The following is a 115,343-nucleotide window of genomic DNA, read 5'->3' as shown; positions in this document are numbered from 1 at the left end:
TCAGCTCAGTGAGAGAGAGTTTGGCGTAGCGCTTTTTCTCATTCTCAAGGGTCTTACGAAGAAAATGCTTGTGAGCGACTTTATCTCAGTCAACTTCATTGACCGCGTCTTTGCGCACCCCAGCGCCTACACAGGCTTTGAGGCTTTGATGGCGTGCTACGGCTACTCGCTGCAGGTCTACTGCGATTTTTCAGGCTACACCGATATTGCCATCGGTCTTTCACAAGTAATGGGATTCAGACTCCCTGCAAACTTCAATGAACCGCATAAAGCAGAGAACGTCGCTGACTTCTGGCGGCGCTGGCATATTTCCCTCTCTACTTGGCTGCGGGACTACCTCTACATTCCTTTAGGCGGCAATCGTTACGGTGAATGGCGCACAAACTTGAATATTATGCTGACGATGCTCTTGGGTGGCTTATGGCACGGCGCAAGCTGGAACTTTGTGATTTGGGGCGGCTTGAACGGCTTAGCACTGCTTTTTTACCGCTACTGGCGGCGCATTAGTCCTATTAAAGACAGCACCAGCCCATTTATCACTGTCGTCTCTGTGCTGCTTACTTTTTCGTTCATCACTTTTACACGCATTTTCTTTCGGGCGGAGTCGCTTGAACTCGCCTTCGAAATGCTGCAAAAGCTTGCAGGCGGCATTGAGTTTGCCTTGATTCCCAGCGTGGTGTCGGGCTATGCAGCAGTCTTTAGCGTGATGGCATTAGGCTTTTTCTGGCAGTGGATGCCATTGGCTTGGAAGGAAAGCGGAAAAGATTTCTTCGTGCGCACACCTGTGTATGCAAAGGCTGCAATCGCTGCCCTAACCATCTTTGCACTCTATCAAGCCATTTCGGCTGATATGCAGCCATTCATCTACTTTCAGTTCTGAGCCGCACCGTTGCGCTTTGCTTCTTGAGCTTCTTGTGCGTCACGCGCTTCCCGCAGGCGCGCATTTGTTTCGTTGATAGTCTTCATCGTATCCGAAATCTGAGAACTCATTTCCTTGATGCGCAGGATTTTGCTCTGAATTTCTTGCAGCGTTTCTGAGACTCGCTTGAGGTTAGCAGATTTTTCATAGACCAGAAAGTAGTCAATCGCTCGTCGCAAGGCTGCATACAAATCACCGTTGTATTTCTCTTGCACCAGCTTGAAGAATTCTTTCTGCTTGTTCGGGTCTAACCGCAGGTGTCCATTGCGGAACGGGTCAGCTTGAGCGAAATCATCTGATGAAGCCATTCGTGATGTGCATAAAATTGACAAGACGGCTTCAAGATACGGCGTTTGGGCTACTTCTCAAACTTCGCCTTGCCGTAGAGAGCATGCCACTACATCCTCAAAGCCAAGCGCCCCTTGCGGCTTCGCACTTGCTTCTCTTGTCTTGGCTGCCTCAAAGCGACTGCAGTAGCAAGCCGGCGTAATGCATCACGCTGCGATGTGCTCCACACTATCCAACATTTGCTTGTTGCAAAACGGCACAATTGTGCAAAATCGCTATCTTCGCACACCGTCATGAAGCGCCGTGCTTCAGATGGTCAGAATGTCAACAAGGCAACAAAAACACTTGCAGTATGGAACTTTCCTTTGTTTTCTCTGCTGCCGGTATCGGCTTACTTTTTGCGCTATTTCTGACGCGTCAAGTGCTCTCGAGCGATATGGGCAGTGATGCGATGCGCCGCATTTCTGATGCGATTAAAGAAGGCGCTGAAGCCTTTTTGTCGCGGCAAAATCGCACAATTTTTCTGCTTGCTATTCTGACAGCGCTTTTGCTCTTCATTCTCTACGCATTCTTACGCGCCACCACGGAGCATGACCCCGTGCAAAATCCCGTTGCTCTTGCCCTTTGGACCATGCTGGCATTTGTCGTAGGGGCACTTTGCTCAGTGGTCTCAGGCTATATTGGAATGTGGGTGTCAATTCGCGCTAACATTCGTACTGCAGCTGCTGCAACCCGCTCGCTTAACGAAGCCTTACGCATTGCTCTGCGTGGTGGTGCTGTCTCGGGCTTTTTGGTCGTAACGCTTAGTCTCTTAGGCATCACTACGCTTTTTTCCATCATCAATGCACTGAATATTACCTCACCTGCAAAGATTCCACTGTTGATTGCGGGGTTTGGCTTTGGGGCATCGTTTGTGGCACTTTTTGCTCAGCTTGGGGGCGGTATCTACACCAAAGCCGCTGATGTGGGGGCTGACCTTGTGGGCAAAGTCGAAGCCGGCATTCCCGAAGACGACCCTCGCAATCCAGCTGTCATTGCCGACCTTGTTGGCGATAACGTTGGCGACTGCGCCGGTCGTGGTGCTGATCTTTTTGAATCTATCTCTGCTGAAAATATCGGCGCAATGATTATTGCCGCTGGACTTTATCTCTCCAACCAAGCACAATTTGAGCAGGAGAGTCTTCCCATCTTAGGCGTTCTGCTTTTTCCGCTGATTGCAAATGGGTTTGGCCTGATTGCCTCTCTTATCGGGGTGCTCGTTGTGAAAACCGATGGCAATGAAAACCCAATGAATGCGCTGAACCGTGGCTACTATGTGGCCACCGCCCTTTCCGCAGTTGGCTTCTTTGTTGCAACCAAGTGGCTCTTGGGGGCTTATTGGCTTAATTTCTTCCTCTGCGGATTGGTTGGTTTGGCGACAGCTCTAATGTTTGTCTACCTCACGCAGTATTACACGGAGTATCGATATCGCCCTGTGCTCTCTATTGCAGAATCGTCTAAGACAGGGCCTGCTACCAATGTGATTGGCGGCATCGCAGTAGGGCTGGAAAGCACTGCCTTTCCGATTCTTACTATCTCCGCTGCGATTATCGTCGCTTACTACTTAGGCAGCTCTTCTGGCTTGAAAGATGCAGGACTATTTGGCACTGCTGTGGCTACATTAGGCATGCTTGGCACAGCGGCTTACATTTTGGCAATGGATACCTTTGGCCCGATTACCGATAATGCTGGTGGCATTGTGGAAATGTCGGAGCAACCTGAGTCAGTGCGTGAAAAGACCGACAAGCTCGATGCAGTTGGCAATACGACAAAAGCCCTGACCAAGGGCTACGCAGTTGGGTCAGCAGGACTGGCTGCGTTTTTGCTTTTCAGTGCCTACCTTGATGAACTGCGCAACTACGGAGCGCCGCTCGAGGCTGTCAATCTTTCCAAGCCTGAGGTGTTTATTGGTGGCATGATTGGGGCAATGCTTGTCTTTGTGTTCAGTTCCTTTGCGATTCGTGCCGTAGGCAAGGCTGCACAAGCGGTGATTGTTGAAGTGCGTCGGCAATTTTCTGCGCTCAGACGCAACGCCAGCGGTGAAATTGAATTTACCGCTGATTTCAAGCCTGACTACCGCACCTGTGTGGATATCGTTACAGCCTCTGCCCTTAGGCAGATGGTTACGCCGGGTGCGCTGGTGGTGCTAACACCAATTGCGGTCGGTGTGCTTTTCAAGGCGATTTATACCCTCAATGGCAAAACGGGCGCAACGGGCGCAGAAGTCGTGGCAGGGCTACTAATGATTGGCACGATTGCTGGTATTCTGATGGCGCTCTTTCTCAACAATGCAGGGGGTGCTTGGGACAATGCCAAAAAGTTTATTGAAACCGAAAAGCGTGATAAAGCTGCCAACACAGGCAAGGGCTCTGACAAGCACAAGGCTGCCGTCGTTGGTGATACGGTGGGCGACCCATTTAAGGATACGGCCGGCCCGTCGCTCCATGTGCTCATTAAGCTACTTTCTACGATTACGCTCGTGCTTGCGCCGTTTTTCATATAGCTTTCCCTCGCATGGTCTAACCTAAGAAGATGACTCGAGCCATGAAGATACGTTGGACAGTTGACACTGCTACCACGAAGCTCACATCGCCTAACTTTTTGACGCTCAAATGACCAAGCGTATTTTAAGTGGTATGCGTCCCACTGGCAAGCTGCACTTAGGGCATTTTGTCGGCGCACTGGAAAATTGGGTAGCTCTGCAAAATGAACGCTTGCCAAACGGTGAGCCTGCATACCAGAACTTTCACCTTATCGCAGATTACCACTCACTCACCACCAACCTTGACACCTCGCATCTTTACGAGTATGCGATTGAGATGGTCATTGACTGGCTGGCGTGCGGCATTGACCCCGAGCGCAGCCCTGTATTTCGCCAGTCGCAGGTAAAGGAGCACACTGAGTTATTTCTCATTTTTTCAATGCTTATCACGACTTCTCGCTTGGAACGAAACCCTTCACTTAAAGAGCAAGTGCGAGATTTGGCACTGGAAACGGTGGTCTATGGGCATTTGGGCTATCCAGTTTTGCAAGCTGCTGATATTCTGCTCTACAAGGGTGAAGTTGTGCCTGTCGGTGAAGACCAACTGCCGCACATTGAAATCACTCGTGAAATTGCACGTCGGTTCAATCAGCAGTATCCCAAGCCAGATGGCAGCGCTGTTTTTCCTGAACCAGAAGGGAAACTGACCCGCTTTTCTCGCCTTGTTGGCTTAGACGGCAAAGCCAAAATGTCAAAATCGCTCGGTAACACGATTTTACTTTCTGACCCACCCGACGAAGTGATGAAAAAGATGCGCACCGCCGTTACCGACCCGCAAAAAGTGCGCAAAGGTGACCCGGGCAACCCTGACATCTGCACGGTGTTCGCTTATCACAAGAAATTTACAGACGCCGCTCAGACGGCAGAAATTGATAGGGATTGTCGTAGCGGCACGCTGGGCTGCGTAGAGTGCAAAAAACGCTGTGCGGACAGCATTTCCCGTTTCCTCGAGCCAATCTTGGAGCGGCGTGCATCGCTGGCGGCTCAGCCTGAACGCGTGCGCGACATTTTGCACGACGGTGAAGCCAGAGCACGCAAGGTGGCCCAAGCCACCATGCAAGAAGTGCGCGAGACGATGAAATTAGGGTAGTAAAAAATAAGGCCGCCGATTTTGGGGTCGACGGCCTTTAAGGAGGTGCTCTATGAAAAAGCCTTGCAGAAACCATAAACTGCAGGGCAACCTAATAAACGAAAATGGTTGCAAAAAAGTTTTGAGGTTTTCACAATTTTTTGTAAAGGCATTGCTCAGCTGTGCGGTGCATCACAACCGCGCCAATGTAATGAGAGCAATTTCAGGCTGCACAGTGCGAATTGGCGTTGCTGAAAAGCCTACCCCTAAATTCACATACAGCTTTTGCTTGCCTTCCTCGTAAAGCCCACGCGGGTACTTGTAGAAAAGGTCAATCGGATAGAGTGAAATGCCGCCCAAGTCCAGCGCGATTTGTCCGCCGTGCGTATGTCCAGCGAGCATCAAATCCACGCCAGCTTGCTTTGCCGTAGTGAAGTAGTCGGGGTAGTGGCAAAGCAGCAATTTGAAGCCCTCAGGGTGTGCGGTCTTTAGAGCCTCTTTCAAGAGATGCGGGTTTGAGCGGGCAAAATCCACGCCTATCACATTCAGTTGCACTCCATCAATACACAACACGGCGGTCTCGTTGCGCAGCAACCGCTGCCGATGCTGACGCATCGCCTCCTCGAAGTGCTCCAGTCCTACCCACTCATCATGGTTTCCTGCACAGGCGAATGTGCCAAACGTTGAGCGCAAGCGTACAAAAGCTCTTACAAACGGCTCAATTTCATCTCTGTGGCTCATTATGAAGTCGCCGGTCATTGCCACAAGGTCAGGCTGCAAAGCATTAACCGCTTCGGCAATTTCCTCCATTTTGCGCTCGGGCATATAGATGCCGGAGTGAATGTCGCTTAGGTGTGCAATTTTGAGTCCTTGCAATTCCAGCGGCAAATCTGGAAAGCGCAAGGTCATTCGGTTGATGATAAACTCTGTGCGATTGTTCAGCAGGCTGTAACCCGTAATGACGCTGGGGGCGGCAAACCCTAAAGCTAACGGCGCAACCTGCCTCAGAAATGCACGGCGTGAGAGCTGGGGCATGACTACCGTCACCACATCATCTTCTGCGGGCAACGTCGCTAGTGGAGCATCTTCCACTCTGAGCAACGCTGGCGCTGTGCTTTCAGCTGGACGGCGCAAGCGAGCGTAACTTAGAATGTACTGCCAGACTGCATAAAGACGCCGCAACAGCCACATTAGCACATCGGCTGGCACCAGCAGCACCAGCGCAATCATTACCCAAAGAATCCACGCGCTACCGATAAGGAAAATCGTATTATTCAGCAGTGAGCCACGCAGTTCTTCAATACGGTTCAGTGCAAAGCCAAGCGTTGGTAAGCTCATCAAACTTGCCACCGTCCAGCCTGCCCACTTCCGCACACGCTGCCTATCCTTGATGTCAAAGCCGCTAAGCAACTGGCTGACTTTGCGAAAAAGGTAAAAGCCAACGGTAAGATGCAACCCAATGTAGAGAAGAAGATTTAGAATCGTTAGTTTTGGCATAGCGTGTCTCAGTTCAAGTGAGGCAATTATTAGGCTGCGTTGTGTCTGGATTTTTAGCTAACTCCAAGCCACTTCCCAGAGGAAATCGTACTTGCGAATGCAATAGTGCCCATACATGGCTTGCACGGTTTTCGTAATTCCAAACTGCAAGGTTGCATGGCTGCCCACCTCGTTCCGGCATAAGGTTTGAGCGCGTTTGTGCTCCGATTGTTCAGTTTTATTTACTTAACCAGCTTTACTTAAGCAGCAACATTTTCTTTGTGTCTTTGAATGTTCCAGCGCGAAGCTGGTAGAAATAGACACCGCTGGAGAGTGCTGCAGCGTTGAACGGCACAGTGTAAATGCCTGCAGGGAGCCGTTCATTTTGCAATAGGGTTGCAACCTTACGCCCCAAAATGTCATAGATGTCTAACTGCACGCTTTCGCTTCGTGGAATGGTGAAGCGAATGGTTGTGCTGGGGTTAAACGGATTGGGATAGTTTTGCGCCAACTCAAATCGCAGCGGCTGCAAAGTGCGTTCTTCAGCTACTGAAGAGATGCCCGTCACGGTTGTGATGATAGGCCGAATCATCAAGTTAGAGCTTCGTGCGGTGCCTGTAAGAGGTGAGTTTGGTCCATCAAAATTTGCCCACTGTCCATTCTGGAAGACCGATGAGCGGTTAGTAGGTGCGGATCCATTATCGCCTCCTAGCAGCAGCGTGTCGCCAGAAGCGGGGTTCGCCAGTGAGAGCACGAGGTGATAGTTTATGCCTGACACGACATCTACGCGCGCACCGAGCAAATCCAGATATGCATTACCACCGCTCAGTTGCAAGAAACTTTGCGTAACCAGATTGCCGATGCGCGTGCCCGGCACACCTTGATTGTCGCTAAAAATCTCGAGGTTTAGTGGTCCAGTGCCTGTTACGGGTAAAGTCCCTGTTGCAGGCACTAAGCGGATAAATGCACCAGTTATGCGGCCTGACACTGTTGGCGTAAAACGCACGGCAAAGCGGCGGGTGTCGCGCAAACCAAATGCAAAGCCTGCTATGTTCTGGTCATAGACCAGTACGGTTTGACGCACGGTTGATGCGCTCTGAACGGTGCGTGCTACAGCCTCCAGCGCATCCAGCTTGCCGGCTCCCCATGTGTTGTTGGGCACGCTGCCTGTGAAGGCATCCACATTCGCCGTCTGTTGCAGCACTGTCCGTACTTGCTCCCAAGTGAGCGTAGGATTTACGGCCAGCATTAATGCTACTGCGCCTGTTACATGTGGGGCTGCCATACTTGTGCCATTTAGAACCTGATGCCGTCCGCCTACAGCAATACTTGAAGCAGCTGGTGGACTGGGATTGGTGGCAGTCGCAGAGAGTGCTGCAATAATCATTTGTCCCGGCGCCGCAATGTCTGGCTTTATGCGTCCATCACGTGTCGGCCCCAAGCTACTGAATGTGGAAATGTTACCTGTGCGGTCTGTTGCCGTTAGGCCGAATGTTGAGCCATTAGCTGCTTGCCAGAACCAGCGTGTTGCATAGCTGCCCACAGTAATCGCCCGTCGTGCGCTGTTTAAGCCACCTCCAATAGTCTGGCGAGTGTCGCCTCCGACAAGACGCACAGTATAGGCCGCACTTAGTGTATTGCGATACCCATCAAACGATACTGGCGCACTAGGGTTAGAAAGCGTCAGTAGCCAAGTGCCCGAAGCAGGAGGACGCGTGGTATCCACATCACGGACGCTGAAACTGATGCGGCGGTGACCATTGCCTGCCGAAACGCTATTTGAGAACGCCACTGTGCCCTGCGTGTTGTCAGAGGCTGTGCCGCTCTGTCCATCTGCAGCTGTGAAGAGCGTGCCACCGTTTGGCGCCGTCAGCGTAGCCGTTACGGCTGCGTTGTTATTTAGCCACACTTCAAACTCGAATCCATCGTTAGATGCACCAGGTGTCAGTGCGGCTGTGGTGCGTTGAACTTGAAATTCAATTGTAGCAGAGCCACCTGCTGCGATGCTACCTGCAATGTGCAAAGAATCCGCACCGCTATTGCCTGCTGCAGCGACACAGATGCGTCCGGGTGTATTGCTCAGGGCATCAATCGCTACAGAGCCCGCATCGGTGCCATCGCGCGGTCCTAAGTTTGAGCCAAAGCTCATGTTAATCACGACAGGTCTGCCCAATGCGCTGGCACGATTTTGCGCATACTGCAGACCATCAATCCACGTGCCACGAATTTCTCTGCCTACTCCTGCGCGCACGACGATAATATCTGCTTCGGGGGCGACGCCTATGAAGCGACGATTGGCAAGGTTACCTGTGCTAGCAGCAAAAGCCAGACCGTTGCCAACTGCAATGCCTGCTACATGGGTGCCATGTCCATTCTCGTCTCTCGTGCGGAGCGGCGTGCCACCTGCCAGTGCCGCATTAATCTGTGCTTGCGTGTATTCGACGCCGTAGTTAAACCCAGCGGGTGGTGATTCGCCTGACTGTGCTGACAGCGTTTGGTCCCAGATGGAAAGAATGCGCGTGCGGGTCGTATCGGTTGGGTCGCGAAAATCCAAGTGCCGCCAGTCAATTCCTGAATCAATAATCACCACGATAGCTCCTCGTCCTGTATAACGCTGTCCCCCCAAAAATCCTGCGTGTAACAGATTTGCTCCAGTTTCAGGCACGCTCACATCATCGGTGACTTCGCTGGTCGGAATCATATCCACATATTGCACCTCAGGCATGCGTACCAGCATTTCTAATTCCTCTGGCGTCGCCATCACAGTTACAAACTTGCCAAAATCCGAGTTGATGTGCAGTCCTTTTGCACGCAGCAGAGCCGCATTTTCTGTCCAAACTACGGCATGCACACGCCCTGTGTGGATAGTCGCTTCACGCCAAAGCAAATTGAACGCTTCTGGAAATTTATTGCTTGAACTGGTTGCATTGCGCACTGCGCGTAGCATTTCTTGAAAGGTCGGATGCAGTTTTGCCCGCTCCAGCTCTGAGAGCGCTATGGGTCGCTTTTGAGCCACCAACGGCCAAGCAGTAGAGAGCAGCAAAAGCAGCGACAGAACAACACGCTGGCGATTCATTTGATGCTTGATTTTAAGGTTGCAAATTTATTGGTTTTGGTAAAGCTCTGCTTTTGGTGGTGCTTCTATGGCTTTCACGGAGGGAAGCTTGGCAATTTTCTTCATCTCTTCGACCGTGCAGCGCACTGTCATAATCTCACCTAACGCACTATTTACTGCAATCCCCAGCTTGCGAATCTCATCGGCTGAGCTACCACGCACCACAATCCCGTATAGCTTTTTGCCGTCTTTGGCAACTGTTACATCGTAATCCGACTCTACAATATCCGTCCTGCCTGAAATGAGTGCTTGAAGACGTGCATCAAATTTTGCCCTTTCAGCATCCGTCAGTTCGTGTGAACTCTGGCAAGCCGCCAGCACGAATAGTAGCAGGCAGCTGGTCTGCGCAAGGTATGTTTTCATTGGTAGAATGCGTTTTTTTGATTGATGGCATTTTCGGGCATGCTACTCTGCGTCAGTTTCTCCTTCTGCTTTGCAGTGTTCCAGAATTCATCAAGTTCTGCCAGTGTAAATTCACTCCACGCTTTGCCACTTTTTAGGACTTGCTCCTCAACGAAGCGAAAACGCCGAATGAACTTTTCTGTTGTTTTGCGCAGCGCATCTTCAGGATTTACTTTGATAAAGCGGCAGTAGTTGACCAGAGAAAAAAGAATATCACCGAGTTCTGCCTCTTGCTCTTCGGCACTGGTTGCCGCTTTTAGCTCTCCAATTTCTTCTTGAATTTTCTTCAGGACATCGTCAGCGTGCGTCCAGTCGAAGCCTACGCCTGCCGCCTTTTCCTGCACGCGGTAGGCCCGCAAAAGCTCTGGCATTGCTTTCGGAACACCTTCCAATGCAGATTTCCGTCCTTCTTTCATTTTCAGCTTTTCCCAATTCTGCATTACTTCACTGGCTGTTTTGGCACTCTCAGAGCCAAAAACATGTGGGTGACGGAAAATGAGCTTTTCTGCAATTGCATCTAAGACATCGGGCATTGAAAAGGCTTCTCGCTCTTTTGCTAACACGGCTTGGAAGCAAATGTGTAGCAGCAGGTCGCCTAGCTCTTTTTTCAGCTCTTTTTCATCTTTGGTATCAACGGCGTGAATCATCTCGTAGACTTCTTCCAGCGTTAAATGCACCAGCGAGTCAGGCGTTTGTGCTCTGTCCCAAGGGCATTCCGCTCGGAGTAATTCCACGATGTCGTAAAGTCGTTCAAACTTCGCTCCAAGCGTCTCTGGCTTCGCAGTTTGAAGATGTTTCTTGTGCTCATCGCGCCTGCTGTCACAAGTTGAGCTTGTTTGTTTGGCAGCGTGCGCCCTGCGATGCTTTGCTTGCACTTTTTTGCTTGATGCAGCGACGGGCGTGTTTACGGAGCGTTTGGTTGGCATATCGCTTTGCGCTGATGATTTGCAGTCTCGGTTTAAGTCATGCTACACAGAGCGGCTGTGCAATCCGACCTTTTTGAAGCAGTGTGTTCTGCAGCGACCATTCAGTTGGTTCTTGGTGCAATTTTTCCAGCGCAATTTAGAGCGCACGTAAGACATCCGTTGCAGACACCATTCCGACCGCCTCTTCGGCAGTTTTGCCTGCCTCACCGTGTAGGTAGGCTGCACATGCTGCAGCAACATCTATTGATAGACCTTGCGCTGCCAGCGAGACAATCATTCCTGCCAGCACATCTCCTGTGCCTGCTGTGGCAAGGGCTGCGGTGCCGCTATTGCTCAGGTAACAGTGCCCCTGCGCCACGATGAGGGTTGGCGCCCCCTTGAGCAGTAGCCCAAGTGAGTATTGCTTTGCAAACTCGCGCGCGTAGTAGAGCTTGTCAGTACTCACTTCTTCGGCTGCCACACCGGTCAGGCGTTCAAACTCACCCAGATGTGGTGTCAGAATGGCATTGCTCAGTCGAAGTTGCCCAAGCAACCCCAGCTCGGCTATTGCGTAGAGCGCATCGGCATCAATGACCAGTTTTTTGTCCTGAAAGTCGGGCGATGTGAGCAATCGCGCTATTAAGGCTTGTCGTTCTGGCGTTCTACCTAAGCCACAACCAATTAAAATCGCATCTGCCCAGCGTGCGCGCTCACAAATCTGCTCTTCACTTTGACTAATTAGCACAGCTTCAGGAATGGCAAGGTGCACGGTATTAAAGGCGGACGGTGGCACTGCAGCACACACATACCCTGCTCCCATTTTGACGGCTGCTCGAATTGACATTAGTGCAGCGCCCATCATTGAATGCTCTTCTGACTGCGACCCTACCACAGCCAATACTTTCCCATTTTCGTGCTTAGCGCTTTGCGGCAAACGCACAGGTAAGTGCGACGCCACAAAGGCTTCATCGACCAGATTACAATGCTCAGGCTTAGTTAAAAATTTCGGAATGGAAATATCTGCTACCACTACTTCACCTGCACACTGACGCCCCTTGCCGAAGAAAAAGCCTGTCTTCAAGAACCCCAATGCAATGGTTAAATCAGCCTCGACGGCTACTTCATCTGCTTCGCCTGTTGTGCCGTCAATTCCTGTTGGAATGTCGAGCGCAATAACTGTTGCTCCTTCGGTGGCACGCTTTTCATTGATGAGCAAAATTGCCTCTTTGATGAGCGGCGAGAGCGATGGACGCAGTTCTTGTTGCAATTCAACGGGCTGCGGCGCAGGTTCAGCTAATGCTTCTTCAGAAATTTTGGGCAGAAATGGATTATTTGCTTCACGGCGTCGAATGCCTTTGGGGTGACTGCTGCGTCTGTAGCCTGTGCCCAAAATTGCATCGACTACAAAATCATACTTTGTCTCAATCACGAATGCTGGAATCATTTCATCGGCTTCAATAGCACGCAGTTGGTCGGTGTAGCTCACATATTGCGATAGAATCCTGAGCGTTGCGGCGCCGTCCTGCTTGAGGAGTGCAGTTTGGCAGAGATACACCAAATCCACCTTTGCGCCCGCATTGACCAGGTGGCGCGCTAGCACAATGCCATCGCCACCGTTGTTGCCTTTACCAGCTAAAATGAGAAACGACTTGCCTGCTAGATTACCATACTTCTGCAAGAGAATGTTGCACGACTCTTTGCCCGCTAACTCCATTAGCTGCTTTTCCGTGATGCGGAGCTTGACCACTGCATCGTAGTCCACTTCTCGCATCTCTTGCGCCGTTAGCACCTTTTGCATCGCTTAACTTGCTTAGGATGAAGGTATCTTTTTGTGAAGATAGCGCATCGCTGAGAATTCTCACTGAATGCACCATACTTCCTGCGCATCTATCGCTGGCAAAAACTTAATAGCATTCTGCAACGTTGCATAACAGTTCCACAAGGATTCGTAAATTCAAGGTTTCAGAACAGAGAAAGTATGACGACACACGAAACCACGATTCAGCTCAGTGAGCCGCTCTTTCGCCACCTTGGGGCTATCGCCGATGAGATGGGTTTGCCTTGTTATGCCGTTGGCGGCTATGTGCGCGACCGATTGTTGGGGCGCGCTTGCAAGGACATTGACATTATGGTGGTCGGTGAGCCAATTTCGTTTGCCAAGACTGTCAAGCAGAAGCTAAACGGGTGGGCGATGGCTGTCTTTGAGCGGTTCCGCACGGCGCAACTGACGCTCAATGACAGCGTGTTGGGTGAAGTTCGGCTTGAGTTTGTTGGGGCGCGCAAAGAAAGCTACAACCCCGATTCCCGCAAGCCCATCACGGCAATCGGCACGCTGGAAGATGACCTTATGCGGCGTGATTTTACGGTGAATGCACTGGCTGTGTCGCTCAATGCCCAGAGCTACGGTGAGCTGGTTGATCTTTTCGGTGGTCTGCAAGACTTGGAGCGGAAGACACTCCGCACGCCCTTAGACCCTGAAGCGACCTTTTCAGATGACCCTTTGCGAATGATGCGAGCCGCTCGTTTTGCTGCCCAGTTGGGGTTTCAAGTCGACTCTGCTGCACTGGCGGCAATGGAGAAAATGCGCACGCGTATCAAAATTGTCTCGCAGGAGCGCATTACCGACGAGCTGCTTAAAATTATGAAAACCCCCGTGCCATCAATTGGCTTAGAGATTCTCTTTCGCACCAAATTGCTGGAAGAGATTTTCCCAGAGCTTACCTTGATGGCTGGAGTTGAACAAGTCGATGGCTTAGGGCACAAGGACACATTTTACCATACGCTGAAAGTGGTCGACAACTGTGCTGCAATGACGGATAAGCTCTGGCTGCGTATGGCAGCACTGTTGCATGACATCGGCAAACCTCGCACCAAGCGCTTTATCAAGGGGCATGGCTGGTCATTTCACGGCCATGATGCGCTGGGCGCTGCCATGCTGCCTAAAATCTTCAAGCGAATGAAGTTTCCGATGGAGCCTTTGCCATATGTGCAAAAACTGGTGCGTATGCACCTGCGCCCGATTCCGCTACACCGAGATGAAATCACAGACTCTGCCATCCGCCGCTTGATGGTAGAGGCCGGAGAGGACTTAGATGACCTTATGCTGCTTTGCCGCGCCGATGTAACCAGCAAGAACCCGAAGAAGGTGCAGCGAATTCTAGCAAACTTTGCGAAGGTAGAAGAAAAAGTGGCAGATGTGGCAGAAAAGGACAAGTGGGCAAAGTGGCGACCGCCTATTAACGGCCATGAGATTATGGAAATGTTCCAAATCCCAGAGGGCAAGCTGGTCGGTATTTTGAAGAAAGCCATGGAGAATGCGATTCTGGATGGTCAAATTCCACACGAGCGTGAGGCTGCGATTGCATTTCTTCGGCAAAAGTTTGAAGAGCTGAAGGCTCAGTCTTCGCCTACTTCTCCAGTATCGCCAGAGCTGCAAGCACCTGCACAGCCTGAACCTGTTCCATCAGAGTCGCCATCGTGCTAAGGGCGCCTCTTGCTGCACCAGCGTCTTTGCCAGTGCAGCAAGAAAAGTGCTTTTTCCTGCCCGCAAGAACAACTTGGAAACGTGTAAATTTGCGCTTGCATCAAATTCCGCGTTGAATGAGCTACACCGTCATTGCACGAAAGTATCGCCCGCAGCGATTTGCAGACATTACAGCACAGGAGCATGTTACGCGCACCCTTCAGAATGCGATTCGTTCAGGGCGCATCGCGCACGGATACATTTTCTCAGGCTCTCGCGGCGTTGGGAAGACTACCTCTGCACGCATTTTAGCCAAAGCACTTAACTGCGAGAGAATTTTGAATGATGAAGCCTACCGCCAAGAAGTAGCCGAACCATGTGGAGTTTGTGAAAGCTGCCGTGATTTTGATGCAGGTGCCAGTCTCAATATTGCTGAATTTGACGCCGCTTCCAACAATAGCGTGGAGGATATTCGCATTCTGCGCGAAAATGTACGCTACGGTCCGCAGAAAGGCAAATACAAGGTCTACATCATTGATGAGTTCCACATGCTTTCCAACGCTGCGTTCAATGCGTTTCTCAAAACGTTGGAAGAGCCACCCCCGCATGCGGTTTTCATTTTTGCAACAACAGAACTGCATAAAGTTCCAGCTACTATTTCCTCGCGCTGCCAAAAGTTCATCTTTAAGCGAATTGCGTCGGAAGATATTGCAGCGCGCCTTGCCGACATCTGCCGTGCTGAACACATCGAAATTGATGCAGAGGCGCTTGCGCTCATTGCCAGAAAAGCAGATGGGGCGATGCGTGATGCACAGAGCCTCTTAGACCAAGTTATCGCTTTCTGCACCGAGAATGGAAAGGGCAAAATTGAGTATGCGGCGGTCTCCAAACTCCTCAACGTGATTGACGATGAGCGCTTCTTCGAAGTGAGCGACGCGATTCGAAATAAAGACAGCTGCAAGATGCTCGAGGTCTCGGAGTTCATCTACCGCAACGGCTTCGATGTCAGCGATTTTCTGCAGCGACTTGTCGCACACTTTCGCAATTTTCTCATTATCAAAAATGTGCGCTCAAGTAAGCTAATTGAAACTACCACTGAGCTGAAAAGGCGCTACGAGAAAGACGCAGAGCACTTTACACGCGAAGCCTTAATGCGCTTCATTGACGCCACTATTCAAGCTGAGCAAGGCATCAAGTTTTTGCGAGAGCCACAACTTCGCTTGGAAATTTTGCTCTTCAAGCTCATTGACCTAAATGAACAGAGCGAATTAGAGGCGCGTCTTACGAGAATTGAAAAAACGCTTGCCGCCCTACAAGAAGAAATAAAAAAAAAGAGTCTCGCCCAAGTATAGCTATGCCCTCTGAGGCACTTAGCGTCTCCAGCGTCGCTGCCATTCAGCCTGCCAAAGCTGCTTCCCCTACGCTGGACACTTTACCGAAGCTTGACCTTTCTCCCTGGAAAGAGCGGTTCTCTAAGTTAGTTGAAGAGACACCTTACCGTCCGAAATCATCTACTGCTCGCCCTGTCTCCTCTGTGTCGCCAGCGCAGCACTCTGCGCCCGCTGCAGTTCGTTCTAACGCAACCAGCAGCATAGCGCTAGATAAAGTGCTCGAGCAATGGCAGAGTTTTATCGAGACGCTAGAACGGTCTGGCAAGTCGCGACTTGCTTCACATTTGCGAATCTGCCAAGTTGAGCCAGCGGGCGGTGTCGTGCTGAACCTTAGATGTCCCAGCCGTATCGTCTTTGAGACTTTGCTCGATGAACTGCCGCAGCTATGCGACGCTGCAAGTTCATTCTACGGCGCCTATATTGCCTTTGAAGTTACTTTGGACAAGGCCGCTCTTACTCTTCACAAAGAGGCGCGCACCCTTGAAGAGCGCTTTCAAGAGTTAGCTGGGAAAAACGCACTGGTGCGCTACCTGATTGAGCAGTTTGGTGCGGAGCTCTCTTACTGAGGCACGCCTACGGTTTTGCAATTGCTGGAATCAAGAAGATATCCAGCGTCATTGAAATCATTGTCAGGAAGTGCAGCCACACACCTGCCCAGACATTGCGCGTCTTCAAGACTAAATAACCGCCAGCAATGCCAATCGGCAGCGCCATCATTGCCATTAGCGAGCGCTCATAGAACCCTACTGGCGCAACAGCATAGTGATTCAGCATATAGAGCAGCGTTGTGAGCGCCACAACCAGATGACGATTCATACCACGGCGCAATAGCGCTGAGAAGAATAGCCCTCGCCAGAGAAATTCTTCTGCCAAAATCAGCACAGGAAATAGATAGAGAAAGCCCATATCGACCAGAATGGTTTGCATTTCTTTCATCGGCTCGCCACCTTTTTTGTAGTAGAAGTAGGTATTTCCCACATCCATCAAAAAGAGCACGCTCCCAATGAGGCTCGACCAAAGCAAGGCTTTGCTTAGATTTTGACGCGTGAGAAAAATTTGCTCAAAGGCTTGGAAACGCTTGCCATACCACAGCACCAATGCTAGCGAACCAATTACATACAAGAACAGCGCTCCCCATTCTTTGAGAGGCGTAAAGTGTCCAGCAAACCCCAGTAACCAGATTGCACAAATGAGTGCAACACAGAGCTGTAAATCTTTTTCGCGCAAACCCAGCTCTGATGAAGAGGGCGTCGCAGAGGGTGAAGATGAAATCGCCATAGTTTAGTTCTCCCAAATGTTTTTGATATCAAACAAACCGCAGCAAACCGCACTGACGCAAAGTTAGCAACATCTCTGCAGCTTTGGAACATGCAGTTGCTGCTTGGTCTAGGCTGCTCTGCTTTGCAGCGACTGGCAGTGAAGCGAAGAACGACATCTCACGAATTGCTTTCAACCCACCTCAAAGGTTACTACACGAAAAAAATTGAAAGTCAAGTTTTTTCTTCGATAAAGATTGCGTAACATCAAGTAGTCTTGCGTTGTGCCCAAAGTCTCATAATCTCGTAACACAGCGCATCGCCCGCAGTTTGACTCAACATTTGCAATTGAAAAAGGAGGTTCGGTCGTCTATTTGTGATAGCCAACAGCACGAGAAGCTAAAAGCAGTTTATGACACAAGAGGATTTGTTTGGTAACCTTATCACTCAAAGTGCAGCGCAATCCGCTGACGAGCTGCAACGCTTCCAGACGCTTTCGGAGCTGTATGCAGCCACCAAGAATTGCCAGAAGTGTCGACTGGGCGCTACGCGCAAAAATTATGTGTTTGGCGAGGGCAATGAGCGCGCCAAACTGATGCTCATTGGTGAAGCGCCCGGCGCTGATGAAGATGAAACTGGTCGCCCTTTTGTGGGGCGTTCTGGCGAACTGCTCAATAAAATCCTTTCCGCCATTAAATTCACGCGTGAGGAAGTCTATATCGCCAACATTCTTAAATCCCGGCCGCCCAACAACCGCAATCCTGAGCCAGATGAAATCGAGGCATGTCTGCCTTATTTGATTCGGCAGATTGAGATTATTCGCCCCAAAATGATTTTAGCACTTGGCAAAGTTGCAGCAAATGCACTCTTAGGCAATTCATTAGCGATGAATGCGTTGCGCGGCAAGGTGCATCGCTGGCGCAACATTGATGTGATTGTAACCTATCATCCTGCTGCGCTCTTGCGCAATCCAAATTGGAAAAAGCTATGCTGGGAAGATGTGCAGATGCTTCGGCGCATCTATGATGAAAAATACGCCCGTGCAGCGCAGTAAAAAACCCTAACGCAGTTTTCTGCAAAACCTTAAATCAGCGAACCATGGCAGGAGGATTTCTTGATCGCAGCCAAGAAACCAGTGTCTCATACCCATTGGAAAAGTTACTCAAGTCCCGTCGAGCGTTTCGAGAAGATATTGACTTCTCCAAAGAAGGTAGAGTGCCACCGCAAGCGATTGAGGTTGAGCAGGAAGTTTTAGGCTGCATTCTCTTAGATGGAAACGCTATTGAGGAAGTGATAAAAATTTTTGGCATTGATGCCGAAAAAGTGTTTTACGAGCCTAAGCATCGCACCATTTTTCGTGCAATGCTGCGACTCTATAACCGCCGTGACCCGATTGACCTCGTCTCCGTCTCCGATGAGCTGAAACGCCACGAGGAACTTGACAAAGTGGGCGGATACTATGCCATCGCAGAGCTTTCTAATAAAGTCGCCACAGCCGCCAATGTCAGCTACTATGCCAAGCTCGTCAAAGAAAAATACCTCTACCGCCGACTCATAGCGCTAGCCACTCAGGTAACCGCTGCCGCATATGAGCAATCCATAGAAGTGTTTGACCTCATTGAGCAAGCGGCGCAGGAGATTTTCAAGATTTCGCAGACCGGTATCAAGAAAGATGCATCGCCAATTAAAGACCTTCTAAAGCACGCTACCAAAGTCATTGAGGAATTGCAAGCGCGCAAAAGCGCTGTCACAGGCGTGCCTTCTGGCTTTGCTGACTTAGACAGGCTTACAGCAGGCTTTCAAAAGTCCGATATGATTGTGGTTGCTGCGCGCCCTTCAACAGGTAAGACAGCTCTCGCACTTTCCTTTGCTCGGAACGCTGCAGTGGAAACCCGCACGCCCGTGCTTTTTTTCAGTCTGGAAATGTCTGAGCTGCAAATTGCGCAGCGATTGCTCTGCGCTGAAGCAATGGTTGACTCCAATCTCGTGCGAACGGGACGCATCACATCGCAAGAGATGGTCAGCATCATGGCACGGATGGATAAACTGGCGCAAGCCCCTATTTTCATTGACGACACGCCTGGCATTTCCATCATTGAACTTAGCGCTAAAGCTCGGCGAATGAAGCAAGAGCAAAACATCGGAATGGTCGTGATTGACTACTTGCAGCTTATCACTCCTGTCAAAGATGGCAAGGCAAATCGTGAGCAAGAGATTGCACAAATTTCACGTGCTTTGAAAAGCTTAGCCAAAGAGCTGAACATTCCTGTTGTGGCGCTCTCTCAGCTCAATCGCTCTATTGAACAGCGTGGAGCAGACCGCAAACCGCAACTCTCTGACCTACGTGAATCTGGCTCTATTGAACAAGATGCCGATGTGGTCATGTTTCTCTCTCGCCCAGAGCTTTATGGCGTGCAGAACTTCCCTGATGGTCTTTCCACGAAGGATATTATTGTTGTGGATATCGGTAAGCAGCGCAACGGTCCGATTGGTGAGGTGCGGCTGAAGTTTCTTAAGCAGTTTGGTAAGTTTGAGTCACTCTCGAGCGTCTATACCGCGTCGGATTTTTCATTGCAAGATGAGGTGCAGTCTGCTCAAGCCGCTGAGCGCTTAGAGCGCGATGTGTTGCCGCCGAAACCGCCAGAGACGCTTAACCCCGATGACGCTCCCTTCTAAGTCAGCCCCGTGCTCAGGGCAGCGACAAACTTTCTTTGGCGAACCTAAGACGCTGTTGCTTGTTCCGCAGTTGGCTCTTTGGGTGAAGAGATGCGTCGCAGGTAGTCGAATGTGTAAAGCCCAGTTTGATGTCCATCGCCCCAGTGCGGCTGAATGGAGTAATTGCCCACGACCTCCACTTTTTTCAGCTCATACATTCCAGGCACATGCACAGAGAGCTTGGGCGGCTGGTAGCTCTCGAAGAGCACTGTCTCGCCTTTACAGTTGGCACAAGGGCACTCATTGCGCAGTTTTTCCAGCGTAATGTAAGTGGTGCTGCCATCGCTCCATGTAAGCATCAGCGCATTGTCTTTGTATCGCTTCAGTTTAGTGAGTTGCATAATCCTCAAAATCGTTTACGTTTTCCTCTTTGTGGAAGAAAACACCAAAATCTTGGCTGGCGTTGCAGGGTATAGCTCCGCTTCAGCACCTTTGCATACTGCTGCTTTTTTAGTCGGCCTTTGAGGGATTGCAGCGCAGCGCTGGAGTGGAGCAGCGTTAAGCGACGCTTTCGGCTAAGGCAACGCATCACTCTGGGCTTAATTGTAGTCTGCTTGCTATGCAACTTGTGCTGAAAGCGAAGCGTTAGAACGAGAGCCTTCTACATCATCATGGCGATATGCAAACATCATCGCGGCTCACATACATTTTCCTTGCACTTGTCATAGTCTGTGAAGCATCGCTCTTGCTGATTGATATCGGTCTTTTTTATGCTCATCGTGCTCGGGTGCTTTCTGGCGGACTGTATGTGCTGAAAGACCTTATTGCTATCGTGATGTATGCGGTGCTTTACTACCTGATTCGTATGCAGCTAAAACGCTATGCTTTACCGGACTCACCCCTTTGGCTTGAGCCTGCTGAATCGTTCTGGAAAGGATTTACCTCATTTGGATTACTCCTTTCTGCCACCGTCGTCTTAGGGTGGCTTTTGCCTCGTTCAGGATACGACACACAGAGTCCAGATGGATTTTGGCGTGCGATGTCGTTGCAAACTGTCTTTAAAACTCACCTTATCACGCTTGGCTTTGGTTCTCTGCTACTGGCTTCGCTGGTGGTGTTAGAGCGGCTCATTTTCTTTCGGCGTGCCAAGAATACGCAATCAAATTTCCTTGCGATGGTGGTGCTGATGCTGGTTGCCAGTCTCTCAGAAATTGGGTCTCTACCACAAGAGATTGGCAATCCTGTAAGCATCGCCTTTGCGGCACTGGCGATTGTGATGATGCTGGTCAATGCGTTTCGCCTTTCGTGGGTGTTGCCGCTAAGCCGCAGCGATAAGATTCGCACGCTCTTTCTCGTCATCGGAATTTTGGCAGAACTGGTGCCGTTCTATGCGATGGATTGCCCAGATTATTTTTTGGCTTACAGCGGCACTGTTGGGTTCTTTCTCTCAAGCATAACGACCTTCGTTGCAATTTACCTTGCTACCACGCTCTTTAGCCTACTTTCTTACTTGCCTACGTCCGAAGCGCTGGAACGAAAAAATTCAGAGGTGCGCAACCTCTACGCAATGAGCCGCTTTGCATCGGAGGTTTTTGATGAAGAAAAAATCTACTCATCGCTGGTCTCATATGCGTGCAGTGCGGCAGGCGCTTCATCATGCGGATGGCTTGACCTCTACCAGCCCTTTGATGAAAAAAGCCTAAATGCAGAGCAAGCTCCACATTTGCCTAATTTGCAGTGGAAAACCAGCAAAGGTTATTTCAAGACAGTGGTGCGCCAGAATGTATCAACGGAGCACTTGCACGAATTTGCAGCAAAGGCTCACTTTCTCTGGGAGGAAATGTGTCATAATCCACGTCAGATTCGCGTCGATGACATTGAAACCGATAGCCGCATTGTGAAAGACGCAACGCCTCTGACTAATTTCCTTCGGCGACTTGGTCGCAAGCGCCGCAAAGAGCCAGCCAAAATTGTCTCCACGCTCTCTGTGCCGCTTATTTCACGTGCCAATTTAATTGGCGTCCTAACCGTAGCCAAAGATGTTGAGTATGGATTTGTCAAAGATGATGTGGAGCTGATTAGCACTTTTGCTGACCAAGCTGCCATTGCGATTCAAAACTCACGGTTGGTGCGTGAGGTTATTGATAAGGAGCGAATGCAGCAGGAACTTGCGGTTGCGCAGAAAATTCAGCTGCGTCTTTTGCCCCATACCCCCTTAGCCGTGCCTAACTATGAAATGGATAGTCTCTCTTACCCTGCTTTCGAAGTAGGCGGCGACTTTTACGACTACCTTGCTTTGAGCAGCAGCAATAGCTCTATCTGCAAATTCGGCGTGATGATTGCTGATGTCTCTGGCAAAGGCGCTTCTGCAGCCTTCTACACGGCTGAACTTAAAGGTATCTTTCAATCACTCTGCACACTGTATCCCGATACGCCATCTGACCTTTTAATTCGTGCTAATGAAACGCTTTCACGCAGTCTGGATAGAAAGTCCTTCGTCAGTGCCCTTTACGCCATTTTTGATGTCCATAGCCACACGGTTCGTTTTTCCAATGCGGGGCATTGTCCCATGGTTCTACTTACTGCAGAAGGGGCACAACTGGTCAAAGTGCCCGGATTGGCGCTTGGGCTGAATGCAGGCGATTTGTTTCAGCGTGCCATACGCACCGAGACACTTTTCCTTAAACCCGGCGATGCGGTTGTGTTTTATACTGATGGTCTAATTGATGCGGTGAATTCAGCAGGTGAACCATTTGGTTTCGAACGCTTGCTTACGCTTCTTAGCGCGCACAAGCACCGCTCAGCAAGTGAGATTAAGCAAGCGCTGTTTGAGGCAGTTAATACTTTTGCAGGAGCAGGTGGGAGCGTCAAAGATGACCTGACTATTTTGGTTATTAAGCGTTGTGACACCCCTGCTTCACACTAACACGCAACCTTTTACAAGTCTATGATGTAAAAAAGTTGCTCGAGCACACTTATCTTTGCGTGGCATTTCCAAACAGCCTTTCACAGCAATCTATGCAATGAACTTTCTACCATAGTTATGGCTACATTCACAAGCACCGTGCGAACAGTTGGGGCAGTTACGGTCATTGACCTTTCTGGCGACTTAGATGCCCACACTTCGGTTCAGCTTGAGCGCACCATTCAAGACCTCATCCAGAAAAAGCATTTCAACCTCATCATCAACTTCTCTAACCTGAACTATATCTCCAGCGCGGGGCTTGGCGTGTTTATGGCGTTCATTGATGATGTCCGCGCCAACGGCGGCGACATAAAGTTCTCCAATATGCCCGAGAAAATTTACCAGATTTTTGACCTGCTGGGCTTTCCGATGCTTTATGAAATCTATAAAGACGAGAGAGAGGCTATTGAGAAATTCAAAACATCGGCGACGACCTAATTCGGAGCAGTTGCAACGATGGCCAACACTTATGGTTACAATCCTTACTACGCGCTAACCATATTGAGCCGAACAGATGAACTTGGGCGCGTCCGAGCCTTTGTGCGAGAGGCTGCTCTACAGTTTGGGTTTTCTGCCGCCGACGCAGAGAAAATCGTGCTTGCCACTGATGAAGCCTGTGCTAATGTGATTCGCCATGGCTATAATGGTGAGCCGTTTCACTTTATCAATATCTCAATCGAAACGAATGGTAGAGCTTTCGCTGTTGTCATTGATGATGATGGCAAAAGCTATGACCTACGCACACACATTATTCCAGACACACAGCAATACTTCAAAGAACGCCAGCGCGGTGGATTAGGCATTAAACTTATCCGCCTACTGGTTGATGAAATTGATTACATTGCCGACGGCTCTCACAACCGCCTACGCCTGACCAAACGCTTGCCCAATTCCTCAGAGTAGCTGCTCTGTGCGTTTAGCGACTTCAGCGTATCTTCCTGCCAACCAAATTTTTCTCACGATGCCTGAAGCCCATTCATTATCATCTGCGGAGACTTTGCCGACAAGCAGCACAACAGTTTCGCAACTTGATTTGAATTCATTGCTCGAGACCAGCAAAATCCTGAACGCGTCCGATGAATTGGAGTTTATCCTCTCGCACATTATCCGCACGGTGATGGGAAAGTTCCTGCTCACACGCGCATGCGTGATTACAGAATCGTATCAAGACAATTTGGAGAAAGTCTATCGTGTAGCGCTTGCACGGGGACTTAGAGACCTGCCCAAAGATTTTTTTGACTTAGATGAATTTGCTAAGCAGTTTCACCTTACACTTTTCCCTATCATCTCGCCGAAGCGAGAAATTGGCTACTTGGGACTTGGTGAAAAGCCCAGCAAAGCCCCCTTTTCTGATGCAGAGCACAAGTTTATTGAATCGCTTGCATCGCTTGCTGCCACCGCAATAGAGAATGCATACACATTTGCAGAGCTGCGCCAACAAAGCCGTATGCTCGATCAATCGGTGCAAAAGCTGCGCACGCTCTTGGAACTTGCCAAAGAATACAATGTGGCCATGAGTCGCACTGAGATTCTGCGCCTGATGCTGCGTTCCATTTCAGGGCAGATGTTCATTAAAAGCTGCGCCGCTTATCTTTGGCAAGGTGAGTCGCTCGTCGCCGAAGCCTGTCAAGGCTTTGAGACGGCTCCAGCCTCACCACAAGAGCTGCAACAGCTCTTTGCCTCCCTACAACCTGTTAAGCTCACTGCGCAAACCTATCCAGAGCTTTATGCAGCCGACGTGCGGCTTGCAATTCCGATGCGTGTTAACGAACAGCCGATTGGGCTTTTGCTGACTAGCGCCCGATATAGTGAAACCCCCTTCTCTGAATCGGATATTGATTTTATGGCGCTGGCGGCTGCCCAAGCCGCAAATGCCCTCGAGCAGCGTCGCCTATTTGAAGAGACGCTCAAGAAGCAAGCTATCGAAAAAGAGCTTCAAGTTGCACGTGAAATTCAGTCCGCACTTTTGCCACGATACCTCCCCGTTATCGGTGGCTACGACATTGCAGCCATCAACTTGCCCACTTTTCAAGTCGGTGGCGACTACTACGATGCCATGATGCTGGACGATGAGCATTTGTTCATTGCTATCGCTGATGTAACGGGCAAAGGCATGCCGGCAGCTTTGCTTATGGCTAATCTTCAAGCGTCTATCAAAGCTTATCTTCTCTCATATCAGCCCGCTACCTTTGACCTCTCGAGGTTTGTAGGCAAAATCAACACGATTATGTATGAGAATACGCCAGAGGATAAGTTCGTTACATTTTTCTGCGGCATTTTGAACTGCCGCACGGGTGTGCTCGAGTCGGTGAATGCTGGACACAATCCGCCCTATCTGGTGCGCGCTGATGGCAGTCTTATTGCACTTAGAAAAGGTGGGGTCATTTTAGGTGTGATTCCTACGCTGTCCCCCTACCAGATAGAGCGAGTGATTTTGCAATCGGGCGATACACTTTTCCTTTACACCGATGGCATCACGGAAGCAATGAATGCGCAGCGTGAACCTTTCGAAGAGACACGGTTGGAAGCCTTGCTTATTGCACATCGCTCCGACAGTGCTCAAGAGACGCTCCATGCAGTTGTCGAGGCGGTTCAGCATTTTCAACCCGAAGGGGAGCAATACGATGACATCACAGCAGTTTGTCTGAAAGCCAAATAACCACTCTACATTCAACGCTATGCACCTTGCTACCTTCTCTTTGCTTCTGCTTGGTTACGCTACGCTTTTCTTTGCAACAGAGCGAGGCGTAGCGCAGTCTGCTGAGCTCAGCGCCAGCCGCTTGCGGAGCGCACCCACTTCTATCAAACTTTCGAAGCACTCGCTAACCCTGACAGCTGACCTTTGGTATGACAACATGCCAAGCGTCGGCAACACCTACCGCAAGTCCTTGCTCGGACAGATTACGCTTTCTAGCTCACAATCACGCTTTCCACGTCTTAGTGTAAAGCGAGTCTGGGTTGTGCACGGAGAAAAAGTCTGGTCGTGCCGCACCGAACCACAAGCGGTTCGCCCTTCTCCCTCCGTGCTGCAACTTCGCTTGACACACACGCCTTCTATTGACGAGCTACCATCTGACGCAGTGGTATTTGTTGCAGCACGTCTTTTTTACCGCAACCGCACTTACCTTATCAGAACGCCTGAACAAACTGTGCAAACGGTATACTGATGCGCATAGAGATACGCCACCGTCCCTTACTAAGCCGTTCGCAGAGCCATCGTGGGGGAGACTGACCGCAACTTAGATATTGCGTGCAGTGTTAATCACATTGACGTTCTTAAAGAGTGCTGTAGCACTGCCATGCGAGACTGCATTGCTTTGTGGCGGCTGACCCTTACCATCGTTGAATGCCCCTCCTAAGCGAAAATCTCGCTCATCGCAAATCGCAACGCAAGAATTCCAAAACTCTTGCGTGTTTGCTTGATAAGCCACATCACGCAACATTCCTACAATTTTGCCATTTCGAATTTCATAGAAAAGCTGACCGCCAAACTGGAAGTTGTATCGCTGCTGGTCGATTGAGAAAGAGCCATCGCCAATGATATAGATACCTTTTTCTACATCCTTGATAATCTCTTCGGGCGTTAGGGGCGTTTTGCCGGGTGCTAGCGACACATTTGGCATACGCTGGAACTGCACATCTGCCCAGCTTTGGGCATAGCAGCAGCCATGCGATTCTTGCTGGTCAATGATATGCACTTGGTCGCGAATGGCTTGATAGTTGACCAGAATACCATCTTTGACCAAATCCCAGCGCTTGGTTGGCACACCTTCATCGTCCCAGCCCACATAGCCCAGTGAGCCTTCTTGCGTTTTATCTGCAAAGAAATTGACAATTGGCGAACCGTATTTGAACGATTTGGAACGCCACTTATCGAGCGTAGCAAAGCTGGTGCCTGCATAGTTAGCTTCATAGCCGAGCACGCGGTCCAGCTCCAGTGGATGCCCTACAGACTCGTGAATCGTGAGCCAAAGATGCGAGGGGTCTAAGACCAAGTCATATTTGCCTGCCTCGACGGACTTGGCGGAGAGCTTTTCTTGCACTTGCTTAGCCGCTTGACGAATGTCCTCAATCATATCGTATCGCTTCTTGTAGAGCGTTGTTACACCGCCTGCCGCCGTTTGTTTTTCTGATGCATCTCCCTCGAGGTACTCATACCCCATTCCGCATGGCATTGACAGCGCATTTCTTGTCTGAAACTTTCGATTGATGATGTCAACTGCCGTCACGGTAAAGGTTGGATAGATGCGATGCACATCTTGGTCAATGTATGAGCCATCGGTGGAGGCAAAGAATTTTTGCTCATTTACCATAAAGAGCTGCGAGTTTACAAAGCGAATGCCGAGATTCATTGCTTCGGCATTGACTGCTAAGAGGAAATTCACCTTGTCGGCAATTGGCACTTCGAAGGCATTTTTCTTGATAGGCGTCCTCCAAGTTCGCTCTCCCTGCCCAGCTTGTGGCGCTAGTTTGACGGGTTCTTTTTGCAAGCGCGAATTAGCTTTGGCGATAGCCGCTGCTTGCTGCGTTACGCGCCGAATGCCGTCGGGCGTTACATTATTCGTAGAAGCAAACCCCCACGTGCCATTGAGTATCAGCCGCACGCCAACGCCAAAAGACTGTGTATTGACAATACCCTGCACGCGGTTCTCACGCGTCAAAATGGCTTGATTGAGATAGCGACCAATCCGCACATCGCAATAAGTTGCTCCCAGTGACTTTGCCGTGTTTAGAGCCACATCAGCTAAGGCCTTTTTATCTGCAAAGTCCAAGAGTGGTGTGCGGGCTTGACTTTCGCTAATTGGCACCGAGAAAGCTGGCAAAGGCATTAGCGCTGCACCCAGACCTAAGCCAGCCAGTTTTAGAAAATCGCGTCGCTGCATTGCTTTGTTTGGTTCAATTGTTACAGTTTTTGTTCCCTAACGCAAGGTGCGAGGCGCTTGCGTGGCGCAGAATTTAGGCATACTTTTTCCTTAAATGCAAAAAAAGAGACTGAGCCAATGCCACCCTGCTTAGTTTGGGAAAATCGGTTTTCCTTTTGAATTTTGAGCCAAGCATTTTGAATTGAACGCATTTGTGTCAATGGAAGCACCACCGCCATCAGAGTCAAAAGAGTCAGAAAAGCCACCATCTTCACCTGTCTTTCTGCCCTACGCTGGATATTTTGAGCGTGAGCAATTCTCGCCTGTGCTAGTATCCCTTGCAGCGCTGTTTGTCTTGCTTTTTCTCTACCAGATAGGCGGCGCTATTTTCACGATTGCCTTAGCAGGTGTGGAATCACTCACTGCCCCCACAGGTCATGAAGGCGCCATGCGTGCCGCACAAGTCTTATCGCAGATTGTCTTTCTTGCCATTCCCACCTTGATACTGGTTTCACTGCACACTGGTCGCAAGCCCTTCTCAGCTATTAGTATGGAGTTTCTGGCATGGCGCGCCACACCATCTATCCACACTCTGCTTTATAGCTCACTAGCAATTATGGCAATGTCGCCGTTTCTAAGCTATGTTGGTGACTTGCAGCTGGTGATTATGAATGATGTTTTGGGTTGGGGCGACGCCATTCGCCCACTTTATGCACAGTATAAAGCGCTTTTAGAACGCCTGACACTTGTGCGCACCCCCCTTGAGTTCATTGCCGTAGTCGGCGTAGTAGTGCTGACGCCTGCGATTTGTGAGGAATTGCTCTTTCGGGGTTATGTGCAGCGCAATTTCCAGAGGGCTATGCCCTCTCGCCGTGCTGTGGTGGTCGTTGGCGTACTGTTCGGCTTGTATCACCTCAATCCTGCACAAGTTATTCCCCTCATTCTCTTAGGCGTGTATTTGTCTTATCTTCGCGCATCATCTGGCTCGCTGCTTGTCCCAATCGTGGCACATTTTGCAAACAACTTCTTCTCCGTGCTGGGTTTGATAGCGATTCGGCATAAAGAGCAGCTTGGGATTAGCGATGAACTAGCCAAACGCTTGCAGTCTGATGAACCAGATATTGCTTCACCTGAAGCGATTGGCGCAATGCTGATTTCCCTTCTGGTTACAGCAGGCCTGCTGTGGCTGTATCGCCGTTCTGTAGCGGCATCTTCACCGTAGAAAGCGTGCTTGCAGAAGTTCGTATCTCGGCGCTATAACTTTGATTTGCTATGAGGCAATGAAGTGCTTTTCTGACAGCGACATACCTCAGGCTTGGCGAACCCTTGCACAGCTTACTTCGCCAATTGAAGCCGAGCTTTTACGTGCATATTTAGCCAGTTCCAATATTGATGCCTATCTTTATTCCAAGCGAGATGGTATGCTACATAGCATTAGCGTGGCAGAGCCAGTCTATGTTTTGGTCAGAGCTGAACACTACGACGAAGCAGTTCGTCTGCTCATTGAATTGGATGCACAAGAGCCAAATTGGGAGAGTGAAAATTGAGTCTCAACTTGGTGCAGCGCATTGTCGTTGCTGCGATTTTTGGCCCGTTAATTCTTTTTAGTGTCTACACGGGCGGCCTCTTGTTCCTAGCTGTGATGCTCATTATCGCTATGGGCATTCTCTATGAAATGATGCAGATTTTCAGAGCCACACACACTTTCCCAATTGAGCCGTTGATCTATGCCTTAGGTGCCGGCTTACTTGTCAATGCGCATTATCGCTTCTTCCCCCTTGAACATTTGATTCTCGCCTCCGTTGTGCTTTTGGCTGCGGCGGAGCTTTTTCACAAGCATGGCTCACCGATTCACAACGTCGGTGCAGGACTGCTTGCGATTCTTTACGCCCCGCTATGTCTTTCAACCTTGCTTTTTTTGCGCCAGAGTGAACCCTTAGGGTCTTTGACGATGATAGTGTTTCTTGGCATCTGGGCTGTTGACACAGCGGCTTACTTTGGCGGGAAACACTCGGGCGGGAAATTTATCCAAGCAAAGTTTTTTGCGCGACACAGCCCCAACAAGACATGGGAGGGATTCCTCTTAGGGCTGCTCAGTGGGCTTTTGGTTACACTCGGACTCGGTCGCTGGTGGCTTAGCTCCGTTTCAGCCATACACTGGGTTGCGATTGGGCTCATTGTGGGTGTGCTGGGTGCTTTGGGCGATTTGGTAGAATCAATGTTCAAGCGCGAAAGTGGCCTAAAAGATTCTTCCCACCTTATTCCTGGGCATGGTGGCTTTTTCGACCGATTCGACTCTCTCTGCCTTGCCGCACCAGCCGTATTTTTGTATGCCAAATATGTAATGTAGCTCTGCGGCTTTTGCTATATTTGTAGCCTTTGCAGTTTCCGCAAAGAGTCCAGAGATGTTCGAAGTTGTTATAAGCGCCGGACAATGAAACTCTCTGACATCATCTCCGAGAAGTATATCCAGATTGGTCTGGAAGCCAAGTCGAAGAACGATTTGATAGAAAAAATGCTCATGCTGGCGTCTACACACCCTGCGGTTCTGGATAAAGCAAAGTTGCGTAGCGATGTCTTAAAGCGCGAAAAGGAGATGACCACTGGCATTGGCAAAAATGTCGCTCTACCACATGCTAAAACCAGCGCGGTGAGTGCTCCTCTTTTGGCTTTTGCTGTCCTGAAAAAAGAAGTCGAATTTGCCGCCATTGACGATGAACCCGTTAAGCTGGTGTTTCTTTTAGCTACGCCAGAGCAGATGCTTACGCAGCACCTTAAACTTCTCAGTCGTATTTCACGCGTTGTGGGGTCTGATGCAATGCGAGAGAAACTCATGCGCGCCGAATCGCCTGCCGAAGTAGTTGAGCTGTTCCAACTCGAGGAACAATCCTTCCCTGAAATCTAAGCCCATACCACCTGCAATATGAAATTTCAGTCTGTCAAAGGCACGAAAGACATCTTGCCCGACGAAAGTTACAAGTGGCAATATGTCGAACAGCGTGTGCGTGCCGTCTTCGAGCGATTTGGCTACCGCGAGATTCGCACACCGATTTTCGAAGAGACTGCTCTTTTTCAGCGTGGCATTGGTGAGACAACGGATATTGTTGGCAAGGAAATGTATTCTTTTCAACCCGACCCCAATTCAGAATCCCTCACGTTGCGTCCTGAGATGACCGCCAGTGTAGTGCGCGCTTACTTGCAACATCATCTTGGCTCACAAGCGCCCTTAGTTAAAGTCTACTACATTGCTGAACTCTTTCGCAAAGAGCGTCCGCAAGCAGGTCGCCAGCGTCAGTTTTGGCAATTTGGCTGTGAGTGTTTAGGCAGTCCGAATCCAGAAGCAGATGCCGAAGTGATTGCGCTGATGATGATGATTTACCGTGAGTTAGGAATTCGCCGCACAACGCTGCGGCTCAACAGCCTCGGCAATGCTGAGACACGCAAGACCTATCGCTCGGTTTTGCGAGAGTATTTGCGTCCGCACTATAATGCACTGGACGAAGTCTCCAAAGAGCGTTTCGAGAAAAATCCTTTGCGTATCTTGGACTCTAAGAACCCTGACTTGCAAGAACTCATTCGTCAAGCCCCTCGCATCATAGATTACCTTGACGATGAATCCCGTGCACACTTTGAAGCTGTGCAAGCCTTTCTTACTGATTTTGACATTCCCTTTGTGATTGACCCTTGCTTAGTGCGCGGCTTAGATTACTACTCTCGCACTGCGTTTGAACTGCAAAGCGAAGACTTGGGTGCACAAGATGCACTCGGCGGCGGCGGTCGCTACGATATGCTCTCAGTGCTTCTTGGCGGCGATGCCCCTGTGCCTGCCGTAGGTTTTGCTTCAGGCATGGAGCGGCTGATGATTGCAATGGAGAAGCATCACTTGTTTGATTCGCTCCGCCCCCCTGCGCCTACCGTGATGATTGTCGCCCAGTCTGACTCAGCCCGTCAGTGGGCAATTGGGGCTGCCTATCTTTTTCGCAAAGAAGGTATTGCAACCGAAGTCGATATCTTGCGACGCAGTCTAAAAGCTCAGCTCCGTGAAGCCAATCGTATGCAAGCCAAATATGCCGTCATCGCTGGTGAAAGCGAATTGCAGTCAGGGAAATTTCAACTCAAGAATCTGCAAACAGGTGAGCAGCAAGCGCTTTTACTTAGCGAAATTTTAGCACATCTAAAGCTTGATAAATGACGACTTGAAAGTTATTTTCCAGTCGCCTAACCAATGAAATCAGTCGCCACACGTGTATCCAGAGCTTTTTTCCATTGGGCCGCTGAAGTTTTACAGTTTTGGCGCCATGCTCGCCTTAGCATTTCTGGTCGCTAATTACCTAACTGCTAAAGAAGTTGCACGCAAAGGCTTACCAGATGTAACCAATACCATTCTGATTCTTTCTCTGGTGTTAGGCATTGTTGGGGCAAAGCTCTTTGATGTCGTTGAGCACTTAGATGAACTTCGGCGCGACCCGATTGGCACGCTTCTTAGCGCAGGCGGCTTGGCTTACTACGGCGGCTTAATTTTGGCACTTATTGGTAACTACATCTACCTTCGTCTCAAAAAAGTGCCTATTCTTCCATTTCTTGATGCTGCTGCTCCTGCTGTGATGCTGGCATATGGTATCGGTCGCATTGGTTGCCTCCTTGCTGGTGATGGCTGTTACGGTCAGCCTACTGATGTGCCGTGGGCAATGACTTATCCCAACGGCATTATCTCTACGCTGGCTGAGAAAAATCCACAGCTTGTGCGTGAGTTTAAGCGACTCTTTCCTGACCGCCCTGTGCCTGATGACATTCCCGTGCACCCTGCGCCGATTTATGAAACGCTCTACGCTCTCATGTTCTTTGCTGTGCTCTGGCGCATGCGCCTGCAGCCTCGCCCCGATGGACAGCTATTTTTTCTTTTTCTGGCACTTCAAGCCACTGGTCGCTTTTTTGTGGAATTTATTCGCTTAAATGACATCGTTGCTTTCGGTTTAACTCAGGCGCAACTTGTTTCCATTGTGTTATGGATAGTTGCTGCTATTGGCTGGCGGTCTGTGGCTCATCAACCCGTTGCGACCACCCCTGCAAAAGTTTCAGCGAAGAAAAAGGCGGCTAAATCCAAACAAACCCTTATCACTTGAAGTATGGTTTTGGTTGAGCTTTACTCGAAAGACGGCTGCTGCCTCTGTGATGAAGCAAAAGCCGTGCTCCTGAAAGTCCGACGTGAAATTCCATTTGAGCTGCGTGAAATTAAGCTCAACGATGACGAGGATTTGATGAAGGAATATGGCTCGAAAATTCCTGTCGTCTTCATCAACGGCCGCTTAGCGTTCAAGTATCACGTCTATGAGTTAGAGCTTAAAGAAAAGCTACGAAAGGAAGCCCGGTAACATCTATGCAAGTGCCCAAATACATTGCAATTGAAGGTGTGATCGGTGTGGGGAAAACCACCTTAGCGCTGAAACTTGCCGAGCGACTTTCAGCTCGCCCAATTTTGGAGGAGTTTGAAGATAATCCGTTTTTGGAGCGCTTCTACGAAAATCCCGAGCGGTATGCCTTCCAAACACAGCTTTCTTTCTTAGCCAGCCGCTACAAGCAGCAGCAGCAATTCCGCCACTTTGACCTTTTTCACGAATACTTAATTACTGACTACATTTTTGACAAGGACAAAATCTTTGCCTACCTCAACTTACAAGACGATGAACTTCGACTTTATGAAACCATCGTCAATTTGATGGATAAATCTATCATTCTGCCTGATTTGGTGGTTTATCTGCAATCCACGCCTGAGCGGCTGATGCAGAACATCAAGCGACGTGCTCGTCCCTACGAAAAAAACATCACAGAAAGCTACATTCGTGATTTGCACGACGCTTATAACTATTTTTTCTTCCGCTACAAAAAAACCCCTTTGCTTATCATCAATACCTCCGAAATTGATTTTGTCTCAAACCCAGCTGACTTTGAAGAAATCTTTGATTTAATTTGCAACAAAACACATTCGGGGACAGAATACTTCAATCCTGAGCGAAAGCTCTATTGAACCTCATTGGGGGGCAGTATGATTCGGATTCTTCTTTTTTTCGCAATAGGGTTTGCCCTGTATTATGTGCTGCGTTTCCTTTATGTGCGGCTTAGCGCGCCGAAACATGTCAAACCGCCCTACCAGCGCCCGCTACGCTTCGACGAAATTGAGGACGCTGAATTCAAAGAAATTCAAAGCACACCGAAGTCTAAATCCTCCAGAGCGTAACATTCAGCTGCTTTATGTCGCTCCCAATGTTTCTTTTCTCGGCTGACGGCGGATATATCCGCATTCCTGTCTGGGGGCATATTCCGCTCGATCATGCACTGCGAAAAGTGATCTCCCACCCTGTCTTTCTGCGTCTGAAAGGCATTCGGCAACTCTCTTTTGCGCATCATGTTTTTCCGGGCGCTACGCACACCCGCTTCGAACATTCGCTTGGCGTCTATCATCTTACCAAACTTATCCTGCAACGCTTGGTAACGAACCCGCTGACTGCTTCGCTGCAAACCCCGTCATTTTGTTTCGATGACACAGCTTGCCGGCTTATTTTAGCAGCCAGTCTCCTGCACGACATCGGACACTACCCGCATGCTCACATTGTCGAAAAACAGCCGCTTACCAGTCAAAACGACATCGTTTTCGATGACCACCAAGACCTTACCGAAACCTTTGTGCAGCAATCCCACTCACAGTTTGGGCGACTTTACGACATCTTAGCAGACGATTGGCAACTCAATCCGAAGGAAGTAATTGAGATGGTTACGGGGCGTCAGCCGCATAAGTTTGCTAAGCTCATCAGCGGCACCTTAGACCCAGATAAGATGGATTACCTGATGCGCGATGCACACCACTGCAATATCCCCTACGGCAGCATTGATATTGAGCGTCTCATTGAATCGTTTGTGCCTGATGCCGAGCGCCGCCGTTTTGCCATCACTGAAAAAGGTATTGCGCCGCTGGAGAGCCTGATGTTTGCCAAGTATATGATGATGCGCAATGTGTATTGGCACCATACGGTTCGCGCTTTTTCCACGATGCTCAAGCGCTTCATTCAAGATGCCTTAGATGAATCCCAGTTAGAGCCCGCATCCCTTCGCCGAATTTTTTACTCCACTTCTGATGAGCGCCTGCTATTTGATTTGCGCGCTGCCATACCGTCCCGCCACACTGCTTTGCTTGCTTTGATTGATGCGCTGATTGAACGCCGACCCTACAAACGCGCAATTACGCTCAATTTTCACTTGAATCCCGATGAAATGCATGCGCTTAGTTTTCTTTCGTCTGACGCACGCCGCCGCAAGCTTAAAGAGCACGCCATTTGCACACTTGTAGCGCAAAAGACCCAAAAAACGCTCACTGGCAACGAAGTACTCATCGATGCCCCTTCGCAGAAGACCATTTTTGACCTTCAGGATTTTCGTGAGCTGCAGCTCTACCGCATCAAAGCCAGAACGTTCGTGCCGTTTAGCGAGTCAGGTGTTTCTGCCTTTCAAGCCACGCTTATTGAGTCGTTTGAGCGTGCTACCAAGCAGTTGCGCGTGATTGCCCGCGCTGATGTCGCAGCAGATGTCAAGCAACTGGAACATCGCATCATTGAAGTGCTACTTTCAGAGTAGCCTTGTCGTTTTGGCGCAACACACTTTGTGCAGCGCGGCCTTATCTTTGTAAGGCTTGGTGCAAGGCAAGCACCCTGCACAAACCAGTTCATCTCTCAGCATTTCTATGCAAGTTGTTGTTCATCTGCTTTCCGAAAACTCCCTGCTCTTGCTTTTCCTCGTTGCAGGCATCGGCTATCTCATTGGCAAAGTTCGCATCGGGGGGTTTAGTTTGGGTATTGCAGCTGTGCTGTTTGTAGGTTTAGCGTTTGGCGCACTCGGGCCGACGGTCGAGCTGCCTGAATTTTGTCATCTCTTTGGTCTTGTGCTGTTCGTCTACACCATCGGTCTAGCCAGCGGACCGACTTTTCTTTCTTCACTTCGGCGCGAAGGTTTACGGGAAAATCTGTTTGCTGTCTCTGTGTTGCTTAGTGTAGGCGCTCTTGTTACTGCGCTACACTTTCTCTTCGGCTTTTCGGCAGGCACTTCGGCCGGCATTTTTGCGGGCAGTATGACCAACACGCCCGCCTTAGCTAATGTGATTCAATACTTGCGAGAGCGCATACATGCTTTGCCTGACACAGCCGTTCAAATCTTCTCTGAACCTGTCATTGCTTATTCGCTTTGCTATCCGATGGGTGTTCTGGGCGTCATTGGAGCGATTTACATTCTGCAGCGCCTTTGGCGAATCAATTATGCCGAAGAGGCTAAAGCGTTTGCACCTCAACTTGGTGGTGCAGACCATCTCATCACGCTGACGGTGAAAGTTACTAATCCCGATGCCTGCGTAGAGACCTTAGGACATTTGCGTCATCGATACGGTTGGACCGTGCGGTTTGTGCGCTGGCTACATCAAGGGCATCTCACACTGGCGCACGATGGTGCACAGTTAGCAGTGGGTGATTTTGTCAATTTCATCGCTGCTCCTGACGAAGCACAGCGCATTGCTGCCTTCTTAGGTGAAGTGGCTCGCCGTCCGCTTGAGGACGACCGCTCGAACTTGGACTTTCGGCGCGTGTTTGTGTCGAATCCAGAAGTGGTGGGCAAGAAGCTTTCGGAGCTCCATCTACGCGAAAAGTTTGAAGCTCGCGTGGCACGCGTGCGCCGTGGCGACCACGACTTTATCCCTGACAGCGATACAACCCTGTGGTTAGGCGACCGCGTGCGCGTTGTTGCACCCAAAGACCGAATGGAGGAAGTCAGCAAATTCTTTGGGGATTCTTACAAGGCGCTTAGCGAAGTCGATGTGATTTCACTGGGCGTGGGTATTTCAATAGGGCTTCTGCTTGGATTAATTCCGATTCCGTTGCCCAGTGGCGCCACATTCAAGTTAGGTATTGCAGGTGGGCCACTGGTTGCCGGTCTTATCTTGGGAGCAAAAGGACGCACTGGCACGATTATCTGGAACATCCCATACAGCGCCAATCTTACTTTGCGTCAAATCGGGCTGGTGATGTTTCTGGCTGGCGTGGGCACGCGCGCTGGCTACGAGTTTGTGGCGCAAATTACAGCTCCCCACAGCATCTGGATTTTTCTCTCTGGACTACTGGTTACAACCAGTGCCGCATTTTCTGCGCTCTTCATCGGCTACAAGCTCTTGCGCATCCCAATGGGGCGACTCATCGGTATCGTCTCGGGCATTCACACGCAACCTGCCGCACTGGCATTCGCAAATGAGCAAACCCATAACGACCTACCCAATCTCGGTTACACAACCGTCTTTCCATTGGTGACGATTGTTAAAATCTTCATTGCACAGTTGCTCGTTGCACTGCTCTAGTCCTTTGTTTGCCGCTGCTCACTTAAACCAGATGCTATGCGGATACTTCTGATGCAGCATTTTGTCGAAGCCGAGCCAATGCCCCGTAGGAAACACGATAAAGAGCATAGCCATTGCGGACAGAATGTCAATCCAGATGTTGTAAAATGCCCCAGCGGCAAAGTTCAGCAACATAAATAGCCCGAAGGCCGCATTAAGGCGTGTGGTAACGCCAAAGACCAACGCCAATCCGATAATTAGCTCGCCTACTGTTACAATCCATGCAATTGGCATCGCAAGTGGAATTGCAAAGTATTGCAGGTAGGCTGCTTGCCACGCTTCAGGAGAAATTTCGCTCAGGCGGTCAATAAAATGCAGCCTTAGGACATCTGTCCAGAGCCAGCCGTGTATCAGCTTATGCCAAAAGCCATAGAGGAAGAAGATGGCAAAGAAATACCGCAAGGCTAAAATCAGCACTATGCCTGCGGTTTTGAACGGGTGTGCAGCAAGATAAGTCCAGCTCCAAGAAAAAGAAGTGGATGCAGCTGTAGAGAGCGAAGAAGTGTCCATAGAGTCGCCTCCATTTTAATGTGCTGAATTTTATGCATATGGCTTGGCTGCCCAGTGAAGCGGCTGAGCTGCCTTAGCTCAGCCGCCAGAGCGCATCAGGTTTTTACTGCTTCTTCGTGCGGTCGTTCTGGCGCCAGTTCCCAGTGCTCAGGCGAGCGCCAAAGGCTAGAGAGCAAAAGTTGACGCATCCAGTGGAATTCTTTGGGCAAGCGGTCGTAGATTTTTTCAAAGAATTCCTCATGCGCCAAGACCTCTTGTTTCCAGCTTTCGCGATCGACCTCCATGAGCTCTTTGAACTGTTCTTCGGTAATGTTGATGCCGCGCATATCCAGGTCATGGTAAGTGGGCATCCAGCCGAGTGGACTTTCGCAGGCGTGTGCACGGCCACGCACGCGCTCGACAATCCACTTCAGCACACGCATATTTTCACCAAAGCCCGGCCAGATAAACTTGCCGTCTTTGTCTTTTCGGAACCAATTCACACAGAAGATTCGTGGCGGGTCAGGTAGCTGTCGACCGATTTGCAGCCAGTGATTGAAATAGTCGCCCATATGGTAACCGCAGAAAGGCAGCATCGCAAAGGGGTCGCGCCGTACTTGCCCCACGCCACCCACGGCTGCTGCGGTCATCTCAGAGCCAATCGTGGCTGCCAAATACACCCCATAGTTCCAGTTTACGGCTTGATAGACCAGTGGCACGGTTGTCGCACGGCGACCGCCAAAGATAAATGCTGAAATGGGCACGCCGTTGGGGTTTTCCCACTCTGGGTCCATAGAAGGGCACTGTGAAGCAGGCGCTGTAAAGCGCGCATTGGGGTGTGCGGCTTTGCGCCCTGTTTCTTTTGCAATTTGCGGTGTCCATTCTTGTCCTTGCCAGTCAATCAGGCGCTCGGGGGGCGTGTCAGTCATATCTTCCCACCACACATCACCGTCAGGCGTGAGGGCCACATTTGTGAAAATGCAATTTGCTTTGAGCGTCTCCATCATATTGGGGTTGGACTTGTAGGATGTGCCCGGTGCCACGCCGAAAAAGCCTGCTTCAGGGTTAATGGCGTAGAGCCGACCATCTTTGCCCGGCTTAATCCACGCAATGTCGTCGCCCACGGTGGTGATTTTCCAATCTTTGAGCGGCTCAGGCGGCACCAGCATTGCAAAGTTGGTTTTGCCGCATGCACTTGGGAAAGCCGCTGCCACATATGTCTTTTCACCATCTGGGGACTGCACACCCATGATAAGCATATGCTCAGCCAGCCAACCTTCTTCGCGTCCCATCACCGATGCAATACGCAAGGCATAGCACTTTTTCCCCAAAAGCGCATTGCCGCCGTAGCCAGAGCCAAATGACCAGATAGCACGCTCCTCAGGGAAGTGGACAATATACTTGTGCTCCTTGTTACACGGCCACGGAACATCTTTTTGACCATTTACTAGTGGCATTCCGACTGAATGGAGGCACTCAACGAACTCGCCATCACCCAGCACCTCCAACACCGCACGCCCCATTCGGGTCATAATGCGCATATTGACCACCACATAGGGGGAGTCTGTAATCTCCACACCGATTTTTGAAATCGGTGAGCCAATCGGTCCCATACTGAACGGCACAATATACATCGTGCGCCCGCGCATACAGCCGTTGAACAGATTGCGCAAAGTGGCTTTCATTTCCTTCGGGTGCACCCAGTTGTTGGTCGGTCCAGCGTCTTCTTTGCGCAGGCTGCAGATAAAGGTGCGGTCTTCGACGCGTGCAACATCGCTGGGGTCAGATTTTGCGTAGTAGCTATTAGGTCGCTTTTCAGGGTTGAGCCGAATGAAGGTGCCATTTTGCACCATTAGCTCGCACAAGCGGTCATATTCTTCCTGCGAGCCGTCGCACCAGTAAATGTTGTCTGGCTGACATAGCTCAGCCACTTCTTTGACCCATTCAAGCAAGCGACGGTTTTTGACAAATGCAGGTGCGTTCAAAGATCGTTCTACTTTGGCAGTGTCAGAAACTAAGGCACTCATAACTTCTCCCAGTTGAAAGGTTTGTAAATTTTTGCGCTGCATGTGCGCCAAGCCCAAGCGGCTACACACTTAGCTAAGCAATTTACAAACCGAGAGTTGAAAAACAACGCCCTGCCAGTTAAATTGGAACTCTTTTAGCGCTCGCCAATTTGTGGCAAAACCAAATTTTCAGATGATATGAAGCGACAGATTTTGATGAATCAACAGGGCGACGAAATTCAAGTTGCAATTGTCGAAGACGGAAGATTAGCGGAACTTTTGGTAGAACGTCCAGATAGCTCTCGCTCCGTTGGTGATATTTACCTAGGTCGCGTGCAAAAAGTGGTCGAAGGCTTGCAAGCTGCTTTCGTCGACATTGGTCAAGAGCAAGATGGCTTTTTGCACTTTTCTGATGTCGGCACAACCAGCGAAGACTATCGTGCCCTCCTAAATGAAGACTTCGAAGAAGAAGATGAATCCGACGAAGATGATGAAGAAGAGGTCGCAGAGGAGACGGATGCTAGTGAGACCGACGTGGCTCTTAGCGCAACGAAGCCAGCGGTGCAGCGCTCGTCCAGCAGCACCGTAACATCGACTTCAAATGGTCAGCCGTCTGCTTCCGACACCAAGCCCGAGCGCAAGCAATCTTACACGCAGATGATTGCCAGTAAGCTCAAGCCAAACGACAGCATCTTGGTTCAAGTCATCAAAGAGCCAATTGGCAATAAAGGGTCGCGTCTGACATCTGACATCACTATTGCTGGGCGATTTATCGTGCTTTTGCCCTTTGGCGATGGGCACATTGCCGTCTCAAAGCGCATTCTTAACCGCCGTGAAAGGCGACGCCTGAAACAAATCGTGCGCTCAATGCTGCCCAAAGGTTTTGGCGCAATTATTCGCACCGTAGCCGAAGAGCAAGAAGAGGCACTGATACGCACCGATATGGAAATTTTGCTTAGCAAATGGAAACAGATTGAAGAAGTTGTCAAAACTGCCAAGCCGCCGAAACTCATCTTCAAAGAAGACACCATTACTGCCAGCGCCCTGCGCGATTTTCTCACGGAAGATGTCACGGAAATTGCCACCAACTCGCCCAGCATCTACCGCGAGGCACTCAACTACGTGCGCTGGGCAGCACCTGAGATGGAAAAGCGCATCACGCTCTACAAAGGTCGCTTGCCTTTGTTTGAGAGCTATGGCATTGCGAAGGATGTCGAGTCCATTTTTTCGCGCAAAGTATGGCTCAAATCCGGTGGCTATCTCATCATTGAGCAGACAGAGGCAATGGTCGTCATTGATGTCAATAGCGGTCGATATGCGGCAAAAAAGGAGCAAGAGGAAAACTCTTTGCGCACCAATCTGGAAGCTGCAAAAGAAATTGCCCGGCAGTTGCGTATGCGTGACATTGGCGGCATTATCGTCATTGACTTTATTGACTTGCTCGACGAGCGCAATGCGCGCAAGGTCTATGAAACGATGAAAGCAGAGCTCAAGCGCGACCGTGCCAAGTCGAATGTGCTCCCTATGTCAGACTTTGGTATTATGCAAATTACGCGCGAGCGCATTCGCCCCAGTTTGATGCAACGCTTGGGCGACCAGTGCCCTGCCTGCGGTGGCACGGGCATTATTCAAGCCCGCCAGACCACGATTCACCAAATTGAGCGATGGTTGCGCAAATACGCCCTGCACTGCAAGCGTCCCTTCTCTCGCTTGGATTTGCTCATTAGTCCAACCGTGCTCGAGCCGCTGCAAAAGCAAGAGATACGCCCTGAATGGAAGTGGTTCCTGCAACACTTGGTTTGGGTGAGAATTAAACCAGACGACACTTTGCGTAGCGATGACTTTCGTTTCTTTATTCGTGGCACTTCACAAGACATCACCCAAGAATACAGTTCTCTCTAAGCCGATTACACAATGGACAGCCAACTTCAACTCCATATTGAGCAACTTGCCGCACTACCGACCAATGCGCTACAAGCGCATCCAAAAGCACGCGAGATTTTCGCTGAGTTCAAGTATAAGCTCAACACGGGACAAATCCGCTCAGCTGAAAAAATCGATGGGGTATGGAAAGTGCATCAATGGGTGAAGCAAGGCATCCTGCTGGGCTTTCGCTTAGGCGAACTTCAAAAGGTCAATGCTTCGCCTCCTTTCAGCTTCGTCGATAAGGATACCTATCCGACGCAGCAATTTACGCCTGACCAAAAAGTGCGCATTGTGCCCGGTGGCACAACTGTGCGCGACGGCGCTTACCTTGCGCCCTCTGTGGTCGTGATGCCTCCTGCTTATATCAACGTTGGCGCTTTCGTCGATGCTGGCACGATGATTGACTCGCATGCCTTAGTTGGCAGTTGCGCGCAGGTTGGCAAGAATGTGCACCTTTCCGCAGGCTCACAGCTGGGTGGCGTGCTGGAACCAGTGGGGGCGCTCCCTGTTATCATTGAGGACGGCGTGATGATTGGCGGTAACTGTGGCATTTACGAAGGCACAATTGTCGAAGAGCGCGCGGTCATCGGCACAGGCGTTATTCTTAATGGCTCAACACCAGTCTACGATGTGGTCAATGGACGCATTTTGCGCAAGACCGCTACCTCTCCGCTGGTGATTCCAAAAGGGGCAGTGGTCGTGGCTGGCTCACGCCCTGTTACCAAAAATGCGTTTGCTGAGGCACACGGACTGTCTATCTACACACCGCTCATTATCAAGTATCGTGATGAAAAAACCGACCTTGCAACGGCACTGGAAGAGCTGTTGCGGTAGCATCTGAAGGCAACTTAGCGTTTTCTGAAAAAGACAATGGACCTAAGCAGCAACCTTCTTTCAAAAGCACAGCGGCTTTTTCGGCACGTACTCGGTAAAGACAACGAAGAAAAGTGGCAAGAACAATACGCTCGCGGCGAGTGGGCTTGGCTGCGCAACTTAGATGAACTGGCGCACCATAGCATCTTAGCAGGTTACTTTATGCGCCTCAAACCCAAAGGTTCGCTTCTGGATATGGGCTGCGGCGAAGGCATCTTGCAGGAGAGCATTCCCGAAGTGATGTATTCTAAATATGTCGGCGTGGATTTTTCAGAGCCAATTAAGCTGGCTGCACACAAATGCACGGAACGCACCCACTTCGTTGTTGGTGATATGAACACTTACGTGCCCGAAGAGCAGTTCGATGCCATCGTGTTCAACGAATCCATCTATTACCTGCACAATCCCTTGAAAGGCTTCCAACGCTACGCCCAGTATCTGAAGCCAAACGGCATTTTTCTGGTCTCTATGTTTGTTAAAGATAAGCATGAACAAATCTGGCGAGAGATTGAAAGTGCCTTTCCGCCTATTGACGCCGTAACGGTCTATAACCAGAAAGGCATAGGGTGGAAGTGCAAAGTTTTAGCTCCACTCTGAGCCTAACCGTTACCATCTTTCAGCAGACAATTTTTTGGCACTGGCGCTCTTGATTCTGCTTTGGCACATTTGAACGGATTGCTTTGCCCAGAGAGTTTAGCTATGTTATGAACGCATAACCCAACAGAGTAATTCAGCATGGCTTCAACTTTGGAAATCATTGCAAAATCACTTGCGCCTGCGCTAGGTCTCTCAGCCGAGAAAGTTGAACAGTGGTTAGAAGTGCTGGTATATCGTGCCGCTGAGGAACTTTTGCTATCTGGGTCGGTGCATCTTTCAGGGATTGGTGTCTTGCGCAAGGTGCATATTCCCTCTCGCCCTGTTGAAGAGCATGGCCACACCAAGCTCTTGCCTCCTCGCGCTGCCCTTGAGCTTCTTCCAGAGCAGGAAGACAGTGCAGGATTTCTTTATGATGTAGCGATTGACGATTTGGGTTTGGAAGAAGATTTGGCGGAAAGATTCGTTGCAGGCGTTGCCACTGCCGTCCAAAAAACGCTGGAATTCAAATCGCGCGTGGAGCTTGGTCAGCTGGGCACGCTTCACAAAACTGAGCAAGGGGTTACCATTGAGCCATCGGAGTGGATACTGGATTTGCTCAATAAGCCATACCAGATGTTGGATGCGCTGCCCCTGTCTGCTCCCAAAGCGCCCTCTCAGCCTAATATGGCGGCTACTGCATCCGTTGCAGATGCAACGCCTGTAACAGAGAGCCAACCACGCATCCACAGCACCCCTACGGAACCGCCTCAGCCTACGCTCACTTCTCCCGAGTCATCACCTGCTATCTCGCATGTAACGCTTGACCCTACAGAGTTTGGGTTAGATGCCCCCAATCAGGCGGCTGAGAACACCCCACAAATTTTCTTGCAGCAATCCGGGCTTCTTGCAGACTTAGAAAAGAAGCATCGGCGAAACAAAGATAAGAAAGCACCTTTTCAGCCACCGATTCCTACTTCTCCTGAGGAAGTTGAAGCCCTCCTGCAGCCGTTGCAATCCTCCTCATCGCACGACACCCTTGCTACACCTTCTGAGCACAGTGTGGTTGAAGCGGTTTCGGCTGCAGCAAACACCTCCTCCACAGGAGAAAAGTTGGCTGCTGCACCTGCTGTTATACGTACTCCACGAGAAGAGCTTAGCCGAGGTGCAATCCTCACACTCATTGGTGTGGCAGTAGCGGTGGTAGCGGTTGTTGTGATGTTCTTTTTCTACGCACGCAGCACGCGCACCTTTCCGACCTCTTCGCCAGTGGCTCAGAATTCAGCCTCGAGCCTTTCTAAAGCCAGTGAAGGGGCTCGTAAAGAGAGTCAAGCCAGCCCATCATCTACGCCGCATGAGCCAAAATCGCCAGCGACAACTAGCAACCTACTGGATAGTGATGGCGCACACTCTGCTGGCAAGCCCAGTGCAAGAACAACTGACAAACCACCCGTTAGTCAAGCTACCCCGACCAGTATCACGGCACCAAAAGCAAGTTCTTCTGCAAGCACTTTGCCGCCTGAACTCTCTACGCCTGTAAGTGAAGCAAAGGGTGGCTGGACGATTGTTGTGGCGTCTCGTCCTACCGAGCAAGAGGCTAAGCAAGTCGCTGCGACCTTTGCCGAGAAGGGTTTTAGCGTCAGTATTAAACCACGCACGGTGAACGGCGAGATTCGCTACCGCGTCCGTGTTGGACAATTTGCACAGCAGAGCGACGCTCTCAAAGCAATTAGAGATTACGCCTCGCAACTTCCCAAAGGTGCATTTCTCGATAAGATTCAGTAACTTCAAGCAGTTTTCAATCAAGTAGCACCTTAACATTGAGAAAGGAGTATTGTGCGATGTCAAACTCTGTGTCTACAGTTCCTCCCAGTGACGAGACCTTCTCTGCGCTGTTTAATATCTTACGCGAGCACACGGCTCAGGAGAGCCATGCCGAAGAAGAAAACAACCTACACCCACAGACGATGTGCCCCGCTTTTGGTGGCTTACGGGTTGTTACGCGCATTGATGGTGCGCAGGTCTGCATGGCTACTGATAAAGGCTGTATGTATGGCTTGACCTTCGTAACGCATTTTTATGCAGCGCGCAAGTCTATTGTCTCGCCTGAAGTGATGTCGACACAGCTTGCAAGCGGTAGCATCATTGACGATGTGCGAGCAACGATTGAAGAAATCGCAAAAGATCCTTCGGTGCGTCTTATTCCCGTTGTGAGCTTGTGCGTGGCTGAGACAGCTGGCTTGGCTGAAGAACTCCTACCTAAGCGCGTGGGCAATGCTGAAGTGGTTTTGGTGCGCTTGCCTGCCTACCTCATCAAATCCCATCCTGAAGCCAAAGATATTGCGCTGGAAGCGCTGCTAAAGCGCTTAGCAAAGTTTTCTCAGCGTCGCGAAAAATCTATCGTTATCGTTGGCGAAATTTTTCCGCTTGATGCGATGGCACTGGGAATGGTGCTACAAAAAATCGGTGCTGCATCCGTCATTGTTCTGCCATCTCAGCATATTGACGATTTCATAGAAGCGGGCAGCGCCGCAGCTGTTGCTATTTTGCATCCTTTCTACGAGCGCACAGCAGAACTTTTTGAGAAGGCAGGTGTGCCTGTTATCGCAGGCAATCCAGTTGGCGCAAATGCAACTTATAAGTGGATAAAAGACGTGGGCGCAGCACTCGAGCTCGATGCTGCTCTCGTGGAGCAAGTTGCACAGGAAGAGAAAGCCAAAGTAAGAGCTGCTATTGAAGCAAACCCTGTCCGCGCAACGGTTCTTGTAGCAGGCTACGAAGGCAATGAATTCCCGCTAGTGCGCTTGCTACTGGAAGCTGGCGCAGCTGTACCATATGCTTCTACCTCTATTGCCCACACGACATTAGGCGACGACGACCACAAGCTACTTACGATGCTGGGCACGGATTTGCGCTACCGCAAGTATCTCGAGGAAGATCGCCGTGCTGTCTTACAACATAAGCCTGATTTAGTCATCGGCACGACATCACTCGACAGCTATGTAAAAGAGCTTGGCATTCCTGCTGTCTACTACACCAACATCGTTTCTTCTCGTCCTATTTACTTTGCTCAAGGTGCAACCGCTATGCTGCAGCTGATAAACGGACTCATAAGGAAGCGCGCTGCATTTGAAAAAATGAAAGCCTTTTTTGAGTCATAGCTTTGTGCCTACAGGCCTCCGACTGCAAGCAAGCCATGTGCAGAGACCATTAGTTTAGTAGCAACATTTGCGACCTTAAGCTACTTACAACTACATGCTGCTTTGCACAGAATCTGCCACTTCTTTTTGCACCAAGCGTGGAGCGAAGATATACCAGATAATGCCTAACACGGCAAATAGTGCTATTCCATCACATAGCAGCGCAGTTGCTGCACTAAAGTGCTCTGAAAGCACACCCGTCAGCAAGCTGCCCAGCGGTAAGCCCCCACGAAACGCAGTGGCATAGATGCTAATGACACGACCCCGCAACTGCTCCTCGACACCTGTTTGCATAATCGTATTGCCGACCGACCCGCAGCTTACCAGTGCAAAGCCACTTACGAACATCAGCGCCAAGGAGAGCAAAAAGAGATGTGAGAGTGCAATCGCTGCTACAGCGCCTGCCAAAATGCCTGAAGAGCCAAGCACAATTTGATATCGCTGCCGACTGTCTCTCAGCACGGCTACACGCAATGCGCCCAGCACTGCTCCCGCTCCAAAAGCCGATAGCATTAAGCTAAACCCGCCCGCTTCAGCTTGCAGGTTTTCTTTCGCAATGGCTGGAATGAAATTCAGAATCGGTCCTGCAAAGAAGCTCACAAAAAAGACGGTAATTGTTACTGAAAGAAGCTCAGGACGGCGGCGCACTTCTTGAACCCCCTCAGCAATGCTTTCTCTTAGTGATGTGAGCGAGATGACCTGCGTGCTTGCAGGCGGAAACTGAATCAGCGGCAGAACAATCAACAGAGCAAGATAAGAGAGCGCATTTAGCCCAAAGCACCATGCCACTCCTAAGGATGCTACGACTACACCCCCAATTGCCGGCCCAATAAAGCGTGACAAGTTAAACTGCATTGAGTTTAGGGCAATTGCATTGGTGATGTGTTCAGGTGGCACTAAGGCAGGCAGTGTGGACAAATAGGCTGGTGTCGAGAGAGATTGCACACAGCCGACAATAAACGAGAGTGCAATGATTGTCCATACCGTAATGTGTCCTGTCGCCACCAGTGCTGCTAACATCAATGCACTTGTGCCCTGCACAATTTGCGAGAAAATGAGAATCTTACGCTTGTCAAAACGGTCAGAAATTGCACCGCCTACCAGCAGAAAAAGGAGTAAGGGGGCATCTTGCATAAAACCATCAATCCCTAAGAGCAGTGGCGAGCCCGTTAGGCTCAAAATCAGCCAAGGCTGGCCGACTTTTTGAATCCACGAGCCAACGTTAGAGAAGAATGCACCAATCCAAAGCAGTCGATAATCCCGATGCGAAAGAGCAGAAAATGCAGAAGCGAGTAGCTCTGTCAGCCACCCCAGTTTCGTGGAGCGAGATGTATCCAGCTTTGACAAGTCTTTCAATCGGTTTTTAACCCCATAGAAAATGGTGCGTTTGGCGTCGCAGGTTCCCTCTACTGCTTTCTGAAATTATCTTGCCTCGATAGAGACGTTGCGCAGCAATCCGTTTTCTCTCAGCGGGAAGCCGTCAGCATGCATATGCCACCGCTCACCCGCAAGAGAAGTTGCTCACTAGCATTGTAATTTTTTCCTTTCCAGCGGTTTTGCCTTACAACATCAAGGCTTAGCCCACATACCAAGTTACACCACACCATTTTCGGCAATACCTTAAAAAGGGTTACAAGTTTGCAAAAAAAGTTACCTAAATTCCAACCGAAATTTTGTAACACCTATGCCAATGAGCGCCATCACATCACCGCACACACAGCGGACGAAAATTCCACTTACACGTTTTTTCAAGAAGCCAGAGCGCACGGCTTACCGAATTTCGCCTGACGGCACATATTTAGCATTTTTGAAGCCCTACAAGCGCCGACAAAATGTGCATATCCAGCGCCTTGGCGCAGCCAAGGCTCAGCGACTAACCAGCGAGTTAGACCGTGACATTTCGCAGCTCTTTTGGAAAGGCAATCACACGGTGCTGTATTTGCGCGACTTTAAAGGTGACGAGAACTTTCATGTTTTTGCTGCTGACTGTCTAACCGGTCAGTCGCGTGATCTGACTCCCTTTGAAAATGTGCGCGCACTGCTAATTGACGAACTGCCTGAATCCGATACAGAGCTGTTGATTGCTCTCAACCGTCGCACCCCTGAATGCTTTGATGCTTATCGACTGAATGTGGAAACAGGAGAACTTACGCTACTGGTTGAAAACCCGGGCAGCATTACGCACTGGTTTACTGACCACAATGGCGAAATTCGCTTGGCCATTTCTACTGACGGCGTCAATCAAACTTTCCTTTATCGGGCGACTTCAGCAGAAGCCTTTCGCCCTATCTTTCACCTCAACTTTCGGGATACGCTCACGCCACTCTTTTTTACCTTTGATAACCAACGTTTCTATGCTGCCTCGAATTTAGGACGTGACAAAACCGCAATTGTCTGCTTTAATCCTGAGACTGGCAAGGAAGACGAGGTGATTTTTGAGCATCCTGAAGTTGATGTCTCCGAGCTGGCTTACTCCCGCAAGCGCAAAGTGCTTACGATGGTCTCCTTCATTACTTGGAAGCGTGAGCAGGTTTTTCTAGACAAAGAGATTGAACGAATTTTTACTCGTGTGCAGCGTGAACTGCCCAACTACGAGCTGGTGCTAGCCAGTCACAACAAAGCAGAGGACCGATTTATCTTTCGCACCTACAGCGACCGCTCCTTAGGCGCTTACTACCTCTACGATAGCCACACAGATACGCTTACCGAGCTTGCCAAAGTCAGCCCATGGCTCAAGGAGGAAGACCTCTGCGAAATGAAGCCTATCCAGTACACTTCGCGCGATGGTCTGTGCATTCACGGCTATTTGACTTTGCCTAAAGGCATTGAACCAAAGAACTTACCCGTTGTGGTCAACCCACACGGCGGTCCGTGGGCGAGAGACGCTTGGGGGTTTAATCCTGAAGTGCAGTTTTTAGCTAATCGCGGCTATGCTGTCTTGCAGATGAATTTTCGCGGCTCAACTGGCTACGGTCGCGCATTCTGGGAAGCCTCATTCAAACAGTGGGGCAAAGCGATGCAGAACGATATTACTGACGGTGTGCACTGGCTTATCCATCAGGGTATTGCTGACCCCAAACGCATTGCAATCTACGGCGGCAGCTACGGTGGTTATGCGGTGCTTGCTGGCTTAGCCTTCACGCCCGACCTTTACGCCTGCGGAGTTGATTATGTGGGCATTTCTAATCTTTTCACCTTTATGAAAACCATTCCCCCTTACTGGAAACCATACTTGGAAATGATGTATGAAATGATCGGCAATCCTGAGACAGAAGCAGAAGCCATGCGTGAGGCTTCGCCTCTCTTTTATGTGCAGAATATCAAAGCTCCGCTCTTTGTCGCACAAGGCGCAAAAGACCCTCGTGTGAACATTGAAGAATCTAATCAAATTGTGAATGCCTTACGCGCACGCGGCGTCGAGGTGCCGTACCTTGTAAAGGAGAATGAAGGACACGGTTTTCGTAACGAAGAAAACCAGTTTGAGTTTTACCGCGCCATGGAGAAATTTCTGAAAAAACATCTCAAACCCTCGAGAAAGTAGCTCACACTTAGCGCTTACTGTCCTTGTGCAGCTTAGTTCTCGCTGAAGAAACTCTCCTGTGTCAGCTCTTTTGGAATGATGTAGCGCGGCCTCAGTGGTGGCAGGCTATCTTCTGCCTCTTGCGGAGCAGGCGGGGCTGCTGGTGAGCGCTCTTCTAACTCTTCCTTGATGGCAATTGGCTTACCATCACTGATGTCGCTGGTTTGCGCTTCATCGAAGAAAAGTGCTTTTACCAAGCCAAAGAATCCACCCAGAAACCCTGCATACACTACCGCATAGAAAGCACGCTCTGGCTCACCAATCGTGTTGCCATAAATTGCATCTAAGACAAGTGCAGCAATCGGTGTGCAGATAATTTTAGTGAGTGCGCCTGCAAATGCGCCAGCTGCCGTGCCTGAAAAGCCATAGATGAGAATTGAGCCAAACACTTCACCGAGCTTCTGCCTTAGTGTGCGTGAGAGCCACAGAAAGAAAAGCCCAAAGAGCGCACCGAAGGTCATTCCATACACCGCCCCTTGCCAATGGAAAGAAAAGACGGCACAGAGAAACGCACACGTTGCGCTAAATGTCCCTGAATGCAGCAGATAATCCCTTAGTGCTCCTAGATGCAGACTTACCACTTTTTGCGTGCAGTGTGCATTTGAATAGGGTTGCGATGCCTGATGTGCAAAGTTCTCAGCTGTTTTCATCTCACTTTTCAGAGTTTGGGTTTGGCGCTACAGACGATTTGGTCGATTTAACAATTCGCAGGCGAGAATCGTTGCAAATGCGGCTCTTTCTATTTCGATGAGCGGTAGACGACCTCTACGGCGCTTAAGTAGCTTTGCAACTGCTCAATGAGTGTGGGCAGGCCGTCAAGTTTTTGAGCTTTGATGGCATCGCACATTTGTCGTCCAATATCGCTGATAGTCTCAAAGCCATAGCCTGCGCCTGTGCCAGCAAGGTTGTGGGCGATTACATACATCTCGTCGTAGCGCGCGGCTTGTAAGGCTGACTGGAGCTTTTGCACATCATCTGCACGACTTTGCAGAAAAAGTGGCACGATGTCCTGCAGGTCAGCATCAATATGCACGATGATTTTCTGCATAGCGGCTGCAGTGCGTATAGATCATCTGGAGCAACGCTTCTTTTTTAATTGGCTTAGTTAGATACGCATCGCAGCCTGCTTCGAGTGCGCGCGCTTGTTTTTCTTCCAATGCAAATGCGGTCAGCGCAATAATTGGCGTGCGTGTGCGCTTGGTTTCTCTCTCCCATTGTCGGATTGCGGCAGTTGCCGCATAACCGTCAAGGTCAGGCATTTGCAAATCCATCAGCACAAGATCAAAGTCTTGTGCCTTAAACTGCGCTAGCGCCTCATAGCCATTGCTTGCAAAGCATACCTCAAAGGGCTGCTTTTTGAAAAAGGCTTTGATTAAGAGCTGATTGTCGCGTGCATCGTCTGCAACCAAAATCTTCAGTGAGATGCTCTCCGGCGCTTCAAGCATGGTTGATGAAACAGGCTGCATACTGTTTTGGGTGTGATTGACAAAGTGATTTTGAAGAATAGCGTCCAGTTCGGCTGTGCTCAGTGTATTGAGGAGTTTTGCGTTTGGAATATGCTGCAAGTGCCATAAGTCGGTCTTGCGGCGTGCATTGAAGAATATGACAGCGGGTGCTGCACTTTGCGTTTTCATCAAAGCGTGTGTGAGCGCATGCAATTCCATTTCAGGTAGGTGGCAGTTGACCAGCACCCAAGAAAAAGGACACGATGCGCCAAACAGCCGCACACACTCCACTGCATCTAAGTGTGTTGCGACATTCAGTCCCACATTGCGGCTAGCAAAATAGTTCTTGAACCACGATTGATTGCTTGAGTCTCGGTCAATTAGCAGCGCAGCTCTGCCTGCTAATGGTGATTTTGGCACAGCTGACTCGGGCGCAAGGCGCAGCGGCAAGCGCACCTCAAATCGACTACCTTTGCCAAGCGCGCTTTCCACACTAATCGTGCCATTCATTCGTTCCACCAATTGTTTCGCAATCGTTAAGCCTAAGCCAACTCCACCGTGCTTGCGCGCTGTGGTTTGTTCTACTTGCGCAAATTGCTCGAAAATGAAATCCAGCTTTTCAGGCGAAATGCCAATTCCTGTATCAATAACTGAAAAGCAAATGGTCGCTGTAGCCTCATCAAGACGCTCTAACTCTGCCCTGAGCTCTATGGCGCCTTGCTCTGTGAACTTGATAGCATTGCTAAGAAGATTCATCAGAATCTGTTGAATGCGCAAGGCGTCGCCTAGTAGTGTGTTTGGTAGGGCTGGCGAGAGCGATAGCGTGAAGCGAAGCTGTTTTTCAGTCGCTCTTTGCTGTGCCAAACTTGCTACATGTTGCAGCAGGTCTATGAGCACAAATGGTTGTTCCTTCAGCTCCAGCTTTCCTGACTCCAGATTAGAAAAATCAATCAGGTCGGTTAGAAGCGTTGCAAGGGTATTGCCTGCGCTGCGCAGCGTGTTGAGATAGCTTGTCTGCTCGGCGGAAAGCGGTGTATCCAAGAGCAAATCGCACATGCCCAGTATAATGTTCATCGGTGTGCGAATCTCATGGCTGATGCTTGCTAAAAACACGGACTTTGCTCGCAAAGCTCCTGAAACCGACTGGCGGAGCGCTTCCAGCTCAGCTTGCATCTGCAGCAGTGCCGTGTCCATCCGCTTGCGTTTGATGTAGCTGCTGAGCGCTTCCAGTGCAGACTGCAACAAAGCAGTTTGGACGGCACCGTTATGCAAAACTTGCTTCACTCTGAAACGCAAACAGCCAAGCACTTCGTCTGCGTCGCCAAATGGAAGAATTACCTCTGTTGCTTCCTTGCTATGTTGCTCAGTAGGGACTTTTGCCAGTGCGGCTTGGGTCAGTTCCGTCTCTAAGAGAGAAAAGAGCTTAGTGCGGCTACCAGTGACATCGGCTGACCAGTATGCGTTGCAGCGAAATGCAGTGCTCTGACTTGGAAAATTATGCGGTTCAAGTTCGTAAATTGCAACTTCACTTGCATTGAGGGGCTTGCTAAGAATGCAGGCCACCTCGGTCAAGCAGTTCTCATCTTCTCTTAGCAAGGCACGCTGGATTGCAAGCAAGTGATGCATTTCAAGCTCAGTCATATCCCTCTACATCAAAGCGTAATTTCTTTTTTCTGCTTTGCAGATTTGTAAATCGCATCGATGATTTGCATTCGCTCCACTGCTTCTTCTGCCGTAGAAGTTACAGGAAAAAGGTCTTGCACTGCACCGATGAAGTGTTTCAGCTCATTTTGATATGAGCGCTTGTAGATATCCTCAAGCGACCCGATGCGCTCTGGCGTTACATTTACCAAGTTGTCTCGAACTTTCTTATGGAATCGAAGCGGATAGACGCGTGCAAATCCATCTTTGCCATATACATTGCAGAAGAGAAGGTCGTGGTCGATTTCAAAATTCCACCCTGTTTCAATGGAAATCGCTTGTCCTGTCTTGAGACGCACCAGCACCGATGAAAAGTCTTCCACATCTGCCGAGTCAGTGTCGTGTGCCTGTTTTTCGAAATTGACTGCTGAGACGCTCTTCGGCTTTGGAAAGTTGAGAATCCAGAGTGCAAGGTCAAGCACCATAATTCCCAAGTCTAAAATGACTCCGCCTCCTGAGACATTTTTCTGCACTTTCCACTGCCTATCGACAGGATTTTTCTTCAGCCAGCCTGCTTTGACGAAAAAGACTTCTCCGATTTCACCGTTCTGGATAAAACTTTTCATCACCATTGCATCCGGGCGGAAGCGCTGGTTCATTCCGACCATCACTTTGACCTTTGTTTGCGACACTGCGTCTAAAATTTCTTTGGCTTCTTTGGCAGTGCGGGCCAGCGGTTTTTCCACTAAGCAGTGCTTGCCAGCACGAGCTGCTGCGATGGTAATGGCCTTATGTGTGTTTGTTGGTGTGGCAATCACGACTGCATCAAGGTTCTGCATCGCCAGCATATCTTCGTAGTTTTGAAAGATATGCTTCACCCTGTAGCGCTCACCCACCAGTTTGGCTTTGGCTTGCTCAATGTCGCAAACTGCCACCAGCTCAACGGTGTCCATCTTGGAGAGAATAGGGAGATGCACCACTTGGGCAATATTACCCAAGCCGATGACACCGACTCTGACTTTCTCCATAACGATTGAGGCAAAGTGATGGATAAAAGTTAGCGTTCATACTTTCCTCCACCGACGCTGCTCATAATTTTGCCAATCATATCGTTGTAAGTGCGTACCGATTCCAGTTCGTCTTTGCCAACCATTGAATTTTGATGCAGCCCCTCGAGAATGAACTCCATTGCACTGGCTAACTCTGCTTTGTTCTTAGGCTGCATTGTCTTCTCTGCCATCTCGCGCAATCCTTTGACCCTGTCAAGGGCTTTGAAGTAGTCCTCAAACTTCATGTCGTCGTAGATGTCCACCTGATTGCCTTGCGAGAACCAGTTGGTAATGGTTGCATATGGTGACTGTCCTTGCACTTTTTTGTTCGGGTCAGGGCAGTATTTCTTGAAGACTTGATTAATCGCTTTGCCAATAAGGAGCTTTGCTACATTGATTGCCCCTTCTTGCTCACCCTCATAGACCAGTTCAATTTTGCCTGTAATTGCAGGCACGACAAGGAAGAGGTCAGAGATACGCACCGTTACATCGGATTCATCGTTGAGCACTGCACGGCGCTCCGCACTGCTGACTAAGTTTTCCATTGCGCTGATAGTCAGACGCGCTGACACACCTGACTTCTGGTCAACATATTCGCTGCGGCGCGCTTCAAAGGCAATGTGTTCAATAATCTCCTTGAAGTAATACGGCACGGTTACCTTGACCTCTGAGTTGCGATTAATCCATGCCTCTTGCTCAGTGATTTTGATACCGATTTCAATCGTCTTCGGATAGTGTGTGATGATTTGCGAATCAATGCGGTCTTTAAGTGGCGTGATAATGTTGCCACGATTGGTGTAATCTTCTGGGTTAGCTGAATAGATGATGAAGATGTCCAGCGGAATGCGCACCTGAAAGCCACGAATCTGAATGTCTTTTTCCTGCATAATGTTCAGCAAGCCGACTTGAATGCGTGGCTGCAGGTCAGGCAATTCATTGATGGCAAAAATGCCTCGGTTGCTGCGCGGAATTAGGCCGAAGTGGATGACGTTTTCATCAGCGTAAGTCAGCTTCTGCGAGGCGGCTTTAATTGGGTCAATGTCACCGATGAGGTCGGCAATCGTTACATCAGGCGTTGCCAACTTTTCAGCATAACGCTCCGAGCGGTGTATCCAAGCAATTTCGGTCTCATCACCTTCGTGCAAGATACGCTCGCGCGCATACTTAGAGAGTGGCTTGAAGGGATCATCGTTGATTTCCGAGCCTTTGACAATCGGGATAAACTCGTCTAACAGATTTACCATTAGACGAATCATTTTTGTCTTGGCTTGTCCACGCAGCCCTAGCAAAATGATGTCGTGTTTAGAGAGAATCGCATTTTGCAGCTGTGGCAGCACGGTGCGCTCATAGCCAATGATACCCGGAAAAGGATTTTCACCAGCTTTGATTTTCGCAATTAAATTCTCGCGCATCTCATCTTTGACAGAGCGCGTACGGTAGCCTGAACGTTTCAGCTCCCCAAGTGTCTTAATTTTCAACAGGTCACGCATTGAAAATCTGGATTGTCGTTTGTTTTAAGTTCAAGCTCAGCGTAATTTTTTACGACGGTTGCGAATGTAGTCGATAAAAAGATACTCGCCTAAGTTGTCTAGCCCGCTAAAATACGCTCGACCGCGGTTTGCCTCGGTCAGCTCACGCACGAACCCCTGCAAGTATGGGTCGCTTGTAACCATAAAGGTCGTAATCGTGATTTTGTCCTTTCGGCAAATGACGGCTTCATCGAGTGTTTTGTTGACAATCTTGCGGTCAAGCCCAAATGAATTTTTGTAAATCTTGGCGCCCTCATTAATCGCAGAGGGCTTGCCGTCCGTAATCATAAAAATCTGCTTGTTTTGGTTTTTTTTGCGCTTGAGAATTTGTCGCGCCAGTGCCAGCCCTGCCTTGGTGTTGGTGTGATACGGTCCTACGCTCACAAAAGGCAAGTCCTTGACATCTACTGTCCAAGCCTCATCGCCAAACAGGATAATGTCAAGCGAATCTTTCGGGTAGCGTGTCAGAATTAGCTCCGCTAAGGCCATTGCCACTTTCTTTGCGGGCGTGATGCGGTCTTCACCGTAAAGAATCATTGAGTGCGAAATGTCAATCATCAGCACCGTTGCGCAGGTTGTCTGATGCTCAGTTTCATAGATGCGGAAATCTTCTTCGGAAAGCACAATATCGTCAATGCTGCGCTTGAGGGCATTGTTGATAGTGGCTGTGAGGTCTAAGTTTTGCAGGTTATCACCAAATCGCCAAGGACGCGTTTCTGGCATTCGCTCATCGGATTGACCTGTGCGCGGAATTTTGTGGTTGCCAAATGCGCTTTGCTTTCGCAAAGTGGAAAAAATTTCATTTAGCGAATCTTCACGGATTTTCTTGGTTGTTTTGCCTGTGATTTGAAACTCACCTCGCTCGGCTGCATCTTCCAAGTATCCTTCGCGCTTGAGCCACTCAATAAATTCGCCCATTCCAATCTCATCATCGCCTAAGCCGTATTGGCGATCCATTTCCGTCATCCACTGCAAGGCTTGGTTAGCGTCGCCGTTAGTGTAGATGAGCAGTTGGTTGAAGATTTTGAGCATCTTCTCGAGGGTGCTCTGGCTGGCAGCGTGTCGCTCATTCCACTGGGTAAAACGGTAATCCATCGTGCGTCTTGGTTATGGTTGCGCAAAAGTGCGTTTCTCTACTCAAAACGCCTTGAACATAACAAAAAATTCTTGTGTGGCAAGCATTGCAAATGTGTAGTCATCGCTACTCCGCACGCCAAGTGTTATGCTTTTCACCCTGACACGCTGTGCTAGGCCGGTAGCGAAGCATAGACTTGCTCCAAAGCTTCAAAATTGGCTTTGATAGTTCTTTCAAGTTCAGGTTCACCGTGTCGGATAGAAAAGAACATTGCTTCATATTGTGCTGGGGCAAGATAGATACCGCGTTCCAGCATAGCGTGGAAATATGCGGCATACTTTTTCGTGTCTGATGTAGTGGCGGTCTGGAAATCTATCACGTCGGTCTCGGTCATAAAGAGACACATCATTGAGCCGACACGTTTCAGACAGAGGTTTAGCCCGAGTTTGCGTAAGTTTTCACGAAAGCCTTCTTCCAGGATTTTGCCTTTGGCTTCCAATTCTGGGTATGGATTTTCTTCGGCGAGAATGCGCAGCGTTTCTAATCCTGCGGTCATGGCCAGTGGATTGCCTGAGAGTGTGCCAGCTTGGTAGATGTCGCCTGCGGGTGCCACGCGGCTCATAATCTCCCGCTTGCCACCATAGCACCCTACTGGCAGCCCACCACCGATGATTTTTCCCAGCGTGGTTAAGTCGGGCGTGATGCCGTAGAGCGATTGCGCCCCGCCTAATGCGACGCGAAAACCTGTCATTACTTCATCAAAAATTAGAACGATGCCTTCATCAGTGCAGAGCTGGCGCAGTGCATGGAGAAACTCTGGCTTTGCTGGCACAACGCCCATATTGCCACCAATTGGCTCAATGATGACCGCTGCAATTTGATTGGGATAGGCTTTGACTAATTGGCGCACCGATTCAATATCGTTGAAGGTTGCGTTCAGCGTATCTTGCGCCGTGCCTCTGGTTACGCCTGGGCTATTTGGCACACCTAAGGTCAATGCGCCAGAGCCTGCCTTGATGAGAAATGAATCGCCATGTCCATGATAGCACCCCTCAAATTTGATGATTTTTTCTCGACCTGTGTAACCGCGAGCGACGCGAATTGCAGACATGCAGGCTTCCGTGCCTGAATTTACCATTCGCACCATTTCCATTGAGGGCATCAGCTTGGCAATTAGCTCAGCCAGCTCAACTTCCAACTCGGTTGGGGCGCCGAAACTTGTGCCAACTTGCCGAAGCGTTCGCTCAATGGCTGCTACCACGCGTGGGTGAGAGTGCCCCAAAATGAACGGTCCCCAAGAGCCGATGTAGTCAATGTAGCAATTGCCATCGGCGTCGTAGAGATACGCCCCGTCGCCCTTGACCATAAACACGGGCGTTCCGCCGACAGACTTAAAGGCACGCACAGGTGAGTTTACTCCGCCCGGAATCACACGCTGTGCCCGCTCAAAGAGCTGCTTTGAAGTTTGAAGATTTAGCATACTGCGACCGTAGAAAGTGTTGGTGAAGATATTTCCTTTAACCTCTCTGGCTCGGAGAGCGTTTCAGTGATGCCAGCAGTATGAGTAGGGCGTTCTTGGCTATTGCGATACTGTTCTTATGCCTTTACGGCGGGAAGTTCCACAATGAACGTTGCGCCTTTGCCTTTACCTTCGGATTCTGCCCAAATCCGCCCGCTGTGCAGTTCCACAATCTGCTTGACGATAAACAAGCCCAAGCCTGTTGAACTTTCGCCACCTGTAGGACGCGCAGAAAGCCGCTGGAATCTGCCAAACATTCGCTTCATGTCGTCCTCGCTTAATCCCTCACCTTCGTCGCGCACGGCGATGCGCACGAGTTCGTTTTCACCTGACTGACCCGATGCCGCATTTTGGCTTGTCTGCACACAGCCCAGTGCATTCTCTACAGTAATCCAGATAGGCTTGCCAAAACCTGAGTATTTGATGGCATTGCTGATAAGGTTCTCAAACACTTCACGCATTCGGTCAGGGTCGACATTTACCTTTGCACCTGACTCTGCCCGAAGGTATAACACTTGATTCTTCTTTTCCGCTTGCACTTGCAGCGACTCCACCACTGAGTGCAGCAGCTCATCTACGCTGACAATCTCTTGCTTTAAGGTGAGCTTGCCTGCGTCCAGTGCTGCAGTGGCAAGTAAATCATGAATGAGTCTCAGCATTCGCTCTGCAGCGCGCTCAATCTTCTCAAGACTTGTAACGAGCGCTTTGTCGTCTGCATACTTTTCTTTGATCAGCAATGTAAATCCGATGATAGACTGCAGTGGGTTTCGTAGGTCATGTGAAGCGATGCTGAGCAATTCTGTTTTCAGTGCGTTGGCGTCTTCAGCGACTTTTCGCTGTGCTTCGGCTTCTAAGCGTTGGCGATGTGCTTCTGCCGCTTGATGCTCCGCTTCTTGGAGTGCCGCGCTGAGCGCCAAATTTTTCTCCTGAATTTCCGCTTCGGCTTTTTGCTTTAGGCGAAACCGATTGGCAATCACCAATGCTAAACTGGTGGTCAGTACCACCCCGCCCAAAAGTGCCGTGCGGACTATGGCATCTCTTTCACGGTCGCGCCGCAACAGCTCAATTTCTTGATTCTTTTTCTCCACATCATACTTGCTTTGCAATTCTGCCACAATCGCTGCTTTGCGTGCAGTGTAGGCTGAATCTTGAAATTCTGAATACCGCTTCTGAAAGGTATAGGCATCTTTAAAGCGGCCCATTTCAGCATAAATCTCTGCCAGCAATTTCAAGCATTCATCAATTGCGTATCCCTGCGACTTTTGGTACAGGCGGAGGCTTTCTTCGGCACAGCGTAGCGCCTCTTGCAACTCCTTCTTTGCCAAGTGGATTCTTCCTTTGTGCATCAGTGAGCTGGCATATCGGGCAGGATAGGGCTTTGAGACTTCCAGCGAGCGAGCAATGTAGCGTTCTGCTTCGCTGTATTGCTGTTGGCGCAAACACACTCGCGCCAGATTAGCCGTTACTGACCAGATGGTTTGAACTTCATCGACCGCTTCAGCTAAGGATAGTGCCTGCTTCCAGATAGATATTGCGGTATCAGCTTGCCCAAGTGCATCGTAGCACAGTGCCAAATTATTGAGAATAATTGACGTGCTACGGCGGTTGCCAGTCTCTTGCATTAGGCGTGCTGCTTGTTGGTTTGCTGTCAGGGCATCTTGATAGCTTTCGTTGGTGTAGTGCACTAGTGCAATGTAATACCATGCTTTGCTCATTCCTGTCTTGTCGCCCAGTCGCTCATAGCTCTTCAGCGCTTCCAGTAACATTCTAATTCCTTCCTCTTTGTCGAGCCTTGAACTGTAGGCGCGTCCGACTTCCAGCATCGCATCAGCTTTGATTTGGTCGCTCATCGCGCGCGCCAACTGCACTGCAGAATCCGCCGTGCTTTTGATAAGCGAAAGATTACTTGTAGAAGTATTGTAGCCCCCATAGACCGAGAGTCGCGTCAGCAGTGCATAAAGTTTCCCTTTCGGGTATCCAATTTGCTCCGCAATGTGCGCCGCTTGTTCAGCGTAGTATAGAGCGGAATCCGATGAGCGAAGGCGATAGAGCATTGCGAGCCGATTGAGCATATCGACGGATACACTATCTGCCAGCGTTAGCTTATCTGGCACTCGTAGTAGCGATTTTAGGCTATCAATATCACGCAGCTGAGCATGCGCCACCGTTGCGATGACAGCGGTGCATAGAATCGCCCCGCAAAGTAGATAAGCTATCATATCGCTTGACTCACTTGTTCCTCAACAGTGCGCTCAGTGCACCTTTGGACTGGCTGCACAACCGCGCTCAAAAAATTATTGCCAACGGAAAAAGATAGGCATCTTCATTCTGAGCGGAGGCTTATTGCCTAACTTACGCAGCTATCTTCAACTGCGCAAGGCTACTTGCTTTATGAAAACACAAACACATTCTGCCCTTTGCTCTGCAGTTGCAATATCTTTGCGAGGCGAACTGCCTGCCCTGCAGCGCTGTGTCAGGAATAGCGTGCCGGCATTGCAGGAAGGTCTCGGAGCTAGGCACTGCTAAAATGATACGGTGCAAGCCACAGGGCCTTAGCTACACCCGTCCGTTTAGCAATGCCCCCACCTTTTAGTTACCCAACATTTCTTGCACGCCTAATATGTAACACGCGCTTTTAGAATTTCACGCACTTTGGCAACTGCTTCTTCAAGCGATTTGGAATCACCTTGCGATAGTGCTGCAACACCCTTGACACCCATATAGGCTCGCGTGTTGATTTGCGGCGTGCTCACTAATGCATGGTGGCGAGAAATTGCCAGCTCTATGGTCGATTTCAGCAACTCTCGTTGCATCGGCTTTATCAGATAGCGAAAGACTTGTGCTTCATTGATCAGCCGCACGGCGATGCTGGCATCACGGCTATCGCTGAGCAGAATGGTTACCACATCAGGTTTCTCAGCGGCAACTGCTACAAGGAAGTCTGCTGCACTGGTGTCAGGCAAGTTTATTTCGGAGATGAGCACTGAAATTGGCTGCGACTTCAAAATTACAAATGCCTGTGCGGCGCTTTCAGCCGTGTGAACGATATAGTTTTGACCTAATACCTGTCGGTATGCCTGCAGGTTGGCGGGCTTGGGGTCAACGAAGAGCAAATGTTCTTTGTGCGTGTCAGGAATCTGACTGACACCGAGCGCTTGCAAGAGACCAGCTGAGGCGCTGGTCGTGCGTGGGGCAGGCTGCGGAGCGGTCTTCAAACGGTCAGCATACTCGCACGCTAATGCCACAGTTTCTTTGAGCTTACTGCTTTGCCACGGCTTGTTGATGTAGCGGAAGATTTCACCTGCATTAACCGAGTCAATAATTGCGTCGAGGTCGGAGTAGCCCGTGAGCAAAATCCGCACCGTGTTTGGGCTGATGCGTTTTACTTCTTTCAGCAGTTCTACGCCCAGCATACCGGGCATACGCTGGTCACTGACAATTACATCAATTTTTTCGCCACGTTGAAAAATTTCTAAGGCTTCAAATCCACTATTGGCTGTAAAAACCTTATGGTCATCGAACAGTAAGCTTAGCGATTGAACGATATTGGGTTCATCATCGACAAAGAGAAGGCTGTGTGACATAGCTGGTCAAAAGTTTAAGGTTTTCTGAGATAGTGCAAGCAGGCATCTTTGCCCTGATGCCTTGCGTCAAAACTAATGCCAAAATTTCGGACTTAGCGCCCAGCGTAAAATTTGCGCCAGATTGACTTGAAGCAAGGGAGCACTGGTGAATTTTTCACAGTCGCTTTCGACGTCGTCGCCACTCGGCTTCAATTAGTCCAAGCTCTCGGCTCACATAGCCCTTGAGTGAAGAATTTTCTTCGGCTCGGCGAATCAGGTATGGCAAGACCTCACGCACCGCCCCATATGGGACATACTTTGCCACATTGAATCCGTTTGCAGCCAGTGTGTAGGAAAGATGGTCGCCCATTCCGTAGAGCTGCGCAAAGTAGACAGTGGGCATATCGGGACTTGGCAAGGCATTTGCCAGTTTGAGTGTGCTTTTTTCGTTATGTGTGCCTGCACATAGTGCGATGCGGTCAAGATGCTGGAGGCAAAAATCAATCGCTGCATCGTAGTCGCGGTCGGTATCGGCTTTGGTGCTATGGATTGGGGAAGGGTAACCCAATCGTGCGGCGCGCTCACGCTCTTTTTCCATATATGCCCCCCGCACCAGCTTTACGCCTAAGTAGAAGTGCTCAGCCGTTGCTTGCTCGAACAGCGCTTTGAGATATGCCAAGCGGTCGTGTCGATACAGCTGAAGCGTTGTAAAGAAAATCGCACGCTGGCGATTGCTCTGCCGCATTGCTTGCAGCGCCAGCTCATCAATCGCTGGTTGAATCCACGACTCTTCGGCATCAATCATTACAGGCACATTTGCCGTCCGTGCCGCAGCGGCAATGCGCTCAATACGGTCTTGAACCCGTTGCCACTCGCTCCTCTCTTCCAGTGTTAGCGGCTCTTGAGCACTGATTTTTTCAAGTAGTGCCATGCGAGCCAAGCCTGTCACCTTGAACACTGCAAATGGCAACATTGGATTGCCGCTGGCACGCCAAATGTTTTGCACCACCGTGTTTGCGGTGCGCTCAAACCCCTTCTCACTGCGCTCGCCCTCTACGGCGTAATCCAAAATAGCTTTGATCTTTGCTTGCCAAAGTGCCTGAATGACTGACTGACAGGCTTCAACCGTCTCTCCGCCACAAAACTGCCGAAAGAGTGTGGCTTTAATGACGGGTTCAATGGGTAAATGCAGGCGCAAGGCAAGCTGCAGTGTTGATGTGCCTATTTTGTTTAGGGTGGGGTGATTCATGATGCGAAAGAGCCATCGCATACGCCAGAGCTCACGATCGCTGCGATGTGCAAAGGCAAGGCGGGTATCCTCAAAGTGCACAATCCGCTGGGCAGGTGCTGCTGTCTCAGACGCTATGCAAGATGGCAAGCTGGCAGGCAATTCAGCCATAAACTTTACTCAGTTAGTTTTACAATGCTCTGCAAAGTTACAACGCCAATTTACCTCCGCAAGTCTGCCTGCTTTGTCAGCACGCCTAGCCACTTTCTTTGTTGCTTTCCCTTACGCATTAGAACCTGCTAGCAAGCCTTTTGTGCTTGCAGTTGCATCAGGGCTTTCTCGAAGTGTCGGGCTGAAATCAGCACATCGGTGTGCTTGCCGCTGAGTACGGCTTCACGCAAGGCGAAGGTTGCAGCTTTGCGGCAGAGAAATTCAATGTCCGCGCCTGAACAGCCCTCGGTTTTGAGTGATAGTTCAACTGGCAGCAGTGGCGATTCGATTGGCTTGTCCTTCAGGTGGATCTTAAAAATCGCCAGCCTTGCTTCTTGATTCGGCATTGGTGTCTGGAGCTGCAGCTCGAAGCGACCGCTGCGCAGGAGTGCTGCATCAACCCGATCGATGCGGTTCGTGGCGGCTAAGACAATCACCCCACTCAGCTCCTCAATACCATCCATCTCGGTGAGCAATTGACTTACCACGCGGTCTGCTACGTCGGACTGCATTTCACTGCGGCGTGGGGCAAGGGCATCAATTTCATCGAAGAAAATCATCGCAGGCGCCGCTTGACGCGCAATCTTGAAAATGTTACGCACGGCTCGTTCCGATTCCCCCACATAGCGCGAGAGCAATTCTGCACCCTTGACCGAGATAAAGTTAATCCCCGCTTGCGACGCAACTGCCTTCGCCAGCAGTGTTTTGCCTGTGCCCGGCGGACCGTAGAGCAGAATGCCTTTTGGTGGTCTGAGGCGCAATTTGCTGTATAGCTCTTTGTAGCGCAGTGGAAATTCAATTGCTTCAATTAGCTCCTGCTTCAAATCGTCTAAGCCGCCCACTTCCTCCCAGCGCACATTTGGCACTTCAACGAAGACTTCTCGGATCGCTGAAGGCTCTACATCGCGCAGCGCCTCTCGAAAATTCTCCATCGTTACTTCCAGCGACATTAGTGTCTCGTAAGGAATCTCGGCTTGAGAGAGGTCAATTGTGGGCAAAATTTGCCGAATAGCCGACATCGCTGCCTCGCGCGCCAATGCTTCCAAGTCTGCACCAACAAAGCCGTGTGTGATTTCTGCCAGTTTTTCCAGCGAGACATCTTGCGACAGTGGCATGCCGCGTGTGTGAATGCTCAGAATCTCGAGCCGACCGCGCTGGTCAGGAATGGGAATAGAGATTTCTCGGTCAAAGCGTCCGGGGCGACGCAACGCAGGGTCAATGGCATTTGGAATATTGGTTGCACCAATTACAATCACCTGTCCGCGGCTGGATAGCCCGTCCATCAAGGTCAGCAGTTGTGCTACCACGCGTTTTTCAACTTGCTTTTCGCTTCCCACATCTTCTCGCTTGGGGGCAATTGCGTCGATTTCATCGATGAAGATAATCGCAGGGGCTTTGCGTGCCGCTTCCTCAAAAATTGCGCGCAAACGCGCTTCTGATTCGCCATAGAGTTTGCCCATAATCTCAGGGCCCGAGATGCTTGTAAAGTAAGCATCGGTTTCATTTGCGACGGCACGTGCAATGAGCGTTTTGCCGCTACCGGGCGGACCGTAGAGCAAGACCCCTTTTGGCGCGCGAATACCCAGCCGCTCAAATAGCTCAGGGTAGCGCAAGGGCAATTCTACCATTTCACGAATGCGTTGAATTTGATTCCCTAATCCACCGATGTCCTCATAGCTCACCCCTAAAGATGGCTCACGCACGCTGGCATCTTGCTCTAAGCGGATTTGCGTATTTGCCGTAATCAGCACTGCACCTTCAGGCTGCGTTGCCAAAACGCGAAATTCAGAGGGCTTGATGCCAAAGAACGCAATGCGGATACGGTCGCCCTTCAGCACTGGCGTGCCATCAATCAGAGACGCAATGTAGCGCATATCTTTGTCGGTGCGCAGTGCTCCTGAGAGGGGTTGCAGCACAACTCTTGTAGCAGGCTGCACCGCCGCCTTCTCCACTTTTACTTTCTCGTCCAGACCTGCTTGCGCATTTTCCCGCAGCAGCCCATCAATTTGAATAATTCTTTTGCCACGGTCTTCCGCATAGCATGGCATTGCTTTGGCTAAGGTGGTGCGTTTGCCACGAATTTCAATAATGTCACCACCAGCAATTCCTAAGCGCCGCATATCCTCAGGGTCAAGCCGTGCAATAGCTCGCCCTACATCTTTTGCTAAGGCTTCCTTAACGCGAAAGGAAAAATCCGATTCAATTGCTTCCATATTCTGTGGCGATTGCATATTCTGGTTACATCTCAAACATGCAATTTGAATTATCCTTCGTGAGCTTACCCTTGAAGTCCTAGCTCTTCTGCTCTGCTTACTTTGCTTTATTTAAGGCTGTGCTTTAACTTTTGGCACAGTTTTCTAAATTTACTGAGATTTTTGCCGCAAGCCGCTCCTTGCTATTCTTTCGGTTGTTCCTTGCTAGGCTTGGGAAGCTATGAGGTGCTGCTTTGCTCTGTTGAACTCTAAAACGCGATAATCTCTGCGCCGCGTTGATATGAATCCACAACTTGATGCACGACGACTCGAAGAGGAACAGATAGAAAATGAGCTTGGCTTGCTCCGCACTTGGCAACTTAGCCTCAATGAAGCCCTTCGGCGCCAGCGAGAGTCTCTCTTTCGCTTCACGCTGCAAAAGAAATACCTTTTAACGTTCTCGCTGATTTTCCTCGCCATTCTCTCTTACATTGTCTTTGCTTTGTTCGACTCTGAAAAGCAAGATCTGATTCGACTGGCGGAGAAGAACTTTACGACCACATTTCAAACTATGAATAGCATTGGTGCGGAGGCTCTGTCTTCGGGCGAACAAGACCGCTTGGTGCTGCGTGCATTCATACGGGAGGTCTTCAACTCGAAGTTAGATGGCTTGCAAGAAGTGTTTTTTGTCGACGCCGACCGACGGTTCTACGCCTACCAAAACATTCGCGGGGAGGATCTGGGTGATAGTGCCACTGCATCGGACAGTCTCTGGAATAGCCTCGAGGCACAAGCTGACCAGCGCATCATCTCTGACAACAAAATCTACCTTACCAAAAAGCTTTTCTATGAAGCCAGCGGACAAAACATTTTCGTTGGTTACAGTCGTCTGCTTTTTACAGTCGACCACATCAACCAGCTCATCGAAGCCAAGCAGCGCCAAGCCCTGATTGTGGGGTTGTCGGGCTTTGCAACTTCACTGGTGATTCTCAGCATCGTCACATCACTCTTTGTCCGACGCATTCAGGTGCTCAATGATGGCACAAAGCAAGTCATTCAAGGTATCTTTGAGCCGCTTCCCGTTAAAGGGAACGATGAACTCAGCGAGCTAACGGACTCTTTCAACAAAATGATGCTTGCCGTTAAAGAGCGCTTGATGATGAGCAAGTATGTCTCGCAGTCGACGCTTGGCATGATTCGTCGCGCCAGCGTGGATGACCCTGCCGCGCTGGATGGCATTAAGGAAGAAATCTGCGTGCTTTTTTCCGACGTGCGTGGCTTTACGGCATTTGCAGAAGTCAATGAGCCGCAGCATGTCGTTGCCCAGCTTAACCGCTTGCTCAACTTGCAAGTTGAAATCATCAAACGCTACGGTGGTGACATTGATAAGTTCGTCGGCGATGAAGTTATGGCGGTCTTTCGTGGCAGTGCCAAAGAACAGCGTGCCGTTGCAGCTGCGATTGCAATTCAAGAAAAATTGCAGCCTATTTTCAAAGCTGAAGAAGCATATAGCCGCTTGCGCATCGGGATTGGCATCAATACGGGCTGGGCGGTAACAGGAAACATCGGCAGTCAAGACCGAATGGATTTTACCGCAATCGGTGATGTGGTCAATACGGCGGCACGGCTCTGCAGCGTTGCCAAAGCCGATGAAATTCTTATCTCCGAAGAAGTCGCGCATCACTTGCCAAAGGGCAGTGTAACGCTGAGCGAACCCTTTACGCTGCTGCTTAAAAATAAACTGTATGCCGTAACGATCTATCAAGTGCTCTATGACTAACTATGTGCGTCTAACGGTGCTTGTTGCTTTTCTTAGCGCCGGGTGCGCCTCTGTTTCCAAGTGGGAGAGCCGATTTACAGAAGAGGAAAAAATTCAGATTATTTTTAACCGTGCTACGCAAGCACTGGCGCAAGGCAAAGCACTCTATGACCACCAGTTGCTCCAAAAAGCCCGCTCTGACTTCGAGTTTTTGGTCGAGAACTACAAACACTTGCCCTCTCAAGATAAGCTCAATGAAGTGCACGCCTTTTACCGCGATGCTACCGAATCACTTACGCAAAGCATTAAGGAAGCAAAGGCGAGTGGGAACTTTTTCGCACTGGTAGGCTACTATCGCTCGCTGCAGCGGCTTGTGCCTAATCATGTTGAGGCCAATCAGTTTCTTACACAGAATCGGCTTGAGATTCAGCAGCGCATTGAGCAAAGTTTATCTGCTGGCAAACAAGCACTGGCTGCAAAAGATTATGCCAAAGCTGCAGCGGCATTCAAAGCTGTGCTGACAGCTATGCCTGAGTCGCAAGAGGCACAAGAAGGTTTCGTTAGTGCGCAGAATGGACTGGCTGAGGAAGCTCGTCGTGCTGAAGAAGCTCGTCGCGCCGCAGAAGAAGCAGCTGCCAGAGCGCGGCGACGAATTGCCCAGAAAGATAAAGACGACAAAGACACACCACCGCCACTTTCCACCGAAGAAAAAGAGCGGTTGTATCAAGCGGGCAAAGCTGCCTTCGACAAGAAGGATTTCCTTACAGCCTACAAACACTTCAGCGCAATTGGCGATGAGAGCTACAAAGACACACGTATCTATCTCCAGCGCAGCGCCAGCAAAGTCAAGGCACTCAAGCTGATGGAAAAATAAAGCGCGCAAACGCTTCCAGTTTTTCCTTACCGCGCACCTCTGTGGGTTGCAGTGGAATAGACACGATTTCAAGGTCAGAAAAAATTTCCATCACACGCTGCCTCAGACGAAGATGCTCCTCATACTTGGCAGCAAGGAACATATCTGGGCTTTTTTCCATCACCACATTATTCAAAAACAAGCGGCGAATGTGAATGCCATACTGACGTAAGCTTTGCACCAGTCGCTCCGTTTCCGCAATAGCCATCTCAGCTGGAATAGTCACTGGAATAAACTCACATAGCTCTGCACTTTTGAGCGTCGCTTCAATACGCTTGACTGCTTTTTTCAGTGACAGGAGCAAATCATCGCCCGCATCTGGCGTATAACTGCCCTTAAAGCTTGTGACCACTTCACGATACTTCCAGCGTAGCTTGGCAAACACCTTCACCCAATTATCTAGCAGCTCTGGCATTGAAATAAGCCGAAGTGCATGCCCGGTCGGTGCAGTGTCCACGATATACTTGTCATACTCGGCTTGCTCAATTAAGTCTGTGATAGCTTTCAGTCCCATCACTTCATCCATACCGGGCATTGTTAGGTTCATTAGCATATCAATGTCTTCTTCATCGAGGTAAGTGCCTGTGTCCATAATGAGTCGCAGCTCCTTATCGTGTGCAGCAAGGAAGGCTTTGAAGGCGCGCTCGGCACTCAGTTCGTAGGCAAAGCAAGTGCTGGTATGGGCTACAGGCGTAATGTGGTCGCCAATGTGCTCTGCCAAGCTATCGGATAGTGAATGAGCTGGATCGGTTGAAATCACCAGCGTCTTGACTTGTTTGGAAAAGGCAAGCGCTAGGGCACACGCCACTGTAGTCTTACCAACGCCACCTTTTCCACCCACAATCAGCAATTTTGATGCGAAGGGTCTCACTGCTCTGCGTTAGTTTGCGATGTGATTGTTCAAATCCGAGTGTCTATGCAGTGTAAAGATAGCTCAACGGCACGCACTCGCTATTGCATCAAAAGGATTTTCAAAAACGCCATGCAATGCTATATCTTCAAAGTTGTAACAAGCATTTTTACAAGTCAAAAACTTCCGCTTTGCCAATGAGACAACTGTTTGTTTTCACACTTGTCTCCCTCTTTTACCACTTTTCGCTTTTTGCCCAAACTAAAAAGCCGCTCACGCACGATGTTTATGATAGCTGGCGCACGATTTCGGAATATGCAATTTCAGATGACGGTCAGTATGCAATGTATGTGCTAAAACCGCAGGAAGGGGATGCTACACTTCTTGTGCGCAAACTGCCAAATGTAGAGCTTCGCCAAATTGAGCGTGGCGAGAATGCAGAGTTTTCAGCCGACTCAAAATTCTTAGTCTTCAAGATTAAACCACAGCTCGATACCACCAAAGCGCAGCGACGCCGAAAGGTGAAGAACGAAGACTTACCTAAAGACTCATTAGGCATCTTTAACCTTGAGACGGGTGCGCTTGAAAAAGTGCCACGCATCAAATCCTTCAAAATGCCCAAAGAAGCAGGCGGCTGGCTTGCTTATCTGCACGAAAAAGTCCAAACAGACCGACGCGATACAGCTACCAAAGCCCGACGCACCAAACAAGAGAGTGACTCCTTAGGCACCACACTGGTGCTACGTAACCTGCGCACAGGCAAAGTTGAGCGTTTTCCTTTTGTAACGGAATACGAGTTTGCCAAAAATGGCAAGCGTTTCATTTTTGCTTCCACAGGTGATGATTCGCTCTTTCAAGCAGGGGTTTATGCGGTTAATCTCGAGACAGGCAACTTGGAAGTGCTTTTTCGCGCCAAAGGTCGATACAAGCGCCTTGCGTTTGATGAATCAGGAAGCCAAGTCGCTTTCTTAGCAGACTTAGATACCAGCAAATCACTGCTCAGAGCGTTTGCACTCTACTACTGGAAAGAGGGATACGCAGCTGCCACCAAACTTATTGATACATTGCACACTGCCGTGCCCAAAGGCGATCTTGTCAGCGAATTCTACACCCCTCGCTTTTCAAAAGACGGTAAGAAACTCTACTACGGCACATCATCGAAACCTTTTTTGCCAGATACGAACAAGCTGCCAGAGGAAGTGGTTAGCGTCGACATCTGGAATTGGCGCGATAGCGACTTGCAGCCTGAGCAAATCCGTAATTTGCAGCGTGAAAAGGAACGCTCGTATCTGGCTGTCTATTACTTGGACGAAAACTGCGCTGTGCAGCTTGGTTCAAAGGTTTTGCCTACGGTCTTGCTTAGCGCTGACGCAAATGCTGACCGCGCAATTGGGTTGGACGACAGCAAATACCGATACCTCAAAGTGTGGGAAGGCTCACCGATTCGTAACGATGTGTATGTGATCAACCTAAAAGATGGCTCGCGCAAACTGGTGCGGGAAAACGAACGTGCCTTCGGCATCTATCTTTCGCCTGAAGCCAAATACTTACTCTGGTATTCTGCGCTGCAAAATGCGTGGCTTTCACACAACCTTGAAACGGGCGAGACACTTAACCTTACAGCTACGCTCAAAGTCTCTTTTGCAGATGAACTGAACGACACGCCCTCACCACCTGCTCCATATGGTTTTGCAGGCTGGCTCGATAGCGACCGCTTCGCTCTCATTTACGACCGCTACGACCTATGGCAGTTTGACCTCTCTGGCAAGGCTGCACCCAAGCGCCTCACGAATGGGCGTGCTGAGAAAATGCGTTATCGCTACGTCAAGCTCAACGATGAAGAACGCTACATCAAATCCAGCGACACGCTCATTTTGCAGGTTTTCCGTGAAGACACCAAAGCCTCTGGCTACTATGCTTTCACACCTGCCAAAGGCAACACTCCGCAGAAGCTCATTATGGGTGATTTTGCCGTGCAAGACCTTGTGAAAGCTAAACAGGCTCGCACAGTGCTCTTCCGCAAAATGACTGTGTCCGAATTTCCAAATCTACACGCTACTGACCTGTCGTTCCAGAACATTGTGCAAATCTCTGACGCCAACCCTCAGCAAAAAGACTATAACTGGGCGACAGTAGAATTGGTTCGGTGGCGCTCATTTTCTGGCGAAATGCTGGAGGGCTTGCTCTACAAGCCAGAGGACTTTGACCCAAAGAAAAAATATCCGATGATTACTTATTACTACGAGCGGAGCAGCGATGGTTTGCATCTCTATACCCCTCCTGCCCCCAGCCGCTCAACAGTCAATCGCACGATGTATCCCAGCAATGGCTATCTGCTATTTATTCCTGACATCACTTACAAAATTGGCTATCCGGGACAAAGTGCCTACGACGATGTAGTCTCAGGCGTGCAGGCGCTCCTAAAGCGCGGCTATATTGATGAAAAACGCTTAGGCTTGCAGGGTCAGAGCTGGGGTGGTTACCAAACCGCATACCTTATCACACGAACTGGGAAGATGTTTGCGGCCGCAATGGCTGGTGCGCCCGTTGCAAATATGACCAGCGCATATGGTGGTATCCGCTGGGAGTCGGGCCTTAGCCGCATGTTTCAGTATGAGCGCACACAAAGTCGCATCGGAGCTTCGCTTTGGGAAAAGCCTAACCTTTATTTGGAAAACTCCCCACTTTTCAAAGCCGATAAAATCCAGACGCCTCTGCTGATTATGCACAATGATGCAGATGGCGCTGTGCCATGGTATCAAGGCATTGAGCTTTTCATGGCACTCAAGCGACTTGGCAAGCCAGTTTGGATGCTCACCTACAACGGTGAAGCGCATAACCTTACACAGCGCAAGAATATGAAAGACCTCTCGATCCGAATGCAGCAATTTTTTGACCACTACCTTAAAGGCGCTCCAATGCCTCGCTGGATGAAAGAGGGTATCCCAGCAATTGAAAAGAGCATCAACTTGGGCTATGAGTTTGTCAACTGATTCCTCGTCCGCCACATCAGCGATGCCTATCTCTGAAAGCAAAGAGCAGGCGCATCAGAGCAAGCGGCGTGCCTTTGTGCTCGGTGCTCTCATTGGCGATGCATTAGGGCTACCTGTGCATAGAAAACCACATCACATCGTAAGAATGTATTTCAAAGGCATTAAGGGCTATACAGACGAATACTACTCCACCGCTTCACCCACAGGGCTGCGTGCTGGACAAAACTCCAAAGATGTACGACTGATTCTGCGGCAACTCCCGCCATCGCTGGAAGCCAGCATTGCATACTTCGTGCCCGCCTTCTTTGCTGTGCAACCCGACTCAGCCGCCTTGCTTGTGCGCTTCTTTCAGATGATGAGTCGTGTCCAAACGCCCCTTGATGCACAAGTCATCGTGCCGCAACTTTTTGCTCCTGACATGCAAGAGAAAATTCTGTCGGTGCTGGAGTTTTTCCCAAACGATATGGTGTTGGAATTCGAGGAAGCCATGTCTGAGCCACAAGCGATTGCATTTGCGATTGCCATGCTGCTGCGCGCGCACGATGATTTTGAAACTACTGTGCTTTCAACGGTCAACATGGGCGGTCTCACCAGCCTGACAGGTGCAATTGTCGGTGGCGCCATGGGACTTTTGCACGGTGAGACCGCTCTCCCCAAAGTGTGGATAGAGGAACTTGAACATTCTGCTGAAATCCTCACCTTGCTTGGTGTGCCTCGTGAAGATGAAGCTGGACACACTGGGAAATAGCGCGCAGGTTGTAAATTTGCGCACTTTGAAACGACTAACTCTTGCGATATGAAAAAACGACTTTTCACGCCCGGGCCAACCCCCGTACCAGAGCAGGTAATGCTGCGGATGGCGGCTCCGATTGTGCATCACCGTAACCCAGAGTTTATGGAGATTCTGACGCGTGTGCACGAGAACCTGAAATATCTCTTTCAAACCAAGCAACCCGTAGTGGTGCTGACCTGTTCGGGTACTGGTGGTATGGAAGCCACAATGGTTTCAATGTTCTCGCCCGGCGATAAAATCATTGCAGTTAACGGTGGAAAGTTTGGAGAGCGCTGGGCCGATATGGCTCGCAAATACACGGGCAATTGCGTAGAACTCAAGGTGCAATGGGGCACAAGCATCCAGCCCGATGAGATTATCAAAGCACTGAAAGAACACCCCGATACGAAAGGCGTTTATTTTACGCACAGTGAGACTTCTACAGGCACAGCAACTGATGTAAAAGCCATCGCAAAAGCAATTCGCGACCACTCTGAGGCCCTTATCTGCGTCGATGGCGTGACGGCTGTAGGTGCACACGAACTCCGCTTTGATGAATGGGGACTTGATGCATGTGTAACAGGCTCACAAAAAGGCTTGATGATGCCGCCCGGGCTTGCTTTGGTGGCGCTTTCTGAACGTGCGTTACAAGCGATTGAGAAAGCTAAGCTTCCAAGCTACTACCTCTCACTCAAAAAAGCGCTTAAATCCTACAAAGACAACGATACTCCCTTCACTCCTGCGGTCTCACTTGTCATTGGGCTTGATGAGTCGCTGCAGCTTATCAAGCAAGAAGGAATTGAGAACATCTGGAAACGTCATCAGCGATTGGCTTATGCGTGTCGTGCTGGGTGCGATGCACTGGGTATGCGCCTATTTAGCCAATCTCCATCTTTTGCGGTTACGCCCGTCTGGTTACCTGACGGCATAGACTGGAAGACCTTCAATAAAGTTCTAAAGTTCGATCATGGCATTACGGTCGCTGCTGGACAAGATGAATACGCTGGCAAAATCTTTCGCATCTCACACCTGGGCTTCTACGATGAGCTCGATATGCTGACCGTTATCGGCGCGTTGGAAATGACCTTAAAGAAACTGAACTATCCTTTTGAAATCGGCAGTGGCGTCTCAGCCGTGATGCGCGCCTTTTTGGAAGAGCCTGTATCGGTTCAGTAACAGTGAAGGCGCTGCGTTCAGTGTGCTTAGCTGGGAGAATCTTTGCAAGTGAGATGCTTTCCTTTGAGCGCCTGAGCGCTATCGTGCAAATTGACCGAAGGTGAAGATGAAGTTCCAGCCCTGATTTGCAAATCCAGGACGTGCGATGACGGGGTCAAAGCCATAGCCATAATCCAAGCCTACCAGTCCGATGATTGGCAGAAAGAGTCGCACGCCAACTCCAACTGAGCGCTTAAGGTCAGCTAAGTTTACATCGCCAAAGCGCCGCCAGACATTGCCGCCTTCGGCAAAGAGCAGCGCAAACACCGTTGCTTGGGGATTGAGAGAAATTGGGTAGCGAATTTCAGCCGTAAATTTGGTGTACACATTTCCCGTTGGAATGTTCAGCCCAGGTTCAAAGTTGCCGATGGTCTGGTCAAGATATCCGCGTAATGGCACAGTTGGAATGAACGAAATACCACTTCCTCCCATAAAGAAGAAGTTTTGCGGAAAGACAAAATCTTGCTCTGTAAATCGCCCTAAGTAGCCAAACTCACTGTTGAACATCAAGACCAGATTCCCTACGATAGGCGTAAACCACTGATTTTTGAACACGAGCTTATAGAAATCCACAGAGCCAGGTAGGAATGGTCCGCCTGAAATTTGCGCCGTGAGCGACACATCTGAGCCACGCCGAGCAAAAATTGGATTGTCTAAGCTATTGCGGCTGATAACTTGAATAATGGAAAATTCGTCAGCTACTTCAGGCTGATTAGCAATTTGCACAAATCCGCCACGGTTCAGTTGGTAGCGCAATGTGTAGTCAATGCGAAAGTAATCGTCGGGCCAAGTCAGGCGGCGTCCAATTGTCAGCGAAGCACCGGTTTGTTGGAATTCGAAGCCGAAATTTTGCCGCTGGTCGAAGATGCTAAAGCCTAATGTGGTGGGCGTGCCAAATGCCCACGGTTCTGAAAAGGAGAGCGATAGCACATTGAAATTGAAGCGCCCAAATTGCCACTGTAAGTCAAGTCGCTGACCGTCGCCGTGTGGAATCGGCTTGTAGGCATCGCCTCGTGTGATATCTTGCAGCGAAAAGTTGTTGAAGGTAAAGCCAATTGCGCCGGTAAAGCCTAACAGCGCACTAAAGCCAGCCGACGCATTGAAAGTATCTGTCTGTTTCTCGATTAACTCATAGACAATATCGACTTCATCGGTTTGTGGGTGCGGCTGGACATCGGGATTAATTTTTTCAGCGTCAAAGTAGTTAAGTTGTGCCAGCTGACGCACGCTGCGAATAATGTTTTCACGGCTAAAGAGATCGCCCGGTATGGTGTAAAGCTCGCGGCGAATCACATGGTCTTTGGTCTTGGTGTTTCCCTTGATGTCCACGCGCCGAATGCGGAATTGATTGCCCTCTGTGATGTAGATTCTTAGGTCGACGGAATCGCCTTCCACAACGGTTTCTTCTAACTCAGGGCGCATTGCAAGGTAGCCGCGGTCAAGGTAAAGGGAGCTAATGTCACCGCCCTCTTGCGAGAAACGTAGCCGTTCCTCAATTTTCTTCTGGTTATACACATCGCCTTTCTTGATACCGAACACCGTCTCTAAGAGGTCAGATGGGTAGACTGTATTGCCCTCGAACTTCACATTGCGCACAATATACTTTGGGCCTTCTGAGATTGTGATGTCAAGAAAGAGTTTTGTGCGGTCTTCCGAGTAGTAAATTGAGTCAGAGAGGATGCGTGCATCACGATAGCCGTTGGAGCGATAGACATTGAGAACCTTTTGCTTGTCTTCCTCAAACTTTTTTCGGTCAAAGCGCGGGCGACCGAAGATATTGCGCCACCAGTTGTTTTCTTTGGTTTCCTCGAGATACCAGTTCAGCGACCAGTTGTCAAAGGCTTTATTGCCCTTCCAAGTAATTTTTTCAATCGTTACATACTCGCTTTCACGAATGTAGAAGTAAAGTGCCGCACGTCCGCCTGTGGTCTCTTTAAGTTCATATCGGATGTCGGTCAGCAAGTATCCCTCTTCTTCGTAGAAGCGTTTAAGGCGTTGATATGCGCTGGCTACGGCTTGCTCGGTTAGCGTTGTGCCGCGCACAAGCTGCACTTTTTTTAGCAAATCCTCGCTGCTGTAGGCTCGGTTGCCCGAAAAGACAATTTCAGCCAGAATAGGATACTCGCGCACAGTGATAACCAAAAAGACGCCTTCGGGCATGCTCCGCTCAATTTCGAGCTTGATGTCGCTAAATAGCTTTTGTCGCCAGAGTCGTTTAATCGCATCGCTTAGCTCTGGGCCAGGAAGCGTAACCGTTTTGCCTACTTCTATGGGGAAACGAGCTAAAACATCACGTTCCTCAATCGTGCTTAGCCCCTGCACGCGCACGCCTAAGACTTTGTATGGACGTGGCTCAATGCCTTCAAACTTAGGCTCTGTGAAGCGCAAGGTATCGGTGCGCTGCGCCGCTGCTGCCACAGGAAAAAATATCGCAGTAGCCAGTATCCAACTTAGCCAGCCGAGTACTACTTGCTGAGGATTAGTGCGCATCGTTCGCATTTAGGGAAAGTGAAGAATTTGTGGCAGCCAGTGCCGCCATTTGTTCGCTGGTCATGCCAAATCGGCGCTCACGACGCTGGAAATCACGGATTGCTTCATAGAGCTTATGGCGACGAAAGTCAGGCCAGTAGCAGTCCGTAATGTGAATTTCCGTGTAAGCCAATTGCCACAGCAAGAAATTGCTAATGCGGAACTCGCCACTGGTGCGAATCAGCAAATCAGGGTGAGGAATGCCATATGTGGAAAGATTTTTTTCAAAGACTTGGTCGTCAATGTCTTCTGGTCGCAATTCGCCACGCTGAACTGCTTGTGCAATGCGCTTGGTCGCTTCGGTAATCTCCCATCGACCGCTGTAGCTGAGCGCCAGAGAGAGGGTCATTCGCTTGTTGTGCTTTGTCAGCTCAATTGCCTCAGCAAGTTCCTCGCGCACCTTGGGCGGTAGGTCCATAATGTTGCCAATCGCATTGAGCCGAATGTCGTTGTCATGCAAAGTTTTGGTTTCTTTGCGCAGGGCTTGAATGAGGAGTTGCATCAGCGCCGTTACTTCCTGCTGCGGGCGCTTCCAATTTTCTTTTGAGAAGGCATAGAGCGTTAGGAACTGGACACCCAGTTCTGCGCAAGCTTCTACAGTATCACGCACAGACTCAATGCCTGCGTTATGACCCGAGATGCGCATCTGACCCCGATTTTTTGCCCAGCGCCCATTCCCGTCCATAATAATCGCAATGTGTGTCGGGATTGGACCCGATGCTTTAAGCGATTCTTGGACAAGTCGATCATTGGGGTCCTTCGGGGTGTGATTGCTGCGCAATGCCTCGGTCGCAAGCCTCGGCTTGAGCGATACAGTCGTCAGCGTTTTCACTCGTCAATCGTGTTAAGTGTCAAGTCTGAAATTTATCGGAATGCCTATGAAAAATCAAGCCTGCATCGTTGCGCCGCCCCATTGACGCTAGCGCTCAGTGCCGAAGGCGGGACTCGAACCCGCACGTTCATTGCTGAACACAGGATTTTAAGTCCTGTGCGTCTACCATTCCGCCACTTCGGCTAACTACTTTGGGGTTAACTTGCAATTTAGCACATATTGCTAGATTCAACAAGCAACCTGCCTCTACATTGAGAGCTACCTTTTACTTCGCTAACATCATTTTTCGAGTTTGCACAAAGCCGTTGGCACGCAGCGTATAGAAATAGACGCCGCTACCCAAGTTGGCACCATTGAAACGATAAAGGTTTTCTCCTGCAGAGGCAAAGAGACGCACAGACCACACTTCTCTTCCTAGCACATCGTTAATTGTCAGCGTTGCCAGCCCAGCTTCTTTCATCGTAAAGCGAATGAGGGTGGTCGGATTGAAGGGATTGGGGTAGTTTTGCATCAGTGCATAGCCGATGGTTTGTGCCAGTGGCTTATCTCTGACTTCTACAGTTACAGTTTGTGCGTAGTCGTGCACCGTGCCGTCAAAATCAGTAGAGCGGAGGCGGTATGTGTAGATCTTGCCGCTCTCAACGCTGGGATCCAGAAAGGTGTAAGTGGTTGCTGTCGTCGTCGTGCCTTTTCCGACCAAGCGCGTATCGTAGCGGTAAGATGCAATCATCTGCGCAGCTTGTCCGTCTTGTGCACGCCAGATTTCAAAGCCCGCATTATTATGCTCCGATTGCGTGCGCCAGAACAGCTCAACGCCACTATGCACAGCTTGCGCTTGAAAATCAGACAGCTCTACAGGCAATGGATTATCACTAGAACCTAAGGAAAACTCGCTAAACGCCGTAGTGGTCGCCCGCAAGTCACCGCCTTGCGGCAAAAGCATTGAGAGCGACACAAAATTGCCGTGGTCAGGGGTTGGACGGCGATAGACCAACACGGTTGCTGCATTTGCAATACCACTGTTTGGAATTTCACTGATGCGAAACCGCAGCGTTGCCGAAGTAAAGCTAAATGTTCCAAGACTGGTAATAATCCATCGATATTGACTGACATTACCTAAGATGCCTGATGGGTTTAGCGGTGCATTTGTGAAACGTTGGACGCGCACTGTGCCAGAGCCACTTGCGCCTGTAAAATCAATTCGAACGCCTGTCACTTGGCCGACATCATTAAAGTCTGCTGTTGTGGTGGTGTTACTCACACTGCGCACCACCGTTGCTGCCGCTCCATTCGCCCCAAAAGGCGATTCGCTGCTCCAGACTGGACCGGCTGGCAATCCCCCAACACTTATTGCGCCATTGCTAAGTGTGGAAATGCTATTTGTTAGCGTCGTGCCTATGCCCTCATCAAAGTGATACAGTCCAACTGTATTGGCATCGGGTGCGAAGGGTGCGGTTGGGGGCGTAAAGGCGCTGGTATAGCGCACTGTGTTTGAAATACGCAGTTCGTCAAGAAAACCGCTATAAGACAGATACTGTGCTGGCGAGTTGTTGGCATACTGGTCATAGTCGTGCTTTTCCGCCCCTAAAACGATATACGGCTCATTGTCCCAAGTGTTTGTCGGAAATGCTGGCGGATTGGGCGTGCGCGTAGTGAGTGAGCGGGCGGGGTTATATGCCACGCTGCCTGCTGGCGCATTTGTAGCTGCCGCTTCAGGATTGCCATCAACAAAAATGCGGATTGTGCTACCACTCTTGGTTACTGCAACGTGATGCCAATTCCCATCTGCAACATTTGTTGTGCCAATAATTGTGCGACCTGTGCTGCCCGCAGCACAACCAAACGCAACTACACGAATTGGAGAAGAGGGTGAAGGGCGACCGATAGAAATACCAAAGTCACCATTGTCCGGGCTACCGAAGATGTCTCGGTCAAAGATAGTATTGCCCGTAATCCAGCCGTCCCCATTGTTTTGATCGTACACAATACCTGTATTTTCCGATGCAAATGCTCGCATCCAGAACTCAATTGTGAAGTTATTCCCCACATTGACTGGCAATGATGCCCCATTTGGCACTGGATTTACAAGCGGAATCTTTACACGGTCAATGTCATTTATGCCGTTTCCGAAAAAGCGCAGCGATGCTTGCCCAGCACCAATTGGTTGTGCAAAGACTGGCACGGCTTGCGCAATGAATAGACCGAAGAGCACTAAAAGCCGCAAAGTCTGCTGCATTATCGCAATCCGTTTGGCGTTTATGAAACTGGTTTTTTGCTCTGGCTTCGTTGTTCCAGAGTTGCCCACAAGGCTATGTTTGACTTGGCAAGATAACCAACCAAACTGCAGTTCGTCAAACGATTTATTCTTGTCAGCGTTTTCTAAGCAGTGAGGATTGCTACACAGGTGTAGCTTACATCCACGCCTTTCATTTTAACCTGTTGCAACCATCTATGCAAACTGACTTTTTAGAATGGCAATATGCCGAAGGCTGCCGGGCGCGCATTCGGTATGTCACGCTTGGTAAGGCTGCCTCTCAGCCGCCGCTGCTCTTCATTCACGGCTACGGTGCGATGATTGAGCACTGGAAACATAACTTGCCTTACTTTGCTCTGGCTCGACAGGTCTTTGCAATGGATCTACTTGGCTTCGGGCAATCTGATAAGCCCCCTGCGATGTATGGCTTGCCGCTTTGGGCAGAGCAAATTCACTTTTTTCTCGAGACGCTGCGCCTTCCAGCCGTGGTTCTGGTCGGCCATTCTATGGGCGGTGCAGCTTGCTTATGGTTTGCGCATCATTTCCCTAAGCAGCTGAGTGCTCTTGTGCTGGTCAATGCATCAGGCATTTTTCCTGATGAGGTGAGTCCCATAGAGAAGTTGCTCTATCGTGCTGTTGGTAGCCCGTTAATTGGAGAAGCAATGTTTGGACTGTTTGCCAATTCTTTCGGTGCTCGACAGAGTTTAGTGCCTACTTACTATGATGTCTCAAAAGTTACAGATGAATTGGTTGAGCAATTTGCTCAGCCTCTTCGTTCAAACGGTGCAATGTATGCGTATCTTGCGCCCTCACGCTACCCAGAACGATTCGTGCTCACCCAACTGCCTCGCCCCTGTCATTTCACTGGTCGTACGCTGATTGTGTGGGGCAAGTATGACCGTGCTTTTCCTCCAGAGAAAATTTTGCCCAAGTTCTTAGAACTCTTACCGCAAGCCCAGTCGGTCATCATAGACCGCACACGGCACTGTCCACACGATGAAGACCCAGATACCTTTAACGCTGCACTGTCTGATTTTCTCGCTGCAGCAGCCGACTGAGCATAGCAAGAGCGCGCTCTATGATGGCTCTCAAGACACTCGGCTTGCGAAAACGCACTTTTTATGTTACCTTTGCTTTCTCTGCTTGGGGCTATAGCTCAGTTGGTAGAGCGCTTCAATGGCATTGAAGAGGTCAGGAGTTCGAATCTCCTTAGCTCCACACGCCCTCACTTAGAATAGGACTGGTATGCAAGACAATATCGCGTAACATCTCTGACGAACTTACGCCAGAATGCCCGATAGATTTTACCTCCTAACTGATTCTCTGAACCGATTGACCATCTTGAAAGCCACTGAAGACTCGCTACGCTTGACAAAGCAGTCGAAGGTATCATACTGGTTGGATCAACTCCTTTCACCGGCGCATCAGTCTGAATTCATTCAATCGCTTCTGCTTATTGTTTTGAGCACACTCTTTGCGTATTTGCTTTTGCAGCGCCGCAAGCGTATTCAGACTGTCGACCACTTGCAGGCACAAGCCTTGCACTTTGCTGCATTTGCTTTGTTTGCCTTGGCGTCGAAGGGTGTGTTTTTTATTGTCGCTTCTCTTTCACTGGCAGGTATCTTATCGCCGGGCAGCTATGGTCAGCTCTATTGGTTGGGTTGGCAAATCTCGCTAGTATGGTTTGTTTATTGTAGCTTTATGTTTGCTTTAGGCTTTACACGCTCACGCAAAAGCTATGATCTTTTCTTTGCGGTCGGCTTAGCGTTAGTGTTTTTGATTATCTCTGGTCTATACAACGAATGGTTCTGGAAGTGGCTGCTTTACAAGCTCGGGGTTGTCGACATTGACCCTATTTTCATTGATAAGCCGATTGTATCACTTGCCCCACCTTTTCCGATAGGCACTGAGCTGCTTATTCCACAGATTAGCGTTTTTTCGCTGGTGGCACTTGGCGCACATTTTACGCTCTCACTGCTACTTTTTGGCTATGCCGCATACCTTATTTTTCGGCGTGCCCGCATCTACCAAGATGAAAGTGCTAAACGCGCAGCTTATTTGCTCTCCCTTTCTTTTCTTCTAATGGCACTCTTAGGGCTATACAGTCTCCTGAAATTTCGCAGCGACCTTCCAGCACTGGCATCAAACTCCTATCTTGCAGCATTGGTTTTGTCGGTTATCTTTTTCCTGAGTGTGCGCAATACTTACCGACATGGTCGGTATCGACGCGCGTAATCATCATATAAGACATTTCTATGTGTGGCATCTTCGGCATTTACAACTCCCCAGCAGCAGCTATTGATACCTTTTACGGCTTGTATGCACTTCAACATCGTGGTCAAGAAGGTGCAGGCATTGTGGTTGCAGACTTCGACTCGGAGCGAAAGCGACCTGTATTCCGAATGCACAAGGGCTTTGGGCTCGTTTCGGAAGTTTTTCGTGACGCACACATTTTCGACACGCTGAAAGGACGCGCTGCGATTGGGCATAACCGCTACTCCACAACAGGTTCAGCCAAGACGGCGCAAAACATTCAACCTTTCGCCGTCAACTACAAAGGCGGACACTTGGCACTGGCACATAATGGCAACCTGACCAATCATCGACCGCTGCGAAAAAAGCTCTCGGAAGATGGGGTTATCTTCCAAGCCACATCGGACACAGAAGTCATCTTGCACCTTATTGCACGCAGCAAGGCTGACACTACGCTGGAGCGGATTTATGACGCACTCATGCAAGTGCAAGGTGCTTACTCACTGGTCATTCTTACTGACGATGCTTTAATTGCCGCTCGCGACCCGCTTGGCTTTCGCCCGCTTTCACTAGGCATTAAAAAGCCGCAGGATAAAAAGGACAAGCCTGCTTACCTCTTAGCTAGTGAGACTTGCGCTTTTGATTTAATCGGCGCCAAATATGAACGCGAGATTTTGCCCGGAGAAATTTTAATGATTGACCAGCAGACCCTCGAGACAGGCGAGTTCAAGATTATGCATTTGCCTACCTCCGCACGCAAGGCCCGCTGCATTTTTGAGTTCGTGTATTTTGCTCGCCCCGATAGCGTGGTGTTTGGCGAATCTGTCGATAAAGTGCGCCGTAAGCTCGGCAAGAATCTGTCTCACGAAGGTGGGCTACAGCCTGAGGCCGATGAGAAATATGTTACCGTTATCAGCGTACCAGATTCCTCTAACACGGCTGCACTGGGCTTTGTTACTGAAAGCAACAAGCACGGCTCCCCTGCTCGGCTTGAAATCGGGCTTATTCGCAACCACTACGTTGGACGCACATTTATTCAGCCGGGTGATGCAGACCGCCAGTTCAAAGTTCGCACCAAATTCAATATCGTGCGCGGCATTCTGAAAAACCGCCGTGTCGTGGTGGTCGATGACTCCATCGTGCGTGGCACAACGTCTAAATTGCTGGTTCAATTGCTCCGTGAAGCTCACCCAAAGGAGATTCACTTGCGCATCAGCTCGCCGCCTATCACGCATCCTTGTTTTTACGGAATGGACTTCCCTACTCGCGACAAACTAATTGCCTACCAACTTAACGGCGATGTTGAGAAAATTCGTCAGGAATTGGGCGTCGACTCGCTCGTATACCTTTCGCTTAAAGGTATGCTCCAGAGCGTGCCAAAATACGACAATGAACAAGGCAGTTACTGCACAGCTTGCTTTAGCGGCAATTACCCTGTCCCGATTGACGAGGCAACTACCGAAAAAGAGGAGAACGATGAATAGCCAGCATTGGCGGTAACCGCACGGTGGACTTGCCACACGAGCGTTTTTGGCAAGACGACAAAGAAGCCTCCACTCAGTAACGCACTCTGGGCGCTTGACCAGCCAAGAACTTGCGGTATAGTTCGCTGCGGTGTTGCTTATACTCAGGCTGCAGGATGGCGTATTCTCTCAAGTCTTGCCAGCGCGTGCCTACAAGAAATGCTCCGCGCTGCACTCCCTCAAACTGAAACCCTAATTTTTCCAATACGCGTGCACTTGCCAGATTATTTGGTGCCGCTGATGCCGACACCCTGTAGAGATTCATATCTGTGAAAAGATACTCGAGCAGCAGCAAGGTTGCCTCCGATGCATAGCCCTTGCCTTGATGCGCCGACACAATCCAGTATCCAATCGCGGTCTTGAAGTTTAGCCAGTCAATCGTATGCGTGCCAACTGTACCCAAAATCTCGTCGCCCTGCCGCAAGCAGATGCAAAAGGTGAGCGACTTGTTGGTAAACATCTCAGCAATTGCATTTTCAATGAACTTCAGTTCCGCCTCCAGCGTGACTTTGGTCTGAGCCCAAGGCATCCAAGGGCGCAGCGTCTCCAAAGAGGCATTGATGGCGTCGGTTAGAGCTTGCGCATCGTGCATTTCAACAGGACGAATGTACAGTCGGTGTCCTTCTATTCGCATTAGAGTCTATTGCACTGGCAAAAGCTCTTTGGCTAATTTTTGCACCACGCTTCCATCAGCTTTGCCTTTCAGTTCCTTCATTGCAGCACCCATCACCTTGCCTAAATCTTTTGCAGATGATGCGCCAACTTGCTCAATGATGCGCTTGAGCACGTCTTTAATTTCCGCTTCAGACAGCTGCGCAGGAAGATAGGCTTCAATTACGGCAAGCTGCTGCATTTCTTCCTCGACAAGGTCTTGCCGCCCTGCTTGCTTAAACTGCTCAATTGAGTCCCGTCGACGCTTCACCATCGTCGTTAGCACTTCCAGCTCTTCTTCGGGGGTCAGGTCGCCACGGTGACCACGTTTTTCAGCGGTTTCTTTTTCAATAATGTCCTTTTTGATAGCGCGAATAGCCTCAAGACGTATTTTATCACCTGATTTTATGGCTGCTTTTAGGTCCTCATTGATGCGTTCTTTGAGTGTCATAGCGTTTTTGTTTGGTTGGGTTGAGCGGTCTGCAACGCTCTGATGACCTGATTAGTAGCTTTCCTCTTGACTTGGAAATGTGCCGTGCCGCACGTCGTGAATGTATTGCCGCACAGCATTTGCAATAATTTCTTCCAGCTGTGCATACCGCCGCACGAAGCGAGGATGAAATTGCGTATTTAGTCCAAGCATATCATTCACGACCAGCACTTGTCCGTCGCAATCTGCCCCAGCGCCAATGCCAATCGTTGGCACCGAGACGCGCCTTGTAACCTCTGCTGCCAGCGCACGAGGGATTTTCTCGAGCACAATGCTAAAGACCCCTGCTTTTTCAAGTAGCTCAGCATCGCGTAGGAGTTGCTCAGCTTCTTCTTGCTCTTGCGCGCGCACCTTGTAGCTGCCAAACTTGTAGATGGATTGCGGGGTCAGCCCTAAATGACCCATAACAGGAATCCCTGCATCGACAATGCGTCGAACTGCATCTAAAATCACTTTGCCGCCTTCCAACTTCACGGCATGGCAACCTGTTTCTTTCATCATTCGCCCAGCGTTTTTGAGCGCCTCTTCGGGCGAGAGCTGATATGACATAAATGGCATATCCGCCACAATCATTGCACGCCTTGTTGCCGCATAGACGCCCCGCACTACAGCTTTGGTGTGGTAAATCATCTCATCAAGCGTAATCGGCAAGGTAGTCTCATACCCTGCAAAGACATTGCTTGCTGAATCACCGACGAGCACAATATCAATGCCTGCAAGGTCCAGCAGGCGCGCCATTGTAAAATCATATGCGGTCAGCACAGCGATTTTTTCGCCACGCTGCTTCATTTCAACAACCGAACGCGTCGTAACCTGACGCGTTACCGTTTTGCTACCCAGTTGCGTCGACATTTCTATGCGCACAGATGAAAAAGCCCTGCGCTAAGCAGGGCTGCACACACGAAGCCAAACTTAGCGCGCTACTTTCGAATATCGAGTTCCGCAATCAACTTGCGGTAGCGCGTAATATCCACTCTCTGAAGATAGCTCAAAAGGCGCTTGCGCTTGCCTACCAGCTTGAGCAGACCGTAGCGGGAATGATTATCCTTCCTGTGCACCTTCAGATGCTCGGTCAGTTGATTGATGTGTTCAGTCAGCAGCGCAACTTGCACCTCTGTTGAACCAGTGTTGCTCGGTGAACCTCCAAATTTTTGAATCAGTTCGGCTTTCTTCTCTTTTGTTAGAGGCATGGTTTCTCAAAAATTTCACCCAAGAAAATTGAGCTACAAGATAGCACTTTGCAGTTTTGTTACCAAACATCGTGAGGGCTGCACTTGCATTCTCTTATTTTCTCCTAGCGTAACAAGGCAATGTGCAGTACTACAAAGCTCAGCGCTTCACTCGTGCAGGAAAAGGTGCAACCTCATGTTTGCACTTGCACGGCATTTAGCATAAACCTCTGGCTTTGCTATTTTTGCGGTTCAGAGTAGGCACATTCACTCACTCAATCAAAAACGAACACGCAAACCTGCCAATGATTGAAAGTATGACCGGTTACGGCAGAGGAGAGTATGCCGAAAACGGTCTGCGAGCCACGGCTGAGATTCGTTCAATCAACAGCCGTTTCTTAGAAATTTCGGTCAAATTACCACGTCCATTTCAAGCTCGAGAATTGGAAGCTCGGGAATTGGTGCGAAAGGGGCTTCAGCGTGGCAAAATTTCCGTCACTGTGCAGCTCGAGCGCTCTGATGAAATGCTGCCGATGCGCCTTAGACCTGAGGCCGTGAAGACATATTTATCTTTGCTTCAGACCCTTAGGGAGCTCACAGGTCTGCAAGACCCTATTACCTTAGATCACCTGCTAAGGTTTGCGGATATGTTTGAGCTGGTTGAGGACATTTCAGAAGAATCGGAGCACGAGTGGCAAGTAATGTGCAAAGCAATTGAGCAAGCAGTTCAATCTGTTAAGGAAATGCGTCGTAAGGAAGGCGCAGAACTGCAACGCGATTTTGAACAACGCATTGCTGCTATTGAACGCACGCTCTCTTACATTGAGCAACTTTCACAGCAGACCATTCAAGAGACGCGGGAAAAACTGCGCGCCAAAGTGCGAGAGGTGCTTACCGATGAAAGCAAAGTCAGCCGTGAGCGGTTAGAATTGGAGATTGTGCTCTTAGCCGATAAGCTTGACATTACAGAGGAGTGTATTCGCTTCCGTAGTCACAACAAGTTTTTCTTAGAGACGCTCCGTCAGTCCGATGCACCTGGGCGACGGCTTAATTTTCTTTTGCAAGAACAAAATCGTGAAGCCAATACTATCGCTGCTAAGTCGCAAAATGCCGACATCTCACAGGCAGTTGTTTTCCTAAAAGAAGAATTGGAAAAAATTCGTGAGCAAGTCCAAAATATTGAATAATTTTACAATTTCTTAAATTCGCCCAATGCATAGGATATGACGGAACTTTCGCACGCATCGCTCCACGCAGCGTCAGCTCAGGCAGAGACACCCCCAGGTAAGCTGATTGTGTTTGCTGCACCTTCTGGTACAGGTAAATCAACGATTGCAAAGGTGATACTTGAAGCCTTTCCGAATATCTCTTTTTCAGTTTCCGCCACCACGCGTCCAATGCGCGAAGGTGAGCAAAACGGGCGAGAGTATTTTTTTCTCTCTAAGCCAGAGTTCGAGAAAAAGTTGCAAGCTGGTGAGTTTATTGAGCACTCTGAGCACTTTGGACATTACTACGGCACCTTGAAGGAGAATGCTCATGCGGTGCTCTCACGCGGGCGGCACTTACTATTAGATTTAGATGTTCACGGTGCTATGGCAGTCAAAAAGCTCTATGGCAATCAAGCCCTACTTATCTTCATCAAGCCGCCTAGTATGGATGCTCTAAAAGAGCGCTTGATGAAGCGCCGCACGGAGACACCAGACGCGATTGAGCGACGATTGGAGCGCGCAGCATATGAGCTCTCATTTGCTGACCAGTTCGACGCAGTGGTCGTCAATGACTCGCTCGAACGTGCAATTGAAGAAATCAGAACAATTATTTCGCAGTTTCTTAGTGTCTCGTCAACCTAAACGACACTCTAACTATGCCTATTCGAGTGATTGACTTTTCTAAGATTATGCATCAGAGCAGCAACATCTATGAAATAACTGTAGCGATGGCACGCCGAGCCAAAGAAATCAATGAGCAGCAGCGACTTGAGCTGGAAGAAAAGCTCGCGCCATTTAAGGCAAAAATTCGCAACCCTGCCAATGAAGCGGAAGCAGACCGCATTTTTCCAGAGCAAGTTGCCATCAGCATTAAGTATGAAAAAATGCCGAAACCGACGATTACAGCCATCAACGAGTATGAAAACAGAGCCTATACGTTTGAATACCGCGAACTTCCTGTGCGCCGTAAGTAACTTGCCTTAGCCATTTATGCTGAAACTGACAGGCATTAGCCAAATCACGCTGCGCGTCAATGATTTGCGCCGCTCGGAAGAGTTTTACACTAAGCTCATTGGCTTCAAGCTACATCATCGGCTAGGCATCAACATGACTTACTTAGAAGCGGGCGGCGATATGCTGGTTCTGGTGCGCGCTGAAACCCCTAGCTCTAATGAAGCCCGCGACATTCGTGTCGATCACTTCGGCTTGCGTTTGGAGACCGATGAAGAAGTTGATGCTGCCGCAGCATTCCTAAAAGAAAACGACGTGCATATTCTCACTCCGCCTGCTAAGCGGCGAGATGGACGCGCCTTTTTCATTCTTGACCCTGATGGGAACTTGGTGGAGATATACTCTTCTACAGGCATTATCTTACCTACTGACGATACGAATCCTGATGCGCCTTCCTCTCGCCGACGTGGTCGTAAGCCAAAGGCTGATGCAGAGCCACGACCTGTGCGCACCACTCCCCCCAAGCGACGGCGCAGTCGTAAGTAATCCTCGTGTACTTGGTTGCGCGTGATACGCTGCATATCTTTGAAAGGCATCATCACCTGCCAACCATAGCTTGATGGCAACAGCACAGCCACCAAAATCCATCTGTGTCTATTGCGGGTCTCGCACGGGCAATAGCCCTGCACATCGCGCCGCTGCCAGTGCATTAGGCACTGCGATTGCTCAGCATGGCTTGCGGCTTGTCTATGGTGGCGGACAACTCGGATTGATGGGCATTTTGGCTGATGCAGCCCTTGCGCAAGGCGGCGAGGTCGTGGGCGTTATCCCTGAAATGCTGGTGCGGCGAGAGTCTGCTCACCGTGGCTTGACGGAGCTGATTGTGGTGGACTCTATGCACGCTCGGAAAGCCAAAATGGTCGAGCTCTCCGATGCCTTCATTGCACTTTCTGGTGGTTTGGGCACACTGGACGAACTCTTTGAAATTCTAACATGGGCACAGCTTGGATTTCACCAGAAGCCCTGCGGGATATTGAACATTGATGGCTACTACGACTCGCTCTTAGCATTTCTGGATCACGCCGTCTCAGAGGGGTTTGTGAAGCCTAGTCAGCGCACGGCACTGCTGGTCTCATCGTCGGTCTCTGAGCTGCTGGCAGAGATACTGCAACCGCGCATCATCAGCACCGCTGTGCCGAAAGAACTGCTTTAACTTTTCAGCAAAGCCGCCATGCTGATTTCGTTTGAAGGCATAGATGGCAGCGGGAAAACCACGCAGGTAAAGTTGCTTAAAACCTACCTTCACACTGCGGGCTTGGAAACCCTTGCCGTGCGGGAGCCGGGCGGCGTTCCCACCGCAGAAAGTATCCGTCAACTTCTACTTAAAAGCCAGCACGAGATTCACCCCACCACTGAGCTTTTGCTCTTTGCTGCCAGTCGCGCTGAACTCTGCCAAGCCGTGATTTTGCCTGCCCTACAAAAAGATGTGATTGTCATTCTCGACCGATTCTATGATTCCACTGTTGCTTATCAAGGCTTTGGACGCGGCATTGACCTTGACGTCATTCGGACAATTAACCGTATCGCTGCTTTTGGACTTGTGCCCACACTTACTTTCTACTTAGACATTTTGCCCGAAGATGCCTTGATGCGCAAATTTTCAGAGAAATCTTTGCCACTGGCTTTCGACAAAAAGGATTTGCCTTTGGACCGAATGGAAAGTGCTGGTTTGGACTTCTATTACCGCGTGCGAGAAGGGTATCGCACGTTGGTGCAGCAAGAGCCAGAGCGCTTTGTCATGCTTGATGCCTTGCGCTCCGTCTCAGACCTGCATCAAGAAATCGTCATGCATGTACAAAAAAAATTGGCGCAAACCCGTGCCACATAGCGACCGCATTGTTCTGCGGCACTTCTCTTTCCAAAGGCAGCAAGACATTTGAGCCTACTATGGACGGCTGCCGACAATGTGCATTGCATCGTTATATTGGCATAAAATATCGGTTAGCATATGTCTAAACCGTCTGACGCGCTTCTGCTTTCAATGCTTGCGATAGTGTGTGCCTTGAGCGTGCAGGCTTGCCAGTCCACTACTTCAGCAATGCGCTACAAGTCTAAACCTGTGTCACACGAAGAAATCAAAGCGCTCGAGTCAGAGCAGCACTCAGACGCTCCCAGCAGTCCAAACGGTGAGCTGCCTCGTTTTCGCGAAAGTCTGCGGCTTGCGTCTGTAGGTGCAGATGCCAAAGCACGCTTGAATGCAGAAATCAACCGCTACCTCGGTGCCAGTTACCGTTACGGCGGACAAGATGAGACTGGGTTTGATTGCTCTGGCTTTACTGGCAAGGTGTTCCGTGATGCGCTCAAAGTTGAACTGCCTCGCTCTTCGGCTGCTCAAGCCCAAGTTGGCACTCCCGTTGAGCTACGCGATCTGCAATTTGGCGACCTTGTTTTCTTTAACATCTATGGCAAGGGCATTTCCCATGTGGGGATTTATATTGGTGACGGCAACTTCGTGCACGCCAGCACCAAGATTGGCATTACAGTTAGTAACTTGCAAGAGCGCTATTACAAACAGCGCTATGTTACAGCGCGGCGCATTATTCAGTTCTAACCAGCTTGCTATGCACCGAATCCGGCTATGGCTGCTTTTGCTGACACTTTTCCCGCTCACTCTCCTTGCTCAATCTCGTTTGCCAAAGTTAGAGACGCTGTCGCTTTCACCATCTGCTTTGCATCGGCTCAGTCAGATGGGTGAAGCGGAATGGATTACGCTTACACTTTTGCCCAAGCGACTGTCTTTCTCAGCAGCAGAGCAAGATTGGATTGTGCGTTACACTAAAGCCCTTGGCGGCTTAGCCTCTACCCCACTTCACCGTTTGATGCTCGTCTCTGTTCCAATTCGGCAACTGCCTTTGCTTGCTGCACTGGACTCTTTATGCACTTTCTCCCTTTCACTTATTGAAGATGAACCGCTTTCAATGAATCTAAGCCGCAGCAACCAACAAGCAGGGGGAAAGTGGCTAGGCATCAATGCTGATTCCGTGCACCAGTTAGGCTATCGCGGACAAGGCACGATTGTCGGCATCGTAGATTTAGGCTTTGACATTTACAATCCAGACTTCCGAAAGCCTGACAACACTACGCGCATTCTCCACCTTTGGCATCAAGGTGCAGTAGGCACGCCGCCAGCGGGTTTCACTTTTGGGGCGGAGTATAGCAGCGCTGAGATTGATGCGCATAGCGTGAGTGTGCCGAATAACGCACACGGCACTGCTTGCTTAGGCATTGCTGCTGGAAATGGTCAAGCAAGCGGTCAAGCTGGGATTGCCCCCGAAGCAGATATTTTGCTTGTTGTGCTAGCCAACACAGTGGATACTTCGGTGATACGCGCTTTCACATACCTCAAGCAAAAGGCTACTGCGCTTGGTAAACCTATTTCCATCTCATACAGTTACGGCAGTAACTTCGGCGCCCACGATGGCACGCGTTCAACGGAACTTGCAATCAGCTCGCTTGCTGGTGCAGGCACTCTCTTCTCCGTCGCTGGTGGCAATAACGGCGGTGCAAATGTGCACATTGATGCTGTTGTGCCGCCCAGTGGGCAAAGCGAAACGTCTTTCACCACAGGTCCAAACAATGCCAGCGGATTCAGTTTCTACGGGCATCTTTGGTATTCTGGTGCTGCTTCAATAGCGGTTACACTCATCGCTCCCGACAATACAGAATACGGTCCCTTTGGGCTAAGCTCCTCAGTGCAAGTCCTTACGCCTGTGCGCGTCTATCACAATGTTTATGCTCCAAATGGCGACAAGGAAGTGCAGTTTGCTATTGAAAATCGACCGCACGAATCAGGCTGGCGCGTACGGCTCACTAACTTAGGTTCGTCCGCCGTTCCCTACGATGGCTGGCGTGTGCATGGTGGCTTTTGGACAAGCAATCAGAACAATAGTCGCAGTCTTACTACGCCCTCGACTGCAGATTCTGCTATTTGCGTTGTTGCCTACGATGTTAGCACTGGTCATCGTGAGCCAACCTCGAGCATTGGTCTTACACGCCACAATAAACCTAAACCAGAAGTAACTGCTCCGACAAATGTTACCACCACAAATAGTGCTTTCGGTGGTACTTCTGCCGCTGCGCCGCACCTTGCTGGCTTAGGAGCACTGTTGCTGCAAGCTAATCCGACCTTGTCTACATCAGAGTTCCGAAAAATCCTTGCAGATAGCTCTCGCCGAGATGTTGCCACTGGCCCTATCCCTCCACACAAAGCCGATTGGGGATATGGCAAGCAATATGCACTGGGTGCTTTTCAAGCTGCACTGCCGAAGAGTGGTCAAAGCGTCGCCATCACGCGCACAGGCAATTTTATCTGGAATGACCAAAGTGGTCAGTATGGGGTTTTTCTCTCTTTTGTCTCAGAAGACATTGACCAAGTAACCGTTGAGATCTCCCCTAATACTGCGCCCAGTTTTTCAGGCAGTGCAAAGGCAGTCAAGCGCCGTGTTGTTATTACGTCGGTGGGTGGGTCAGGCACATTCAGTGCCACTTTGCGCATTTATTACACTGACGCCGAAGTAGCGGCTGGCGGGCTTAGCGAAGGTAATCTCAAACTTTATAGGCTAAATGGCACGAATTGGGAACTCAAAGGAGGCATTAACAACCCTGTCGAAAATTATGTTGAGCTATCTGGTGTTACTGCATTTAGCGAGTGGGCTATCGCTGACCCGATGGATCATCCACTTCCCGTCGAGCTTGCTGCTTTCTATGGCAACGCTACGCCTACTGGCATAGCCCTTTCTTGGACCACAGCATCCGAAATAGACAATGCTGGCTTTGAAGTGCGCCGTAGTGAAAGTGGTGCCGCATTTGAGACTATTGCCAGCTATCAATTCTTGCCCTCCCTTAAAGGTCGCGGCACAACGAGTCAGCCTTCACATTACCATTTCCTTGATGTGGGTGTTAAAGCGGGTATAGACTACACCTACCGCCTGCGTTCGGTGGACTTTAATGGCATTATGCACGACTATGCTCACACCGTTACAGTCCGTTTTTCTCTGTCAGGTCAAAGTCGGCAATACGATTATGCCTTAGCACAGAACTACCCTAATCCATTCAACCCCACGACTGTCATCAAGTATTCACTGCGCGAATCAGGTTGGGTCAGCCTCAAAATCTATGATGTGTTGGGACGCGAGGTTGCTACGCTCGTCCATCAGCCACAAACCGCTGGCGAATATCAGGTCATACTGGATGCCCAACAGCTCTCTGCATCAGGCATTTATATTTGTCAACTGCGCGCAGGCGCGGTTACAAAAACCATTAAAATGATGCTGATAAAGTAGTCTTGCCAAACCGTGTATCGCTTCTTGACAGACATTCGAGAATGGCTCTCTCGGATAAGAACTGCTCTGGTAGGCAAGTATCGCCTCTTAACCACTGAAAGTGCATACTTCCAGTTTGCACCACCTGGGCATTTCTACTCGCCTGTGCCTGCCATCAGCGATATTAGAAAAGCAAAACGGGGTGTGCTGCCTCGTTCCCTGCCCGGTATCGACTTGAATGATGCAGAGCAACTTATGCTTGTAGAGCAGCTTCAGCCATTTTATGATGAACTCCCGTTTAGCGACCACAAAACCCATTCGCTCCGCTACTACTTCCTGAATCCATACTATTCCTATTCAGATGCGATATTCTATTACTGCTTGCTCAGATACTTGAAACCCAAAATTGTCATTGAAATTGGCTCAGGCTACTCATCATGCGTGCTGCTGGACACTAACGAACGCTTCTTTGCGCATCAAATTCAGTGCATATTCATTGAGCCTTACCCTGACCGCCTCAAAGCACTCTTGAAGAAAGAGGACATCACCCACTCATCAGTAAAAATTCTCGAGCAAAAACTGCAAGATGTGCCAGTTGAGCTATTTGACAAGTTGCAGCAGAACGACATTTTATTCATTGACTCCACTCATGTCTCGAAGTTTAATAGTGATGTAAACTACATCATTCACGAAATCCTCCCTCGCTTGAAGCAAGGCGTTTTCATTCACTTTCACGACATCTTCTATCCGTTTGAATATCCACACGAGTGGCTACTGGAAGGGAGGGCGTGGAATGAAAGTTACATTCTGCGTGCCTTCTTAGAGTTTAATACAGCATTCAAAATCGTCTTGTTCAATACATATCTTGAACACTTCTACCGAGAATTGCTAATAGAGCGACTCCCGCTTATTTTCAAAAATGAAGGTGGTAGCCTTTGGCTGAAAAGAGTGTAAGGTAACCGCTTTTTGCGCTTGATAAGCCAACACCGAAGTATGAAAATGAAAGTGCTATTAGCCACTCTCCTAACAGTCTGCTTCCTGCCTAGCTTCACGCAAGCCCAGAAGGTTTATTCTGTCGATTATCCCAGTCAAGCTGATGTGAAGGTATTTGTTGTGCGCTACCCTAGCCAAGCAGACTTGATGGTCTATAAAGTAAAGTATGAAAGTCAGGCAGGTCGCAACGATGGACGATGGTTTTTTACTAAATACCCCAGTCAGGCAGAAAAGAAAATCTTTTTTGTAGATTACGAAAGCCAAGCTGACTTAAAAATCTATTTTGTGCAGTATGAAAGTCAAGCTGGTTGGAAAAATGCCTCCAAGCGACACCTAATGTATTGAATGCAATGCCGCAAAAGAAAACTTACTTTAACTGGAGCAGCGGGAAAGACTCTGCCTTAGCCTTATACTACCTCCTACAAGATGACACCTACAGCGTCGAGTATTTACTTACTTCCGTCAATGCGACTTACGACCGCGTAAGTATGCATGGCTTGCGTCGCACCCTACTTGAAATGCAAATTCAGAGTATCGGTCTTCCTAACGGCACCATTGAGCTGCCAGAGCAGCCCACAAATGCTGAGTACGAAGCTGAGCTACGCAAAAAGGTCTCAGAACTCCAGTTTAACGGCTTTGAGTGTGCAGCGTTTGGTGATATTTTCTTAGAAGACCTACGCCGATACCGAGAAACTCAGCTCCAGCCTTTCGGCATTGAAGCTGTCTTTCCACTTTGGCATAAAAATACACGCGCTCTGCTCCAAGAGTTTATAGACTTAGGCTTCAAGGCAATTGTCATCTGTGCCAACGCTGATCTGCTGGACAGCTCCTTCGTAGGTCAAGTTATTGATTCATCATTTCTTCAACGCTTACCTGAGCATATAGACCCATGTGGCGAAAATGGCGAGTTCCACACATTTTGTTTTCAAGCTCCTTACTTTCGTTACCCGATTAAGTTTTCAGTTGGAGAAACTGTGCTGAGAGAATATCACTACAACGGCTCTGTTAGCCGCTTCTGGTTCTGCGACCTTATTCCTTTGTAGCACGCGTTCACTGCGTTCACATCGTTCACACAGTGCAGTATACCTGTCCTGTATGCATGCTGAATCTTTGCAACATACTCTGCTCATCGTTACGGTGGTGTCTGGTAGCCTCCTGTGGCTGCTGGAAGGCATCTTTCCATTTTTCCGACATCCCACTTCTCGCATATCGCACGCCCTACCGAACTTAGGTGTTGCAGCACTGAACACAGCTCTCTCTGCTTTTCTGATGACTGGCACGCTTTGGGGGCTTTTGCATATTCAACCATACTGGCGGGGTGTAAGAGTATGGCAAGATACGGAATGGATAACCGTTTTGCTGGTAATTTGCTATGACTTTTGGATGTATTGCTGGCATTGGCTTAATCATCGTCTTCCCTTTTTATGGCACTTTCACCGCTTCCACCATAGCGATGCTGAAATGGACATCACTACGGGGATACGGTTTCATCCTGCAGAAATTACCTTATCTGAATTTGCACGATTTCCGTTTTTGGCTCTGTTAGGCTTCACTGCAACTGATCTTTTGCTTTACAATCTCCTTTCCTTGCCTATCATTCTGCTCCATCATAGCAATTTGGCACTACCCGACTGGTTAGACAGGCAGCTTGCACTGATTATTCCCTCCCCTAATATGCACCGACAGCATCACTGTGTTGAAAAAGTAGAAGCGGATACGAATTACGGCTCCCTGCTCTCCCTGTGGGATAGACTCTTTGGGTCTTTGCGCTACCCTGATTGCCCTCGTGCCTTGCGGCTTGGTGTGCTAGAAAACTGACGGGAAGTCTAACCCGACACTTTTCTGACGGGATTGCCTATCACTTCTAAGCAACTTTTGCCTTTCAAATCCGCTCATTTTACGCGTTTAGGCTACCATTCTGCGCTGGCACGGCTTTTGCATCTCTTCACAGGGCAAGAAATAGCTACTCATTACGACTGGTGGACAGGGTTCGCACACATCAAGACGCAGTAGAGCGGTTAGAAATTGTTGGGAAACGATTCATCACGATACTAGCACTGCTGGTGCTCTGCCTTGTTCTCTTCTCGCTTTGGGTCGGCTGCGACCGCGTTGAAACACCAGTAGGCACCAGTGTTGAAGCAGAGTTACGCGCATTAGTTATGAACTGGTCAGTCGATGAGATAAGCGGTGTGCCGTTTGTGAGTGCCATAAACGGTATGCCGAATACGCTGGTAACAAGTGGTCAAGTGCAAGTGCCCTTAGGTTCAGTGCCACGCGCTCAGGTTACTGTGCAGCGGCTGCCCAGCTCACCTACGCTGGCAACCAGTTATGCGACGTTCTTTGAACCAGCTGTTCCACAAGAGGTTGCCGTGAGCGTTGGCCCGCGTCGGTATCGCCTTGAGGCAATGCCTTTGCGATATAGCCAGCAGAGCGACGCTCTGAAAGCTCCAGCCGTTTTCCTCTATCCACCACCTATCGTGTCGACTCGGTCAAACTGGATAGAGCTCGGTCAGGCGGGGACTACGGTGGCAGTCGAGCTGACGGGGTTTTCGCTGACGGACAACCGCTTGAGTATTCCACCAGCTGTGCGAGTGGCCTCACCCGTTGCAGGGACGGCAGTGCCGAAAAGTTCAGAGCTGGTCGTGCGCATAGAAAGCACGGAGGCTATGTCAACTGTCGCTGCTATAACTCCTGCAGTGGCACAAGCAAGTCGTATGAATGCTTCTTTTGATACTGCAACCATTGTGCCGCTGGTTACCAATGCTCACTCACTTATAAAGGAGTTTCCACGCGGTGTTACCAGCATCAGTTTTACGCCAGACGAGTTAAGCAAACTGCCAAATGGACAGATGTTGCTTAGCGTAGCCAGTGCTGATGTAAGATTGGCAAACGGCGGGCGAGTTGGTCTAATCGGTCAAAGCACGGTGTTGATTCCAATTGAGTTACGGAGCGACGCTGTGCGAGAAGGCATCGGGTTTTCGCTCGTGCTCACCAGAGCAGCATATCGTTCTGGCGATACGCTTTCAGGTGAGTTTCTGATTCAAAATCGTTCACGCACTACGCAAACGTTCAACTTTTCAACTTCGTGCCAGCTGGGTATTGTTCTCAGGCAAGACGAAAAGCCAGTGGTTTCTCAGCCTAAGCTGTGCGCACAAGTTCTAACAAGTCTTGCTATTGCTCCAAGTGAAACTAAAGCGCTGCCATTTCAGCTGCCTTTGCAGGACTTGCAGACACGAGCTGCTTTGCCAACAGGAAATTATGTGCTAGAAGCCTTTTTGTTCAATGGACATTCGCCTGTGCTGCGCCAAGCTGTGCGCATAGACTAACACAAGTGTGCTCTTTGTTCTTTGTCATCGCTTGTTCTTTGTGGAAGACACTCTGATCAACACCGAGGGAGTGTGCTCTGTGAAACCACGATGAACCTCAATAGTTCAGCGTTTTTGCGCCTCGCGCTGGACATTGAGGTTCTTTTATTTAACGCTGACTGAGAAGTCTAATGCAACTGCATTCTTACAACATGACCGCCCCTTTTGCGATGCCAAAGTCAGGGATTTATTCCAATCCAAGCTCAGGCTGCCAGTTCAGCACGTGCTTGCAGGAGCTCGAGAATACGATTGCGTGAAATCATTCCTACCGCGCGCCCGTCACTTACAACAGGCAATTGGTTGACGTCGGCTTGAATCATCATTTCCAGTGCCTTGCGCACTGGCGTCTCTGGTGCAATGGTTTGCAACTCAGCGACTGGTCGCATCACTTCACCCACTGTTTTGCTTGCCCAAAGCTCCTTCGGAACGCCTTTCACTTCGTGCAAGGTCACCAGTCCTGCCAAATTCTGACCGTTTGTTACAAAATAGCAGCGTCCACCTGTGCGTAGGAGATGCTCGCTGACAAAGTCCTGCAAGGTGGTTTTGCTATCCAGCTGATAGCAATCCAGCTGCATCACATCTCGTGCTGTTAGGCCGTCCAAATGCCGCAATGTCTGAGACAGCTCAAGATGAGCGTAACTGCTACTTGCCGCATTGAGGAGAAACCACCCGATAAAGGCGAGCCAGATAGCTCCCCAACCAATGCCGAAGAAAAATTGAAAAATGCCGAACACGATAAAGAGCGTGGCAATGATTTGTCCAAGGCGTGCTGCAATGCGTGTCGCTCGCACGGCATCGTTTGTTACATACCAGATTACTGCGCGCAGCACACGCCCGCCATCTAAGGGAAAGCCAGGAAGCATATTGAATGCGGCTAAGCCGATATTAATCCAGCCTAACCAAACCAGCGCAGCCATCAGTGGAGTGCTTGGCTCAAACGGACTCTCGCCCAGTGACCAGCCTAGCAGCATTGCAATTGAGAGACAAACTGTGCCAATAAAGACGCTCATAATAGGTCCAGCAATGCCCATCCAGAACTCTGTGGCAGGGTCAGCTGCTTCTTTTTCAATCATTGCGACCCCGCCCAATGCAAACAGCGTAATCGAGTTGACTGGCAGTCCGCGCATTCGTGCAACCAAAGCATGTGCTAACTCGTGCGCCACAATCGCCGAGAAAAAAAGCAACCCCGTTATAATTGCGGTGAGCCAGATAACCTCACTTCCCCAGTTCGGGTTAATCACTGAGAAACGCGTGGCTAGCGAGACAGTCAGCAAGATGGCAATTAATACCCAGCTAAGGTGCACGCCTACCTTTATGCCAAACACCTTGCCAAGTGAAATATGACTTTGCATTTTTGCTCTCGAGCTTAAACAAGGCACACTGATTTGTAATTAGCTCAGCAACTTGCTCATCGCTGCAGGCTTCAATTCAAAGCTAAGGCTATTAGGGGATTCTATCAACTTTGAGGCTAAGCACGCTAACTTAGGGCTGCCACGCTTCTAATCGATAAGCACTATCCCAAAAGAGCCACTCCAAGCGAGAAGAATAAACAAAAGCGCTTTTCATTAGCTCTCTTGTATGCACTGTGGTAGCAGCTGCCACTCTGTCCGTGATGCGCAACATCTGGCTAACAAGCTCACCGTATTCTTCACTGGCATACATATCAATCCAATTCTTGTAGGGATGATGCGCATAACTTGGCTGCCCTGATACATGGGAGTAGATGTGCTGCCCAACTTCCCGATAAATCCAAAAGCAAGGCAGCAACGCTGCAATGCCTTCTTCATAGTTGCGTAGCGCTGCAGAAGCTAGCATATAGTTTGTGTAGGCAAAGCACGCTGGGGCGTAGTTCACATCCAGTGTGGTCTTGTAGAGTGAAAAGTAAAATTCGTGCAGACTGCGCTCTGCCACAATTGCGCTCTCGGAGAACTTAATGAACTGCACGATATCCTCAGCGGTGCTGGATTTTGCTGCCAGCAGCGCTAAGGCTTTGGCAAAGTCCATTAGATACAGTGCATCTTGCTTGATGTAAAACTGAAATTTTTCCTCCGGCAAAGTGCCGCTTGCTAGCTCTCGGTTAAAAGGGTGCGCCAGAATGCTGGCATAGATGTGGTCAATCGTATTCCAGAGTTCTGCAGTAAAGGTCATAGTTTAGTTTGTCCAGAGTTGATAGAAGTGATGAACAGGGGCATGCCCTTTGCCAAGTGCGTATGTTGCGCCGCGTTCTATTGCACCCGTGAGGTAGTTCTTTGCCAGTTTTACTGCCTCGACTATCCCCACGCCTTTGGCTAAATACGCTGCAATGGCGGAGGAAAGTGTGCAGCCTGTGCCATGTGTGTTTGCCGTGTGGATGCGTTTCGCCTCGAGCCAGTGCAGACTTCCCTCCTCAGTGAGCAGACAATCTGCACTGACAGGCTCACTTAGATGTCCTCCTTTGACCAAGACGTTCTTTGCTCCCAGTGCCTGCAAATCACGGGCAGCCTGTTCCATTTCGCTTCGGGTGCGAACCGTGCGCCCCAGCAGAAGACTTGTTTCTGGCAAATTTGGTGTTACCACCGTAGCGAGTGGGAGTAAGCAAGTTCGCAATGCTTCCACTGCACTTTCCTCCAGCAGCCTGTCTCCGCTCTTAGCCGTCATAACAGGGTCTAAGACGACTGGGCGTAGCTGATGTGCTGCTAAACGGTCCGCTACGGCCTTGATAATATCTGCTGTAGCTAACATTCCAATTTTGACCGCATTGACACCAATATCCTGCACCACTGCGTCGATTTGCTTTGCGACAAATTCTGCGGGCACCCCGTAGATGGCCTCCACACCAACCGTATTTTGTGCCGTCAGTGCTGTAATAGCGGACATACCGTAGCACCCCAGTGCAGAAAATGTCTTCAGATCCGCTTGAATGCCTGCGCCGCCTCCTGAATCTGAACCGGCAACGGTTAAAAGGCGTATGTATGTGTTCATCGGACGAAAAGTTTGTGCGCAGAGGAAAAACGACTGGAAGCAAGACGGTGGGAGATAAATTCATGCTTCGCCTCATCTTTCCTTGCGTCAGTATTACCTGAATCAAGTTCCTCGGGTATATTCTCAGCCGGCTGCTTTCTCTGCAACCAGCACCCCGAAGATGATGGCTTGCCCAAAATCGCTTGCAAGGTTAAAAAACTTTTGCCTTACACGCAAGCGCCACATAGCAAGGGGCTACGAGCTATCTTACGACCTTTGCTTCCAACACACGCCCAAAATCTTTCTTGCATTTGCAAGCAAAAATTTTAATTTTGCAGATATACACACAAAAACACCTAAATTTTTTAGGTTGCTATAATCAGGTTCAGTCACATGTCGTGGCACTTAGACAAAATTGACCTCAAGCTCATTGAGATGCTCTCAGAAGATGGTCGCGCACGGCGAAGTGAATTGGCTGAAGCAGTTGGTTTATCCATTCCGTCAGTTAGTGAGCGGTTAGAGAAGTTGGAAGCGCGCGGGGTCATTAAGGGCTTTACAGCTATTGTAGATGTCAAAAAACTCGGCTACGACATTATTGCTTTTATTCGAGTAACGATGGACTCCTCAAAGCACTATCCATCGCTTATTCAACACGTTCAGAAAGAAGACGAAATCACAGAATGTTATTCTATCACTGGCGAAGGCTCACACCTCATTAAAGCAATTGTTTCGGATACAGGCGCCTTAGAGCGACTCTTGGCACGCATTCAATCTTGGACAGGCGTAACAGGCACGCAGACCGACATTGTGCTTTCTGAAATCAAACGCTCGAACCGCATCAATGCACAAAAAACCTTGAAATGCTTGGAGCATACCAAAGGTCTGAATGGAAGTTAATTATCCGTAATACACGCATCACAACTTTCACTACACTTAATTCTAACTCTGTATATGAGCACCTCAACACAAAACGGGACGGTTACACTCTCTGAAAATGCTGCAATGTTCGGCAGCCTGACCTTCAACGACCGCGTGATGCGCGAGCGCCTGCCTGCCGATGTCTACAGCTCGCTCACCAATACACTGCAGCGTGGTGAAGACCTCGATGAGCGCATTGCTGAAACGGTCGCCCAAGCAATGAAGGAATGGGCTATTGAGAACGGTGCAACGCACTACTGCCACTGGTTTCAGCCCATGACGGGAGCCACAGCAGAAAAGCACGATGCCTTCATCGCTTTCGACAAGGAGGGCAATCTCATTGAAAAATTCTCAGGCAGCCAGCTCATTCAGGGCGAGCCAGACGCCTCGAGTTTTCCCTCAGGGGGTATGCGCACCACATTTGAGGCGCGTGGTTACACAGCTTGGGACCCTAGCTCACCTGCCTTCCTGATGAAAGGACCAGAAGGCACTACGCTCTGCATTCCATCGGTCTTCATTTCGTATCACGGCGAAGCCTTAGACGAGAAAACACCTCTGTTACGCTCTGCACGCGCCCTTAGCGACGCAGCGGTCAAATTGCTCCACCTTTTGGGCAATAAGAAAGTAACCAGAGTGAAAACATATGTGGGGGCTGAACAAGAGTATTTCCTCATTGACCGCGCCCTTTATGAACAGCGCCCAGACCTAATTATGACAGGGCGGACGCTCATCGGTGCGCTGCCACCCAAAAATCAGCAGCTTGAAGACCATTACTTTGGCTCTATCCCTGACCGCGTGATGGAGTTTATGCAGGAGCTGGAGAAAGAGCTGTATCAATTAGGTGTGCCTGCTAAGACTCGGCACAACGAAGTTGCACCCCACCAGTTTGAAATTGCGCCCATTCACGAGGAAACCCCCTTAGCCTCAGACCACAATCTGCTTACGATGGAGATGCTGCGCCGTGTAGCAGAACGCAAAGGGCTTGCACTGCTTATTCACGAAAAGCCATTTGCAGGCATCAACGGCTCTGGCAAGCACAACAACTGGTCAATTGCTGCGGATGTCGGCGGCAATCTTTTAGACCCGGGTGAAACACCTGAATCGAACCTACAATTCTTGGTTTTTCTCGTTGCAGTGTTGAAAGGTATTCACAAGCGCGCCGCTGTGCTACGTGCAGCAGTTGCGAACCCCGGAAATGACCATCGCTTGGGCGCCAACGAAGCTCCGCCAGCGATTATCTCTGTCTTCTTGGGCGACCAGCTTAGCGAGATTCTCGATGCAATTGAGAAAGGGGATATGAAGAAGACTACAGAGAAACAGTTTATTGACTTAGACATTTCACATATTCCCACACTTAACAAAGACAATACTGACCGCAACCGCACTTCACCTTTTGCCTTCACTGGCAATAAGTTTGAGTTTCGCGCTGTCCCCTCGTCAATGCCAATTGCAATTCCGAATATGGTGCTTAATACCTTGATGGCAGAGGCAATTGACGAGATGCGAGAGGCTATTGAAGCCGAGATGAAAGCTGGTAAAGAATTAGAAGCAGCTGTCTTTGAAGTATTGCGTCGCGAGATTAAGGCTACAAAACCTATTCGCTTCGAGGGTGATGGTTACAGTGAAGCATGGCAGAAAGAAGCTAAAAAGCGTGGTCTTCCAAATCATCGCAATTTGCCAGAGGCGATGAAAGTCTGGAAAGACCAGAGCGTGCGTGAGATGTTCGTTAAATACGGCGTGCTGACCGAAGCAGAAATTGACGCTCGCTACAATGTGAGAATGGAGCGCTACATCAAAGCTATTGACATTGAAGCAAAAACCCTTTTAATGATGATTCGCACGCAAATTCTGCCAGCTTGTATGCGCTTCCAAAGTGAAGTCGCTGAGTCGGTCGGCAAGCTCCTGCAGCTCGGTAAAGCGGCAAAGATTAATGACGCTACCAAGAAAAAGCAGCTTGCATTGGTCTCCGACCTTGCTAAGAACATCGCAGAACTGATGTCGCGTACCGATAAGTTGGAAGAACTCACGGCTGAGATTCACCACCAGAAGGGGCTAGAAGCTCAAGCAAAATACTGTGCCGAGGTCATTTTGCCTGCAATGAATAGCGTGCGCGAAGTAGCGGATAAGCTGGAAGGTGAGCTTGATAGAAGTCTCTATCCCATCCCCAGCTATATGGAACTGCTCTTTATGCACTAAACATAAAGGGGCGCAACATCGCCCCTTTACTTTTTCTTATGTTACACGAAGATAGTTACTACTTTTTCTCGCCGATGTATGTGATGCCTGCTGCTCTTACAGCATTTATCTTTACGCTACCACCGTTTATATCCACTCCAGGCACACTTACTCTACCATCGGTTCCTACTCTGACACCAGCTGCTGCGACTGACCCCTCTTTGCTAACTGACACGTTTCCAATGTTTTCGTCGCAGTCCTTTTTGTTGTGGAGAGAAATTACCACCTTTCGTTCGTCTGTGTCATACACGATGCAGCCTACATTGATTTGGTAGTTTCTGGCTCTCTGTTTCGGCACTGTGTAGGTCATACCATCTTCGGTCTGTACTTGCAGCAGAGCATAAAATTTCTGATTTGGGATTAAGCCACTTATCCAAATTTTGTTTTTGGCGCTCTGGTCTTTTGTAATCATAACATCCTCCCCACTTTTAAGCTCAGCAGGAGCATCCAATACGGACTGCTGATATGTACCTAAAATTGGTTGTCCGAGAGCCAACCCAGATGCGGCAAAGAAAAAAGAAAGAATGAGAATATGCGTTTTCATAGTTGTGGCGATTGTGTTTCAGGTTTATTGCTTCTAAACATGTGCTTACAAGTGTGCAGGTGTAACGCTGGCTCGGGGGAGTCAATGAAGTCTCCTTCGTTGAGTAACTATATGGCAATATAGGCATTTCAACGAAAAATTCAAAATGTTTTTTGGAACTTTTTGTTGTGTGCGTTAGTTTTCAAATCGTGATTTACTGGTCTAGTCCCGCCTTTCTTGCGTTTATCCCATCGCAAGTATAGAGAGCAAAGGAGTTATACCTTGAAACTTTAATGTTACACGAGAGATGGATAAGAGAGACGAGGTCCTCGAGCTCCAAGCATTTCAAGCGTTGGAGAAGCTGACGGAGAAAGCATCTTTGCCATTCTATGCTGCCAAGATTCGTGAGTATTTTACTCATCGCACGATAGATTCTGCTTGTCTTCTGCAGGAACTGGAGACACTTGGTCAGTCAATCGGGCTTTCGCTGCGGCGAATGGGTATTGCGAAGAAGGATTTTGCAAAAAAGTTCCCTGCCAATTCGCTCCTTTTGCACAATGGACAGTTGTTGCTGCTGGATTCTCTCTCCAAAGGTACCGTTCAAGCATACAGCTTCCAGACGCATCGCACAGCGAAACTGACTATCGAGGAACTCTTTGGAGGGAAAGAAGTGCTCCCGATTTTGGTATATGACGGTGCACTGCACACTTTTATGACCAGACCCGCTCTGCACAGCAAAGACCCACACGGTGGCTACGGTAAAAAGCCGCAAGACGCACATAGTATTGGTTACGAACACAAAGATCTTCTCAGCGTGATTCTTAGCAAGCTCTTTGAGCTTCTGAAAGAAGAGAAGCGAGATTTCGCCATTGTTGTTACGTATGCTGCCATTGTCGGTATTCTTTCGCTTATTGTGCCTCTTTCTGCATCAGCCATCGTCAACTCCGTTGTTTTAGGCGTCTTTACCAATCAATTAGTGTGGCTTTGCATTATCGTTGCCATCGGAATGCTGATTGTCGGTGCCTTTGATGTAATGAAGCAGTATGTGGTTGATGTGCTTCAACGGCGAATTTTCATACGTACAGCCTTCGAGATTGCGTATCGTTTGCCACGAATGAAGCAAGCCTCTCTGGAAAATGAATACCCACCCGAACTCATCAACCGCTTCTTCGATGTGCTGACCATTCAGAAAACCGTCGGTAAGTTTTTGCTTGACGGAGTGAGCGCCACGCTGGTTATGGTGATTGGACTCTTCCTCTTGGCTATTTATCACCCATTTTTCATTCTCTTCAACCTCAGTTTGATTGCCTTTGTGCCGATCTTGGTCTTCGTGTTGGGGCGTGGCGGGCTTGTTACCAGCATTAAGGAATCCAAGAAAAAGTATGCTCTTGCCTCATGGCTCGAAGAAATTGGGCGCTGCCAGACCAGCTTCAAGCTCTTTGCTAATCCTGACTTCATTTACCAGCGTGTTGATGAAATCGGCACAGAGTATATGAAAGCACGCCACAAGCACTTTATGGTGGTCGCACGCCAGATTACAGGTTCTGTGGTCTTTAGAGCATTTGCAATTGTAGGTGTGCTCGGTATTGGTGGCTCGCTTGTTATTCAAGGTCAGCTATCTATTGGTCAGCTGGTCGCTGCAGAGCTTGTTATTGTGGCTATGCTTGGCTCGATCGAGAAGCTGGTTTCGCAATTTGCGGAACACTATGATTTGCTTACCGCTATTGACAAGCTGTCATATCTGATTGATAAGCCCCTTGAAGCGCCACGACACACAGAAGTCAGCATCAAGTGGTCGGAGACGCCTCCAGACATTCGCATCACGGATGTCTCATTTAGCTATCCTGATGGTCATCAGGTTTTTAATCACCTCTCGCTCTACATTCGCAGTGGTGCACGTGTCAGCCTTGTGGGTGAGAGTGGAGCGGGTAAAACCACGCTCGCATCACTCTTGGTAGGCATCTATCCGCCCAGCAAAGGGCTCATTGAGTTCGGCGGATATGACATTATGCGTCTTAGTCTTGCAGATTTGCGCAAAACCGTCGGCATTGTGCTCGCCGAAAATGAGATTTTCGAAGGCACAATCGAGGAAAACATCTTAATGGGTCGGCACTTCCCGAAAGAGCAATTCGATTGGGCACTTCGAGTTGCTCAGATGTATGATGCCGTGCGCGCCTTGCCCAATCGGCTCAATACGATGCTGACCTCTACTGGTAACAATGTGCCGCTGGGACTTATCCGACGCATCATTTTTGCGCGCACCATCATTAGCAAACCGTGCATTCTTATTCTCGACGAAGCCTTCGGTGGCTTAGAAGAGCGCACTAAACTGCAACTTATTCAAGCACTCTATGCAGAGCGATGCTGGACGATTATCGACATCTCACATGACGCTGAGCTCATTCGTCGCTCTGAGACGGTTTTTGTGCTCGATAAGGGCAGAATTTGCGAGTCCGGCTCTCCCAGAGAGTTGGCATTCCGACCGCATGGACGCTTTGCGGAACTTTTCCCTGACCTTGTGCGTCAAGTTATCTCCGAAAAAGAAGCAATGGATTTAGCTGATAAGACTATTCAGTTGCGTATTGGCAATGGCAACGGTCCTGAAGAAAAGTCATAATTGTGACCTGAAACTTCAACCTATTTCTTGATATGGCTGAAAAAATTCAGATGGTGAGAGTTACTACGGAACTGCCACCCACAAATGGGCACCAAAACGGTAATGGCAAGATTACGATTGAAGAAGTTATCCCCTACTACTACACTACAGCGCTAAGAATGGCTACAGCACCTAAGACTGCTGAACCGCTGGCACGCGGGTTTGGCATTACCCTGCTTGCTATCATTATTGTCGCATTTATCCCCAACACTTGGCAGCAGAATGTTGCAGGCTCTGGCACAGTAACCTCGTTTGCACCAATGCTACGCCCGCAGACCATTGATGCACAAATTGATGGACGAATTGTAAGGTGGTTTGTTAATGAGGGCACAATAGTCAAAGCAGGGGATACGATTGCGATCTTGCGCGATATTGACACAAAGTTTTTGGCAGAAAATTTCGTGGAGTATCAGAAGACGATTCGTGAAAACACTGCCAGAGAGATGGAATTGGAAATTGTGCAAGCCAGCAACAAAGTCAAGCAAGCTGAACAGAAACAGCGCGCTGTTGAGGCAGCAGTGCAGCAGGCTAATGTTGATGTCAATACGGCTCGCATTCAATTCCAACGTGCTGTAGCGCTCGAGTCGCAAGGCTTGATTGCTCGCAAAGATTATGAAACCGCTCTTCTTAGGCTGCAAAAAGCAATGGCTGACTCGGCAAAGGCATATGCTGACCTACAAGTTGCAATTCAAGAGGTGAAGAATGCACAGGCAGAACTGGCTGCTAAGCAGCGTAAGGCAAGTGCAACAATTGCAAAAGCAGATTTGGAACTTGGCAATGTCGCCACGCGCCGAAACTTGGGTATTGTCATAGCCCCGATTGATGGACAAGTTACACGCATTGCTCAAGTCGGCCCTGGACAAACGGTCAAGAAAGGTGATATGCTTTGCATCATTACGCCGAATGCCAGTGAAGATATTGCGGCTGAAATTTTCGTCAGCAGCTTAGATGCGGCTATTATTGATACGGGTCGTCCTGTGCGCCTGCAGTTTGCAGGCTTTCCAGCCATTCAAGTTTGGGGCGGCGGCTGGCCTAATCTTTCGGTTGGCACATTTGGCGGCAAAGTCGCCGTCGTCGATGCAGTCGATGATGGCAGCGGTCGCTTCCGTGTGTTGGTCGTGCCTGACCCCAACGATAAACCTTGGCCCAACCGCACTTACCTGCGTCAAGGCACAGAGGTAACTGGCTGGATTTTGCTTAACGAAGTCAGTTTGGCATATGAAGCGTGGCGTCAGCTCTGTGGCTTCCCACCCATCATTCCCGCTCGCACTGGCGGTCTCGACAAGAAAAAAGGCGGTGACGACAAAGCCAAGAAGAGCAAAGATGCAGTCAGCAAAGATGAAGATAAGTAGCAACGCTTCCACACTTGCACGCAGGGTAGCACTTACCGTTCCAGTGTAGCGTGTATCTGCTTTTTGATTGCACGCTGCTTGCCCTGTCTCAAACGGTCATCGTTTTACTCATCTTCTTTAAGAGTTCAGTTTTATCTCTGACATACTGAAACACTAATTCATACAGCGTGATACGTCCGATGCGTCTCAGAATCCTCTTTGTTGCATCGTTTTTCGTAGCCGCTTCGGCTGTGCAGGCTCAGCCTTTTACAGCGACTTTTCCTATCACGACATCTGCAAAAGATTCCCTCTCACTCGAGCAATACTTAGACCTTGTTTTAGCTGCCAATCCAACAGCCATCTCAGCTGCGCTGGAAACCGACATTGCAGAAGCCACCGTGCGTGATGCATACGGTGCGTTTGACCCTATCTTCGAGGGCTTGGTAGAACGCAAAACCAAAAATGGTTTTCCCACTGTCGACCAAGTCAGTGCCAGTTTTGAACTACCGATTGGCTCGCTTTTTGGACCTAAACTTGTCGCAAAGTATAAGCGTGGGTTTGGCAGTCGCCTTAGTAATGTAGATGTTACCGACCCGCCAGGTGAAGCTGAAATTGGCTTGAAAGTTCCGCTCCTGCAAGGTATCTTCTTAGATAAGCGTCGCGCATCGTTTGAAAAGGCTGCCCTGCGCCCTGACCTTTCACGCGCTAACGAAATGCAAATCAAGAACAATTTGCTGCTTACTGCCTCAGAGGTTTATTGGGATTGGGCGGAAGCCTACTCACAACTAGCCGTTGCAAAGCAAGTCTATGAGATTGCGGTCGTGCGTGCCGCTGCAATTGCTGAGCGGGTGCGCCGCGGCGAGACCGCAGCGATTGATAGCATTGAGGCTCTGCAAGAAGTTGAAAAGCGGCGTGGCGATATGCTTAAAGCGCAACGCAAGTATGAAGCCACCAGCATTAAGGCAGCCGTTTTGCTTTGGAATCCAGATGGCACGCCACGCCCCTTGAACGCTGTGCCATATTCACTGCCACCTGCGCCCACTCTTACGCCAGCTCAAATTGAGTTTGACCGTATGCAAGCTCTGCAACTTCGTCCAGAAGCCTTGCAAATTGATGTTGAGCAACGTTCAGCAGATATTGACGTGCGTTTTTCCACCGAGTTTTTGCGTCCTAATGTGGAAGCACAGTTTCAAGCCCTGCAATACTTTGGCTCTGCCAGCGGTTTCGATTACCGCATTGGTCTCTCTATTTCACAACCGCTTTTCTTTCGCAATGCCAATGCACAATTGCAGCTGGCGCAAATTAAAGCGACACGCACCCTCCTCAAGCGCTTGGAGATTAACCGAAAAATTCAAGCTGACATTGATGATGCCTTGTCAGCCATTGGACGTGCTTTGGAGCGCATTGAAGCAGCTGAGCGAGAAACCCGCTATGCCTATCTCGTGCAAGAGGGCGAGCGTAAGCGCTTTTTGGCTGGTGAAAGCTCCTTGCTTATCCTAAATCTACGCGAGCGTGCTACAGCGGCAGCCATGCAAGGCTTGGTGAACGCTCGCGCCGACTACCTGCGTGCAATCAGCGATTACCTCTGGGCGACAGGAAAAATCCAACAACGCTGGCTACGATAGAGCCTACGCAACGCAAGTCTTTAAGTCTGCCAGCAGCACTTCGCCTTTCCGCAGGTAGGCTCGCAGTTCATCGCCTGTTTCGACTCTGCCAACTCCCTCAGGCGTGCCTGTAAAAATTAGGTCACCAGCCTCTAACCCAAAGATGTGTGAGAGATAGGAGATGAGAAATGGGATACTGAAAATCATCTCGCGTGGATAGCCTACCTGCACACGCTTGCCATTTTTCAGTAGCTCAATTGAGAAGGCAGATACCGATTCAAGTGGTTCAACGATAAAACTTGATACCACTGCAGCTGTGCGAAAGCCTTTTGCAATCAGCCATGGCTGACCATTTTTTTTCGCTTCAGTCTGTCGGTCTCGCAGCGTCATATCCAGTCCAACCCCGAAACCTGCAATGCAGGCGTCTGCTTCCTGTTCGCTGAGTGATACTGCCTGCTTGCCAATTAAGACTACCAGCTCCAACTCGTGATGCAATTCATTAGAAATCGGCTTGCCACCGAAGTGGGGAATTTTGATGCACTCTCCCGAGTGAATCAGCGCACTACTTGGCTTTGAAAAAACAATCGGCTCTTGCTCTGGCGCTTTGTCAGGAAAGCCAAGCCCTAATCTCTCACGCATTTCTCGGGCGTGTGCCTCATAGTTTTTGCCAACGCAGAAAATTGTGCCGACTTGAATCGGTGTTGTGCCCAAAAAGACAGTTGCCATACCGAAAATGATTGCCTTATTTGTCTAGGCTTGCCGCAATTCTTCAGCACGCACCATTGCTGCAACAAAGATGCCTGCGGTGTCAACTCGCAAAATGGTTCTCCCTAATGAAATTTCCTCAAAGCCAGCCTGCAGCGCAGCTTCCACTTCTTCGGGTGTGAAACCGCCTTCGCTTCCAATCACAAACAGCACTCGCTTCCCCACAAATGACAAGGCAATTTTCTTTCTGGAAAACTCATATGGGAGCACACGCAGCTCATCGTTGCGCCTCAGCACGGCTTCAAATGTTGTAATAGGGTGGAGCTTTGGCAAGCGGTAGCGCTGCGATTGCTTGGCTGCTGCCAGCACAATTTTTCGCCACCGCTCTAATTTACTTTGCCGTTGGTCTTCTCGTGGTCTGGACACTGTGCGAGCAGTCAGCATTGGAATAATCTCGCTGACGCCCAGTTCAGTGGCTTTCTCTAAGAAATTTTCGAAGCGGTCACTTGTCTTAGTCAGTGAAATTGCAATCGTGATGTGCGTAAGCGGTTCAGGCTCATACTCTTTTGCTTCAATTCTGGCTTTCAGCGTTGATTTGGAAATTTCAAGAATGCGGGCTGTGTAGCAAGTACCCTCACCATCAATTGCATAGAGCGTATCGCCTGCTTTCTTTCGTAGCACGGTTACAGCATGATGGCGCTCATCGCCAACCAGCGTGAGTACATCGCCTGAAATCGCTTCGGGCGGTGCATAGAATAAATCCATCTTGCAGTCACGGCAGCTTGGTTTTTGCAAACGTTACAAAACTTCTGAGAGACTACGACGTTGCCACTGCCAGCGCGGCAATAGTCAGATGCACTGTGCCTGCCTTACGCAAAGCCCTTGCACAAGAGAGCATCGTAGAGCCAGTGGTAAAGACATCATCTACCAGTATCAGCCGCTTGCCTGAGAGATCGCCTGTGGCTTCAAAGGCATCTTTCATATTCCTCTCTCGCTCGGCAACATCTAAGCCCGTTTGCGTCGCAGTGTATCGTGTGCGTATCAAGCAGTCCAGCACAGGCGTTTGCAGTATCTCCGAGACACCTTTTGCCAGTTGCTCTGCTTGGTTGTAGCCGCGCTCCAGCTTTCGCACAGGATGAAGCGGCATAAATGCAATACCGTCAAAGTGTGCAGTTGGACGTTCTGCCCAAATCTTCTGCCCAAGCTTTTTGCCATACTCCACCGCTACAGCTGGCAGCCCCTCATATTTGAATGCGTGAATCACCGCTTGAACTTTACCGCTCTTATAGAAGCGATACAACGCTATTGCATCATCAATTGCTTGCTGCATAGGAAAATTTGCCCAAAGCCGCGCCATCATTTCATTAGTGGCTTCATTCGGCAAGCTAAAAGTATCAAAGTCGCGCTCGCAGGCTTTGCACACGAAGTGTTCATCAGATGCAAGTCTCACTTGCTCACACACCAGACAGACCTTCGGATAGAGAAAGTCCAAAATCCCCTTTAATGCTTCACGCATCACTCTTCGCTCACTTGTAGCAACGCAAAATGAAAAAGGGCGAGCCGCTCCCCCAATTGAGCGGCTCACCCTCAAGCACTAATAAGGAACAAGTTTTTTACTACCCGTTCCGCAACTTCTGCTTGCGAAACAGCAAGCTTAGAACCTCTTAGTATGGGAAAAACGTTCCCAGCACGAAGCCCAGAATCATTAGCGCACCAAACTGCGCGTGCAGTTGCGCAATCCGTGCTACAATCATCGGGTCGACATTTGGCTGCGTCATGGCAGATACTTCCTTTGAGAGCTTCACTGCTGTAGGCAGTGCAAGCAGCGTCAGCAGAGAAAACCAAGTTAGCTTTGCAAAAATAATCATCAGTGGCACGGCAGCGAACGCACCGAAGCAGAGCACATAGTGGAATTTCTTTGCGCCTTCCTCACCAAGCCAAATCGCCAATGTTGAGATGTTCGCCTTTTTGTCCGTAGGAATGTCACGCAGGTTGTTAATGTGCAAAATGTCGTCGACCAGCAAGCCAATCGGAATGGAGTATAAGATTGGCAGCCATGAGAATGACTTTGTCTGCACGTAGTAAGCGCCAAAGACCATTAAGACCGCAAAAGAGAGAATCACTTGCACATCTCCTAAGCCACGATATTTAAGCGACAGGGGTGGTGCAGTGTAGAAGTAAGCAGAGAGTGCCCCAAATAAGATAAGATAAATTAGCACATCGGCTTTGCTTCCTGCCTCCCAGATGAAGTATGCCCCAATTGCAGCTGCGATTATAAATGCTACCCATGCTGCATTGCGCACTTGTGCAGGCGTCAGTGCACCTTGCACCAAGATTTTCATTGCACCGAAGTTATCCTTGTCATCCAGCCCTGTCTTGTGGTCGAAGTAATCATTCACAAGGTTTGATACGCTGTGAATTGCAACGCAGCCCAGAATGCAGAGCAGGAAGTTCAGGATGCTGAAGTCAAATTCCACCATTCCATGCGCTCGCATCCAGAGCGCAATCACTCCACCCATCACGGCAGGGGTCACCGATGCCGTGAAAGAAAATGGACGCAACGCTATCCACCACGTTTGAAGTGAAACTGGTTTTGCTTGAACTTGCATGGATTCCATATCAGCTAATTGTTTAGTTATGGAGTAACAATAATTTCAATTGCATAACCTATAACCATTGCCAATCCCCCAAGCGTCGACACACCGATTGCCTGAGACATTGCTGGCTGGTATTGTGAGAGGTCAGTGTAGTTACGCGCTAGTGCCACCATTTTGTATGACATTGGTGCAGTCAGCAAGGTAAGAAGGCAACCCAAAGGCAGCACCCTGAGCGCTACGCCGCTCACCACGAATAGATAAGCCAGAATCGTTACAGCTGCCAGCACTTGCACGGCTCTGGCTTGACCCAGCTTTACTGGCATTGTGAACTTGCCGTTTTTGATGTCGTCATTATGGTCAAAAATGTTGCTCACAATGCCGACATTCATCACAAAAATCCCAACTGGCACAGCTGCTAAAATGGGCAACCAGCTAAAGCTCTGCGTCAGGACAAAATAGACGCTGAAGACAATCATCGGGCCGAATGCCAGAAAGAGTGCAGTTTCACCAAGACCGCGAAAGTTGAGTCGAATGGGCGGAGAAGTGTAGAAGAGAACAATGAAAGCGCCGATTGCAGCGAGCCACAAGACAGGCGCACCGACACGAATTAAAATATAGACCCCAGCAGCCAGCGCCAGTCCCAGCGAGAGCCAAAATGCCAACAGAACTTGCTCCGCTGTGATAATACCACGCACCAGCGGGCTGTCGTGAAATTGCTGGTCTTTGTTACCAAAGTTGCGGTTTTTATAGTCGAAGTAATCATCAATAAAGTCAGCAGCCGTATGTGCCGAAAGAATACCCAAAAATGCCAGCACAAAAATTACCCAGTCAAATGAACCGTTTGCATATGCGATAACGCCACCCAAGACAGCAGGGATTGCACTGGTCACCAAAAATGGCGCTCTTGCTGCCTTAATCCAGATGCCAATCCATTCAATCAGCGTAAATTGTTTTGCAGTGGTGTTCATCTTAGGGACTCCTTGAGTTTCGTTGAAGGTTAAGAGAAAATAAACCCGACACTTACTGCTGCGCCGAAGGTTATCAGTACGGCAATTGCGCGCACTGTAGCCCACAGATACTCATGCACCTCACTACGATTCGCCTCTACCGTCCTTACCACTGAGACCGCAAATGGTGTAGAGAGCAAGCCTAACAGCGTTAGCGGCGGCAGCACCCGCACGACTACGCTCAGAATTAGCGCAGCGTAGCCCGCTACAAGCAGCGCTTTGATGACGGTATTATTGAGCTTTACAACGAATGCATGACCAGCTTCCTCACGAATTTCGTAGCGCGCACCTTTGAGATAGGCTACGACCGTTACGAAGCATGCTATGGGCAGCGATGCTACCAATGGTGTCAGCTCAAAGGTTGAATTGAGCGCGTAGTAAGCTCCCGTCATTGAGAGCGGCCCAAATGTTATGAAAATGACTACTTCCTTGTAGCCGCGTAGCATTAGAGGCGTAAAGAAAATCGCTACTAATCCGCCCAAAAGCGCAAAGAGCAAAATTTCGTAGCCAACTTTATAGGCAAAGTAAAGACCGATTGCCGCATCTATAAGCAGACACAAGATGCCCGCCCAGAGCGTCTTTTCATCTTTGAAAAGATTGTCTGCAAAGAAAGGACGCCAACCTGCAAAAATTTTGGTGTGTGCATCGCGCTGGTCGGTGTGAAAATTCGTGCCGTAGTAGTAGAGGTAATCCCCTCCTGCTTGACCAATAAATAAGCCCAAGAGCACCAGTGCGAAAGGCAGCCACTCGAGATGCCCTTGATGAAAAATAATTGCACCTGTTACGCATGCAGGCACAATCGAGGCACTAAAAAGCAATATCTTTATGATGCGAATTGCGCGCTCTCGCTCTGGTGAAATTTGTAATGCTCTTGCTGCAGAGCGGCTTTCATCTGCAAGCACTGCTCCTCCCAGCACAGCATTAGCCCCTCCAATTTCTTGCATTTGATAAGCTGATTTGGTTAAAAACTGACTGACTCGTCGGTCGGTAAAACAGTTCCCTTAGGAAATTCGTTCAACCGTGTATCTTTTTATGGGGTTAAAACTCTGCCTACGATGACTGAACGTTCAAAGCAAGTGCTTTTCGGCCTGTTTTGCATCCAGCTGCTGCTCTTTTTACTTGACGCTGTGCCACTTTTTGCTCAAGCCAATTTGCCGCCTGCGTTTCGGTGCGCACGTCTGAAGTATTCGGGCGGCGGGGATTGGTATAACGATCCCTCTGCCGTGCCGAATCTGATGAAATACATTCGCGAAAAGGTCGGCATCCTTGCACCACTAAAAGAGGAAGTTGTGGAAGCCTCAAGCCCTGCTATTTTTCAATACTCGTTTGTCTTTATGACGGGACACGGCAATGTGCGCTTCACGGATGCTGAACTGGATAACATTCGCAACTACTTAAAGTCAGGTGGGTTCATCTATGCCGATGACGATTACGGAATGGACAAAAGTTTTCGCCGTGAGGTCAAACGCATCTTCCCAGGCACCGACCTTGTAGAACTTCCCTACTCGCACCCTATTTTTCATCACTACTACAAGTTTCCAAACGGCGCACCGAAAATCCACGAACACGACAACAAACCCCCACAAACCTTCGGGCTTTTCTACAATGGGCGATTGGTTTTGCTCTACACATATGAATCCAACCCCAGCGATGGCTGGGCAAACCCTGATGTGCACAACGACCCGCCTGAAAAGCGTGAGGAGGCTTTGAAATTCGGCGTGAATGTGGTGCTCTACGCAATTAGCAACTAAGGCTTATGGGAAGTTAGAACTGACTGCACTCTATTTTTGCCTATTCTGCCTCGCTTGCAACTACCACCACCAAGACGGGCGCCAAATTCGCACAACAGGTGGAATCCATATCAGTGAAGGCGCATAGTATCGTCGAATCACGATAATGCGCTTCTCTGGCTTTCGC

General features: G+C 49.6%; 99 protein-coding genes, 2 tRNA genes and 1 riboswitch (2 of these 102 running past the window's edge). Of the genes, 58 read left to right on the top strand and 43 right to left on the bottom strand.

Features of this window, described 5'->3' with window-relative positions:
• Nucleotides 1-880, top strand: the 3' portion of a protein-coding gene (locus tag NZM05_03200) for an MBOAT family protein (protein MCS7012628.1). It extends 635 nt beyond the left edge of the window; only the last 880 of its 1,515 coding nucleotides appear in the window; its start codon lies off the left edge, out of view; the stop codon is at nucleotides 878-880.
• Here the strand turns inward: NZM05_03200 and NZM05_03195 are convergent.
• Nucleotides 871-1,227: a hypothetical protein gene (locus NZM05_03195; GenBank protein ID MCS7012627.1), complete on the bottom strand. Its 357-nt coding sequence runs from the start codon at nucleotides 1,225-1,227 to the stop codon at nucleotides 871-873. The two genes, NZM05_03200 and NZM05_03195, sit on opposite strands and share 10 nt — an antisense overlap.
• 332 nt (nucleotides 1,228-1,559) lie before the next feature.
• On the opposite strand from NZM05_03195, the gene NZM05_03190 reads away from it, so the two are divergent.
• Complete coding sequence (locus NZM05_03190) at nucleotides 1,560-3,749, top strand: sodium-translocating pyrophosphatase (protein MCS7012626.1); 2,190 nt, start codon at nucleotides 1,560-1,562, stop codon at nucleotides 3,747-3,749.
• Nucleotides 3,750-3,858: 109 nt separating this feature from the next.
• A complete protein-coding gene (trpS, locus tag NZM05_03185) occupies nucleotides 3,859-4,878 on the top strand; it encodes a tryptophan--tRNA ligase (protein MCS7012625.1) in 1,020 nt (339 codons plus the stop codon).
• 171 nt (nucleotides 4,879-5,049) lie between these two features.
• Here trpS and NZM05_03180 read toward each other — a convergent pair whose 3' ends face one another.
• The 5 genes from NZM05_03180 to NZM05_03160 all read right to left on the bottom strand — a co-directional run bounded on the left by NZM05_03180 (nucleotide 5,050) and on the right by NZM05_03160 (nucleotide 12,553).
• A complete protein-coding gene (locus NZM05_03180; GenBank protein MCS7012624.1) occupies nucleotides 5,050-6,354 on the bottom strand; it encodes a metallophosphoesterase in 1,305 nt (434 codons plus the stop codon).
• A gap of 235 nt (nucleotides 6,355-6,589) precedes the next feature.
• On the bottom strand, nucleotides 6,590-9,409 hold the full coding sequence (locus NZM05_03175; protein ID MCS7012623.1) for a S8 family peptidase: 2,820 nt from the start codon (nucleotides 9,407-9,409) through the stop codon (nucleotides 6,590-6,592).
• Between the two features lie 27 nt (nucleotides 9,410-9,436).
• Nucleotides 9,437-9,811, bottom strand: a complete 375-nt coding sequence (locus NZM05_03170; protein ID MCS7012622.1) for a hypothetical protein — start codon at nucleotides 9,809-9,811, stop codon at nucleotides 9,437-9,439.
• The gene (mazG, locus tag NZM05_03165; protein ID MCS7012621.1) at nucleotides 9,808-10,776 is read right to left on the bottom strand and encodes a nucleoside triphosphate pyrophosphohydrolase; all 969 of its coding nucleotides are present in this window, start codon (nucleotides 10,774-10,776) and stop codon (nucleotides 9,808-9,810) included. Before mazG ends, NZM05_03170 begins: the two co-directional genes overlap by 4 nt.
• Nucleotides 10,777-10,912: 136 nt before the next feature.
• Nucleotides 10,913-12,553 carry an NAD(P)H-hydrate dehydratase gene (locus NZM05_03160; protein ID MCS7012620.1) on the bottom strand — a complete coding sequence of 547 codons (1,641 nt, stop codon included), beginning with the start codon at nucleotides 12,551-12,553 and terminating at the stop codon, nucleotides 10,913-10,915.
• 180 nt (nucleotides 12,554-12,733) lie between these two features.
• On the opposite strand from NZM05_03160, the gene NZM05_03155 reads away from it, so the two are divergent.
• The 3 genes from NZM05_03155 (at nucleotide 12,734) to NZM05_03145 (ending at nucleotide 16,175) form a co-directional block, all read left to right on the top strand.
• Nucleotides 12,734-14,239: a CCA tRNA nucleotidyltransferase gene (locus NZM05_03155; GenBank protein ID MCS7012619.1), complete on the top strand. Its 1,506-nt coding sequence runs from the start codon at nucleotides 12,734-12,736 to the stop codon at nucleotides 14,237-14,239.
• 116 nt (nucleotides 14,240-14,355) lie between these two features.
• Nucleotides 14,356-15,570, top strand: coding sequence for a DNA polymerase III subunit gamma/tau (dnaX, locus tag NZM05_03150; GenBank protein ID MCS7012618.1), 1,215 nt, complete (start codon nucleotides 14,356-14,358; stop codon nucleotides 15,568-15,570).
• Between the two features lie 2 nt (nucleotides 15,571-15,572).
• A complete protein-coding gene (locus tag NZM05_03145; GenBank protein MCS7012617.1) occupies nucleotides 15,573-16,175 on the top strand; it encodes a hypothetical protein in 603 nt (200 codons plus the stop codon).
• A gap of 7 nt (nucleotides 16,176-16,182) precedes the next feature.
• On the opposite strand, the gene NZM05_03140 is transcribed toward NZM05_03145, so the two are convergent.
• The gene (locus tag NZM05_03140; protein MCS7012616.1) at nucleotides 16,183-16,887 is read right to left on the bottom strand and encodes a CPBP family intramembrane metalloprotease; all 705 of its coding nucleotides are present in this window, start codon (nucleotides 16,885-16,887) and stop codon (nucleotides 16,183-16,185) included.
• A gap of 390 nt (nucleotides 16,888-17,277) precedes the next feature.
• Here NZM05_03140 and NZM05_03135 point away from each other — a divergent pair, with 390 nt between their 5' ends.
• Nucleotides 17,278-17,919, top strand: a complete 642-nt coding sequence (locus tag NZM05_03135) for a uracil-DNA glycosylase (GenBank protein ID MCS7012615.1) — start codon at nucleotides 17,278-17,280, stop codon at nucleotides 17,917-17,919.
• Between the two features lie 44 nt (nucleotides 17,920-17,963).
• Nucleotides 17,964-19,541, top strand: coding sequence for a replicative DNA helicase (gene dnaB, locus NZM05_03130; protein ID MCS7012614.1), 1,578 nt, complete (start codon nucleotides 17,964-17,966; stop codon nucleotides 19,539-19,541).
• Nucleotides 19,542-19,585: 44 nt separating this feature from the next.
• On the opposite strand, the gene NZM05_03125 is transcribed toward dnaB, so the two are convergent.
• Nucleotides 19,586-19,921 (bottom strand): DUF971 domain-containing protein, encoded by a 336-nt coding sequence (locus tag NZM05_03125; GenBank protein ID MCS7012613.1) that lies wholly within the window; start codon nucleotides 19,919-19,921, stop codon nucleotides 19,586-19,588.
• A gap of 278 nt (nucleotides 19,922-20,199) precedes the next feature.
• Here NZM05_03125 and NZM05_03120 point away from each other — a divergent pair, with 278 nt between their 5' ends.
• From NZM05_03120 to NZM05_03100, 5 genes are all read left to right on the top strand, one after another.
• Nucleotides 20,200-22,446: a SpoIIE family protein phosphatase gene (locus NZM05_03120; GenBank protein MCS7012612.1), complete on the top strand. Its 2,247-nt coding sequence runs from the start codon at nucleotides 20,200-20,202 to the stop codon at nucleotides 22,444-22,446.
• Between the two features lie 117 nt (nucleotides 22,447-22,563).
• On the top strand, nucleotides 22,564-22,923 hold the full coding sequence (locus tag NZM05_03115; protein ID MCS7012611.1) for an STAS domain-containing protein: 360 nt from the start codon (nucleotides 22,564-22,566) through the stop codon (nucleotides 22,921-22,923).
• Between the two features lie 18 nt (nucleotides 22,924-22,941).
• Nucleotides 22,942-23,388 carry an ATP-binding protein gene (locus NZM05_03110; protein ID MCS7012610.1) on the top strand — a complete coding sequence of 149 codons (447 nt, stop codon included), beginning with the start codon at nucleotides 22,942-22,944 and terminating at the stop codon, nucleotides 23,386-23,388.
• A gap of 7 nt (nucleotides 23,389-23,395) precedes the next feature.
• A complete protein-coding gene (locus NZM05_03105; protein ID MCS7012609.1) occupies nucleotides 23,396-25,144 on the top strand; it encodes a SpoIIE family protein phosphatase in 1,749 nt (582 codons plus the stop codon).
• Nucleotides 25,145-25,163: 19 nt separating this feature from the next.
• Nucleotides 25,164-25,652, top strand: a complete 489-nt coding sequence (locus tag NZM05_03100) for a hypothetical protein (GenBank protein MCS7012608.1) — start codon at nucleotides 25,164-25,166, stop codon at nucleotides 25,650-25,652.
• Nucleotides 25,653-25,724: 72 nt separating this feature from the next.
• Here NZM05_03100 and NZM05_03095 read toward each other — a convergent pair whose 3' ends face one another.
• On the bottom strand, nucleotides 25,725-27,368 hold the full coding sequence (locus NZM05_03095) for a TldD/PmbA family protein (GenBank protein ID MCS7012607.1): 1,644 nt from the start codon (nucleotides 27,366-27,368) through the stop codon (nucleotides 25,725-25,727).
• Between the two features lie 199 nt (nucleotides 27,369-27,567).
• Here NZM05_03095 and NZM05_03090 point away from each other — a divergent pair, with 199 nt between their 5' ends.
• The 11 genes from NZM05_03090 (at nucleotide 27,568) to NZM05_03040 (ending at nucleotide 36,732) form a co-directional block, all read left to right on the top strand.
• Nucleotides 27,568-28,569, top strand: coding sequence for a CPBP family intramembrane metalloprotease (locus NZM05_03090; GenBank protein MCS7012606.1), 1,002 nt, complete (start codon nucleotides 27,568-27,570; stop codon nucleotides 28,567-28,569).
• Nucleotides 28,570-28,627: 58 nt separating this feature from the next.
• Nucleotides 28,628-28,894 carry a DUF2007 domain-containing protein gene (locus NZM05_03085; protein MCS7012605.1) on the top strand — a complete coding sequence of 89 codons (267 nt, stop codon included), beginning with the start codon at nucleotides 28,628-28,630 and terminating at the stop codon, nucleotides 28,892-28,894.
• A gap of 11 nt (nucleotides 28,895-28,905) precedes the next feature.
• Nucleotides 28,906-29,697: a phosphatidate cytidylyltransferase gene (locus NZM05_03080; GenBank protein MCS7012604.1), complete on the top strand. Its 792-nt coding sequence runs from the start codon at nucleotides 28,906-28,908 to the stop codon at nucleotides 29,695-29,697.
• 84 nt (nucleotides 29,698-29,781) lie between these two features.
• Nucleotides 29,782-30,252: a PTS sugar transporter subunit IIA gene (locus NZM05_03075; protein MCS7012603.1), complete on the top strand. Its 471-nt coding sequence runs from the start codon at nucleotides 29,782-29,784 to the stop codon at nucleotides 30,250-30,252.
• Between the two features lie 18 nt (nucleotides 30,253-30,270).
• Nucleotides 30,271-31,539, top strand: a complete 1,269-nt coding sequence (gene hisS, locus NZM05_03070) for a histidine--tRNA ligase (GenBank protein MCS7012602.1) — start codon at nucleotides 30,271-30,273, stop codon at nucleotides 31,537-31,539.
• A 52-nt stretch (nucleotides 31,540-31,591) separates the two neighbouring features.
• The gene (locus tag NZM05_03065; protein MCS7012601.1) at nucleotides 31,592-32,470 is read left to right on the top strand and encodes a prolipoprotein diacylglyceryl transferase; all 879 of its coding nucleotides are present in this window, start codon (nucleotides 31,592-31,594) and stop codon (nucleotides 32,468-32,470) included.
• Between the two features lie 3 nt (nucleotides 32,471-32,473).
• Nucleotides 32,474-32,719 (top strand): glutaredoxin family protein, encoded by a 246-nt coding sequence (locus NZM05_03060; protein ID MCS7012600.1) that lies wholly within the window; start codon nucleotides 32,474-32,476, stop codon nucleotides 32,717-32,719.
• Nucleotides 32,720-32,724: 5 nt separating this feature from the next.
• Nucleotides 32,725-33,372, top strand: coding sequence for a deoxynucleoside kinase (locus tag NZM05_03055; GenBank protein ID MCS7012599.1), 648 nt, complete (start codon nucleotides 32,725-32,727; stop codon nucleotides 33,370-33,372).
• Between the two features lie 18 nt (nucleotides 33,373-33,390).
• Complete coding sequence (locus NZM05_03050; GenBank protein ID MCS7012598.1) at nucleotides 33,391-33,582, top strand: hypothetical protein; 192 nt, start codon at nucleotides 33,391-33,393, stop codon at nucleotides 33,580-33,582.
• Nucleotides 33,583-33,596: 14 nt separating this feature from the next.
• Nucleotides 33,597-34,973, top strand: a complete 1,377-nt coding sequence (locus tag NZM05_03045) for an HD domain-containing protein (GenBank protein MCS7012597.1) — start codon at nucleotides 33,597-33,599, stop codon at nucleotides 34,971-34,973.
• Between the two features lie 106 nt (nucleotides 34,974-35,079).
• A complete protein-coding gene (locus NZM05_03040; GenBank protein MCS7012596.1) occupies nucleotides 35,080-36,732 on the top strand; it encodes a hypothetical protein in 1,653 nt (550 codons plus the stop codon).
• 18 nt (nucleotides 36,733-36,750) lie between these two features.
• Here NZM05_03040 and NZM05_03035 read toward each other — a convergent pair whose 3' ends face one another.
• Both NZM05_03035 and NZM05_03030 read right to left on the bottom strand, forming a co-directional pair.
• Nucleotides 36,751-37,281 (bottom strand): DoxX family membrane protein, encoded by a 531-nt coding sequence (locus NZM05_03035; protein ID MCS7012595.1) that lies wholly within the window; start codon nucleotides 37,279-37,281, stop codon nucleotides 36,751-36,753.
• A 95-nt stretch (nucleotides 37,282-37,376) separates the two neighbouring features.
• Entirely contained in the window at nucleotides 37,377-39,287 is a 1,911-nt protein-coding gene (locus NZM05_03030) for a phosphoenolpyruvate carboxykinase (GTP) (GenBank protein ID MCS7012594.1), read from the bottom strand.
• Between the two features lie 177 nt (nucleotides 39,288-39,464).
• On the opposite strand from NZM05_03030, the gene NZM05_03025 reads away from it, so the two are divergent.
• The 5 genes from NZM05_03025 (at nucleotide 39,465) to bchY (ending at nucleotide 45,799) form a co-directional block, all read left to right on the top strand.
• A complete protein-coding gene (locus NZM05_03025; GenBank protein ID MCS7012593.1) occupies nucleotides 39,465-41,168 on the top strand; it encodes an Rne/Rng family ribonuclease in 1,704 nt (567 codons plus the stop codon).
• 12 nt (nucleotides 41,169-41,180) lie between these two features.
• Entirely contained in the window at nucleotides 41,181-42,026 is an 846-nt protein-coding gene (locus tag NZM05_03020; GenBank protein ID MCS7012592.1) for a 2,3,4,5-tetrahydropyridine-2,6-dicarboxylate N-succinyltransferase, read from the top strand.
• Between the two features lie 36 nt (nucleotides 42,027-42,062).
• Nucleotides 42,063-42,662: a class I SAM-dependent methyltransferase gene (locus NZM05_03015; protein MCS7012591.1), complete on the top strand. Its 600-nt coding sequence runs from the start codon at nucleotides 42,063-42,065 to the stop codon at nucleotides 42,660-42,662.
• Between the two features lie 150 nt (nucleotides 42,663-42,812).
• Nucleotides 42,813-44,423: an SPOR domain-containing protein gene (locus tag NZM05_03010; protein MCS7012590.1), complete on the top strand. Its 1,611-nt coding sequence runs from the start codon at nucleotides 42,813-42,815 to the stop codon at nucleotides 44,421-44,423.
• Nucleotides 44,424-44,605: 182 nt separating this feature from the next.
• Complete coding sequence (gene bchY, locus NZM05_03005) at nucleotides 44,606-45,799, top strand: chlorophyllide a reductase subunit Y (protein ID MCS7012589.1); 1,194 nt, start codon at nucleotides 44,606-44,608, stop codon at nucleotides 45,797-45,799.
• A 90-nt stretch (nucleotides 45,800-45,889) separates the two neighbouring features.
• On the opposite strand, the gene NZM05_03000 is transcribed toward bchY, so the two are convergent.
• A complete protein-coding gene (locus NZM05_03000; GenBank protein MCS7012588.1) occupies nucleotides 45,890-47,194 on the bottom strand; it encodes an MFS transporter in 1,305 nt (434 codons plus the stop codon).
• Nucleotides 47,195-47,528: 334 nt separating this feature from the next.
• Here NZM05_03000 and NZM05_02995 point away from each other — a divergent pair, with 334 nt between their 5' ends.
• On the top strand, nucleotides 47,529-49,379 hold the full coding sequence (locus tag NZM05_02995; GenBank protein ID MCS7012587.1) for a S9 family peptidase: 1,851 nt from the start codon (nucleotides 47,529-47,531) through the stop codon (nucleotides 49,377-49,379).
• Nucleotides 49,380-49,411: 32 nt separating this feature from the next.
• Here the strand turns inward: NZM05_02995 and NZM05_02990 are convergent, their stop codons facing one another.
• The 11 genes from NZM05_02990 to NZM05_02940 all read right to left on the bottom strand — a co-directional run bounded on the left by NZM05_02990 (nucleotide 49,412) and on the right by NZM05_02940 (nucleotide 64,908).
• Nucleotides 49,412-49,879: a hypothetical protein gene (locus NZM05_02990; protein MCS7012586.1), complete on the bottom strand. Its 468-nt coding sequence runs from the start codon at nucleotides 49,877-49,879 to the stop codon at nucleotides 49,412-49,414.
• Nucleotides 49,880-50,157: 278 nt separating this feature from the next.
• The gene (locus tag NZM05_02985) at nucleotides 50,158-50,466 is read right to left on the bottom strand and encodes an Hpt domain-containing protein (GenBank protein ID MCS7012585.1); all 309 of its coding nucleotides are present in this window, start codon (nucleotides 50,464-50,466) and stop codon (nucleotides 50,158-50,160) included.
• The gene (locus tag NZM05_02980) at nucleotides 50,441-52,504 is read right to left on the bottom strand and encodes a response regulator (protein MCS7012584.1); all 2,064 of its coding nucleotides are present in this window, start codon (nucleotides 52,502-52,504) and stop codon (nucleotides 50,441-50,443) included. The genes NZM05_02985 and NZM05_02980 overlap by 26 nt, the downstream gene beginning before the upstream one ends.
• An 11-nt stretch (nucleotides 52,505-52,515) precedes the next feature.
• Nucleotides 52,516-53,532: a Gfo/Idh/MocA family oxidoreductase gene (locus NZM05_02975; protein ID MCS7012583.1), complete on the bottom strand. Its 1,017-nt coding sequence runs from the start codon at nucleotides 53,530-53,532 to the stop codon at nucleotides 52,516-52,518.
• 29 nt (nucleotides 53,533-53,561) lie between these two features.
• Nucleotides 53,562-55,043, bottom strand: coding sequence for a sigma 54-interacting transcriptional regulator (locus tag NZM05_02970; GenBank protein MCS7012582.1), 1,482 nt, complete (start codon nucleotides 55,041-55,043; stop codon nucleotides 53,562-53,564).
• A 36-nt stretch (nucleotides 55,044-55,079) separates the two neighbouring features.
• A complete protein-coding gene (locus NZM05_02965; protein MCS7012581.1) occupies nucleotides 55,080-56,177 on the bottom strand; it encodes a VWA domain-containing protein in 1,098 nt (365 codons plus the stop codon).
• A 152-nt stretch (nucleotides 56,178-56,329) separates the two neighbouring features.
• Nucleotides 56,330-57,637 (bottom strand): glutamate-1-semialdehyde 2,1-aminomutase, encoded by a 1,308-nt coding sequence (gene hemL, locus NZM05_02960; GenBank protein MCS7012580.1) that lies wholly within the window; start codon nucleotides 57,635-57,637, stop codon nucleotides 56,330-56,332.
• Nucleotides 57,638-57,753: 116 nt separating this feature from the next.
• Nucleotides 57,754-59,895 (bottom strand): tetratricopeptide repeat-containing sensor histidine kinase, encoded by a 2,142-nt coding sequence (locus tag NZM05_02955; protein ID MCS7012579.1) that lies wholly within the window; start codon nucleotides 59,893-59,895, stop codon nucleotides 57,754-57,756.
• A 396-nt stretch (nucleotides 59,896-60,291) separates the two neighbouring features.
• Nucleotides 60,292-61,260, bottom strand: coding sequence for a response regulator (locus NZM05_02950; GenBank protein MCS7012578.1), 969 nt, complete (start codon nucleotides 61,258-61,260; stop codon nucleotides 60,292-60,294).
• Nucleotides 61,261-61,414: 154 nt separating this feature from the next.
• Entirely contained in the window at nucleotides 61,415-62,638 is a 1,224-nt protein-coding gene (locus NZM05_02945; GenBank protein ID MCS7012577.1) for a proline dehydrogenase family protein, read from the bottom strand.
• Nucleotides 62,639-62,766: 128 nt separating this feature from the next.
• Nucleotides 62,767-64,908 carry a CDC48 family AAA ATPase gene (locus NZM05_02940; GenBank protein ID MCS7012576.1) on the bottom strand — a complete coding sequence of 714 codons (2,142 nt, stop codon included), beginning with the start codon at nucleotides 64,906-64,908 and terminating at the stop codon, nucleotides 62,767-62,769.
• A 262-nt stretch (nucleotides 64,909-65,170) separates the two neighbouring features.
• Between NZM05_02940 and NZM05_02935 the strand changes: the two genes are divergently transcribed.
• Both NZM05_02935 and NZM05_02930 read left to right on the top strand, forming a co-directional pair.
• The gene (locus NZM05_02935; protein ID MCS7012575.1) at nucleotides 65,171-66,649 is read left to right on the top strand and encodes a hypothetical protein; all 1,479 of its coding nucleotides are present in this window, start codon (nucleotides 65,171-65,173) and stop codon (nucleotides 66,647-66,649) included.
• Nucleotides 66,642-67,502 (top strand): hypothetical protein, encoded by an 861-nt coding sequence (locus NZM05_02930; protein ID MCS7012574.1) that lies wholly within the window; start codon nucleotides 66,642-66,644, stop codon nucleotides 67,500-67,502. Before NZM05_02935 ends, NZM05_02930 begins: the two co-directional genes overlap by 8 nt.
• Here the strand turns inward: NZM05_02930 and NZM05_02925 are convergent.
• Entirely contained in the window at nucleotides 67,483-68,412 is a 930-nt protein-coding gene (locus NZM05_02925; protein MCS7012573.1) for an ArsA family ATPase, read from the bottom strand. The two genes, NZM05_02930 and NZM05_02925, sit on opposite strands and share 20 nt — an antisense overlap.
• Nucleotides 68,413-68,588: 176 nt before the next feature.
• On the opposite strand from NZM05_02925, the gene NZM05_02920 reads away from it, so the two are divergent.
• Genes NZM05_02920 through NZM05_02910 form a run of 3 tightly spaced genes read left to right on the top strand, consistent with a single transcriptional unit; the run spans nucleotide 68,589 to nucleotide 73,332 of the window.
• Nucleotides 68,589-71,384: a prolyl oligopeptidase family serine peptidase gene (locus tag NZM05_02920; protein MCS7012572.1), complete on the top strand. Its 2,796-nt coding sequence runs from the start codon at nucleotides 68,589-68,591 to the stop codon at nucleotides 71,382-71,384.
• Entirely contained in the window at nucleotides 71,368-72,132 is a 765-nt protein-coding gene (locus tag NZM05_02915; GenBank protein MCS7012571.1) for an ADP-ribosylglycohydrolase family protein, read from the top strand. The genes NZM05_02920 and NZM05_02915 overlap by 17 nt, the downstream gene beginning before the upstream one ends.
• Nucleotides 72,133-72,180: 48 nt before the next feature.
• Nucleotides 72,181-73,332, top strand: a complete 1,152-nt coding sequence (locus NZM05_02910; protein ID MCS7012570.1) for an alanine--glyoxylate aminotransferase family protein — start codon at nucleotides 72,181-72,183, stop codon at nucleotides 73,330-73,332.
• 78 nt (nucleotides 73,333-73,410) lie between these two features.
• Here NZM05_02910 and bamA read toward each other — a convergent pair whose 3' ends face one another.
• The 4 genes from bamA to NZM05_02890 form a co-directional block, all read right to left on the bottom strand.
• Nucleotides 73,411-75,861, bottom strand: coding sequence for an outer membrane protein assembly factor BamA (gene bamA / locus NZM05_02905; GenBank protein MCS7012569.1), 2,451 nt, complete (start codon nucleotides 75,859-75,861; stop codon nucleotides 73,411-73,413).
• On the bottom strand, nucleotides 75,851-76,732 hold the full coding sequence (locus tag NZM05_02900) for an isoprenyl transferase (protein MCS7012568.1): 882 nt from the start codon (nucleotides 76,730-76,732) through the stop codon (nucleotides 75,851-75,853). Before NZM05_02900 ends, bamA begins: the two co-directional genes overlap by 11 nt.
• 98 nt (nucleotides 76,733-76,830) lie before the next feature.
• Nucleotides 76,831-76,915: transfer RNA gene (locus tag NZM05_02895), tRNA-Leu, on the bottom strand.
• Between the two features lie 82 nt (nucleotides 76,916-76,997).
• Nucleotides 76,998-78,968, bottom strand: a complete 1,971-nt coding sequence (locus tag NZM05_02890; protein MCS7012567.1) for a T9SS type A sorting domain-containing protein — start codon at nucleotides 78,966-78,968, stop codon at nucleotides 76,998-77,000.
• A 215-nt stretch (nucleotides 78,969-79,183) separates the two neighbouring features.
• On the opposite strand from NZM05_02890, the gene NZM05_02885 reads away from it, so the two are divergent.
• The 4 genes from NZM05_02885 (at nucleotide 79,184) to purF (ending at nucleotide 82,723) form a co-directional block, all read left to right on the top strand.
• Nucleotides 79,184-80,044, top strand: coding sequence for an alpha/beta fold hydrolase (locus NZM05_02885; protein MCS7012566.1), 861 nt, complete (start codon nucleotides 79,184-79,186; stop codon nucleotides 80,042-80,044).
• An 87-nt stretch (nucleotides 80,045-80,131) separates the two neighbouring features.
• Nucleotides 80,132-80,204 (top strand) — tRNA-Ala (locus tag NZM05_02880).
• A gap of 72 nt (nucleotides 80,205-80,276) precedes the next feature.
• Complete coding sequence (locus tag NZM05_02875; GenBank protein ID MCS7012565.1) at nucleotides 80,277-81,221, top strand: hypothetical protein; 945 nt, start codon at nucleotides 80,277-80,279, stop codon at nucleotides 81,219-81,221.
• 20 nt (nucleotides 81,222-81,241) lie between these two features.
• A complete protein-coding gene (gene purF, locus NZM05_02870) occupies nucleotides 81,242-82,723 on the top strand; it encodes an amidophosphoribosyltransferase (GenBank protein MCS7012564.1) in 1,482 nt (493 codons plus the stop codon).
• 73 nt (nucleotides 82,724-82,796) lie between these two features.
• On the opposite strand, the gene NZM05_02865 is transcribed toward purF, so the two are convergent.
• From NZM05_02865 to rpsO, 4 genes are all read right to left on the bottom strand, one after another.
• Nucleotides 82,797-83,396: a GNAT family N-acetyltransferase gene (locus NZM05_02865; GenBank protein ID MCS7012563.1), complete on the bottom strand. Its 600-nt coding sequence runs from the start codon at nucleotides 83,394-83,396 to the stop codon at nucleotides 82,797-82,799.
• Nucleotides 83,397-83,402: 6 nt separating this feature from the next.
• Entirely contained in the window at nucleotides 83,403-83,864 is a 462-nt protein-coding gene (locus tag NZM05_02860) for a GatB/YqeY domain-containing protein (GenBank protein MCS7012562.1), read from the bottom strand.
• 51 nt (nucleotides 83,865-83,915) lie between these two features.
• Complete coding sequence (gene panB / locus NZM05_02855; GenBank protein ID MCS7012561.1) at nucleotides 83,916-84,755, bottom strand: 3-methyl-2-oxobutanoate hydroxymethyltransferase; 840 nt, start codon at nucleotides 84,753-84,755, stop codon at nucleotides 83,916-83,918.
• A gap of 68 nt (nucleotides 84,756-84,823) precedes the next feature.
• Complete coding sequence (gene rpsO / locus NZM05_02850; GenBank protein MCS7012560.1) at nucleotides 84,824-85,093, bottom strand: 30S ribosomal protein S15; 270 nt, start codon at nucleotides 85,091-85,093, stop codon at nucleotides 84,824-84,826.
• A 296-nt stretch (nucleotides 85,094-85,389) separates the two neighbouring features.
• On the opposite strand from rpsO, the gene NZM05_02845 reads away from it, so the two are divergent.
• From NZM05_02845 to NZM05_02785, 13 genes are all read left to right on the top strand, one after another.
• Nucleotides 85,390-86,259, top strand: a complete 870-nt coding sequence (locus NZM05_02845; GenBank protein ID MCS7012559.1) for a YicC family protein — start codon at nucleotides 85,390-85,392, stop codon at nucleotides 86,257-86,259.
• Nucleotides 86,260-86,295: 36 nt separating this feature from the next.
• A complete protein-coding gene (gmk, locus tag NZM05_02840) occupies nucleotides 86,296-86,922 on the top strand; it encodes a guanylate kinase (protein ID MCS7012558.1) in 627 nt (208 codons plus the stop codon).
• Between the two features lie 14 nt (nucleotides 86,923-86,936).
• A complete protein-coding gene (locus NZM05_02835) occupies nucleotides 86,937-87,254 on the top strand; it encodes a DNA-directed RNA polymerase subunit omega (GenBank protein MCS7012557.1) in 318 nt (105 codons plus the stop codon).
• Nucleotides 87,255-87,270: 16 nt separating this feature from the next.
• Complete coding sequence (locus NZM05_02830; protein MCS7012556.1) at nucleotides 87,271-87,777, top strand: VOC family protein; 507 nt, start codon at nucleotides 87,271-87,273, stop codon at nucleotides 87,775-87,777.
• A 73-nt stretch (nucleotides 87,778-87,850) separates the two neighbouring features.
• Nucleotides 87,851-88,444 (top strand): TIGR00730 family Rossman fold protein, encoded by a 594-nt coding sequence (locus NZM05_02825; protein ID MCS7012555.1) that lies wholly within the window; start codon nucleotides 87,851-87,853, stop codon nucleotides 88,442-88,444.
• A gap of 18 nt (nucleotides 88,445-88,462) precedes the next feature.
• A complete protein-coding gene (tmk, locus tag NZM05_02820; protein MCS7012554.1) occupies nucleotides 88,463-89,119 on the top strand; it encodes a dTMP kinase in 657 nt (218 codons plus the stop codon).
• Nucleotides 89,120-89,329: 210 nt separating this feature from the next.
• Complete coding sequence (locus tag NZM05_02815) at nucleotides 89,330-89,842, top strand: NlpC/P60 family protein (GenBank protein MCS7012553.1); 513 nt, start codon at nucleotides 89,330-89,332, stop codon at nucleotides 89,840-89,842.
• 10 nt (nucleotides 89,843-89,852) lie between these two features.
• Complete coding sequence (locus NZM05_02810) at nucleotides 89,853-92,573, top strand: S8 family peptidase (protein MCS7012552.1); 2,721 nt, start codon at nucleotides 89,853-89,855, stop codon at nucleotides 92,571-92,573.
• A gap of 12 nt (nucleotides 92,574-92,585) precedes the next feature.
• Complete coding sequence (locus NZM05_02805) at nucleotides 92,586-93,506, top strand: class I SAM-dependent methyltransferase (protein ID MCS7012551.1); 921 nt, start codon at nucleotides 92,586-92,588, stop codon at nucleotides 93,504-93,506.
• Nucleotides 93,507-93,545: 39 nt separating this feature from the next.
• Nucleotides 93,546-93,890, top strand: a complete 345-nt coding sequence (locus NZM05_02800) for a DUF6150 family protein (protein ID MCS7012550.1) — start codon at nucleotides 93,546-93,548, stop codon at nucleotides 93,888-93,890.
• A gap of 5 nt (nucleotides 93,891-93,895) precedes the next feature.
• Entirely contained in the window at nucleotides 93,896-94,588 is a 693-nt protein-coding gene (locus NZM05_02795) for an adenine nucleotide alpha hydrolase (GenBank protein ID MCS7012549.1), read from the top strand.
• Between the two features lie 67 nt (nucleotides 94,589-94,655).
• Nucleotides 94,656-95,363, top strand: coding sequence for a sterol desaturase family protein (locus NZM05_02790; protein ID MCS7012548.1), 708 nt, complete (start codon nucleotides 94,656-94,658; stop codon nucleotides 95,361-95,363).
• Nucleotides 95,364-95,524: 161 nt separating this feature from the next.
• Nucleotides 95,525-96,871: a BsuPI-related putative proteinase inhibitor gene (locus tag NZM05_02785; protein MCS7012547.1), complete on the top strand. Its 1,347-nt coding sequence runs from the start codon at nucleotides 95,525-95,527 to the stop codon at nucleotides 96,869-96,871.
• 242 nt (nucleotides 96,872-97,113) lie between these two features.
• Here NZM05_02785 and NZM05_02780 read toward each other — a convergent pair whose 3' ends face one another.
• The 3 genes from NZM05_02780 to thiD all read right to left on the bottom strand — a co-directional run bounded on the left by NZM05_02780 (nucleotide 97,114) and on the right by thiD (nucleotide 99,871).
• A complete protein-coding gene (locus tag NZM05_02780) occupies nucleotides 97,114-98,262 on the bottom strand; it encodes a site-2 protease family protein (GenBank protein MCS7012546.1) in 1,149 nt (382 codons plus the stop codon).
• A gap of 130 nt (nucleotides 98,263-98,392) precedes the next feature.
• Nucleotides 98,393-99,058 (bottom strand): thiaminase II, encoded by a 666-nt coding sequence (gene tenA / locus NZM05_02775; protein ID MCS7012545.1) that lies wholly within the window; start codon nucleotides 99,056-99,058, stop codon nucleotides 98,393-98,395.
• A 3-nt stretch (nucleotides 99,059-99,061) separates the two neighbouring features.
• Nucleotides 99,062-99,871, bottom strand: coding sequence for a bifunctional hydroxymethylpyrimidine kinase/phosphomethylpyrimidine kinase (thiD, locus tag NZM05_02770; protein MCS7012544.1), 810 nt, complete (start codon nucleotides 99,869-99,871; stop codon nucleotides 99,062-99,064).
• Nucleotides 99,872-99,933: 62 nt separating this feature from the next.
• Nucleotides 99,934-100,038: riboswitch (TPP riboswitch) on the bottom strand.
• A gap of 205 nt (nucleotides 100,039-100,243) precedes the next feature.
• Here thiD and NZM05_02765 point away from each other — a divergent pair.
• Nucleotides 100,244-100,747 carry an Lrp/AsnC family transcriptional regulator gene (locus NZM05_02765; protein MCS7012543.1) on the top strand — a complete coding sequence of 168 codons (504 nt, stop codon included), beginning with the start codon at nucleotides 100,244-100,246 and terminating at the stop codon, nucleotides 100,745-100,747.
• Nucleotides 100,748-100,801: 54 nt separating this feature from the next.
• On the top strand, nucleotides 100,802-102,964 hold the full coding sequence (locus NZM05_02760) for a glutamine synthetase III (GenBank protein ID MCS7012542.1): 2,163 nt from the start codon (nucleotides 100,802-100,804) through the stop codon (nucleotides 102,962-102,964).
• Nucleotides 102,965-103,022: 58 nt separating this feature from the next.
• Here the strand turns inward: NZM05_02760 and NZM05_02755 are convergent, their stop codons facing one another.
• Nucleotides 103,023-103,547: a hypothetical protein gene (locus NZM05_02755; GenBank protein ID MCS7012541.1), complete on the bottom strand. Its 525-nt coding sequence runs from the start codon at nucleotides 103,545-103,547 to the stop codon at nucleotides 103,023-103,025.
• A gap of 286 nt (nucleotides 103,548-103,833) precedes the next feature.
• Here NZM05_02755 and NZM05_02750 point away from each other — a divergent pair, with 286 nt between their 5' ends.
• The 3 genes from NZM05_02750 to NZM05_02740 all read left to right on the top strand — a co-directional run bounded on the left by NZM05_02750 (nucleotide 103,834) and on the right by NZM05_02740 (nucleotide 109,138).
• A complete protein-coding gene (locus NZM05_02750) occupies nucleotides 103,834-106,143 on the top strand; it encodes an ATP-binding cassette domain-containing protein (protein ID MCS7012540.1) in 2,310 nt (769 codons plus the stop codon).
• A 32-nt stretch (nucleotides 106,144-106,175) separates the two neighbouring features.
• A complete protein-coding gene (locus NZM05_02745; GenBank protein ID MCS7012539.1) occupies nucleotides 106,176-107,534 on the top strand; it encodes an HlyD family secretion protein in 1,359 nt (452 codons plus the stop codon).
• Between the two features lie 179 nt (nucleotides 107,535-107,713).
• Nucleotides 107,714-109,138, top strand: coding sequence for a TolC family protein (locus NZM05_02740; protein MCS7012538.1), 1,425 nt, complete (start codon nucleotides 107,714-107,716; stop codon nucleotides 109,136-109,138).
• A 3-nt stretch (nucleotides 109,139-109,141) separates the two neighbouring features.
• Here NZM05_02740 and NZM05_02735 read toward each other — a convergent pair whose 3' ends face one another.
• From NZM05_02735 to NZM05_02710, 6 genes are all read right to left on the bottom strand, one after another.
• On the bottom strand, nucleotides 109,142-109,843 hold the full coding sequence (locus tag NZM05_02735; protein ID MCS7012537.1) for a fumarylacetoacetate hydrolase family protein: 702 nt from the start codon (nucleotides 109,841-109,843) through the stop codon (nucleotides 109,142-109,144).
• Between the two features lie 24 nt (nucleotides 109,844-109,867).
• Nucleotides 109,868-110,587, bottom strand: a complete 720-nt coding sequence (locus tag NZM05_02730; GenBank protein ID MCS7012536.1) for a 16S rRNA (uracil(1498)-N(3))-methyltransferase — start codon at nucleotides 110,585-110,587, stop codon at nucleotides 109,868-109,870.
• Nucleotides 110,588-110,639: 52 nt separating this feature from the next.
• Entirely contained in the window at nucleotides 110,640-111,338 is a 699-nt protein-coding gene (locus NZM05_02725; protein ID MCS7012535.1) for a phosphoribosyltransferase family protein, read from the bottom strand.
• Between the two features lie 148 nt (nucleotides 111,339-111,486).
• Nucleotides 111,487-112,440 carry a 1,4-dihydroxy-2-naphthoate octaprenyltransferase gene (menA, locus tag NZM05_02720; GenBank protein ID MCS7012534.1) on the bottom strand — a complete coding sequence of 318 codons (954 nt, stop codon included), beginning with the start codon at nucleotides 112,438-112,440 and terminating at the stop codon, nucleotides 111,487-111,489.
• 17 nt (nucleotides 112,441-112,457) lie between these two features.
• A complete protein-coding gene (locus NZM05_02715; GenBank protein MCS7012533.1) occupies nucleotides 112,458-113,387 on the bottom strand; it encodes a prenyltransferase in 930 nt (309 codons plus the stop codon).
• 29 nt (nucleotides 113,388-113,416) lie between these two features.
• Nucleotides 113,417-114,370: a prenyltransferase gene (locus NZM05_02710; protein ID MCS7012532.1), complete on the bottom strand. Its 954-nt coding sequence runs from the start codon at nucleotides 114,368-114,370 to the stop codon at nucleotides 113,417-113,419.
• 111 nt (nucleotides 114,371-114,481) lie between these two features.
• On the opposite strand from NZM05_02710, the gene NZM05_02705 reads away from it, so the two are divergent.
• Nucleotides 114,482-115,177 carry a DUF4159 domain-containing protein gene (locus tag NZM05_02705; protein MCS7012531.1) on the top strand — a complete coding sequence of 232 codons (696 nt, stop codon included), beginning with the start codon at nucleotides 114,482-114,484 and terminating at the stop codon, nucleotides 115,175-115,177.
• 60 nt (nucleotides 115,178-115,237) lie between these two features.
• Here NZM05_02705 and NZM05_02700 read toward each other — a convergent pair whose 3' ends face one another.
• A protein-coding gene (locus NZM05_02700) for a PepSY-like domain-containing protein (GenBank protein ID MCS7012530.1) crosses the window boundary here: on the bottom strand, nucleotides 115,238-115,343 show its 3' portion. Its footprint extends 1,085 nt past the window's final position; the window shows 106 of its 1,191 coding nt (coding positions 1,086-1,191); the start codon falls outside the window, past its right edge — the gene reads right to left on this strand; the stop codon is at nucleotides 115,238-115,240.

The sequence above is a fragment of the Chloroherpetonaceae bacterium genome, from assembly GCA_025056565.1.
Classification (GTDB): Bacteria; Bacteroidota; Chlorobiia; order Chlorobiales; family Thermochlorobacteraceae; genus Thermochlorobacter.
Note: the sequence above shows the minus strand (reverse complement) of the source record. Positions and strands in the feature narration are given on the sequence as shown.

Coding starts and splice junctions, on each gene's coding strand:
- NZM05_03195 (MCS7012627.1), bottom strand. CDS start 1,227: ATGGCTTCATCAGATGATTTCGCTCAAGCTGACCCGTTCCGCAATGGA.
- NZM05_03190 (MCS7012626.1), top strand. CDS start 1,560: ATGGAACTTTCCTTTGTTTTCTCTGCTGCCGGTATCGGCTTACTTTTT.
- trpS (MCS7012625.1), top strand. CDS start 3,859: ATGACCAAGCGTATTTTAAGTGGTATGCGTCCCACTGGCAAGCTGCAC.
- NZM05_03180 (MCS7012624.1), bottom strand. CDS start 6,354: ATGCCAAAACTAACGATTCTAAATCTTCTTCTCTACATTGGGTTGCAT.
- NZM05_03175 (MCS7012623.1), bottom strand. CDS start 9,409: ATGAATCGCCAGCGTGTTGTTCTGTCGCTGCTTTTGCTGCTCTCTACT.
- NZM05_03170 (MCS7012622.1), bottom strand. CDS start 9,811: ATGAAAACATACCTTGCGCAGACCAGCTGCCTGCTACTATTCGTGCTG.
- mazG (MCS7012621.1), bottom strand. CDS start 10,776: ATGCCAACCAAACGCTCCGTAAACACGCCCGTCGCTGCATCAAGCAAA.
- NZM05_03160 (MCS7012620.1), bottom strand. CDS start 12,553: ATGCAAAAGGTGCTAACGGCGCAAGAGATGCGAGAAGTGGACTACGAT.
- NZM05_03155 (MCS7012619.1), top strand. CDS start 12,734: ATGACGACACACGAAACCACGATTCAGCTCAGTGAGCCGCTCTTTCGC.
- dnaX (MCS7012618.1), top strand. CDS start 14,356: ATGAGCTACACCGTCATTGCACGAAAGTATCGCCCGCAGCGATTTGCA.
- NZM05_03145 (MCS7012617.1), top strand. CDS start 15,573: ATGCCCTCTGAGGCACTTAGCGTCTCCAGCGTCGCTGCCATTCAGCCT.
- NZM05_03140 (MCS7012616.1), bottom strand. CDS start 16,887: ATGGCGATTTCATCTTCACCCTCTGCGACGCCCTCTTCATCAGAGCTG.
- NZM05_03135 (MCS7012615.1), top strand. CDS start 17,278: ATGACACAAGAGGATTTGTTTGGTAACCTTATCACTCAAAGTGCAGCG.
- dnaB (MCS7012614.1), top strand. CDS start 17,964: ATGGCAGGAGGATTTCTTGATCGCAGCCAAGAAACCAGTGTCTCATAC.
- NZM05_03125 (MCS7012613.1), bottom strand. CDS start 19,921: ATGCAACTCACTAAACTGAAGCGATACAAAGACAATGCGCTGATGCTT.
- NZM05_03120 (MCS7012612.1), top strand. CDS start 20,200: ATGCAAACATCATCGCGGCTCACATACATTTTCCTTGCACTTGTCATA.
- NZM05_03115 (MCS7012611.1), top strand. CDS start 22,564: ATGGCTACATTCACAAGCACCGTGCGAACAGTTGGGGCAGTTACGGTC.
- NZM05_03110 (MCS7012610.1), top strand. CDS start 22,942: ATGGCCAACACTTATGGTTACAATCCTTACTACGCGCTAACCATATTG.
- NZM05_03100 (MCS7012608.1), top strand. CDS start 25,164: ATGCACCTTGCTACCTTCTCTTTGCTTCTGCTTGGTTACGCTACGCTT.
- NZM05_03095 (MCS7012607.1), bottom strand. CDS start 27,368: ATGCAGCGACGCGATTTTCTAAAACTGGCTGGCTTAGGTCTGGGTGCA.
- NZM05_03090 (MCS7012606.1), top strand. CDS start 27,568: ATGGAAGCACCACCGCCATCAGAGTCAAAAGAGTCAGAAAAGCCACCA.
- NZM05_03085 (MCS7012605.1), top strand. CDS start 28,628: ATGAAGTGCTTTTCTGACAGCGACATACCTCAGGCTTGGCGAACCCTT.
- NZM05_03075 (MCS7012603.1), top strand. CDS start 29,782: ATGAAACTCTCTGACATCATCTCCGAGAAGTATATCCAGATTGGTCTG.
- hisS (MCS7012602.1), top strand. CDS start 30,271: ATGAAATTTCAGTCTGTCAAAGGCACGAAAGACATCTTGCCCGACGAA.
- NZM05_03060 (MCS7012600.1), top strand. CDS start 32,474: ATGGTTTTGGTTGAGCTTTACTCGAAAGACGGCTGCTGCCTCTGTGAT.
- NZM05_03055 (MCS7012599.1), top strand. CDS start 32,725: ATGCAAGTGCCCAAATACATTGCAATTGAAGGTGTGATCGGTGTGGGG.
- NZM05_03050 (MCS7012598.1), top strand. CDS start 33,391: ATGATTCGGATTCTTCTTTTTTTCGCAATAGGGTTTGCCCTGTATTAT.
- NZM05_03045 (MCS7012597.1), top strand. CDS start 33,597: ATGTCGCTCCCAATGTTTCTTTTCTCGGCTGACGGCGGATATATCCGC.
- NZM05_03040 (MCS7012596.1), top strand. CDS start 35,080: ATGCAAGTTGTTGTTCATCTGCTTTCCGAAAACTCCCTGCTCTTGCTT.
- NZM05_03035 (MCS7012595.1), bottom strand. CDS start 37,281: ATGGACACTTCTTCGCTCTCTACAGCTGCATCCACTTCTTTTTCTTGG.
- NZM05_03030 (MCS7012594.1), bottom strand. CDS start 39,287: ATGAGTGCCTTAGTTTCTGACACTGCCAAAGTAGAACGATCTTTGAAC.
- NZM05_03025 (MCS7012593.1), top strand. CDS start 39,465: ATGAAGCGACAGATTTTGATGAATCAACAGGGCGACGAAATTCAAGTT.
- NZM05_03020 (MCS7012592.1), top strand. CDS start 41,181: ATGGACAGCCAACTTCAACTCCATATTGAGCAACTTGCCGCACTACCG.
- NZM05_03015 (MCS7012591.1), top strand. CDS start 42,063: ATGGACCTAAGCAGCAACCTTCTTTCAAAAGCACAGCGGCTTTTTCGG.
- bchY (MCS7012589.1), top strand. CDS start 44,606: ATGTGCCCCGCTTTTGGTGGCTTACGGGTTGTTACGCGCATTGATGGT.
- NZM05_02995 (MCS7012587.1), top strand. CDS start 47,529: ATGAGCGCCATCACATCACCGCACACACAGCGGACGAAAATTCCACTT.
- NZM05_02990 (MCS7012586.1), bottom strand. CDS start 49,879: ATGACCTTCGGTGCGCTCTTTGGGCTTTTCTTTCTGTGGCTCTCACGC.
- NZM05_02985 (MCS7012585.1), bottom strand. CDS start 50,466: ATGCAGAAAATCATCGTGCATATTGATGCTGACCTGCAGGACATCGTG.
- NZM05_02980 (MCS7012584.1), bottom strand. CDS start 52,504: ATGACTGAGCTTGAAATGCATCACTTGCTTGCAATCCAGCGTGCCTTG.
- NZM05_02975 (MCS7012583.1), bottom strand. CDS start 53,532: ATGGAGAAAGTCAGAGTCGGTGTCATCGGCTTGGGTAATATTGCCCAA.
- NZM05_02970 (MCS7012582.1), bottom strand. CDS start 55,043: ATGCGTGACCTGTTGAAAATTAAGACACTTGGGGAGCTGAAACGTTCA.
- NZM05_02965 (MCS7012581.1), bottom strand. CDS start 56,177: ATGGATTACCGTTTTACCCAGTGGAATGAGCGACACGCTGCCAGCCAG.
- hemL (MCS7012580.1), bottom strand. CDS start 57,637: ATGCTAAATCTTCAAACTTCAAAGCAGCTCTTTGAGCGGGCACAGCGT.
- NZM05_02955 (MCS7012579.1), bottom strand. CDS start 59,895: ATGATAGCTTATCTACTTTGCGGGGCGATTCTATGCACCGCTGTCATC.
- NZM05_02950 (MCS7012578.1), bottom strand. CDS start 61,260: ATGTCACACAGCCTTCTCTTTGTCGATGATGAACCCAATATCGTTCAA.
- NZM05_02945 (MCS7012577.1), bottom strand. CDS start 62,638: ATGGCTGAATTGCCTGCCAGCTTGCCATCTTGCATAGCGTCTGAGACA.
- NZM05_02940 (MCS7012576.1), bottom strand. CDS start 64,908: ATGCAATCGCCACAGAATATGGAAGCAATTGAATCGGATTTTTCCTTT.
- NZM05_02935 (MCS7012575.1), top strand. CDS start 65,171: ATGAATCCACAACTTGATGCACGACGACTCGAAGAGGAACAGATAGAA.
- NZM05_02930 (MCS7012574.1), top strand. CDS start 66,642: ATGACTAACTATGTGCGTCTAACGGTGCTTGTTGCTTTTCTTAGCGCC.
- NZM05_02920 (MCS7012572.1), top strand. CDS start 68,589: ATGAGACAACTGTTTGTTTTCACACTTGTCTCCCTCTTTTACCACTTT.
- NZM05_02915 (MCS7012571.1), top strand. CDS start 71,368: ATGAGTTTGTCAACTGATTCCTCGTCCGCCACATCAGCGATGCCTATC.
- NZM05_02910 (MCS7012570.1), top strand. CDS start 72,181: ATGAAAAAACGACTTTTCACGCCCGGGCCAACCCCCGTACCAGAGCAG.
- bamA (MCS7012569.1), bottom strand. CDS start 75,861: ATGCGCACTAATCCTCAGCAAGTAGTACTCGGCTGGCTAAGTTGGATA.
- NZM05_02890 (MCS7012567.1), bottom strand. CDS start 78,968: ATGCAGCAGACTTTGCGGCTTTTAGTGCTCTTCGGTCTATTCATTGCG.
- NZM05_02885 (MCS7012566.1), top strand. CDS start 79,184: ATGCAAACTGACTTTTTAGAATGGCAATATGCCGAAGGCTGCCGGGCG.
- NZM05_02875 (MCS7012565.1), top strand. CDS start 80,277: ATGCCCGATAGATTTTACCTCCTAACTGATTCTCTGAACCGATTGACC.
- purF (MCS7012564.1), top strand. CDS start 81,242: ATGTGTGGCATCTTCGGCATTTACAACTCCCCAGCAGCAGCTATTGAT.
- NZM05_02865 (MCS7012563.1), bottom strand. CDS start 83,396: ATGCGAATAGAAGGACACCGACTGTACATTCGTCCTGTTGAAATGCAC.
- NZM05_02860 (MCS7012562.1), bottom strand. CDS start 83,864: ATGACACTCAAAGAACGCATCAATGAGGACCTAAAAGCAGCCATAAAA.
- panB (MCS7012561.1), bottom strand. CDS start 84,755: ATGTCGACGCAACTGGGTAGCAAAACGGTAACGCGTCAGGTTACGACG.
- rpsO (MCS7012560.1), bottom strand. CDS start 85,093: ATGCCTCTAACAAAAGAGAAGAAAGCCGAACTGATTCAAAAATTTGGA.
- NZM05_02845 (MCS7012559.1), top strand. CDS start 85,390: ATGACCGGTTACGGCAGAGGAGAGTATGCCGAAAACGGTCTGCGAGCC.
- gmk (MCS7012558.1), top strand. CDS start 86,296: ATGACGGAACTTTCGCACGCATCGCTCCACGCAGCGTCAGCTCAGGCA.
- NZM05_02835 (MCS7012557.1), top strand. CDS start 86,937: ATGCCTATTCGAGTGATTGACTTTTCTAAGATTATGCATCAGAGCAGC.
- NZM05_02830 (MCS7012556.1), top strand. CDS start 87,271: ATGCTGAAACTGACAGGCATTAGCCAAATCACGCTGCGCGTCAATGAT.
- NZM05_02825 (MCS7012555.1), top strand. CDS start 87,851: ATGGCAACAGCACAGCCACCAAAATCCATCTGTGTCTATTGCGGGTCT.
- tmk (MCS7012554.1), top strand. CDS start 88,463: ATGCTGATTTCGTTTGAAGGCATAGATGGCAGCGGGAAAACCACGCAG.
- NZM05_02815 (MCS7012553.1), top strand. CDS start 89,330: ATGCGCTACAAGTCTAAACCTGTGTCACACGAAGAAATCAAAGCGCTC.
- NZM05_02810 (MCS7012552.1), top strand. CDS start 89,853: ATGCACCGAATCCGGCTATGGCTGCTTTTGCTGACACTTTTCCCGCTC.
- NZM05_02800 (MCS7012550.1), top strand. CDS start 93,546: ATGAAAATGAAAGTGCTATTAGCCACTCTCCTAACAGTCTGCTTCCTG.
- NZM05_02795 (MCS7012549.1), top strand. CDS start 93,896: ATGCCGCAAAAGAAAACTTACTTTAACTGGAGCAGCGGGAAAGACTCT.
- NZM05_02780 (MCS7012546.1), bottom strand. CDS start 98,262: ATGCAAAGTCATATTTCACTTGGCAAGGTGTTTGGCATAAAGGTAGGC.
- tenA (MCS7012545.1), bottom strand. CDS start 99,058: ATGACCTTTACTGCAGAACTCTGGAATACGATTGACCACATCTATGCC.
- thiD (MCS7012544.1), bottom strand. CDS start 99,871: ATGAACACATACATACGCCTTTTAACCGTTGCCGGTTCAGATTCAGGA.
- NZM05_02765 (MCS7012543.1), top strand. CDS start 100,244: ATGTCGTGGCACTTAGACAAAATTGACCTCAAGCTCATTGAGATGCTC.
- NZM05_02760 (MCS7012542.1), top strand. CDS start 100,802: ATGAGCACCTCAACACAAAACGGGACGGTTACACTCTCTGAAAATGCT.
- NZM05_02755 (MCS7012541.1), bottom strand. CDS start 103,547: ATGAAAACGCATATTCTCATTCTTTCTTTTTTCTTTGCCGCATCTGGG.
- NZM05_02750 (MCS7012540.1), top strand. CDS start 103,834: ATGGATAAGAGAGACGAGGTCCTCGAGCTCCAAGCATTTCAAGCGTTG.
- NZM05_02745 (MCS7012539.1), top strand. CDS start 106,176: ATGGCTGAAAAAATTCAGATGGTGAGAGTTACTACGGAACTGCCACCC.
- NZM05_02740 (MCS7012538.1), top strand. CDS start 107,714: ATGCGTCTCAGAATCCTCTTTGTTGCATCGTTTTTCGTAGCCGCTTCG.
- NZM05_02735 (MCS7012537.1), bottom strand. CDS start 109,843: ATGGCAACTGTCTTTTTGGGCACAACACCGATTCAAGTCGGCACAATT.
- NZM05_02730 (MCS7012536.1), bottom strand. CDS start 110,587: ATGGATTTATTCTATGCACCGCCCGAAGCGATTTCAGGCGATGTACTC.
- NZM05_02725 (MCS7012535.1), bottom strand. CDS start 111,338: ATGCGTGAAGCATTAAAGGGGATTTTGGACTTTCTCTATCCGAAGGTC.
- menA (MCS7012534.1), bottom strand. CDS start 112,440: ATGGAATCCATGCAAGTTCAAGCAAAACCAGTTTCACTTCAAACGTGG.
- NZM05_02715 (MCS7012533.1), bottom strand. CDS start 113,387: ATGAACACCACTGCAAAACAATTTACGCTGATTGAATGGATTGGCATC.
- NZM05_02710 (MCS7012532.1), bottom strand. CDS start 114,370: ATGCAAGAAATTGGAGGGGCTAATGCTGTGCTGGGAGGAGCAGTGCTT.
- NZM05_02705 (MCS7012531.1), top strand. CDS start 114,482: ATGACTGAACGTTCAAAGCAAGTGCTTTTCGGCCTGTTTTGCATCCAG.